The sequence below is a fragment of the Arthrobacter sp. T2-23 genome, from assembly GCF_055398325.1.
The window spans coordinates 454,710-565,489 of the sequence record NZ_AP027917.1; the positions used below are offsets into that span (position 1 = coordinate 454,710).

General features: G+C 67.6%; 108 protein-coding genes, 7 tRNA genes and 1 riboswitch (2 of these 116 cut by a window edge). Of the genes, 55 read left to right on the top strand and 60 right to left on the bottom strand.

Annotated elements, in window-relative coordinates:
- Positions 1 to 152: the end of a Y-family DNA polymerase gene (locus ACZ5Z0_RS02110; RefSeq protein ID WP_464109680.1), read on the top strand. It extends 1,141 nt beyond the left edge of the window; 152 of the gene's 1,293 nt are visible here — the last part of the coding sequence; its start codon lies beyond the left edge, outside the window; the stop codon is at positions 150 to 152.
- Positions 153 to 208: 56 nt separating this feature from the next.
- Here the strand turns inward: ACZ5Z0_RS02110 and ACZ5Z0_RS02115 are convergent, their stop codons facing one another.
- Positions 209 to 1,087: an AfsR/SARP family transcriptional regulator gene (locus tag ACZ5Z0_RS02115; RefSeq protein ID WP_464109681.1), complete on the bottom strand. Its 879-nt coding sequence runs from the start codon at positions 1,085 to 1,087 to the stop codon at positions 209 to 211.
- Positions 1,088 to 1,514: 427 nt separating this feature from the next.
- Positions 1,515 to 2,192, bottom strand: a complete 678-nt coding sequence (locus ACZ5Z0_RS02120) for a DedA family protein (RefSeq protein WP_464109682.1) — start codon at positions 2,190 to 2,192, stop codon at positions 1,515 to 1,517.
- A gap of 255 nt (positions 2,193 to 2,447) precedes the next feature.
- Between ACZ5Z0_RS02120 and ACZ5Z0_RS02125 the strand changes: the two genes are divergently transcribed.
- The 4 genes from ACZ5Z0_RS02125 (at position 2,448) to ACZ5Z0_RS02140 (ending at position 5,805) form a co-directional block, all read left to right on the top strand.
- The gene (locus ACZ5Z0_RS02125) at positions 2,448 to 2,819 is read left to right on the top strand and encodes a cupredoxin domain-containing protein (RefSeq protein ID WP_464109683.1); all 372 of its coding nucleotides are present in this window, start codon (positions 2,448 to 2,450) and stop codon (positions 2,817 to 2,819) included.
- A complete protein-coding gene (locus ACZ5Z0_RS02130) occupies positions 2,816 to 3,268 on the top strand; it encodes a hypothetical protein (RefSeq protein WP_464109684.1) in 453 nt (150 codons plus the stop codon). Before ACZ5Z0_RS02125 ends, ACZ5Z0_RS02130 begins: the two co-directional genes overlap by 4 nt.
- Positions 3,269 to 3,357: 89 nt before the next feature.
- On the top strand, positions 3,358 to 4,107 hold the full coding sequence (locus ACZ5Z0_RS02135; RefSeq protein ID WP_464109685.1) for a CDP-alcohol phosphatidyltransferase family protein: 750 nt from the start codon (positions 3,358 to 3,360) through the stop codon (positions 4,105 to 4,107).
- Between the two features lie 198 nt (positions 4,108 to 4,305).
- Positions 4,306 to 5,805 carry a sensor histidine kinase gene (locus tag ACZ5Z0_RS02140; protein ID WP_464109686.1) on the top strand — a complete coding sequence of 500 codons (1,500 nt, stop codon included), beginning with the start codon at positions 4,306 to 4,308 and terminating at the stop codon, positions 5,803 to 5,805.
- Here the strand turns inward: ACZ5Z0_RS02140 and ACZ5Z0_RS02145 are convergent.
- From ACZ5Z0_RS02145 to ACZ5Z0_RS02160, 4 genes are read right to left on the bottom strand one after another with little or no spacing between them, the layout of a single operon-like run.
- A complete protein-coding gene (locus ACZ5Z0_RS02145; RefSeq protein ID WP_464109687.1) occupies positions 5,753 to 6,463 on the bottom strand; it encodes a response regulator transcription factor in 711 nt (236 codons plus the stop codon). The genes ACZ5Z0_RS02140 and ACZ5Z0_RS02145 overlap by 53 nt on opposite strands.
- Positions 6,460 to 7,494: a non-homologous end-joining DNA ligase gene (gene ligD / locus ACZ5Z0_RS02150; protein ID WP_464109688.1), complete on the bottom strand. Its 1,035-nt coding sequence runs from the start codon at positions 7,492 to 7,494 to the stop codon at positions 6,460 to 6,462. Before ligD ends, ACZ5Z0_RS02145 begins: the two co-directional genes overlap by 4 nt.
- 49 nt (positions 7,495 to 7,543) lie before the next feature.
- Complete coding sequence (locus tag ACZ5Z0_RS02155) at positions 7,544 to 10,093, bottom strand: cation-translocating P-type ATPase (RefSeq protein ID WP_464109689.1); 2,550 nt, start codon at positions 10,091 to 10,093, stop codon at positions 7,544 to 7,546.
- A complete protein-coding gene (locus ACZ5Z0_RS02160) occupies positions 10,093 to 11,376 on the bottom strand; it encodes a class I SAM-dependent methyltransferase (RefSeq protein WP_464109690.1) in 1,284 nt (427 codons plus the stop codon). Before ACZ5Z0_RS02160 ends, ACZ5Z0_RS02155 begins: the two co-directional genes overlap by 1 nt.
- A 477-nt stretch (positions 11,377 to 11,853) precedes the next feature.
- Between ACZ5Z0_RS02160 and ACZ5Z0_RS02165 the strand changes: the two genes are divergently transcribed.
- The 4 genes from ACZ5Z0_RS02165 (at position 11,854) to ACZ5Z0_RS02180 (ending at position 14,202) form a co-directional block, all read left to right on the top strand.
- Positions 11,854 to 12,546 (top strand): alpha/beta hydrolase family protein, encoded by a 693-nt coding sequence (locus ACZ5Z0_RS02165; RefSeq protein WP_464109691.1) that lies wholly within the window; start codon positions 11,854 to 11,856, stop codon positions 12,544 to 12,546.
- On the top strand, positions 12,543 to 13,469 hold the full coding sequence (locus ACZ5Z0_RS02170) for an amidohydrolase family protein (protein WP_464109692.1): 927 nt from the start codon (positions 12,543 to 12,545) through the stop codon (positions 13,467 to 13,469). The genes ACZ5Z0_RS02165 and ACZ5Z0_RS02170 overlap by 4 nt, the downstream gene beginning before the upstream one ends.
- A gap of 64 nt (positions 13,470 to 13,533) precedes the next feature.
- Entirely contained in the window at positions 13,534 to 13,755 is a 222-nt protein-coding gene (locus tag ACZ5Z0_RS02175) for a hypothetical protein (protein ID WP_464109693.1), read from the top strand.
- 51 nt (positions 13,756 to 13,806) lie between these two features.
- Positions 13,807 to 14,202, top strand: coding sequence for a VOC family protein (locus ACZ5Z0_RS02180; protein ID WP_464109694.1), 396 nt, complete (start codon positions 13,807 to 13,809; stop codon positions 14,200 to 14,202).
- 20 nt (positions 14,203 to 14,222) lie between these two features.
- Here ACZ5Z0_RS02180 and hrpB read toward each other — a convergent pair whose 3' ends face one another.
- Positions 14,223 to 16,898: an ATP-dependent helicase HrpB gene (gene hrpB, locus ACZ5Z0_RS02185; protein WP_464109695.1), complete on the bottom strand. Its 2,676-nt coding sequence runs from the start codon at positions 16,896 to 16,898 to the stop codon at positions 14,223 to 14,225.
- A gap of 133 nt (positions 16,899 to 17,031) precedes the next feature.
- On the opposite strand from hrpB, the gene ACZ5Z0_RS02190 reads away from it, so the two are divergent.
- The 8 genes from ACZ5Z0_RS02190 to ggt all read left to right on the top strand — a co-directional run bounded on the left by ACZ5Z0_RS02190 (position 17,032) and on the right by ggt (position 24,293).
- Positions 17,032 to 17,298 (top strand): hypothetical protein, encoded by a 267-nt coding sequence (locus ACZ5Z0_RS02190; protein WP_464109696.1) that lies wholly within the window; start codon positions 17,032 to 17,034, stop codon positions 17,296 to 17,298.
- A gap of 302 nt (positions 17,299 to 17,600) precedes the next feature.
- Positions 17,601 to 18,644 carry an NAD(P)-dependent alcohol dehydrogenase gene (locus tag ACZ5Z0_RS02195; RefSeq protein WP_464109697.1) on the top strand — a complete coding sequence of 348 codons (1,044 nt, stop codon included), beginning with the start codon at positions 17,601 to 17,603 and terminating at the stop codon, positions 18,642 to 18,644.
- A 196-nt stretch (positions 18,645 to 18,840) separates the two neighbouring features.
- A complete protein-coding gene (locus ACZ5Z0_RS02200; RefSeq protein WP_464109698.1) occupies positions 18,841 to 19,866 on the top strand; it encodes a class I SAM-dependent methyltransferase in 1,026 nt (341 codons plus the stop codon).
- A 126-nt stretch (positions 19,867 to 19,992) separates the two neighbouring features.
- Complete coding sequence (locus tag ACZ5Z0_RS02205) at positions 19,993 to 20,496, top strand: N-acetyltransferase family protein (protein WP_464109699.1); 504 nt, start codon at positions 19,993 to 19,995, stop codon at positions 20,494 to 20,496.
- An 84-nt stretch (positions 20,497 to 20,580) separates the two neighbouring features.
- A complete protein-coding gene (locus tag ACZ5Z0_RS02210; RefSeq protein WP_464109700.1) occupies positions 20,581 to 21,516 on the top strand; it encodes a prenyltransferase/squalene oxidase repeat-containing protein in 936 nt (311 codons plus the stop codon).
- Positions 21,517 to 21,624: 108 nt separating this feature from the next.
- Positions 21,625 to 21,774, top strand: coding sequence for a DUF7340 domain-containing protein (locus ACZ5Z0_RS02215; protein ID WP_464110686.1), 150 nt, complete (start codon positions 21,625 to 21,627; stop codon positions 21,772 to 21,774).
- A gap of 111 nt (positions 21,775 to 21,885) precedes the next feature.
- Positions 21,886 to 22,362 carry an NUDIX hydrolase gene (locus tag ACZ5Z0_RS02220; protein ID WP_464109701.1) on the top strand — a complete coding sequence of 159 codons (477 nt, stop codon included), beginning with the start codon at positions 21,886 to 21,888 and terminating at the stop codon, positions 22,360 to 22,362.
- Between the two features lie 104 nt (positions 22,363 to 22,466).
- Entirely contained in the window at positions 22,467 to 24,293 is a 1,827-nt protein-coding gene (ggt, locus tag ACZ5Z0_RS02225; protein WP_464109702.1) for a gamma-glutamyltransferase, read from the top strand.
- A 46-nt stretch (positions 24,294 to 24,339) separates the two neighbouring features.
- Here the strand turns inward: ggt and ACZ5Z0_RS02230 are convergent, their stop codons facing one another.
- The 3 genes from ACZ5Z0_RS02230 to ACZ5Z0_RS02240 all read right to left on the bottom strand — a co-directional run bounded on the left by ACZ5Z0_RS02230 (position 24,340) and on the right by ACZ5Z0_RS02240 (position 27,631).
- On the bottom strand, positions 24,340 to 24,846 hold the full coding sequence (locus tag ACZ5Z0_RS02230) for a mycothiol transferase (protein ID WP_464109703.1): 507 nt from the start codon (positions 24,844 to 24,846) through the stop codon (positions 24,340 to 24,342).
- Between the two features lie 141 nt (positions 24,847 to 24,987).
- Positions 24,988 to 26,289, bottom strand: a complete 1,302-nt coding sequence (locus ACZ5Z0_RS02235) for an FAD-dependent oxidoreductase (RefSeq protein WP_464109704.1) — start codon at positions 26,287 to 26,289, stop codon at positions 24,988 to 24,990.
- The gene (locus ACZ5Z0_RS02240; protein WP_464109705.1) at positions 26,282 to 27,631 is read right to left on the bottom strand and encodes an MFS transporter; all 1,350 of its coding nucleotides are present in this window, start codon (positions 27,629 to 27,631) and stop codon (positions 26,282 to 26,284) included. The genes ACZ5Z0_RS02235 and ACZ5Z0_RS02240 overlap by 8 nt, the downstream gene beginning before the upstream one ends.
- Positions 27,632 to 27,680: 49 nt before the next feature.
- Here ACZ5Z0_RS02240 and ACZ5Z0_RS02245 point away from each other — a divergent pair, with 49 nt between their 5' ends.
- From ACZ5Z0_RS02245 to ACZ5Z0_RS02260, 4 genes are all read left to right on the top strand, one after another.
- Positions 27,681 to 28,502, top strand: coding sequence for an IclR family transcriptional regulator (locus ACZ5Z0_RS02245; RefSeq protein WP_464109706.1), 822 nt, complete (start codon positions 27,681 to 27,683; stop codon positions 28,500 to 28,502).
- Between the two features lie 130 nt (positions 28,503 to 28,632).
- Entirely contained in the window at positions 28,633 to 29,766 is a 1,134-nt protein-coding gene (locus tag ACZ5Z0_RS02250) for a cupin domain-containing protein (protein WP_464109707.1), read from the top strand.
- Positions 29,763 to 30,587 (top strand): fumarylacetoacetate hydrolase family protein, encoded by an 825-nt coding sequence (locus ACZ5Z0_RS02255; protein WP_464109708.1) that lies wholly within the window; start codon positions 29,763 to 29,765, stop codon positions 30,585 to 30,587. Before ACZ5Z0_RS02250 ends, ACZ5Z0_RS02255 begins: the two co-directional genes overlap by 4 nt.
- Positions 30,587 to 31,345: a maleylpyruvate isomerase family mycothiol-dependent enzyme gene (locus tag ACZ5Z0_RS02260; RefSeq protein ID WP_464109709.1), complete on the top strand. Its 759-nt coding sequence runs from the start codon at positions 30,587 to 30,589 to the stop codon at positions 31,343 to 31,345. The genes ACZ5Z0_RS02255 and ACZ5Z0_RS02260 overlap by 1 nt, the downstream gene beginning before the upstream one ends.
- 40 nt (positions 31,346 to 31,385) lie before the next feature.
- On the opposite strand, the gene ACZ5Z0_RS02265 is transcribed toward ACZ5Z0_RS02260, so the two are convergent.
- Positions 31,386 to 31,697, bottom strand: coding sequence for a hypothetical protein (locus ACZ5Z0_RS02265; RefSeq protein WP_464109710.1), 312 nt, complete (start codon positions 31,695 to 31,697; stop codon positions 31,386 to 31,388).
- Positions 31,698 to 31,995: 298 nt separating this feature from the next.
- Positions 31,996 to 34,116, bottom strand: coding sequence for an FG-GAP repeat domain-containing protein (locus ACZ5Z0_RS02270; protein ID WP_464109711.1), 2,121 nt, complete (start codon positions 34,114 to 34,116; stop codon positions 31,996 to 31,998).
- Position 34,117: 1 nt separating this feature from the next.
- On the opposite strand from ACZ5Z0_RS02270, the gene ACZ5Z0_RS02275 reads away from it, so the two are divergent.
- From ACZ5Z0_RS02275 to ACZ5Z0_RS02295, 5 genes are all read left to right on the top strand, one after another.
- Entirely contained in the window at positions 34,118 to 34,477 is a 360-nt protein-coding gene (locus tag ACZ5Z0_RS02275) for a hypothetical protein (protein ID WP_464109712.1), read from the top strand.
- A gap of 97 nt (positions 34,478 to 34,574) precedes the next feature.
- The gene (locus tag ACZ5Z0_RS02280; protein WP_464109713.1) at positions 34,575 to 35,300 is read left to right on the top strand and encodes a TetR/AcrR family transcriptional regulator; all 726 of its coding nucleotides are present in this window, start codon (positions 34,575 to 34,577) and stop codon (positions 35,298 to 35,300) included.
- Positions 35,301 to 35,474: 174 nt separating this feature from the next.
- Positions 35,475 to 36,731, top strand: coding sequence for an acyl-CoA dehydrogenase family protein (locus ACZ5Z0_RS02285; RefSeq protein ID WP_464110687.1), 1,257 nt, complete (start codon positions 35,475 to 35,477; stop codon positions 36,729 to 36,731).
- 26 nt (positions 36,732 to 36,757) lie between these two features.
- Entirely contained in the window at positions 36,758 to 37,954 is a 1,197-nt protein-coding gene (locus ACZ5Z0_RS02290) for an acetyl-CoA C-acetyltransferase (protein WP_464109714.1), read from the top strand.
- Between the two features lie 23 nt (positions 37,955 to 37,977).
- A complete protein-coding gene (locus ACZ5Z0_RS02295) occupies positions 37,978 to 39,543 on the top strand; it encodes a long-chain-fatty-acid--CoA ligase (RefSeq protein WP_464109715.1) in 1,566 nt (521 codons plus the stop codon).
- A gap of 55 nt (positions 39,544 to 39,598) precedes the next feature.
- On the opposite strand, the gene ACZ5Z0_RS02300 is transcribed toward ACZ5Z0_RS02295, so the two are convergent.
- The 3 genes from ACZ5Z0_RS02300 to ACZ5Z0_RS02310 form a co-directional block, all read right to left on the bottom strand.
- The gene (locus ACZ5Z0_RS02300; RefSeq protein ID WP_464109716.1) at positions 39,599 to 40,354 is read right to left on the bottom strand and encodes an IclR family transcriptional regulator; all 756 of its coding nucleotides are present in this window, start codon (positions 40,352 to 40,354) and stop codon (positions 39,599 to 39,601) included.
- Between the two features lie 186 nt (positions 40,355 to 40,540).
- Positions 40,541 to 41,908, bottom strand: coding sequence for an FAD-binding oxidoreductase (locus ACZ5Z0_RS02305; RefSeq protein WP_464109717.1), 1,368 nt, complete (start codon positions 41,906 to 41,908; stop codon positions 40,541 to 40,543).
- A 64-nt stretch (positions 41,909 to 41,972) separates the two neighbouring features.
- Positions 41,973 to 43,724: an L-lactate permease gene (locus ACZ5Z0_RS02310; RefSeq protein ID WP_464109718.1), complete on the bottom strand. Its 1,752-nt coding sequence runs from the start codon at positions 43,722 to 43,724 to the stop codon at positions 41,973 to 41,975.
- Positions 43,725 to 44,020: 296 nt separating this feature from the next.
- Here ACZ5Z0_RS02310 and ACZ5Z0_RS02315 point away from each other — a divergent pair, with 296 nt between their 5' ends.
- The gene (locus tag ACZ5Z0_RS02315; protein WP_464109719.1) at positions 44,021 to 46,207 is read left to right on the top strand and encodes a malate synthase G; all 2,187 of its coding nucleotides are present in this window, start codon (positions 44,021 to 44,023) and stop codon (positions 46,205 to 46,207) included.
- Positions 46,204 to 46,632 carry a GlcG/HbpS family heme-binding protein gene (locus ACZ5Z0_RS02320; protein ID WP_464109720.1) on the top strand — a complete coding sequence of 143 codons (429 nt, stop codon included), beginning with the start codon at positions 46,204 to 46,206 and terminating at the stop codon, positions 46,630 to 46,632. Before ACZ5Z0_RS02315 ends, ACZ5Z0_RS02320 begins: the two co-directional genes overlap by 4 nt.
- Before the next feature lie 82 nt (positions 46,633 to 46,714).
- Here ACZ5Z0_RS02320 and ACZ5Z0_RS02325 read toward each other — a convergent pair whose 3' ends face one another.
- The gene (locus ACZ5Z0_RS02325; RefSeq protein ID WP_464109721.1) at positions 46,715 to 47,599 is read right to left on the bottom strand and encodes an NAD(P)-dependent oxidoreductase; all 885 of its coding nucleotides are present in this window, start codon (positions 47,597 to 47,599) and stop codon (positions 46,715 to 46,717) included.
- A gap of 295 nt (positions 47,600 to 47,894) precedes the next feature.
- Here ACZ5Z0_RS02325 and ACZ5Z0_RS02330 point away from each other — a divergent pair, with 295 nt between their 5' ends.
- The 3 genes from ACZ5Z0_RS02330 (at position 47,895) to ACZ5Z0_RS02340 (ending at position 50,981) form a co-directional block, all read left to right on the top strand.
- Entirely contained in the window at positions 47,895 to 48,620 is a 726-nt protein-coding gene (locus tag ACZ5Z0_RS02330) for an isocitrate lyase/PEP mutase family protein (protein ID WP_464110688.1), read from the top strand.
- A gap of 100 nt (positions 48,621 to 48,720) precedes the next feature.
- On the top strand, positions 48,721 to 49,263 hold the full coding sequence (locus ACZ5Z0_RS02335; RefSeq protein ID WP_464109722.1) for a PadR family transcriptional regulator: 543 nt from the start codon (positions 48,721 to 48,723) through the stop codon (positions 49,261 to 49,263).
- Between the two features lie 182 nt (positions 49,264 to 49,445).
- Positions 49,446 to 50,981: an ABC1 kinase family protein gene (locus tag ACZ5Z0_RS02340; RefSeq protein ID WP_464109723.1), complete on the top strand. Its 1,536-nt coding sequence runs from the start codon at positions 49,446 to 49,448 to the stop codon at positions 50,979 to 50,981.
- Here the strand turns inward: ACZ5Z0_RS02340 and ACZ5Z0_RS02345 are convergent, their stop codons facing one another.
- The 6 genes from ACZ5Z0_RS02345 to ACZ5Z0_RS02370 form a co-directional block, all read right to left on the bottom strand.
- A complete protein-coding gene (locus ACZ5Z0_RS02345; RefSeq protein ID WP_464109724.1) occupies positions 50,982 to 51,443 on the bottom strand; it encodes a phage tail protein in 462 nt (153 codons plus the stop codon).
- Between the two features lie 194 nt (positions 51,444 to 51,637).
- Positions 51,638 to 52,711 carry a DNA polymerase IV gene (locus tag ACZ5Z0_RS02350; RefSeq protein ID WP_464109725.1) on the bottom strand — a complete coding sequence of 358 codons (1,074 nt, stop codon included), beginning with the start codon at positions 52,709 to 52,711 and terminating at the stop codon, positions 51,638 to 51,640.
- Positions 52,712 to 52,724: 13 nt separating this feature from the next.
- A complete protein-coding gene (locus tag ACZ5Z0_RS02355; protein WP_464109726.1) occupies positions 52,725 to 53,384 on the bottom strand; it encodes a dihydrofolate reductase family protein in 660 nt (219 codons plus the stop codon).
- 55 nt (positions 53,385 to 53,439) lie between these two features.
- A complete protein-coding gene (locus tag ACZ5Z0_RS02360; RefSeq protein WP_464109727.1) occupies positions 53,440 to 54,186 on the bottom strand; it encodes a lytic transglycosylase domain-containing protein in 747 nt (248 codons plus the stop codon).
- 63 nt (positions 54,187 to 54,249) lie between these two features.
- Positions 54,250 to 54,948: a DUF2182 domain-containing protein gene (locus tag ACZ5Z0_RS02365; RefSeq protein WP_464109728.1), complete on the bottom strand. Its 699-nt coding sequence runs from the start codon at positions 54,946 to 54,948 to the stop codon at positions 54,250 to 54,252.
- 69 nt (positions 54,949 to 55,017) lie between these two features.
- Entirely contained in the window at positions 55,018 to 55,623 is a 606-nt protein-coding gene (locus ACZ5Z0_RS02370) for a DUF1326 domain-containing protein (RefSeq protein ID WP_464109729.1), read from the bottom strand.
- Positions 55,624 to 55,855: 232 nt separating this feature from the next.
- Between ACZ5Z0_RS02370 and ACZ5Z0_RS02375 the strand changes: the two genes are divergently transcribed.
- Positions 55,856 to 56,419, top strand: a complete 564-nt coding sequence (locus tag ACZ5Z0_RS02375) for a GNAT family N-acetyltransferase (protein ID WP_464109730.1) — start codon at positions 55,856 to 55,858, stop codon at positions 56,417 to 56,419.
- Positions 56,420 to 56,439: 20 nt separating this feature from the next.
- Here ACZ5Z0_RS02375 and ACZ5Z0_RS02380 read toward each other — a convergent pair whose 3' ends face one another.
- Together ACZ5Z0_RS02380 and ACZ5Z0_RS02385 are read right to left on the bottom strand one after the other, a co-directional pair.
- A complete protein-coding gene (locus ACZ5Z0_RS02380; RefSeq protein ID WP_464109731.1) occupies positions 56,440 to 57,360 on the bottom strand; it encodes an NmrA family NAD(P)-binding protein in 921 nt (306 codons plus the stop codon).
- A gap of 239 nt (positions 57,361 to 57,599) precedes the next feature.
- Complete coding sequence (locus tag ACZ5Z0_RS02385) at positions 57,600 to 58,142, bottom strand: hypothetical protein (RefSeq protein ID WP_464109732.1); 543 nt, start codon at positions 58,140 to 58,142, stop codon at positions 57,600 to 57,602.
- A 653-nt stretch (positions 58,143 to 58,795) separates the two neighbouring features.
- Between ACZ5Z0_RS02385 and ACZ5Z0_RS02390 the strand changes: the two genes are divergently transcribed.
- A complete protein-coding gene (locus tag ACZ5Z0_RS02390; RefSeq protein ID WP_464109733.1) occupies positions 58,796 to 59,044 on the top strand; it encodes a hypothetical protein in 249 nt (82 codons plus the stop codon).
- On the opposite strand, the gene ACZ5Z0_RS02395 is transcribed toward ACZ5Z0_RS02390, so the two are convergent.
- From ACZ5Z0_RS02395 to ACZ5Z0_RS02405, 3 genes are all read right to left on the bottom strand, one after another.
- Positions 59,041 to 59,343, bottom strand: a complete 303-nt coding sequence (locus ACZ5Z0_RS02395) for a DUF4193 domain-containing protein (protein WP_464109734.1) — start codon at positions 59,341 to 59,343, stop codon at positions 59,041 to 59,043. The two genes, ACZ5Z0_RS02390 and ACZ5Z0_RS02395, sit on opposite strands and share 4 nt — an antisense overlap.
- 642 nt (positions 59,344 to 59,985) lie before the next feature.
- A complete protein-coding gene (locus tag ACZ5Z0_RS02400) occupies positions 59,986 to 61,254 on the bottom strand; it encodes an amidohydrolase (RefSeq protein WP_464109735.1) in 1,269 nt (422 codons plus the stop codon).
- Between the two features lie 53 nt (positions 61,255 to 61,307).
- Positions 61,308 to 62,831 carry an MFS transporter gene (locus ACZ5Z0_RS02405; RefSeq protein WP_464109736.1) on the bottom strand — a complete coding sequence of 508 codons (1,524 nt, stop codon included), beginning with the start codon at positions 62,829 to 62,831 and terminating at the stop codon, positions 61,308 to 61,310.
- 962 nt (positions 62,832 to 63,793) lie between these two features.
- Between ACZ5Z0_RS02405 and ACZ5Z0_RS02410 the strand changes: the two genes are divergently transcribed.
- Positions 63,794 to 64,222, top strand: a complete 429-nt coding sequence (locus tag ACZ5Z0_RS02410) for an ester cyclase (protein ID WP_464109737.1) — start codon at positions 63,794 to 63,796, stop codon at positions 64,220 to 64,222.
- Between the two features lie 319 nt (positions 64,223 to 64,541).
- On the top strand, positions 64,542 to 64,709 hold the full coding sequence (locus tag ACZ5Z0_RS02415) for a hypothetical protein (protein WP_282384321.1): 168 nt from the start codon (positions 64,542 to 64,544) through the stop codon (positions 64,707 to 64,709).
- Between the two features lie 610 nt (positions 64,710 to 65,319).
- On the opposite strand, the gene ACZ5Z0_RS02420 is transcribed toward ACZ5Z0_RS02415, so the two are convergent.
- Positions 65,320 to 65,401, bottom strand: a tRNA-Leu gene (locus ACZ5Z0_RS02420).
- Positions 65,402 to 65,607: 206 nt separating this feature from the next.
- On the opposite strand from ACZ5Z0_RS02420, the gene ACZ5Z0_RS02425 reads away from it, so the two are divergent.
- Positions 65,608 to 66,213, top strand: coding sequence for an ANTAR domain-containing response regulator (locus ACZ5Z0_RS02425; protein ID WP_056739732.1), 606 nt, complete (start codon positions 65,608 to 65,610; stop codon positions 66,211 to 66,213).
- A 105-nt stretch (positions 66,214 to 66,318) separates the two neighbouring features.
- Here ACZ5Z0_RS02425 and pyk read toward each other — a convergent pair whose 3' ends face one another.
- The 11 genes from pyk to hisI all read right to left on the bottom strand — a co-directional run bounded on the left by pyk (position 66,319) and on the right by hisI (position 81,663).
- Positions 66,319 to 67,818 carry a pyruvate kinase gene (gene pyk, locus ACZ5Z0_RS02430; protein WP_464109738.1) on the bottom strand — a complete coding sequence of 500 codons (1,500 nt, stop codon included), beginning with the start codon at positions 67,816 to 67,818 and terminating at the stop codon, positions 66,319 to 66,321.
- Positions 67,819 to 67,910: 92 nt separating this feature from the next.
- A complete protein-coding gene (locus ACZ5Z0_RS02435; RefSeq protein ID WP_464109739.1) occupies positions 67,911 to 69,368 on the bottom strand; it encodes a glutamate synthase subunit beta in 1,458 nt (485 codons plus the stop codon).
- On the bottom strand, positions 69,361 to 73,977 hold the full coding sequence (gene gltB / locus ACZ5Z0_RS02440; RefSeq protein ID WP_464109740.1) for a glutamate synthase large subunit: 4,617 nt from the start codon (positions 73,975 to 73,977) through the stop codon (positions 69,361 to 69,363). The genes ACZ5Z0_RS02435 and gltB overlap by 8 nt, the downstream gene beginning before the upstream one ends.
- Positions 73,978 to 74,239: 262 nt before the next feature.
- Positions 74,240 to 75,499 (bottom strand): prolipoprotein diacylglyceryl transferase, encoded by a 1,260-nt coding sequence (gene lgt / locus ACZ5Z0_RS02445; protein ID WP_464109741.1) that lies wholly within the window; start codon positions 75,497 to 75,499, stop codon positions 74,240 to 74,242.
- Positions 75,500 to 75,502: 3 nt separating this feature from the next.
- Positions 75,503 to 76,348 (bottom strand): tryptophan synthase subunit alpha, encoded by an 846-nt coding sequence (gene trpA / locus ACZ5Z0_RS02450; protein WP_464109742.1) that lies wholly within the window; start codon positions 76,346 to 76,348, stop codon positions 75,503 to 75,505.
- Positions 76,345 to 77,694 carry a tryptophan synthase subunit beta gene (gene trpB / locus ACZ5Z0_RS02455; RefSeq protein ID WP_464110689.1) on the bottom strand — a complete coding sequence of 450 codons (1,350 nt, stop codon included), beginning with the start codon at positions 77,692 to 77,694 and terminating at the stop codon, positions 76,345 to 76,347. The genes trpA and trpB overlap by 4 nt, the downstream gene beginning before the upstream one ends.
- 92 nt (positions 77,695 to 77,786) lie before the next feature.
- A complete protein-coding gene (gene trpC, locus ACZ5Z0_RS02460) occupies positions 77,787 to 78,602 on the bottom strand; it encodes an indole-3-glycerol phosphate synthase TrpC (RefSeq protein WP_464109743.1) in 816 nt (271 codons plus the stop codon).
- Positions 78,603 to 78,604: 2 nt separating this feature from the next.
- Positions 78,605 to 78,892 carry an HGxxPAAW family protein gene (locus tag ACZ5Z0_RS02465; RefSeq protein WP_138769525.1) on the bottom strand — a complete coding sequence of 96 codons (288 nt, stop codon included), beginning with the start codon at positions 78,890 to 78,892 and terminating at the stop codon, positions 78,605 to 78,607.
- A gap of 113 nt (positions 78,893 to 79,005) precedes the next feature.
- Positions 79,006 to 79,632 (bottom strand): Trp biosynthesis-associated membrane protein, encoded by a 627-nt coding sequence (locus tag ACZ5Z0_RS02470; protein WP_464109744.1) that lies wholly within the window; start codon positions 79,630 to 79,632, stop codon positions 79,006 to 79,008.
- Positions 79,629 to 81,197: an anthranilate synthase component I gene (locus tag ACZ5Z0_RS02475; protein WP_464109745.1), complete on the bottom strand. Its 1,569-nt coding sequence runs from the start codon at positions 81,195 to 81,197 to the stop codon at positions 79,629 to 79,631. The genes ACZ5Z0_RS02470 and ACZ5Z0_RS02475 overlap by 4 nt, the downstream gene beginning before the upstream one ends.
- A gap of 73 nt (positions 81,198 to 81,270) precedes the next feature.
- Positions 81,271 to 81,663, bottom strand: a complete 393-nt coding sequence (hisI, locus tag ACZ5Z0_RS02480) for a phosphoribosyl-AMP cyclohydrolase (RefSeq protein ID WP_464109746.1) — start codon at positions 81,661 to 81,663, stop codon at positions 81,271 to 81,273.
- Positions 81,664 to 81,807: 144 nt separating this feature from the next.
- On the opposite strand from hisI, the gene ACZ5Z0_RS02485 reads away from it, so the two are divergent.
- Positions 81,808 to 82,452 (top strand): TIGR03085 family metal-binding protein, encoded by a 645-nt coding sequence (locus ACZ5Z0_RS02485; RefSeq protein ID WP_138769529.1) that lies wholly within the window; start codon positions 81,808 to 81,810, stop codon positions 82,450 to 82,452.
- A gap of 946 nt (positions 82,453 to 83,398) precedes the next feature.
- Here the strand turns inward: ACZ5Z0_RS02485 and ACZ5Z0_RS02490 are convergent.
- The 4 genes from ACZ5Z0_RS02490 to ACZ5Z0_RS02505 form a co-directional block, all read right to left on the bottom strand.
- The gene (locus tag ACZ5Z0_RS02490; RefSeq protein ID WP_464109747.1) at positions 83,399 to 83,806 is read right to left on the bottom strand and encodes a RidA family protein; all 408 of its coding nucleotides are present in this window, start codon (positions 83,804 to 83,806) and stop codon (positions 83,399 to 83,401) included.
- Positions 83,807 to 84,009: 203 nt separating this feature from the next.
- Positions 84,010 to 84,330: an SMI1/KNR4 family protein gene (locus ACZ5Z0_RS02495; RefSeq protein ID WP_464109748.1), complete on the bottom strand. Its 321-nt coding sequence runs from the start codon at positions 84,328 to 84,330 to the stop codon at positions 84,010 to 84,012.
- 142 nt (positions 84,331 to 84,472) lie between these two features.
- A complete protein-coding gene (locus tag ACZ5Z0_RS02500) occupies positions 84,473 to 84,838 on the bottom strand; it encodes a hypothetical protein (RefSeq protein WP_464109749.1) in 366 nt (121 codons plus the stop codon).
- A gap of 173 nt (positions 84,839 to 85,011) precedes the next feature.
- Entirely contained in the window at positions 85,012 to 85,323 is a 312-nt protein-coding gene (locus ACZ5Z0_RS02505) for a hypothetical protein (protein ID WP_464109750.1), read from the bottom strand.
- Positions 85,324 to 85,656: 333 nt separating this feature from the next.
- On the opposite strand from ACZ5Z0_RS02505, the gene ACZ5Z0_RS02510 reads away from it, so the two are divergent.
- From ACZ5Z0_RS02510 to ACZ5Z0_RS02520, 3 genes are all read left to right on the top strand, one after another.
- Entirely contained in the window at positions 85,657 to 86,178 is a 522-nt protein-coding gene (locus tag ACZ5Z0_RS02510) for a DUF4304 domain-containing protein (protein WP_464109751.1), read from the top strand.
- Positions 86,179 to 86,291: 113 nt separating this feature from the next.
- Entirely contained in the window at positions 86,292 to 86,804 is a 513-nt protein-coding gene (locus ACZ5Z0_RS02515; protein ID WP_464109752.1) for a barstar family protein, read from the top strand.
- Between the two features lie 92 nt (positions 86,805 to 86,896).
- Positions 86,897 to 87,139: a hypothetical protein gene (locus ACZ5Z0_RS02520; protein ID WP_464109753.1), complete on the top strand. Its 243-nt coding sequence runs from the start codon at positions 86,897 to 86,899 to the stop codon at positions 87,137 to 87,139.
- A 54-nt stretch (positions 87,140 to 87,193) separates the two neighbouring features.
- Here the strand turns inward: ACZ5Z0_RS02520 and ACZ5Z0_RS02525 are convergent, their stop codons facing one another.
- From ACZ5Z0_RS02525 to ACZ5Z0_RS02595, 15 genes are all read right to left on the bottom strand, one after another.
- Entirely contained in the window at positions 87,194 to 87,733 is a 540-nt protein-coding gene (locus ACZ5Z0_RS02525) for a DUF2199 domain-containing protein (RefSeq protein ID WP_464109754.1), read from the bottom strand.
- Positions 87,734 to 88,287: 554 nt separating this feature from the next.
- Complete coding sequence (hisF, locus tag ACZ5Z0_RS02530) at positions 88,288 to 89,064, bottom strand: imidazole glycerol phosphate synthase subunit HisF (protein WP_464109755.1); 777 nt, start codon at positions 89,062 to 89,064, stop codon at positions 88,288 to 88,290.
- Positions 89,065 to 89,112: 48 nt separating this feature from the next.
- Positions 89,113 to 89,955: an ATP phosphoribosyltransferase gene (gene hisG, locus ACZ5Z0_RS02535; RefSeq protein WP_464109756.1), complete on the bottom strand. Its 843-nt coding sequence runs from the start codon at positions 89,953 to 89,955 to the stop codon at positions 89,113 to 89,115.
- A gap of 102 nt (positions 89,956 to 90,057) precedes the next feature.
- Positions 90,058 to 90,321, bottom strand: a complete 264-nt coding sequence (locus tag ACZ5Z0_RS02540; protein ID WP_464109757.1) for a phosphoribosyl-ATP diphosphatase — start codon at positions 90,319 to 90,321, stop codon at positions 90,058 to 90,060.
- A gap of 81 nt (positions 90,322 to 90,402) precedes the next feature.
- Positions 90,403 to 90,888 (bottom strand): 6,7-dimethyl-8-ribityllumazine synthase, encoded by a 486-nt coding sequence (gene ribH / locus ACZ5Z0_RS02545; RefSeq protein WP_464109758.1) that lies wholly within the window; start codon positions 90,886 to 90,888, stop codon positions 90,403 to 90,405.
- A gap of 64 nt (positions 90,889 to 90,952) precedes the next feature.
- The gene (gene ribA / locus ACZ5Z0_RS02550) at positions 90,953 to 91,648 is read right to left on the bottom strand and encodes a GTP cyclohydrolase II (protein WP_138769533.1); all 696 of its coding nucleotides are present in this window, start codon (positions 91,646 to 91,648) and stop codon (positions 90,953 to 90,955) included.
- A gap of 23 nt (positions 91,649 to 91,671) precedes the next feature.
- Positions 91,672 to 92,352, bottom strand: a complete 681-nt coding sequence (ribB, locus tag ACZ5Z0_RS02555) for a 3,4-dihydroxy-2-butanone-4-phosphate synthase (RefSeq protein ID WP_464109759.1) — start codon at positions 92,350 to 92,352, stop codon at positions 91,672 to 91,674.
- A complete protein-coding gene (locus ACZ5Z0_RS02560; RefSeq protein WP_464109760.1) occupies positions 92,349 to 92,987 on the bottom strand; it encodes a riboflavin synthase in 639 nt (212 codons plus the stop codon). Before ACZ5Z0_RS02560 ends, ribB begins: the two co-directional genes overlap by 4 nt.
- Complete coding sequence (gene ribD, locus ACZ5Z0_RS02565; RefSeq protein WP_464110690.1) at positions 92,987 to 94,051, bottom strand: bifunctional diaminohydroxyphosphoribosylaminopyrimidine deaminase/5-amino-6-(5-phosphoribosylamino)uracil reductase RibD; 1,065 nt, start codon at positions 94,049 to 94,051, stop codon at positions 92,987 to 92,989. Before ribD ends, ACZ5Z0_RS02560 begins: the two co-directional genes overlap by 1 nt.
- Before the next feature lie 263 nt (positions 94,052 to 94,314).
- Positions 94,315 to 94,464: riboswitch (FMN riboswitch) on the bottom strand.
- An 86-nt stretch (positions 94,465 to 94,550) separates the two neighbouring features.
- The gene (gene rpe / locus ACZ5Z0_RS02570) at positions 94,551 to 95,207 is read right to left on the bottom strand and encodes a ribulose-phosphate 3-epimerase (protein ID WP_464109761.1); all 657 of its coding nucleotides are present in this window, start codon (positions 95,205 to 95,207) and stop codon (positions 94,551 to 94,553) included.
- A gap of 62 nt (positions 95,208 to 95,269) precedes the next feature.
- Positions 95,270 to 96,832, bottom strand: a complete 1,563-nt coding sequence (locus tag ACZ5Z0_RS02575; protein WP_464109762.1) for an RsmB/NOP family class I SAM-dependent RNA methyltransferase — start codon at positions 96,830 to 96,832, stop codon at positions 95,270 to 95,272.
- On the bottom strand, positions 96,829 to 97,749 hold the full coding sequence (fmt, locus tag ACZ5Z0_RS02580; protein ID WP_464109763.1) for a methionyl-tRNA formyltransferase: 921 nt from the start codon (positions 97,747 to 97,749) through the stop codon (positions 96,829 to 96,831). The genes ACZ5Z0_RS02575 and fmt overlap by 4 nt, the downstream gene beginning before the upstream one ends.
- Positions 97,746 to 98,336 (bottom strand): peptide deformylase, encoded by a 591-nt coding sequence (gene def, locus ACZ5Z0_RS02585; protein ID WP_464109764.1) that lies wholly within the window; start codon positions 98,334 to 98,336, stop codon positions 97,746 to 97,748. Before def ends, fmt begins: the two co-directional genes overlap by 4 nt.
- Before the next feature lie 70 nt (positions 98,337 to 98,406).
- Complete coding sequence (locus tag ACZ5Z0_RS02590; RefSeq protein WP_138769541.1) at positions 98,407 to 99,252, bottom strand: cytochrome; 846 nt, start codon at positions 99,250 to 99,252, stop codon at positions 98,407 to 98,409.
- Between the two features lie 87 nt (positions 99,253 to 99,339).
- Positions 99,340 to 99,411 (bottom strand) — tRNA-Val (locus ACZ5Z0_RS02595).
- Between the two features lie 686 nt (positions 99,412 to 100,097).
- On the opposite strand from ACZ5Z0_RS02595, the gene ACZ5Z0_RS02600 reads away from it, so the two are divergent.
- From ACZ5Z0_RS02600 to ACZ5Z0_RS02625, 6 genes are all read left to right on the top strand, one after another.
- A tRNA-Gly gene (locus ACZ5Z0_RS02600) sits at positions 100,098 to 100,170 on the top strand.
- Positions 100,171 to 100,223: 53 nt separating this feature from the next.
- Positions 100,224 to 100,294: transfer RNA gene (locus ACZ5Z0_RS02605), tRNA-Cys, on the top strand.
- Positions 100,295 to 100,333: 39 nt separating this feature from the next.
- A tRNA-Val gene (locus tag ACZ5Z0_RS02610) sits at positions 100,334 to 100,408 on the top strand.
- Between the two features lie 56 nt (positions 100,409 to 100,464).
- Positions 100,465 to 100,537 (top strand) — tRNA-Gly (locus tag ACZ5Z0_RS02615).
- Between the two features lie 41 nt (positions 100,538 to 100,578).
- Positions 100,579 to 100,653: transfer RNA gene (locus ACZ5Z0_RS02620), tRNA-Val, on the top strand.
- A gap of 169 nt (positions 100,654 to 100,822) precedes the next feature.
- Positions 100,823 to 101,095 (top strand): antitoxin, encoded by a 273-nt coding sequence (locus ACZ5Z0_RS02625; protein ID WP_464109765.1) that lies wholly within the window; start codon positions 100,823 to 100,825, stop codon positions 101,093 to 101,095.
- Positions 101,096 to 101,218: 123 nt separating this feature from the next.
- On the opposite strand, the gene zapE is transcribed toward ACZ5Z0_RS02625, so the two are convergent.
- Positions 101,219 to 102,256 (bottom strand): cell division protein ZapE, encoded by a 1,038-nt coding sequence (zapE, locus tag ACZ5Z0_RS02630; protein WP_464109766.1) that lies wholly within the window; start codon positions 102,254 to 102,256, stop codon positions 101,219 to 101,221.
- 213 nt (positions 102,257 to 102,469) lie between these two features.
- Between zapE and ACZ5Z0_RS02635 the strand changes: the two genes are divergently transcribed.
- Genes ACZ5Z0_RS02635 through ybaK form a run of 3 tightly spaced genes read left to right on the top strand, consistent with a single transcriptional unit; the run spans position 102,470 to position 104,371 of the window.
- Entirely contained in the window at positions 102,470 to 103,387 is a 918-nt protein-coding gene (locus tag ACZ5Z0_RS02635; RefSeq protein WP_464109767.1) for a sulfurtransferase, read from the top strand.
- Positions 103,388 to 103,397: 10 nt separating this feature from the next.
- Positions 103,398 to 103,865, top strand: coding sequence for a SufE family protein (locus tag ACZ5Z0_RS02640; RefSeq protein ID WP_464109768.1), 468 nt, complete (start codon positions 103,398 to 103,400; stop codon positions 103,863 to 103,865).
- Positions 103,866 to 103,873: 8 nt separating this feature from the next.
- Positions 103,874 to 104,371 (top strand): Cys-tRNA(Pro) deacylase, encoded by a 498-nt coding sequence (ybaK, locus tag ACZ5Z0_RS02645; RefSeq protein ID WP_464109769.1) that lies wholly within the window; start codon positions 103,874 to 103,876, stop codon positions 104,369 to 104,371.
- A 9-nt stretch (positions 104,372 to 104,380) separates the two neighbouring features.
- On the opposite strand, the gene ACZ5Z0_RS02650 is transcribed toward ybaK, so the two are convergent.
- The gene (locus tag ACZ5Z0_RS02650) at positions 104,381 to 105,712 is read right to left on the bottom strand and encodes an alpha/beta hydrolase family protein (protein ID WP_464109770.1); all 1,332 of its coding nucleotides are present in this window, start codon (positions 105,710 to 105,712) and stop codon (positions 104,381 to 104,383) included.
- Positions 105,713 to 105,807: 95 nt separating this feature from the next.
- Between ACZ5Z0_RS02650 and ACZ5Z0_RS02655 the strand changes: the two genes are divergently transcribed.
- The 6 genes from ACZ5Z0_RS02655 to ACZ5Z0_RS02680 form a co-directional block, all read left to right on the top strand.
- Positions 105,808 to 106,299 carry a hypothetical protein gene (locus ACZ5Z0_RS02655; protein ID WP_138769548.1) on the top strand — a complete coding sequence of 164 codons (492 nt, stop codon included), beginning with the start codon at positions 105,808 to 105,810 and terminating at the stop codon, positions 106,297 to 106,299.
- A 14-nt stretch (positions 106,300 to 106,313) separates the two neighbouring features.
- Entirely contained in the window at positions 106,314 to 106,841 is a 528-nt protein-coding gene (gene msrB / locus ACZ5Z0_RS02660; protein WP_464109771.1) for a peptide-methionine (R)-S-oxide reductase MsrB, read from the top strand.
- Positions 106,842 to 107,045: 204 nt separating this feature from the next.
- Positions 107,046 to 108,443, top strand: coding sequence for a DUF6421 family protein (locus ACZ5Z0_RS02665; RefSeq protein ID WP_464109772.1), 1,398 nt, complete (start codon positions 107,046 to 107,048; stop codon positions 108,441 to 108,443).
- Complete coding sequence (locus tag ACZ5Z0_RS02670) at positions 108,440 to 109,180, top strand: SDR family oxidoreductase (protein WP_464109773.1); 741 nt, start codon at positions 108,440 to 108,442, stop codon at positions 109,178 to 109,180. The genes ACZ5Z0_RS02665 and ACZ5Z0_RS02670 overlap by 4 nt, the downstream gene beginning before the upstream one ends.
- Before the next feature lie 64 nt (positions 109,181 to 109,244).
- The gene (locus ACZ5Z0_RS02675; RefSeq protein ID WP_464110691.1) at positions 109,245 to 110,339 is read left to right on the top strand and encodes a threonine aldolase family protein; all 1,095 of its coding nucleotides are present in this window, start codon (positions 109,245 to 109,247) and stop codon (positions 110,337 to 110,339) included.
- An 81-nt stretch (positions 110,340 to 110,420) separates the two neighbouring features.
- A protein-coding gene (locus ACZ5Z0_RS02680; protein WP_464109774.1) for a DUF3000 domain-containing protein crosses the window boundary here: on the top strand, positions 110,421 to 110,780 show its 5' portion. 285 nt of this gene lie beyond the right edge of the window; only the first 360 of its 645 coding nucleotides appear in the window; the start codon lies at positions 110,421 to 110,423; the stop codon falls past the right edge of the window.

Below are 110,780 nucleotides of genomic sequence, written 5' to 3' on the forward strand. Positions count from 1 at the left end.
TCGAAGAGGTCAGCCGCAAATTCGGCCGGGCTTCCATCGGCCTGGGTCACGCCGGTATCCGCGGCGGCCCGGACTGGACGATGAAGCGTGACATGCTCTCGCCGCGCTACACGACGCACTGGGACGAGCTTCCCGTGGTGAGGGCGGGCTGACGGCTGACGGCCCGGCACTCGCACCGCGCCGTCTGCGGCAGGGGGTTCGTGGCCCGTCAGACGGCCGCGCGGACCCGCTGAAGGAATGAATCCAGAATCCGCCCGGCGTTCTCGTGCAGCCGGTCTTCGGACGCAAGGCGCTGCGGTCCGGCACCCTGCAGCCTCTCGCCGAGGAAGAGCAGGGCTGCGAGCACTTCGGAGAGTTCGGTGTTTGCCTCGGCACGCTGCCGGAGGAGCCTCAGATGCACCGCCTGCAGGGCAGGACCCGGCGAGCAGGCCAGGTCGCGGTCAAAGAGGCGCCGGCAACGGTCATAGGCGGACAGGCCCTCGACCGGCAGTCCGGCAAGTTCGTATGCCGTCACCAGGACCGTCCACGCCCGCTCATTGAGCGGCTCCGCCCGGACGGCGACCTGCGCCCAGCGGATGGCCTCGTCGTGCCGTTCCAGGAGGGACGCAGTCTCGGCAGCGAAGATCATCGCAGCGACACGTTCGGCCGCGTGCCGGGCGCGGGCCTCTTCGGCCCAGTCGGCGACGAGTTCGAATCCGAGGAGCGGTTCGGCGGAGAGTTCCAGCGCCTCGAGCAGGAGCGGATACGCATCGGCCGGCTCCGCAAGGTTTGCGGCGCGGAGCAGGCTGCGGAAGCGGGAAAGGTCCAAGTCCACGAGCTGCGGATCCAGCACATATCCGCTGTTGGCGGTGCGGAGCGGCCCTGTCTTGGTCTGTCCCGGCTGAATCGCGCGGCGGATGCCGCTGACGTAGCTCTCCAGGGTGGCCACGGCCCCATCGCTGGCACTTGGACCCCAGAGGATTTCGATCAGTCGGGTTTTGGAGACCGGGGTGCCCAGATTCAGCAGGAGAATCTCAAGAATGTGCCGGGGTTTGCACCCGCCCAGATCCGCGGCAGTGAGCGCCAAGCCGTCGCGGCGGATTTCCAATGATCCAAAGAGTCGAACGGATATCGATGGTGTTGCTCCCGGCAAATTGTTCACGATGTTCTCCGATTTCCCCAGGTAAAACGATTTAAATCGCGTCATTCAAAGGCCGAAGTAGAGACGGAACAGTGCGGGCTGAAACCCCTGTTCTAGCCGACCCCATAAAGCCACCGTGACACGATGAACATTGGGCAACAAGCATGGAAACTACCCGACTTTCGGGGGAATAAAAGACGGGTACCGGGGCTAGTACCGTTGAGTAAGCGCGGGAGCAGATATGTAAGTAATCGTGGTCCGGGCCAAGTAGGCCTATCCGGGAAACAGGGCCGCTTCAAGTATTCGCGGAACCTCACCTGCAACATTCGCAGACTCGCCAATCACGTAGCCGGAGCGCGCCCGCGGGCCCGGAAATGGAAGGTGGACGTCGGCCCTATTTGCCTGCCGAGGTGCTGCTGCCTGATTTCCGCCGGCGCAGGGCCCTGGCGACAACCCACGCCACCAGGGCGGCGATGGCGCCGTAAACGGCGTAATTGAGGTACCGGGAGTATTGCTCGATCAGCTCGTACTGGGCTCCGAGTACTGCGCCCAGGCCGATCAGGAGCCCGTTCCACAGCCCGCTCCCGCCTACGGTGAAGAGGCTGAAGGTGAGCATGTTCATTTTCTGGGCACCGGCAGGAACGCTGATCAGGCTGCGCACGCCGGGGATCAGCCGGCCGAAAAAGATGGCGGGCTTGCCGTGGCGGTCAAACCAGTGCGCGGCCTTCTCGAAATCCTCGCGGTCTACCAACGGCAGCCGGGACAACCAGCGGATGGAGCGCTCCAGCCCCAGGCGGGCGCCGAGCCAATAGAGCAGCAGCGCCCCTACGTAGGCGCCGAGGGTGCTGGTGAGGAAAACGACGACCAGGTTCATAGATCCCTGGCGGGTGAGGAATCCGGCCAGCGGCAGGATGACTTCGCTGGGGATCGGCGGGAAGACTGTTTCTGCCAGGGTAAACAGCCCAACGCCCCATTCCCCCAGCGCATCGATGGCGCGGGCCGCAAACCCGACGATTCCGGTCAGATCCTGCGACTGTGCAGCTATCGGCACCATGACGGGCACGGACATCATTCGGACTCCTCGGGCGCCGCAGGACTCGGGTCATCCCCTACCCTGCCACACCCTCTCCCGCCACACCCTCTCCCGCCACACCCGGCCAGCCCGACGCCCCGACGCCCCGGGAAGATCTTCGGTCACGGTCGGGCGCCACAGGGAGGTGCCATTTGCCCGCAACGGGAGGAAAATTGGATCAAGCAGCTTCACTGCCAGAGCCACGAAACTCCAGAGCCACGAAGCCGGGTCGCACCGGGACAAGGGGTTTGCGCCATGAACACAGGAAATGCACGCGTCACGCTGCTGCTGTCGGCGGTCCTGCTGGGAGCGGCGGGTTGCGCCCCGGGCGGCGGACCAGCTGCCTCCGCTCCCGCAAGCGCCACCTCGGCCAGTGCGGCGACGGCCATCACCATTCGCGACTTCGGCTACGGGGCGCCGCTGGTGGTCCCCGCCGGGGCCGCACTGACCGTGACGAACATGGACAGCGCCGAGCACACCGTCAGCGCCGATGACGGCTCGGCGTTCGACGTCGAGGTCAAAGGCAGCGGCGGCACGGCCACCTTCACCGCACCGTCCAAACCCGGAACGTACGCTTATCACTGCCGGTACCACCCCAATATGCACGGAACGCTGACGGTCCGGTGAGCGTGCCAATCAGCCGCGGCGCACTGGACCGGGGACGGGCCCGGGACCTCGGCCTGCGGGCGCTCACGGCGGCGGCCCTGGTCGTGGACGCCGGGGTCCACATCCATCTCGCTCCCGGCTACCAGGCCGGATCCCCGCAAGGCATCGGCCAGGGCACCCTGTTCCTGCTCGAATCCGCGGCGGCGGCGTTGGCCGCCCTCGCCGTGTTGCTTCGCGGCAGCCGGGCCGCCTACGCTTTCGCCCTGCTCGTGGCGCTCAGCGCCTTCGCCGCCGTCATGTTCTACCGCTACGTAGACCTGCCCGCCTTCGGCCCGTTCCCGGCCATGTACGAGCCCGTCTGGTACTTCGAGAAGGCAGCAAGCGCCGTCGCCGAGGGCGCCGGAGCAGTCCTCGCCGGCGTCGGCCTGGCACGGACGCGGAGAACACCCCGCCGCTGGCCGGCGCGCTGACGACCGCCGGCGTCCGTCACTCGCCTGTCCTCGGTCCGTCCCCGTGTCCGTCACGAACGGCTCGTTGTTAGCATGGGGGCGAGGTGCCGATGCCAAAGAGAACCCCCCGCCGCGCGACGGCCGACGTGGCGGCCGTCGCGGCCGCTTACTTCGTCGCGGGTGGATGGCTCGCCTCCGTCCACGCCGCCGCCCCGATCTCCGGGTTCCTGGCCGTCGGGGCCGGCGCCACGGTCATGCTCCTCACAGCCGGGTCCATCCTGCAACGCAAACCCCGGGTGTGCGCCCCGGCTGACCGCATCACCCTGGTCCGGGTCGTACTGGCGGCTTGCTGTGCGGTGCTGACCGTCGCAGGCCTCCTTGGCCGGCAATTCCCGGCCACGCTCCTGGTCCTCCTCGGTGCCCTGGCGCTGGCGCTGGACGCCGTCGATGGCCCGGTGGCACGGCGCACCCGCTCCGCCTCCGACGCCGGCGCGCGGCTGGACACCGAAACGGACGCGGCGCTGACGCTCGTGCTGTCCTTCGCCGCCGCGGCGGTCGTCGGGCTGTGGGTGCTCCTGATCGGCCTGCTGTACTACGCTTTTGGCGCCGCCGGACGGTTCCGCCCGGCTTTGAGGAAGACGCTTCCGCCCTCCCGGGCCCGCAAGGCAATCGGCGCTTTCCAGCCGTGCGCCTTGTTGCTGGCGCTGACGCCCGGGATTCCGGCGGTTCCGTCGGCAGGGGTCCTGTTCGCCGCCCTTGCCCTGCTCCTGTTCTCGTTCGGCCGCGACGTCGTCGTGCTGGAACGGAGGGTTCCAGCGGAGCCCGTGGCCGCCGGAACCGCAGGCACTCTCGGCAGTTGAACGGAAGGTGCCGTCACATGGCCGCCGGACATGTGTCCGGCCGCGCACTGGTTGAGGAGAGTGCGCGGCCGGAATCTTTGGCGTCGGAGTACAACGGGGCCTGCCTCCACTGTCGCCCATTGCACCTGAGAGGACCCTGAGGACGATCCGGCCGGCTGAATGGTTGTCCCGGACCCCGAGTTGCACCATTCTTGGACCATGGAAGACGACGCGCCTGTTGACGGGACCGCGGACGCTGGGCGCGGCCGGACCCGCCCACCCCGGGGCACCGCCACCTGGGGGCTGCGGAAGCGTTCGACGGCGGTCGCCGTCGCCGTCGTCGCCCTCGCGCTCCTGCTCGGCAGCGTGGTGCTCCTGGGGCTGCTGCAGACCTCGCTGAGCGCCTCCACGGAATCCGCGGCACGGCGCAAGGCCCACGACGTCATCGCACAGGTCGAGGACCAGAACATCGCCGACGCCGGCGAGTACCTCTTCGCCACCGCGCACGCCGGGCAGGTCGTGCAGATCCTGGACCCCGCAGGGGCCGTCGCCGCAGCCTCCGACCAGGCCGCGGAAAGGGTCCCGCTGACGGCCCTGCGTCCCGCGCCGGGCCGGACCCTGACCGAAGAGGTAAGCAGCCTGCCCGGCGTCGACGGCGGGGACGATTTCCTCGTCGTGGCCACCGGCGCCCAGGTAGGGCCGACTGCGTACACGGTGATCGTCGCCTCGACCATCCAGCTCCAGGCGGACACGCTGGCCACGGTGGCGTGGTTCATCTTTGGTGCCACTCCGTTGCTGCTCGCGGTCGTGGGGGTCTCGGTCTGGCTGCTCGTGGGGCGTTCGCTGCGCCAGGTCGAGCGGATCCGCGGCCAGGTGGCGCGGATCAACGGCCAGCACCTCGACGGGCGGGTGGACGTGCCGCCCACGCACGACGAAATCCAGGCACTGGCCGTGACCATGAACATGATGCTGGACCGGCTGCAGGCGGCGGACCGGGAGCAGCGGCGCTTCGTCTCAGACGCCAGCCACGAATTGCGCAGCCCGCTCGCCACCCTGAGTGCCGGCGTCGAGATCGCCTCGGCCGATCCGAGCGGCGCGACTTGGAACCAGATGAAGGAGATCCTGGCCGGCGAAACCGCCCGGATGCGTTACCTCGTGGAGGACCTGCTGACGCTCGCCAAAGCCAATGACGGGGGCCTGCGGATCGACAACGCGGATGTGGACCTGGACGACGTCGTGGACCAGGAGGTCCGCCGGCTACGGTCCACCAGCACCCACAAGGTGACGGCGCGGCTCAGCCCGGCGCGGATCTCCGGGGACGCCCGGCGGGTCGGCCAGGTGCTCCGCAACGTGCTGGACAACGCGGACCGGCACGCCACCTCCCGGATCACGGTCACCCTCCGCACCGAGGCGGACGGGGCCGTACTGACCGTGGACAACGACGGCGATCCGATCCCCGCCGCTGACCGGAACCGCGTTTTCCAGCGGTTCGTCCGGCTTGATCAGAGCCGGTCCCGCGAGGGCGGCGGAAGCGGACTCGGCCTGGCCATCGCCGCGGGAATCATGGCAGCCCACCATGGCGCCATCCGGGCCACGGAAAGCCCCTCGGGCGGGTGCCGCTTCGAAATGACCTTCCCCGCCCAGCAGGACACCCCCTTGCCCGCCGTTATGCCCCGCACTGCCGAGAAGCCCCGGCCGCTGCGCTCCGGTCGGCGCTGAGCAGATAACCCATGCCACGGACCGTCGCGAGGCTTTGGACGCCGAACGGGACATCGATCTTGCGCCGCAAATAACCGATGTAGACCTCCACCACGTTGTCGCCGCCGTCGAAGGCCGGATCCCATACGTTGTCGAGGATCTCGGCCTTGGAGACCACCTGGTCGTGGCGGCGCATGAGGTACTGCAAGAGGCCGTATTCGCGTGCTGTGAGGCTGATGGCTGAGTCCCCGCGGCGCACGGCCCGGGTGACCGGGTCCAGGGTGAGGGTTCCCAACGTCAACACCACCGGCCGCTCGGGAGCGCCCCGCCGCACCAGCGCCCGGACCCGCGCCACCAGCACCATAAAGCTGAACGGCTTTGTAAGGTAGTCGTCTGCACCCAGATCGAAGGCGTCGGTCTCGTCATATTCGCCGTCCTTCGCGGTGAGCATCAGCACCGGGGTCCACACACTGCGTTCCCGCAGTTCGCGCAGCACGTCGTAGCCGTTCTTGAGAGGCAGCATCAGGTCCAGCAGGATCACGGCGTAGCTGTTCTCGGTGGCCGCGGAAAGTCCGCTCACGCCGTCGTGCGTGACGTCGACCACGAATCCCTCGTTGCTCAGGCCGCGCCGGACCGTCTCCGCCAGCGCCGCTTCGTCCTCCACGATCAGGACTCTCACGGCTGCCCCGGATCCTTGCTGCGGGCTCGGCTGGGCTGCACCCGCGTCGGTTCGCCCGGCATCTTTGGAAAGTCGGGCGGGAAGGGAAGTTCGCCAAGGCCCGCGGCTAGGTCGCGCTCCCACCACCCGAGCAGCGGACCGATGGAGCCCGGGCTGGCGTGCATGCCGGCCCAGGGGTCCCCGGTGGCTTGCAGCCGCCCCGGCACGGTGGCGACGGTGAACTGCAACGGGTCCGCGTCGTCCAGCTCGCCCCACTCCAGCGGGCAGGAGACGGTGGCGGCGGGCAGCGCCCGCGGGCTGTAGGCCCCCGCGATGGTGCGGTCGCGGTTGGCCTGGTTGAAGTCGACGAATACCCGGGTGCCGCGTTCCTCCTTCCACCACGCGGTGGTGACCTGATCCGGCATCCGGCGTTCGAGTTCGCGCGCGGCGGCGATGACAGCGTGCCGCACTTCGAGGAACTCATGCGTCGGTTCAATCGGTGCGAAGACGTGCAGCCCGCGGTTGCCGGAGGTCTTGATGAAGGCCGTGAGCCCCGCCTCGGCCAGCACTTTGCGCAGTTCCCGGGCGGCGGGCACGGCGTCCCGGAACCCGGTGCCTGGCTGCGGATCGAGGTCGATCCGCAGCTGGTCCGGGTTGTCCGGGTTCCCGGCCCTCGATGCCCAGGGGTGGAAGACCACGGTGTTCATCTGCACGGCCCAGACCGCGGCGGCAAGTTCATCGATCACCAGCTGGGGGTGGGAGCGGCCGCTCGGATAGACCACGTCCACGGCACGGACGAAGTCCGGGGCGCCCTTGGGCGGGTTCTTCGAGAAGAACTGTTCGCCGTCGACGTTGCCGGAGAACCGCTGCAGGGTGATCGGCCGGTCGCCGTTCGCGGCCAGGAAGGCATCCCCCACGGCGATCATGTAATGGGCCAGGTCCAGCTTGCTCAGGCCAGCCTCGGGCCAGAGCAGCCTGCTGGGACTTGAGATCCTGAGTTCCCTGCTGCCATCCGGCCCCTCCACGGAGACCGTTGTTTCTTCCCGCGCCATGAGGACAAGCTACCCCCGCGCGCTGCCCAGTGAAAGGGAGGCACCCGCGTCAGGAGCGGCGGAGGGTCTTGTAGATTTCAAACCACGAGACGCCGGCGGCCCCCGCCAGGATGGCCAGCAGCCAGTCGCCCGCCGCGAGCGGGCCCAAATTGAAGGCGCCGCGCAGCCCGGGGACGCTCAGCAGCACCACCAACAGCAGGGCCGCGCCGCCGACCACCCACTTGAGCGTGCGGTTGCGGCGCTCGCGGAACGTGCGCCAGACCGGCAGCCGCCAGGACCGGTTGACCAGGATCAGCGACAGGTTGCCGGTGACGAGGGTGGCGAACGAGACCGAGCGGATCACGTCGTCGGGCCGCCCGGCGCCGAGGCTCCAGAGGTAGACGCCGACGACGGCCGCGAGCACGGAGAGCCCCTGGCAGGCGGCGATGGTCAGCACCCGGCGGCCGAAGATCCCCTGGCCGGCCTCACGCGGCGGCTGGTCCATGATCGCCGGGTCGATCTCCTCGGCTTCGAAGACCACGGAGCAGGCGGGGTCGATGATGAGTTCGAGGAACGCGATCTGGACCGGCAGCAGCACCAGCGGCCACTCGCTGACGAAGACGGGCAGCAGGGACATGCCGACGATCGGGACGTGCACGGCGATGGTGTAGGCGAGGGCCTTGCGCAGGTTGTCGAAAATGCCGCGGCCCTGGCGGATGCCGCCGGCGATCGAGCTGAAGTCGTCGTCGGTGATGACCAGGTCGGCGGACTCGCGGGCCACGTCGGTGCCGCGCGCGCCCATCGCAATGCCGATGTCCGCCGCGCGGAGGGCAGGCGCGTCGTTGACGCCGTCGCCGGTCATGCCGACCACTTCGCCGTTGGCTTTCAGGGCACGGATGAGCCGCAGTTTCTGCTCCGGTACCATCCTGGCGAAGACGCTGACGGTCCGGATGCGCCGGGCGAGTTCATCGTCCGTCATGGCCTCCAGCTCGGGACCGGTGATAACGCCGGACCCATGGTCCAGGCCGATCTCGCCGGCGATGGCCAGGGCGGTTCCGGGGTAGTCTCCGGTAATCATCACGGTGCGGACTCCGGCGCGGGCGCAGGCCGCGACGGCGTCGGCCGCGCCGGGCCGCAGCGGATCGTGGAGACCGACGAGGCCCAGGTACTCGAAGGCGAAATCGGCCTGCTGTGCCGGTAGGCGCCCGGCCCGGTCAAACGATGCGCGCGCCACGGCCAGGACGCGCTGGCCGCTGGCGGTGGCCACTTCCACCTCTGCCATCAGGACTGCGCGCCGGCCCGGGTCAAGGCGGCACAGTGTGGCGATCGCTTCCGGGGCGCCCTTGGCAGCCACGACGTAGTGGCTTCCGTCGGGGGCGCGCCAGACGTGCGAGAGGGCGAGCAGGCCCTCGGAGAGCGGGTATTCCCGGATGAGGTCCCAGTCGGCGTGCAGATGTCCGGAGCCGTTGAGATACCGGGCACCCACGGCCTTGAACGCCTTGTCCATCGGGTCGAAGGGGTCCACCGGGGAGGCGAGTACACCGAATTCGGCGATCGTGTGGAATGCCTCCGGCAGCGGCCCGTCATCGAGGGTGTGGCTCCGGGCACCGACCACCAGTTGGCGCACGGTCATGCTGTTCAGCGTCAGGGTGCCGGTTTTGTCGACGCAGATGACGGTCGCCGAACCGAGGGCTTCAATGACCGGTGACCGCCGGGTCAGGACGTGCTTTTGCGACATCCGCCAGGCCCCGAGGGCCAGGAACACGGTAAGCACCACCGGGAACTCCTCGGGGAGCATCGCCATCGCGGTCGCGATCCCGGCCAACAGGCCCTCCAGCCAGTTTCCGCGGGTCAGCCCGTACACCGTCACGACGACGGCGGCGGCCGCGAGTCCGAACACGGCCAGGTAGCGGACCAGCCGGTCGATGTCGCGCTGCAGCGGCGTGGGTTCATCCTCGATGGACCGCAGTGCGGAGCCGATCCGGCCCAGTTCCGTTCCCGCTCCGACGGCTTTGACGCAGGCCAGGCCGTGGCCCTTGACCACCAGCGTGCCCGAGAAGACCCAGGGCGTCGCGTCCCCGCCGGGGCGGCCCATCGCTTCCTCGGCAGTGCCGGCCGGGCCCGGCGCCTTGCGCACGGGGACGGACTCCCCCGTCAGGGCGGACTCGTCCGCCGAGAAGTTGCGGGCCTCCAGCAGCACGGCGTCGGCCGGGACCCGGTCCCCCTCGGACAGCAGTGCGATGTCCCCGCGCACAACGTCACGTCCGGCGATGCGCACCTGTTCCCCGTCGCGGAGCACGAGGGCCCGCGGCGAGGACAGGTCCCGCAGCGCCGCGAGGGCGTTCTCCGTCTTGCGCTCCTGGTAGATGGAAATGCCGATCACCACGACCACGAAGGACATCAGCAGTACGCCGTCGAGCGGTTCGGCGAGAAGGAAGTTCACCGTACCGGCGCCCAGTAGGAGCAGCAGCATGGGCTGGCGGATCACGGCCCAGGCCTGTTGCAGGAGGTTCCGCGGTTTAGCGGTCGGCAGCTCGTTCGGCCCCTCGGCGGCCAGCCGCCGGGCCGCCTCCGCCGAGGAAAGCCCCTCTGCTACGGCGGCGCCGGGTTCCGGTGCCATCAGAGCCAGGCGGTCCGGCGCAGCGGGGGTGCGGCTCCGCCGGCGCGTTGCACCAGGACCTGGTTGACTCCCGTGGTTCCGGCTTCGAATCCCAGGGCGCTGGCGGCCATGTAAAGCCGCCAGACCCGGGCCCGGCCCATGCTGCTGGCCTGCACGGCCTCGTCCCAGTGGGTTTCCAGGTTCTGCACCCAGGCCCGCAGCGTCAACGCGTAGTGCGGGCGCAGGGCCTCGACGTCGAGCACTTCCAGGCCGCCGCCCTCCAGGGCGCCGACCATTTCGGCCAGGCTCAGCATCTCCCCGTCCGGGAAGACGTAGCGCGGAATGAAGGAATTCGGATCCGGGTCGGTGGGGCCCGCATTCCAGGAAATGGCGTGGTTCAACAGCCGGCCGCCGGGACGGAGCAGCCCGTGCAGCCGGGAGACGTAGTGGCCGATCTGTTCGCGGCCCACGTGCTCGGACATGCCGATGGAACTGATCGCATCAAACGGGCCGTCGTCCACGTCACGGTAGTCCTGGATCCGGATCTCCACGCGGTCCGTCAGGCCCGCCTCCGCGACCCGCTTGCGCGCAAGTTCCGCTTGTTCGGCGGAGAGCGTGACTCCGACGACGTCGGCGCCGTAGCGTTGCGCGGCGTGCAGGGCGAAGCTGCCCCAGCCGCAGCCGACGTCCAGCACCCGCATCCCGGGTTGGAGGCCGAGCTTGCGGCACACCAGGTCGAGTTTGGCTTCCTGGGCCGCGTCCAGGCCGGTTTCCGGGCTCTCCCAGACGGCGCAGGAGTACACCAGGGACGGCCCGAGCACGAGCGAATAGAAGCGGTTGCCGACGTCGTAGTGGTGCGAGATGGCGGCGGCATCGCGCTTCCGGGAGTGGCGGCGGCCCTTGCGTGCCACGCGGGCTTCTTCCGGGGGCGGCGCTGGGTTGCGCCCCAGGGCGCCGAGCCGGACCGCCGCCGTGGCCAGGGTCCAGAGTTCCCGCGCCGTGGGCCGGCGGAACGGCCCGGGTTCGGCAAATTTACCCGCCGAACTGAGGGCAGCGAAGCTGGCGAAAATGTCGCCCGGCGCCTCGATGTCACCGGCCACGTAGGCCCGGCTCAGGCCCAATTGCCCGGGCGAGTAGAGGATCCGCCGGAGCGCCCGGCGGGAGTGGAACACCAGCAGCGGTGCCCCGGCCGGACCGGCTTCCGAACCGTCCCAGGCGCGCAGCCGAAGCGGGATGTCCTTGGTACCGAGCACAATGGCCAGCGCCCCGGCCAGCCGCGCCGCGGCCCCAGCAGTGGTTGACATGCTTCTTTTCCTCTCAGCCGGTGGCTTGCCCCAGCCCCAATCTATTGGCAACCGGGGCGCCCGAACAGGGGCCGGACGTCCCGGAAGCGCAGGCTCCGGCGACTGTCCGGGTGCCGGTGCTGGTGCTCACCGTGGCCGGTGGTTAGGGTGGCTCACATGGCTGAGGCTTTTTCGTCACTCGTGGACGCGTTCAAGAATGTCGGGGTGTCCCGGGCGTACGGCGACGCCGTGCAACTCGGCGGCGAGGAACTCATCCCCGTGGCGCTGGTCTCCTTCGGTTTCGGCGGGGGGAGCGCGCCCGCCTCCGACGAAGCTCCGGCAGGGGCCGGCGGCGGGGCGGCGGCTTCGTCCTGCCCCTCGGCGTCTACGCCCGCAGCCAGGGAGGATGCATCGTGTTCCGGTCCAACCCCATCGCCCTGCTGGTGGGCCTGGCCCCGGTGGCCTGCGCCGTGGGTTTGACCCTGCGCGGAATCCTGCATGCCCGCCGCTGAGCTTCCGCTCAGCATCGACGTCGGCGGCAGCACGGTCTCGGGCGTCTATGCCCGGCCCGCCAGCCCCGTCGCGACGCTGGTCGTGGCCCACGGCGCCGGCGCCGGGATGGAGCACCCGTTCCTGCGCGGCTTCACTGCCGCCCTGAACGACGACGGCGTCGCCACGCTGCGCTTCAACTTCCCGTACCGCGAGGCGGGACGGAGGTTTCCGGACCGGCCGCCGGCGGCGATCGCGGCCTGGCGCGCCGTCATGGAGGCTGCCGCCGCCCGCTCCGAGGGCGAGCCACTGTGGGCCGGCGGCAAGTCATTCGGCGGCCGGATGGCGTCGATGGCCGTGGCGGAGGGCATGCCCGCGGCGGGGCTGGTGTACCTGGGCTATCCGCTGCATCCCCCGGGGAAGCCCGAGAAGCTGCGCGACGAGCACCTCTACGGGCTGAAACTGCCGATGCTGTTCCTCCAGGGCAGCCGTGACACCTTCGCTACCCCGGAGCTGCTGGAGTCCGTGGTGGCGCGCATCGGGCCCGCCGTGACGCTGCAGTGGTGTGAAGGTGGCGACCATTCCTTTGCCGTGGCCGGGACCAAGCGGGCGCCGGAGGAGGTCGGGGCGAGCCTGGCACCCGCGGTGGCGGAGTTCATTCGGCGGCACAGCGAGGACCGGGCAGATAAGGGCACGCCGTGACCGGGCCGGAAACCCGCAGCGGGCGGCCGGGACCACTGCGGGACAGCGATGTCCCGGCCTGGTGGCAGCGGCTGGGACTGCCGGGTCTGATCGATATCCACACACATTTCCTCCCCGAGCGGATGCTGCGGCGGGTCTGGGCGCATTTCGACGAGGCCGGACCGCTGGTGGGCCGGCCGTGGCCGATCACCTACCGCACGGACCAGGACAGCCGGTTGGCCCAGCTTCGGGCACTGGGGGTCCGCCGCTTCACCGCCCTCGCCTACGCGCACCGGCCCGGGATGGCCGCAGACCTCACGGATTTTGCCCTGGATCTCGCCGCGGCGGAGCCGGACTGCGTGCCCAGCGCCACCTTCTACCCGGAGGACGGCGTGCTGGGCCAGGTCGCGTCAGCCCTCGACCGTGGCGCGAAGGTCTTCAAGATCCACGCCCAGGTGGGCGGCTTCGACCTGCGCGATCCGGTCCTGGACCCAGTCTGGGGACTCCTTGCGGAGGCGGCCAGCCCCGTGGTGGTGCACGTGGGCAGCGGCCCGGTCCCGCGGGCCGGGTTCACCGGCCCGGACAAGCTCGAGGGCGTGCTGCGCCGGCATCCCGGACTGGCCGCCGTCGTCGCGCACCTGGGCACGCCGGAGTATGGCGAGTTCCTGGCCCTGGCCGAGAAATACCCGCGCGTCCATCTCGACACGACGATGGCGTTTACCGATTTCTTCGAAGGGGTGGCCCCGTTCCCGGTCCGGCTGTTGCCGAAGCTCGCGGAGTATGCGGACCGGATCGTGCTCGGCAGCGACTTCCCGAACATCCCGTACCCGTACGCACATCAGCTGGAGTCCCTCGAACGGCTCCGCGACAAGGAGCCACGGCTCGACGACGACTGGCTGCGTGCGGTCTGCTGGGGCAACGGGGAACGCCTGATCGGCAGCTGATCCCCGCTGCTCCGGTTGCGGCGGGTGGTTCCCATTAAGGCTCCGAGGCTGAAAGATGGTGCCCATGAGCAAACCATACGAATCCTCCCGGCGCGTGGAATCCGACAATCCCGAGGCCGTAGTAACAGCCGTCCGCGAGGCCACCAGCGAACTCCGAGACGAGCTGCAGCGCAACGGGATCGACGTCAGCTTCCAGGACCTGGCTCTCCTCGGCCACTCGGAATCCTGGGACGGCGAGGGCCAGCGCTGGGTCCATGTGGCCTGGGACGGGGCCGAGGCCGGGTAGCGCTCGTTCAATGGCTGGTCCTCCGGACGCGCCCGGGAATACTATGCCCTCATGGGTGCCAAGCTCTTTGCCTACCTCAGCTACCCGGACGCCCCCGCGGCCCTGGCGTGGATGGAACGGGTAGGGTTCGACGTCGTCCGACGCCAGGATGGGCCCGCTGGCCGCGTTGTCCACGCGGAAGTCCGGCTCGGTGATGCCGTCCTGATGGTGGCGAGCGACGACGCCGACTACCAGCGGGCCGGCCTGCTCGGCCACTCCACGGGCCAGGGCCTGTACCTGCTGCTGGACGACGTCGACGATTTCTACCGCAGGGCTGTGGCCGCCGGCGCCACCAGCGTCATCGAGCCCGAAAGCACGGAGTGGGGTGCCCGGCGGACGCGGGTGCTGGACCCCCAGGGGCGGGAGTGGAGCGCCGGGACCTACGAACCGGGCCTCCCCGAAGACTGACGCGCCGCCCCCTTGATCGGTTACATCCGGCTTTTGACCTTCGCCGTCGCGGGCGCGGTCCACGGGTCCTCCGGCCAGGGGTGCTTAGGGTAGCGTCCGCGCATCTCGGCCCGGACCTGCGCGTAGGGCCCGGACCAGAAGGACGCCAGGTCGTCGGTCACCGCGAGCGGCCGCCTGGCCGGCGAGAGCAGGTGGAAGAGCACCGGCACCCGACCATCCACCAGGCGCGGCGTCTGGTCCCAGCCGAAGCACTCCTGCAGCTTGACCGCCACCACCGGCCGGCCGTCGTCGTCCCCGGCGTCGGGGTAGTCGATTCGGATCCGCGAGCCGCTCGGTACCGCCAGCGTCTCCGGCGCCAGCTCCGCCAGCCGGGCCGCTTCGGGCCAGGGCAGCAGCCGCCGCAGCGCGTCGGCCAGGCCGATGCCGCTGGTGGGCGCCCCGGCGGCCAGGGCCTCGAGCTCGGGTGCCAGCCATTCGTCCAGCCGTGACAGCAGGGCCGGCTCGGACATGTCGGGCCAGGGCTCGCCGAGTTCACGGTGCAGCAGGGCAAGGCGGCGGCGCAGGGCGTCCGCGGCCGGGGACCAGCCGATCACTTGGAGCCCAGCCCGTTCCACGGCACGCGACACCGCGGTGCGGCCTTCCACCGCGGTCGGCCGCACGGGAGTCGACGAGAGCACGATCGCGCCCAGTCGGCGCTCCCGGCGGGCCGTGACCTTGCCCTGGCCGAACGCCGCCTCCACCGTGTCGCTGAGCAACTGGCGCGCCGCGGCTTCCGCGGCTTCCGCCGTCAGCGGCGCGGCCGATCGGATGACGGCCCCGGTGCCAGCCGCGTCGTGCCCTTCGGCGCGTGAGACCTCGGCGACGGCCAGCCACTCGTGCCCGGAGAGGCGGCTCCCGGCGGGAAGTCCGGCCCGCGTGCCGGACGAGAGCAGGTACCGCTCCGCCGATCCCGGGACGCGGCGGGCCACCCGGTCCGGGAAGGCAAGGGCGACGACGAACCCGGTAGCCTCCGCACTGCCCGGGGCCACTCCCGGCACCGGCGCGGCCGGGCTGACGGACTCCTCAGCGCGCACGATTGCTTCCATCCGCCGTACGTCGTCGGCCCAGCGTCGGGAGCCTGGGTCCCGGCCGGAACGCAGCGCATGCAGGAGTCCGGGCAAATCGGCGCCGGGGGCGCGCTGCCCCCCGGCGACGACGGCAACGGCTTCCGCGGCGGCGCGGACCCCGACGGCGGACGCGCCGTCCAGCAACGCGCGCGCGAGCCGGGGGTCAGCGGGTACCCGGGCCAGCGTCTTGCCCAGCTCCGTGGCGAGGCCGGCGGGTCCGACGGCGCCGAGTTCCCGCAGCACGTCGACGGCCTCGTCCATCGCCGCCTTGGGCGGGGCGTCCGGGAGCGCCAGCCCGCTGCCGCCGGGGGAACCCCAACAGGCCAGGACCAGGGCGGCCGCCGTGAGGTCGGCGACGGCGATCTCCGGGGTCTGTTGTGCCGGGGCGGCGCCGTAGCTTTTCTGGTCGTAGCAGCGCACCACCCGTCCCGGCCCCTGGCGGGCGGCCCGTCCGGCGCGCTGGTCAGCGGAGGCCCGCGAGCTGGAGACCGTGACCAGGCCAGTCATACCGCGCCCGGAGTCCCGGCGCGGCTCACGGGACAGACCGGAATCGACCACCAGGCGGACCCCCGGAACAGTCAGCGAGGACTCGGCCAGCGCGGTGGAGACGATAATCCGAGCGGGTTCGCCGGGCCGGCGGCCGGACACGGCACGGTCCTGCGCGTCGGCGCCGGCCTGTCCGTGCAATTCCAGCACCTCCGCCCCCACCCGTCCGCGCAACCGGCCCGCGACGTGGGAGACCTCCCGCGCTCCCGGAACGAAGACCAGTGCGTCGATGTCCTCTCCGCCGGCCAGCGCCGCGGCATGCGCGTGCGCAGCCGTGTCCGCTACGTGGTCCAGGAAGGTCCGTGTCACGCCGCGGGCGTCGAGGCGGGGACCCGGGGCGGGCACCCACTGGACTTCCAGCGGGTACAGTGCCGATGCGCAGCCCACGACGGGCGCCGCTGCTGCGGCGTCGTGGGGGGCGTCTCCGGGCGGGGTGTCTCGGTGCGGGGCGTCCCCCAGCAGGGCGGCAAATCGGGGCGCGTCCAGGGTTGCCGACATCGCGACGAGGGTGAGGTCACCCCGCAGCTGGCGGACCTCCGCGAGCATGCCGAGCAGCAGGTCGGTCTCCAGGCCGCGTTCATGGACCTCGTCGAGCACCACGGCGCCGGTGCCGTCCAGGCCCGGATCGGCCAGCAGCCGGCGCAGCAGGATGCCGGGCGTCACGAACTCGATCCACGTTCCGGGGCCTGCTTGACGGTCTCCACGAACCGTGTAGCCGACCCGGCCGCCGAGCTTGCTGCCGTCCAGCTCGGCGAGGCGCCGGGCCGCGGAACGCGCTGCGACGCGGCGGGGCTGGGTCACCACGATGCGCGGCGGGCGGCTGCCGCCGCCGTGCTGCAGGGTGAGGTTGGCCAGCAGCGGAGGCACGAGCGTGGTTTTGCCGGATCCCGGCGGTGCCTCTACCACCGCAGAGCCGGAAGATCCCCCCGCGTGCAGCACGTCCCCAAGGGTGCCCAGCGAGCCGGCAAACACGAGGCCGGCTCCAATCCTCTCGAGATCGAAAGGCCGGTGAGCTGGTTCGTGGGCGGAGGGCGTTGAAGTCACCCCTCCATTGTCCCCGCAAACGGCTCGCGGCCCGGTTCGCTCCGTGACCCCGGGCCCCGGAATCCGTTGCCGTGTCGTGGCGCGCCGGAAAGTACGGGAGACTGGAATCCTCCCGATGACGAAGGCGGAACCATTGATCAAGCTCCAGCAGGACGCCGAAGGCTTCATTCGCATGAAGCGGCACTTCCCTGCCAGCACGCCCATCACGATCACCTTCTCCGACGGATCCAGCGAGGAATTCACCGGCCAGCAGCTGAACGCGGCGTACGACGACGCCCTCGCCGAGTACCGGGCGCAGAACCACCTGGACGCGAAGGGTTTCTCGCGGGCGCCCAGGAAAAAGGCCGACTCAGGCAACATGATCGAGTTCGTCCGCGTCCACCCGGGCATGGGCAGCTAGCCGGCAGAGTAGGGAGGGCCTGCCAGTACCTGTACCAGCAGGGACTCCCGCGCCGCCGCCGGGCGCGGTTAGCTGGATCCGTGGGCATTTACAGCACCGCGCGGGCCATGGTCCGCAAAAATCCGGTCCGCTGCGGAACATTCCGGCCCGGCATGGTGTTGGCCCATACTGTGGCCCGGACGGAATGCCGTCCGGCCACCGCGCCATCGTGGGCCGACAGGTTCCGAGGCGCCCCCCAAGCCCCTGGACCTACTCCTCTCCCCCACGACCGTAACCGCTCAATCGACTCTTACTGGAGAAGAATGCTTACCGTAAACGCATACGCCGCCCCGTCCGCCTCCGAGGACCTTGTCCCCACCACCATCCAGCGCCGCGACGTCGGCCCACACGACGTCCTGATCGAGATCAAGTTCGCCGGCATCTGCCATTCTGACATCCACACGGTCCGCGGCGACTGGGGACCGCAGTCCTACCCGCTCGCCCCGGGCCACGAGATTGCCGGCATCGTCACCGAAGTCGGCTCGGCCGTGACCAAGCACGCCGTCGGTGACCGCGTCGGCGTCGGCTGCATGGTGAACTCCTGCGGCGAGTGCGCCAATTGCCAGGCCGGCGAGGAACAGTACTGCCTTAAGGGCAACACCGGCACCTACGGCGCCGTGGACCGCGACGGGACCATCACCCAGGGCGGCTACTCCACCCACGTCGTGGTGACCGAAGACTTCGTCGTCAGGATCCCTGAGGGCATCGAGCTCGACGTCGCCGCGCCCCTGCTCTGCGCCGGCATCACCACCTACTCGCCGCTGCGCCACTGGAACGCGGGCCCCGGCAAGAAGGTGGCCGTCGTTGGGCTCGGCGGCCTGGGCCACATGGCCGTCAAGATTGCCCACGCGATGGGTGCCGAGGTGACCGTCCTCTCGCAGTCGCTGAAGAAGCAGGAAGATGGCCTGCGCCTCGGCGCGGACCACTACTTCGCCACGAGCGACGAGAATACCTTCACCGAGCTCGCTGGCAGCTTCGACCTGATCATCAACACGGTCAGCGCCTCGATCGACATCAGCTCCTACTTGCAGCTGCTGAGCCTCGACGGCACCATGGTCAACGTCGGCGCCCCGGCAGAACCGCTGCCCGTGAACGCGTTCGCCTTGATTGGCGGCCGACGCTCCTTCGCCGGCTCCATGATCGGCGGTATCCGCCAGACCCAGGAGATGCTGGACTTCTGCGCCGAGCACCACCTCGGGGCCGAGATTGAGGTCATTCCGGCCGAGAAGATCAACGAAGCCTACGAGCGTGTGCTCGCCTCCGACGTGCGCTACCGGTTCGTGATCGACACGGCAACCCTGGCCTAGCCTGCGCGGCGGCTTCGCGACGCGGTTCCAGGTTGCCGCCGTGCAAACGGTCCGGTGCTACGGGGATCCCCGTAGCACCGGACCGTTGCCGTATCGCGCGACCATTTCCGTCGCAGAAACCGCCGCCAGGCCCTCCGGCCCTTGCCGGCCAGGGTGGCTGTGGAGGAGGATGGCCGGCAACCCCAGGAGGCCTTCCATGGCGCAGCTCGGCAGGCCTAACCCCGCGGCGGCAGCGTCGTTCCGCCTGATTCAGCTGGCGCTGCTCCCGCTGGGGGCAGCCGGCTACCTGTGGGCTCTGCCCAGGCTGCTCGTCTACAGCCATCGGACCGCCGTGTCCGCCACCCTGCTCGCGTCGCTTTACTCCCGGTACATGCAGCACCGGCTGGGGACACGGGCGGACGGGCCCGCGGCGCGGCTGATGGTGGTGATGCCGAATGTCTCCCGGATCGGATTCGGCCTGGTGGCGGTGCCGACGGCGGTGGCCCACCGTCTCACCGGCTACGTGCCCAGGATCTACCGGTACCCCTATGAAGGAAAGCCGCCCTTGAGCCATCAGGAGGCGGCGCGGACCAGCTTCTACGACGCCGCCCTCGTGCGGCACCTGCCCGGCATCGACCAGCTCGTCATCCTCGGCGCCGGCTTCGACACGCGAGCCTACAGGCTTCCCGCGGCCGGCGGCCCGCGCTGCTTCGAACTGGACAGGCCCCGCACCCAGGCCTTCAAACTCAGCATGCTCCAGCGGGCCGGACTCCCCGCCCGCACGGCGAGCTACGTGGCGGCCGACCTCCGGGAGGACGACTGGTACGACAGGCTCGAGGCGGCCGGCTTCGACCCGCGCCGGCGGTCATTCTTCCTCTGGGAAGCGGTGACCATGTACCTGGACCGCCCGACCGTCGAGGAGACGCTGCGCCGGATCGCCGGAACCGCTCCGGGCAGCGTGGTTGCCTTCGACTACTTCTCCGCCCGGACGCTCGCTTCCCGCTCGCCCTACATGCGCTTCGCCCGCGCCGCCACCGCCTTTGCGGGCGAACCCCTCGGCTTCGGCATCGACACCACGCCACCGGCCCGGGACCGCGTGACTGATTTCCTAAGGCCCTTCGGCCTGGCGGTGGAGGAGCACCGGAACTTCGGCCGGGAATCCCGACGGCGCGGGGCGCCGGCGGGATTCGTCACCGCCGTCGTCGGCCGGACGGCGGAACCACCGGCGGCCAGCCGGCGTTAACCTTCCGACGGTCTTCCCGTTGCCTGGATATCACCCTCCGGAAATGCGGCTGCAATATAGCGGGTGCAAGCTGGAAGGGGCACCCTGAGGGCGTCCAGCTGGTTGCAAGAGAGAGCAGGATCGCCCGTGAATCCCTTGATCATCCTGACCGCAGCGACCGGTCCACGCGAGGGCAGCCGCCCGGCCGCAGCGATACGGCCCATCCAGGCCACGGACATTCCCCAACTGTCCGCGATGTACCGGGACTCCTATGCCGACGGCCTGCCCCAGCCCCCTGACCGCGCGTCCGGATGGATCGACGCGCTCCTTGACGGCGCCGAGGGGCGGCACGTGCCGGAAGCGTCCGCGGTCCTGGCCGGCCCCGGTGGCGAGCTCGCCGCCGCCATCATCGTCACGGAGCCCGCATCCGGGACCGCCGGGGACTGGGATTCCGTGATCGCCGAACTATTCACCCACCCGGACCACCGCCGGCAGGGGCTGGCGGAAGAGTTGCTGGGCCACTGCCTGCACGCACTGCATACGCTCGGCCGGAACAGGGTGGCGGTCACGGTGGACAGCGGCAATTCGGCCGCGCTTGCGCTGTATCTCTCAAGGGACTTCCGCCGGCTGGCCGACGACGACGTCGATTGAGCTGCCGACGTCGCCCACTGCCGCCATCGCCCTTCCACGGCGCCCCCTTCCACGGACGTCGGAGCCGGTGCTAGCTTGTTGCGGATGAACGTCCTCGACTGGCTCCTCGACTCCGACCCCGCCATCCGCTGGCAGGTGCTGCGGGACCTCACCGACTCCCCGGCGCAGGAGACGGCCGCCGAGCGCGCCCGCGTTTCGGTCGAAGGCTGGGGTGCCCGCCTGCTGGCGCTGCAGGGCGACGACGGCCAGTGGGACGGCGGCACGCATTTTCCCGTCCCTTTTGACGGCGCGGAGCCGGGGCAACCGTGGACCGCGACAACGTTCAGCCTCCTGCTCCTGCGGGACTTTGGGCTGGACCCCAGCAGCGACGGGGCACGGCGCGCCGTCGGCCGTGTCCGGGCCAACAGCCGCTGGGAAGAAGGCGGCCAGCCCTACTTCGACGGCGAGGTGGAGCCCTGCATCAACGGAATGGCCGTCGCCCTGGGCGCCTACTTCGGCGAGGACGTCGACGGCATCGTTGCCCGGCTGCTCGACGAACAGCTCGACGACGGCGGCTGGAACTGCGAAGCGGAAAGAGGGTCCACACGCTCCTCGGTTGACACGACGATCAACGTCCTCGAGGGACTGCTCGAGTACGGCCGCGCCACCGGAGGCGCACCCGAAGCCGCAGCGGCGAGGCAGCGAGGCGAGGAGTACCTGCTGGAGCGTGGCTTGCTCCGCCGGAAGAGCACCGGAGCACTGATCGACCCGAAGTGGCTGCAGTTTTCCTACCCGACCCGCTGGCACTACGACGTGCTCCGAGGCCTGGACTACTTCCGGAACGCCGGAGCTGCCCCGGATGCCCGGCTGGCCGAGGCCGTGGACCTGGTGCGCTCGAAGCGCCAACCCGACGGAACATGGCTGCTGGAGAACAGCCATCCCGGCCGGATTCACTTCCCGCTGGACCAGGGCGACGGCCGCCCCAGCCATTGGAACACCCTCCGGGCACTGCGGGTGCTCGAGTGGGCCGAAACCTCCTAAAGGCATTTGTCACTTCGATGGAAATATGACTAAATTTGGCTGTAGCAGCAACTTTTGGCGGAGCGGTCTTTTGGGGGAAGCATGAACAAGGCGCAACGACGCGCACATATGGAGCCGCCCTGCCCGGCCTGCGGCTCGCGGGTGGTGCCGATCTGGAAGGACCAGCGGTCACTGTCTGCCCGCCAGCCTGACTGGCAGGTCAGTGCCCGGCAGTGCAGCAGCCAGGCTTGCAGGATGAACGATCCGGAGAACTGGTAGACGCAGCCGGACCGGGGCTGCCATTCAAAGCGGCTCCGGGCCAGCCACGCTTGCCTTCCCGGGGAACGCGTCCGAAGATTGTCCGGAGCCCGCCCATGGATTGGAGGCCGGATGAGTGTTCGGAGCGCAGGACTCCTGTTGTACCGGCGGAACGCGGAGTCCCCACTGGAGGTGTGGATCGCGCACATGGGCGGACCGTTCTGGGCCCGAAAGGACTCCGCCGCCTGGTCCATTCCCAAGGGTGAATACAGCGCGGACGAGGACGCCCTGGCGGCCGCGATCCGGGAGTTCACCGAAGAAATAGGCACGCCCCCGCCGGCGGCCGCGTACTTTCCGCTGGGCAGCTTCCGGCAGGCCTCAGGCAAAATCGTCACGGTCTTCGCGGCGGAAGCCGATTTCCAGCCGGGACGGATTGCCAGCAATACCTTTCCGCTCGAATGGCCGAGGGGATCCGGCGTCGTCCGCAACTTCCCGGAGATCGACGACGCCGCATGGGTCAGCGAGCCCGAGGCACGCACCAAGCTGGTGCGCGGGCAACTGCCGGTCCTGGACGCTCTCCAGGAGCACCTGCTGCGCGACGCCGGATAGGCGCTGCAGCCCCGCCGGTAATGTGACCTCGCTGTATTGAAATGTCACAACCCGGCCAACTAGTGTGACAAACACTGTCAGTTCACACGAGCCCGGGAGCGACCATGCACTACGTAGGACGTCGGCTGTCTGCCGTCACGGTGGCGATGGCCCTGAGCGTGGCAGGCGGCGCCGCCGCCAGCCCCGCCTTCGCCGACCCCCGTGAGACGCACAAGAACGCCACCGCCTCCGGCTACGGCGGCGCCGTCAGCACGGTGGACCCGGAGGCCTCGGCCGCGGCGATCGACGTGCTCCGCAAGGGCGGCAACGCAGCGGATGCCGCCGTTGCCGCGGCCGCCACCCTGGGCGTGACCGAGCCGTACAGCGCCGGGATCGGCGGCGGCGGCTACTTCGTGTATTACGACGCGAAAACCGGAAAGGTCGGCACGGTCGACGGGCGTGAAACGGCGCCGGCAACCATGCCGCACGATGCATTCATCGACCCGGCAACCGGCCAGCCCTACCGCTTCACACCAGAGTTGGTGACCAGCGGCGTCGCGGTGGGCGTCCCAGGCACCCCGGCCACCTGGCAGCGGGCACTCCAGCGCTGGGGAAGCCTGAGCCTCGGTGATGCCCTGGGTCCCGCCATCAAGGTGGCCACTCGCGGCTTCGTCGTCGACGGGACCTTCCGCCAGCAGACGCTCGACAACAAGGCCCGCTTTGCGGCCTTCCCCGCGACCAGCGCCCTCTTCCTCCCCGGCGGCGACGCTCCCGCCGTCGGCAGCATCTTCCAAAACCATGACCTCGCCGCCACTTACCGGCTCCTCGCGAAACAGGGCACGGACGGCTTCTACCGAGGCCCGCTCGCGGCGGACATCGCTGCCACCGTGCAGGCTCCGGCAAAGGCTGCCGGCACCACCTTGCCGGTTCCGGCGGGGTTCATGACGACGGCGGACCTGGCCGCCTACGGGGTACGGGACCAGGCGCCGACCCATGTGAACTACCGGGGCTTGGACGTCTTCGGCATGGCGCCCTCGAGTAGCGGCGGCACCACCGTGGGTGAAGCCCTGAACATCCTGGCCCCCACCAACCTCGCCGGGATGTCCAAGGGCAGCGCCCTGCACCACTACCTGGAGGCCAGCGCCTTGGCGTTCGCCGACCGGGGCAAATATGTGGGCGACCCGGCCCAGGTGGACGTCCCCACCGCTGCCCTCACCGATCCGATCTTCGGCAAGGAGCGGGCATGCCTGATCGACCCGCTGCACGCCGCGGCCAAGCCGGTGGCGCCGGGGAATGCCTCCGCGTACGACGGCGTCTGCCCGGCGTCGACCGCGCCCCTCGCGGCCGAAAAGGACACCGAGAACATCTCGACCACCAACCTGACCGTCGCGGACAAGTGGGGCAACGTGGCCGAGTACACCCTCACGATCGAGCAGACCGGCGGCTCCGGCATGGTGGTGCCCGGCCGCGGATTCCTGCTCAACAACGAAATGACCGACTTCTCCACCGTGTATGACCCGAAAGACCCGAACCGCATCGAGCCCGGCAAGCGTCCGCGTTCCTCCATGTCACCGACCATCATCCTCAAGCACGGGGCCCCGTTCCTGGCGCTGGGCTCACCGGGCGGATCGACCATCATCACGACAGTCCTGCAGACCATCCTGAACCGAGTGGACCTGGGGATGACCATCTCCGAGGCCATTGCGGCGCCGCGCGCCTCACAGCGGAACACGGCCAAGGTCACCGCCGAGCCGGCTTTCATTGACGCGTACGGCGGCGTGCTGGCACCCTTCGGGCACAGGTTCACACCGTCCGGGGACGCGTTCACGTCGGCGGCGGAGATTGGCGCGGCAACGGCGATTGAGTTCGGTCCGGACGGGCGCCTGGTCGCCGCGGCCGAGCCGGTCCGGCGCGGCGGCGGCTCGGCCATGGTGCTGAAGCAGTCTCCGTAGGCCCGTGGGGCACTGGTTGAGGGGCAGGGCACCGAGGCCCTGCCCCTCACCGGCCTGAGTTCAGGCCCTTGGCGTACGCGGCCTGGCCGACGTGCTGGAGGCAGTCCGCGGCGATGCTGACCAGCCGGACCCCGAGGGTGACGGGCGGGTTCCAGCGGGTGTCGACGACGCGGTCGAGGTCTTCGCCGCCGAGGGACTCGAGGAAACCGACGGTCTGCCGGTGGACGGCGTCGTAATAGGCAATCAGCAACTCAGCCGGGGCCTGGACGGCGTCGACCTGGTCGGAGGAGTGTCCGTAACCGGTGTCCGCGACGGCCAGCGGAAGGCCAAAGCGTGTGGCAAAGCCCTGCGAGGTCCAGACCTGTGCCAGGCCGGCGGCCGATGCCACCTGCGCGTCCTCGCCCCGGCCCAGGTGCCACACCAGCCACGCGATCGAATTCCCGTTGCCTTCCGGCCGTCGGCCCAGGGCCCCGGCGTCGATGCCGCGAAGCGTGGCGCCGACGGTCTCGTGGATCCGGCCAAAGGCGTCCAGCAACAGCTCGTTGGCTTCCATAGCAGTCCCCTCACGGTGTGTTGTCGCTGGGCCTATGCTCGCCCGGACCCAGGCCGGCCGGATAGGGCCGCGCCGCCCTCCCGGCAACACCAAACGCGGGGATCATGGAAGGATCCCCGCGCTGTGGTGGGCGGCCGCTGCTTAGGCAGAAACCGGCTCAGCCACGCGGGTGCGGGCCGCGCGGGCCGCGGGCACACCGTCGCCGTCCTGGCCGTACAGCCAGTCGTTGTACTGGAAGTCGTTGTCCTTCCGGCTCTTGAAGAGCAGGTTGCGCAGCGTCCGGCCCAGTCCGGAGACGTGCCAGGATTCGCCCCAGACGCGGGCGGTGCGCTGGACCCGGGCGGTGCGGCCGGCGCGGGCCTGGTTGAACTTCCTGATGGCACCGTCCCAGGCGTCCGGGTTCACGCCTTGGTCGGTGAAGACCGTGCCAACAGTGGCGTCCTGCAGGGCGGCGGCGTCCTCAAGCGCCTGGCAGGCGCCCTGGGCGAGGTACTGGAGCATCGGGTGCGCGGCGTCGCCCATCAGCACCATGCGGCCGGCGACCCAGTTTTCGATCGGATCGCGGTCATACATGGGCCAGCGGATGCCGGTGGCCAGGTTCTTCAGCGCTTCCTGGACGGCGGGGACGCAGTCCTTGTACGCCGCCTCAAGCTCGTCCACTCCCCCATACTGCTCTTCGCCGCGCTCGAAGGAGGGGGACTTGAAGACGGCGACGGTGTTCAGCAGCTCGCCCTTGCGCAGCGGGTACTGCACCAGGTGGCAGTCCGGGCCGAGGTAGACAATGACGTCCTCAAGGTCGGCCTTGGGGGTGTCTTCGGTGATCGGGACGGTGCCGCGGTAGGCGACGTAAGCCGAGGAAACGGGCTCGTCGTTGCTCACGAGCGGGCGCAGGGTGGACCGGAGCCCGTCGGCGCCGATCACGACGTCGGCCTCGTAGTCCACGCCGGCGGCCGTGTGGGCGACGCCGCGGCCGTCGACGGTTTCCACGCTCTCGACCATAACGTCGTTGACCAGGGTTACGCCGGCGGCTTCGCAGCCTTCGAGCAGGACCCGGTGCAGGTCGCTGCGGTGGATCACGACATACGGCGCGCCGTAGCGCTCCGCGAATTCCCCGCCGAGCGTCTGGCGGGTGAGCTCCTCGCCGGTAACGGCGTCGCGGAACACGAGGTGCTTGGGCTGGACACCGATTTCGAGGGCCTTTTCCAGCAGGCCCCAGCGCTTCAGGACGCGGGAGGCGTTGGGGGCCATCTGCAGTCCTGCGCCGACCTCGCCGAATTCGGGGGCCCGCTCCACGAGGGTGACGTTGGCGCCGTTTTCACGCAGAGCCAGGGCTCCGGCCAGTCCGGCCATGCCCCCTCCGATGACAAGGACATCCGTGGACTGGCCGTCGCTGGACAGTCCGTCGGTAGACAGGGAACTGGTAGACGGGACGTGCTCAGACATTGGTTGCTCCTGATGGTGAAGAGTGGATCGAGAGTTTGGATTTGAGTTTCAGGCTGATGGCTACCAGCAGGACCGCTGCAATCGCGGCCGCGCCGGCGAAGGCGAAGAAATTGGAGTTGACGCCCAGTCCGGCGGCCAACAGGAGGCCTCCCACCTGGGGTGCGGCGACGGCGCCGATCCGGCCGGTTCCCAGCGCCCAGCCCAGCGCGGTCCCCCGCAGGTGGCCGGGATAGTGGCTTGCGACGGCGGCGATGATCAGGCACTGGGTGCCGTGGGTTCCGACGCCGGCGAGGACCAGCATGAGGTAGACAACCGTGACCGACGGACCGGATACAAGGACCACCAGGGCGCCCGCGGCGACGACGGCCGCGGCGATCGCCGTTGGGATCGGACCGAACCTGGTTCCGGCCCAGGCCGTGATGACCGAGCCGGCCACCGCGCCGAGGTTGAGGGCCAGGGCGAAGGTCAGGGCGGACCCGAGGTTGTAGCCGGCCAGCTGCATGAGATTCGGCAGCCAGGTGCCAAGGCCGTACCAGGCGAACAGGGTGGCAATGGTCGCCACCGCGAACAGCATGCTGATGCCCAGATACGGGGCACGGAGCAGGGAAGAGAAGCCAGCCGGCTCCGCGAGCGTGCGGCCCCGAGGGGCGGCTTTGCGGGCCGCCTTTCCGGCGCTGGCCGGCGCGAGGGTCTCCGGGAGGTACTTCAGACCCAGCGGGACCACGACCAGCAGGGCCAGCACGGCCACCAGGAACATGGACTCCCAGCCGAACGCGGGAATGAGCTGGATCCCGACGAGTGCGGCTACGGAGCCGCCGATCGGCACGCCGGACATCATCAGGGTGGCGATGGTGGACCGCCATTTGGCGGGCACCAATTCGGCGACCAGGGCGTTCGCCGAGGGCACCAGTCCGCCGAGCCCGACGCCGGCCAGGAGCCGCAGGACGCCGAAGTCGGGGGCGCTGGGGGCGAAGGCGCAGAGAATGGTGAAGACGGAGAAGACGATCGCGCAGCCAAGGATGGTTCGGCGGCGGCCCCAGGAGTCGGCCATCCGGCCAGCGAAAATGGCGCCGATCATCATGCCCACGAAGGCCATCGAACCGATGGTTCCGGCGGTGGCCTTGGTCAGGCCCCAGCCCGTCTCGGAGATCAGGGAGGACTGGACGGTGCCATAGACGATGAGGTCGTAGCCGTCGAAGACGACGAGGAGCCAGCAGACGAGGACGGCGGCGGCCGAGCCTTTGGAAAAACGGGAAGGGGAAGGGGGCCCGTCCGCGCGGGCGGAGGCGGCTGTCCCCGGCACGGACCGTTGCGGCACTGCAACAGATGGTGTGTGATTCATGCCACTCACTGTCCTAGCCGACGCAGGTGAACCACAATAGAATTCTGATGTGCAGAATGAACCAGCGTCCAAGTCGGCCCGGAAGCCCGTGCAGAAGCGGCCAACCTATTCCATCGAGGCGGTCGACAACGCCCTGCAGCTCCTTCAGCTGCTCCGGGACGGCGGTGCGCTGCGGCTCAAGGACGCCGCAGAGGAGCTGGGGGTGGCCCCGTCGACGGCCCACCGGCTGCTGGCAATGCTGGTTTACCGCGGCTTCGCAGTGCAGGACGAAACCCGCCGCTATGTCCCCGGCCCGGCGATGGGCGTCGGTCCGGCCGGGCTCGCGTGGACCCGACTGCTCCGCACGCTCGCCCAGCCGCACATGGAGCTGCTTTCGGCACGCCTCAACGAAACCGTGAACCTCATGGTGCGGGTCGGCACGAAAGTGCGCTTCCTGGCCACGGTGGAGGGAAACAACGTGCTGCGCGTGGGCGACCGGCAGGGAACGGTGATGCCGGCCAACAGGACCTCCGGGGGCAAGGCCATGCTCGCCGAACTGGAACCGCCGATGATCGAACAGCTGTTCCGCAGCAACAACGCCGAGATCGGCGGGGATACCATCACGGCCGACGAGTACCCGGCGTTCCTGCGCGAGCTGGAGTCGATCCGAAGCAACGGCTTCGCCGCCAATTTCGAAGGCACGGAGGAAGGCGTGAGCGCCCTCGGGATGGCCCTGCACAACCGGCACGGGCACGTCGTCGGGGCCCTCAGCGTTGCCACGCCCGCAACCCGCTTCCGCAGGGTGTTCGACGCCGGGCTTGTCCCCGCACTGCGCGAAACCTGCCGACAGCTCGAGATCGACATCGCCGCCAATCCGGCCGAGCCGGACTGAACCCGCAGGCGTGAGCCCGGGCACCGCCGCCCGGCAATTCTGACTAGCAGAATATGTTGGGGGTCACACTCACGAATCCGTATGGTCGAACTACGCCCAAAACCTGTTCTGACCTACCGAGGAGGCCCACGTGTCCATCAGCGCCGAGAACACGACCCATGAATCAGTGGCTGCGGGGCACACCGCCCCGGAGCCCACGCCCGAAGAGGCTGCCCAGTTGCAGGAGCTGTATCGAGATTTTGACCGTGAGAACCTGATCCCGCTCTGGACCGAGATCGCGGACCTGATGCCGATGGTCCCGAGCCCGAAGGCGGTCCCCCACGTCTGGCGGTGGAGCGACCTGTACCCGCTGGCGGCCCGCGCCGGCGACCTGGTGCCGGTGGGCCGCGGCGGGGAACGCCGCGCCATCGCCCTGGCCAACCCGGGCCTGGGCAACACCCCGTATGCCACCCCCACCCTGTGGGCTGCCATCCAGTACCTCGGCGCGCGCGAGACCGCCCCGGAGCACCGCCACTCGCAGAACGCGTTCCGCTTCGTCGTCGAGGGCGAGGGCGTCTGGACCGTCGTGAACGGCGACCCGGTGCGGATGTCCCGCGGCGACTTCCTGCTCACCCCGGGCTGGAACTTCCACGGCCACCACAACGACACCGATGAGCCGATGGCCTGGATCGACGGCCTGGACATCCCGTTCGTGCACTACGCCGACGCCGGCTTCTTCGAATTCGGCACCGAGCGCGTCACCGACGAGGCAACCCCGGACATCTCCCGCTCCGAGCGGCTCTGGGCCCACCCGGGCCTGCGCCCGCTCTCCGGCCTGGACGACACCACGAGCTCGCCCATTGCGGCCTACCGCTGGGAGTACACCGACCGGGCCCTGCGCGAGCAGTTGTTGCTGGAGGACGAGGGCCACCCGGCCACCGTGTCCCAGGGCCACGCAGCCGTGCGCTACACGAACCCCACCACGGGCGGAGACGTGATGCCGACCATCCGGGCTGAATTCCACCGGCTCCGCGCGGGCGCTACCACCGAGGCTGTCCGCGAGGTCGGGTCCAGCGTCTGGCAGGTCTTCGAGGGTCGCGGCTCCGTGGTCCTCAACGGCGAAACCCGGACCTTAGAAAAGGGCGACCTGTTTGTTGTCCCGTCCTGGGCTGCCTGGTCGCTGGAGGCAGAAAGCGAATTCGACCTCTTCCGTTTCAGCGACGCCCCCATTTTCGAACGCCTGAACTTCAACCGCACCTACATCGAAGGACGCAAGAACGCATGAAACTCCTGACCCTCCGCACCGGAAACGGCTCGACCAAGGCTGTCCGCCAGGACGGCGACACCCTGACCGAGATCGACGGCTTCGCCAACGTCGGGGAGTTGCTGCGATCGGCAGATTGGGAAGCGACCGCGAAGGCCGCCGCCGGCTCCACTCACCCGCTCGAGGGCGCAGACCTCGACGCCGTGGTCCCCTCCCCCGGCAAGATCATCTGCGTGGGCCACAACTACCGCAACCACATCAAGGAAATGGGCCGGGAAGTCCCGGAATACCCCACCCTGTTCGCCAAGTACGCCGAATCCCTGATCGGACCCAACGACGATCTGGCCCTCCCGCAGGAATCCGACACCGTTGACTGGGAGTCCGAACTCGCCGTCGTGATCGGCAAGAAGGGCCGCCGGATTTCCGAAGCCGACGCCGCCGACCACATCGCCGGGTACGCCGTTCTCAACGACGTGTCCATGCGCGACTACCAGTTCCGCACTATCCAGTGGCTGCAGGGCAAGACCTGGGAGAAGTCCACCCCGTTCGGTCCTGCCCTGGTGACCAAGGACGAGTTCAGCGGCGGCCTGATGACCACCGAGGTCGACGGCGAGATCCAGCAGCAGACTCCCACCAACGACGTCGTCTTCACCCCGGAGTTCCTGGTTTCCTACATCTCCACCATCATCACGCTGAACCCCGGCGACGTCATTGCCACCGGTACGCCCGGCGGCGTGGGCCACGCCCAGGACCCGAAGCGCTACCTGCAGGAGGGCCAGCTCCTGGTCACCACCATCGAGGGCTTGGGGCAGCTGAAGAACCGCGTGGTCAAGGAAGCCTGATGGTTGCCCGCCACGACCAGACGACGGACCCGGAGCTGCTCGCGGCCCTGCTGCAGGCGCGCCGGGGCACGGCGTTTTTCGCCCGCAAACTCAACGAGCTCTCCGACGCCGGCCTCGACGGCGACTCGCTGCTGCCGGGCTGGACCCGCCGCCACATCACGGCGCACATCGGCTACAACGCCCGGGCCATCGCCCGGCTCATCGAGTGGGCGGCCACCGGGGTGGAGACCCCGATGTATCCCTCCACCGACGTCCGGGACCACGAGATCGACTTCGGCGCCACGCTGAGCCCGACCGCGCTGCGTCACCTGTTCGACCACTCCGCCGTGCACCTGAACGTCGAATGGCGGGACCTGCCCGAGGACTCCTGGCGCCACTTGGTACGCACCATCCAGGGCCGGGAAGTCCCCGCCACCGAAACAGTCTGGATGCGCAGCCGGGAAGTCTGGATGCACGCCGTGGACTTGGACAACGGGGCCGCCTTCCGCGACATTCCGGCTTCCGTCCTGGAACGCCTGCTCAAGGACATCACCGGCGCGTGGAAGACCCGCGGCACCGATGCTGGCCTCGTGGTAAAGGTCACCGACCGCGACCTCACCCTCGGGGACACGACGTCGGAGTCCCCGACCGTGGTCTCCGGACCGCTGGCGGCCGTCGTCGAATGGGCCGCTGGCCGCGGCAACGGTGGCGTCACCGCCGCCGGGCCCGGCTGTGAACCCTATGCCGGTTCCGTTCCGGCCGCGCCGAAGTGGATCTGAACCGCGCACAACTGAAGAGCACCTCAACAGGAAGGCCCCCTCACCGAGGGGGTCTTCCTGTTATGCGGCCGGATGGGTCGGCGGGCGCCTTCCGTGATGGTCCCCGCGGACCTGAGCCCAGGTGGACGACCGGCGCGTCGCTGTCGGTTCCGGTGAACTTCCCGCGGTCTACGTTGATGAGGAGCAAGGCGATCGGGGCGATCAGGACAGCGACGCCGGCGGCCCAGAGGAAGACTAGGGAGTAGCCGGCCGAGAGCGCCGCCAGCGAAGTTCCGCCCGCCGCGGCGGCGGCCGCGATGGTGCTGAACAGCGCGATGCCGAGGGCGCCGCCGATCTGCTGCGAGGCGTTCACCAAGGCGCTGGCAACACCGGAATCAGCCGGCCCGTCACCCACCAGATCTACCGCGACGCCGCCCACCCGTCAGGGCGGGTCCTGCCTTTCACCACACAGCCTTCCGCTGCGGAAGACTGACCTGGTGCTCGAAGTGGTGCTTCCTGCTTCCTGCTCACTCGGCGAGCAGGAAGCACCAGTTGTCGCGGTCCACGGTCCAGCCGGGCGAACTACCGAACCAGGTCCGTCCGGATGTTGGATGCGGTGGCCGCGCCCGCGGTGCGTTCCCCGCAAGCATTTCTGGAATCCCTTGGTGGTCCTAGAAAGTGCCCGCCGGGGTGCGTCCGAGATAGCCTTCGCTGGGGAGGCCGGTGCCGGGGTAGGACCACAGGGTCCCATCGGGTTTGCGGGTGACGAGGTCAGGATGGCCATCGCCATTGAGGTCCCCGGAGCCGAGAAGCGCATCGAAGGTGTTCCAGCCGAAATAGCCGATCTTCACGGCGCCCTTGTAGCCGTCGCTGGTCGCATCGACGCGACCTGTGCCTTGGTAGTACCAGAGCGTTCCGTCGGACCTCCGTGCGACCAGGTCGTTCTTGCCGTCGCCGTTGAAGTCCTCAACGCCCGCCAAGGTGTCGAAGGTGTTCCAGCCGAAGTTCCCAATCTTCACCGCCGGAAGGTAGCCGCTGCTGGTCGCGTTGACGACTCCGGTCCCGGGGTAGAGCCAGAGTGAGCCATCGGGTTTGCGGGCGACCAGGTCGTTCTTGGCGTCGCCGTTGAAGTCGCCGACAGCTACCAGCGTGTCGAAGGTGTTCCAGCCGAAGTTCCCAATCTTCACCGCCGGAAGGTAGCCGCTGCTGGTCGCGTCGACCACTCCGGTCCCGGGGTAGAGCCACAGTGAGCCATCGGGTTTGCGGGCGACCAGGTCGTTTTTACCGTCGCCGTTGAAGTCACCGACCCCGACCAAGGCATTGAAACCGTCCCAGCCGAAGTTCCCAATCTTCGTCGGTGGACCGTACCCACCGGAGCCCGTGCCGGGGTAGAACCACAGGGTCCCATCGGGTTTGCGGGCGACCAGGTCGTTCTTGCCGTCGGCGTTGAAGTCGTGGACGTTGACGAGCATGTTGAACGCTTCCCAGCCGAAGGCGCCGATCTTGACGGGGGGTGCAAGGTAGCCGCCCCCGGCGGTGCCGGTTCCGGCGTAGAAGTAGACGGAACCGTTCGACTGTCGCGCCACCATGTCCGCGTGGCCGTCCTTGTTAGCGTCGCCGGCACCGACGATATCGCCGTAAATACCCCAGCCGGTGCCGATCTGCTGCCCGTTGACCAGTCTCGCTGCTCCAGTGTTGGCGTAGTACCACAGCGTGCCGTCCGGCTTTCTGCCGATCAGATCGTTGGTGCCGTCGCCGTTGAAGTCCTGGATGGCCACGAGCTTGTCGAAAATGCTCCAGCCGAAATCGATCTGCCGGGACGGCCCGGGCAGCCCCGTTCCGGTTCCGGAGTAGAGCCAAAGTGTTCCGTCGGGCTTGCGTGCGACCAGGTCGGGATGCCCGTTGCCGTCGAAATCGCCGGCCCCAAGGATGGTGTCGAACATGTTCCATCCGAAGTTCCCGATCTTGACGCCGGCAGCGAAGCCCTTGCTCGTCGCATCAACGCGTCCGGTGCCGGCATACAGCCATAGCGACCCATCCCGATTCCTGGCCACCAGATCCGGGTGGCCGTCACCGTTGTAATCGCCCATGCCTGCGACCTGGTCATATGTTTGCCAGCCGAAATCCCCGATTCTTTGGCCGCCCACGAACTTTCCTGTTCCGTCGCCGGCAAAGAACCACAAGGTGCCGTCGGCCTGGCGTTGGACCAGATCCGGGATCCCGTCGCCGTTGACGTCCCCACCCGCAACCAGTTTCTCGGTCCAGTCCCCCGGTCCGGTCCCGGGCTGCGGGTTTGGATTGGGGGCCGGGGACGGGGTGGGTGTGGGCCCGGGAAGGGGGCCGGGGACGGGCACCGGCGTTTCGGCGCCGCTATTGATGATCACATCGTCAGCGTAGATATCGCCCATCTGCTGATCGTGTTCGGCGCCGAGTTGCACCGTATCCACCTTCTGCGCACTGATGTTGACGTTGGAGTTCGCATAAACGGACTTCTCGTCCCACCAAATCTGCACCCCGGTCGCCGCGCCGTTGGGCACGACGTGCACCACCAGATGATGCCAGGAATTCAGGGCAACTGTGGGAACAACGGTGATGTAGGTGAAGCCCGTAGCCCCCGTAATCCGGAGGACCAGGTCACTGCTCATGTTGTGCCGGAATACGTCGAGGTACCGGATGCCGCCTGAAAAGAAACGGAAGTACGGCACGTCATTACCCGACACGCCTTCCTTGGCGATATTGAACCAGCCGTCGGTGTAGACCTCTTTCATCGTGGGCGTCAGGCCCACTGACATTTTGGCGATCGAACCGCCGTCCGTTGTCGCATGTAGGAACGCGGCGCAGCTCGGCGAGTGTGACGAAGTGGAGGAGACCGAGACGTTCCCCGTGCCGGCTGTGAAGACGGTGAACGGGGACAGATTTCCTGACTCGAAGTTGGTGGCCGCCGCCGTCGTCCCGGGATATGGGTCCGCCGGTGCGGGGGTCCCGGACTGGCATGTCGGCGGGGCGGCCGACGCCGCCCCCGGGCTGAACGCGGGAGCGCTCAGTATTGGAACGGCTACTACTGCCGCAATGCAAATCCTCAAGAACCTGTTCATCATTATTGCCCCCGCACCAGCGTCGTATCGAGCATGGCAGGCCGTCGTGCGGCCGTGATACGGCCATATGGGTCGTCCATGACGGTGCCTGACCACACAGTAGGTCGCCGATCTTGGAAAAACCTTACTGCGGGGCCTGTGCTAGATTTCGGCCCATGACCACTCACCCGGCCCACCAGGCCGACGCGCCCGCTGCCGCCGCGATCGCGCTGCTCGCACGGCAGGGGTACGACGCTACGTCAGTTGACGATCTGGCCGACGCCGCGGGCATGAGCCGCAGTACCTTTTTCCGGAAGTTCGGCTCCAAGGAAGACGTCGTTTTTGCGGACCACGAGCGGATCCTGGGCCAGGTGACCGAACGGCTGGCCGAATCCAGCGGCGAGCCGTTGGCCGCCATCGAGGACGCCGCGCTCCTGGTTTTCAACCACCACCTGCGCCACCGGGAAACGTCCCGCGCCCGGTACGAGCTGATGCAGGCCGTGCCCGCGCTACGGGACCGGGAACTGGTCACCTCGCACCGCTACGAGCGTGCGTTCCTGTTGCACCTGCTGGACCGGCTGCCCGACGGCGGCCCCGACGGGACCGGCAACCACCGCGAACACACCGCTGTTGCCTTCGCCGCCGCCACTGTCGCGGTGCACAACGCGTTCCTCCGAAAGTGGCTCCGCTCCCCTGCCATCGCCGGGGAATCCGCGGGCTCGGAACACAGCCGGGCCGAGGACCTGGCCGCGGAACTCCGGGGCTTGTCCGCCATCTTCCGGCCGGCACTGCTTGGGCCGCTGCCAGCCGCCCAGCTGGCACCGACCGTCGTGGTGACAGTGCTGGCCGGGGCAGCGGACAAGGATGCGATTGCCCGGGCCGTCCGCGACGCGCTCCCCTGATTCGGCGTCATTCGGCGGCAGGTGGCGGAGCGGAGGGCGCCCCGACCCGCACCGGCGCCGTGACACAGAGTTTCTTGACGTGGGACTGGGTTTCAATGCATTCTTAGTCGACGTGGTGTGAGCCACGACACGAGGCGGCCGGGAGCCGCCGTCGCTATCGACGAGGACCAACACATGACGACGACGTCGCCCGCTTCAGGGCTCTCCGCTGAGCGCACCGGCGCAGCATTCCCCGCCGGAACGGTGGAACCGGACTACGTCCTGACCGAGGCGCTGGGCACCGACCCGGCCTCCCTGTTCACCGGCATCAGCGCCGAAGACCGCGCCTACTGGGACCGGGCCCGTAGCTTCGTCCAGGACGAGGTCCTCCCGGTCATCGACGGCTACTGGGAACGCGCCGAATACCCCGTCCAGCTGCTCCGGCGCCTCGGCGAGCTGGATCTGCTGCGCGACGGCGTAGCCGTCGAAGGCTTCGCCCCGATGAGCAGCATGGCGGCCGGACTGGTCAACATGGAAATCAGCCGCGGCGACGGATCCGTGGCCACGATGATCGCCGTCCAGGGCGGCCTGGCCCTGCGCTCGGTCGCGGAGTGCGGCTCCGAGGAGCAGAAGAAGCGCTGGCTGCCGGCCATCGCCGCCGGCACCGAATACGCGGCCTTCGCGCTGACCGAACCCACCCACGGATCCGACTCGGTTGCGCTGGAATCCACCGCCACCGCCACCGACGGCGGATTCCTGCTCAATGGCGAGAAGAAATGGATCGGCAACGGCTCCATCGGCGGCCTCAGCGTGGTCTGGGCACGCGGCGGGGACGGCCAAGTCCACGGCTACCTCGTGCCGCAGGACTCCCCCGGCTACACGGGGACCAAAATCGAGGGCAAGCTCGCGCTGCGGGCCATCTGGCAGGCCCACATCCGGCTGGAGAACGTCTTTGTGCCGGAAGAAAACGTCCTGCCCGGGGCACGCAGCTTCAAGGACACGGCCCGCGTCCTCCTGGCGACCCGGCTCAGCGTCGCCTGGTCCGCCGTCGGCCACGCCACCGCCTGCTACGAGACCGCGGTCCAGTACGCCAAGCAGCGCATGCAGTTCGGCCGTCCGCTGGCCGCCTCACAAATTGTGCAGGAGCGGCTGGCCCGCATGCTCAGCGAGCTCTCCACCATGCAGCTGATGGCGGTCCAGATGACCCGCCTGGACCAAGAGGGCACGCTCACCGCCGAGCAGGCCTCGCTCGCCAAGTACACGTGCACCCGCCTGGCCCGCGGCATCGCCGCCAACGCCCGGGACTTGCTCGGCGGCAACGGCATCCTGCTGGCCAACCGCGTCGCACGCCACCTGGCCGACATCGAAGCCATCCACACCTACGAAGGCACGGAGACGGTGCAGGCGCTCATCATTGGGCGCGGGATTACCGGCACCTCCGCCTTCGCCTGACAAACGTCCCCCCGAAAGGACCTCCCATGACCCAGCACGACACCACCCCTGTGATTCTCGGCGGCGCCCGAACCCCGTTCGGCCGCTTCCGCGGCGGGCTGACGCCGTTTTCGTCCAGCGAGCTCGGCGCCCACGCCATCCGCGCCGCCCTCGAGCGCACCGGGGTGTCCCCGGAGCAAGTCGGCGCCGTGATCGTCGGCCAGGTGATCCAGGCCGGTGCGGGACAGGGCCCGGCACGGCAGGCCAGCCTGGCCGCCGGCATCGGCTGGGATGTCCCGACCGTGACCATCAACAAGCTGTGCCTTTCCGGGCTGACCGCCGTGATTGATGCCGCCCGGATGATCCGGGCCGGGGAGGCCGACTTCATTGTCGCCGCCGGCCAGGAGTCGATGACCAACGCCCCGCACCTGGTCCCCGGGCTGCGCGCCGGCGTCGTTATTGGGGACGCCCCCATGCTCGACTCGCTGAATCACGACGGCCTGCAGGACCCGGTCAGCGGCAAGCTGATGGGCGAGGCCACCGACGCGGGCAATGCCGAGCGGCAGATCAGCCGCGAGGAGCAGGACGCCGTGGCCGCCCGCTCGCACCAGCGCGCCGAGGCCGCCCGCGCCGCCGGGGTGCTTGCCGAGGAAATTGCCCCGATCCAGGTCCCGCAGCGCAAGGGCCCCGCCGTCACGCTGGAACACGATGAGGGCATCCGGGCCGACACCACCGCCGAGTCCCTTGCCCAGCTGCGGCCCGCGTTCTCGAAGGACCAGGCGGCCACCATCACCGCTGGCTCCGCGTCCCCGCTCTCCGACGGCGCCGCCGCGCTGGTGATTGCCAGCAAGTCTGCCGCCATCGCCGCCGGCCTGGAATGGATCGCCGAAATCGGCGCCCACGGCCAGACCGCCGGCCCGGATGGCTCCCTGCACTCCCAGCCGGCCCGGGCGATCGAGCGGGCGCTCAAGGGTGAGGGCCTCAGCGCAGGGGACCTTGACCTGGTCGAAATCAACGAAGCCTTCGCCTCGGTCCTGATCCAGTCGGCCAATGACCTCGGCATCGAGACCGATGCCGTCAACGCCGAGGGCGGCGCGATCGCCCTGGGCCACCCGGTAGGGGCTTCGGGCGCCCGCCTGGTCCTGCACCAGGCGCTGGCGCTGAAGCGCCGCGGCGGAGGCACCGGCGTCGTGGCCCTCTGCGGCGGCGGCGGCCAGGGCGATGCCCTGATTCTCAAAGCTTAATCAACCCTACAAAGAAGCAGGCCATGACCAACACCACCACCGGCGACGGCTTCGCCACCATTTCCGTTGCGGCGATCCTGGCGGAATCCGCCAAGCGCACGCCGGACAGCATTGCCCTGATCGTCGGAGAGGACGAGACCAGCTACGGCGATCTCTGGCGCCAGACCAAGGCGTACGCCGGCGCGCTCCGGGACCGCGGAATCGGTCCCGGGGACGCCGTCGCGGTCCTGATTCCCAATGTGCCGGACTTCGCCCGCGTCTACTACGCTGTGCTGTCCCTTGGCGCCATCGTGGTGCCGGTCCATGCCCTGCTCAAGGCCCGCGAAATCGAGTACGTGCTCCAGGACAGCGGCGCTCGGCTGATGATCTGCGCCGACGCGCTGCTCGGGGAGGGAGGCGCCGGTGCCGCCGCCAGCGGCGTCGACGTGCTGACGGTCATGTCGCCCGACGGCGGCGACCTCCCCCGGCTCGAAGCGGAGGCCGCCGCGGCCGAACCGATCCGGAGCTACGAACCCTGCCGGCCCTCGGACACCGCAACCATCCTCTATACCTCGGGCACCACGGGCAAGCCCAAGGGCGCGTTGGGCACGCACTTCGCCCTCGTGGAGCAGACCTCCGTGATCCTGACCAGCGTGATGGACTTCAAGCCCGGCGATGTGCTCTTCGGCGGCCTGCCGCTGTTCCACACCTTCGGCCAGACCGTGGTGCTGAACGCCGGACTGCGTGCCGGCGCCACGGTGGTCCTGATGCCGCGGTTCAGCGGCGAGGGCGCCCTGGCGCTGCTGGACCGGCATCAGGTCAACATCTTCGTCGGGGTCCCCACCATGTATGTGGCACTCCTGGAGGCGGCGAAGTCGACCGACGTCCGTCCCGACGCGTTGCGCTACGGCATCTCTGGCGGGGCGTCGCTGCCGCTGGCGGTGATGGACAAGTTCCGCGAAGTGTTCGGCGTCGAGATCCACGAGGGTTACGGCCTGACCGAGACGTCCCCGGTGGCGGCCTTCAACCACGTCGGCATGACCCCGCGGCCGGGTACGATCGGCATTCCCATCTGGGGCGTGGACATCGAGATCGCGCGGGCGGAAACGGTGGAGCGCATCGAACTGCTGCCCAACGGCGAACTCGGCGAACTGGTGGTCCGGGGCCACCTGCTCATGAAGGGCTACCTGAACCGGCCCGAGGCCACCGCGGAGGCCGTGGTGGACGGCTGGTTCCGCACCGGAGACCTGGGCACCAAGGACGACGACGGCTACCTCACCATCGTGGACCGCAAGAAGGACATGATTATCCGGAACGGCTACAACGTCTACCCCCGCGAAGTGGAGGAAATCCTGCTGACCCACCCGGAAGTTGTCAGCGCCGCCGTCTACGGTATTCCGCACGACGTCCACGGCCAGGAGATTGCGGCCGCAATCGTGCTCGAAGCGGGAGCCACCGTGTCCGAGAAGGACCTGATGGACTTCGCCAGCGCACAGCTTGCCGCCTACAAGTATCCGCGCGTCATCCGACTGCTCACGGAACTCCCCCTCGGCCCCAGCGGGAAAATCCTCAAGCGGAACCTGGCCGCCGAGTCCACCGGGGCTGAATAGCCCAGGACTCGCCAACGTCCCCCGGCGTGCCCGGGGGACACCGCGCTTTGCGCTGTTAGGCCAGATTCAACTCGTCCGAGATGGCCCGCGCGGCCTCCCGCAGGAGGGGAACTGCCCGTTCCGCAAAGGCCTCGTCCACCCGGGATACCGGTCCGGAGACGGAAATGGCCATGGGGGTGGGCGCGTTTTCTACAGCCATGGCGAAGCACCGGACGCCGATTTCCTGCTCTTCTTCGTCGACGGAGTAGCCCCGCTGCCGGATCCTCTCCAGGTCCCTGAGCAGGGTGTCAATGTCCCCGATGCTCTTGCTGGTCGGCGTGGGCATACCGCTGCGGGAGATAATCCCCCGGACTGTCGCGTCGTCGAGCTGGGCCAGAATCGCCTTGCCGACACCGGTGGAATGCGTGTGGGCCCGACGGCCGACTTCCGTGAACATCCGCATCGAATGCCGGGAGGGCACCTGCGCGACGTAGATGATCATGTCCGCGTCCAGGACAGCCATGTTGGAGGTCTCCCCCAGCCGATCCACGAGGGACTTGAGCTGAGGCCGGGCCAGGACGCCGAGCTGTTTGTTCGCGGCTTCGCCCAGCCGGATCAGGCGGGGGCCCAGGGAGTACCGGCGGTTGGGCAACTGCCGGACATAGCCCAGACTGACCAGGGTGCGCAGGAGCCGGTGGATGGTGGGAAGCGGCAGGGACGTAGAGGACGAAAGTTCGCTCAACATCACTTCGCCGCCGGCGTCGGTGATCAGTTCCAGGAGTTCAAAAACACGCTCGACCGACTGGACGCCGCCGGGGGCTTTTTCGGCCATATCGCTCTGTACTCCTGCTGTTACTGCCGACATCTAATATCCGCATCGTGAAATATTGCCCTACGATTCCCAAGATACAACACGACGGTCGCAGGGCTTCGAGTCCCCGCCCTCGCCTGCGCGCACGGCCGCGCCAGGCGGCCGTACGCGCAGGCGGAAGTGTCGGACGCGCGCCGGGAGGCCGTCCTAGATCGCCTTGCCCGGGTTGAGGATGCCGAGCGGGTCGAACACCTTCTTGATGGCGTGCTGCAGCTCGAGGGAATCGCTGCCCAGTTCGTCCTGCAGCCAGTCGCGCTTGAGGATGCCAACGCCGTGTTCCCCGGTAAGGGTCCCGCCGAGGCTGCGGGCCAGTTCGAACATCTGACCCAGCGCTGCTTTGGCCGGGCCCTCCGTGGAGGGCTGGCCCTCGTCAAGAACGATCATCGGGTGCAGGTTGCCGTCCGCGGCGTGGGCAACCGTGAAGATCCGCACTCCGGTGCGGCGCGAGATCTCCTCGATCCCGGCGACCATCTCGGCGAGGTGTCCGCGAGGGACACCGACGTCGCCGATGCAGACGTCACCCAGCAACTCCAGGGAGGGAATGGCCTCCCGGCGCACTTTCAACAGTTCGGCGGTCTGTTCCGGGTCGGTGGCCTTTTCATACGAGGAGGCGAGCGGCTCGATGGCCTGAATCAGCACCTCCTGTTCCAGGAAGGCCCCGTACCCGTCGGTCTGGGCGAGGAGGAAGGCGCCGCCGCGGCTCCGATAGTCGGTGCCGAGGGCCGCGTCCACGGCCGAGAGGGTCGGGCCGTCCATCAGCTCCAGCACGGAGGGTGTGACGCGTGAGGCAATGATGGCGGAGGCGGCCTGGGCGGCGGCAACGATGTCCGGGAAGAACGCCGCGACGGTTGCCGTCGCGGCGGGGAGCGGCCGAAGCCGCAGCGTCGCTTCGACAACTATCCCCAGCGTCCCCTCGGAGCCAATCATGAGGGCATTGAGGTCATACCCGGTGACCCCCTTGATGGTTTCCCGGCCGGTCACAAGGATCCGCCCGTCCGGCAGTACAACCTTCAGGGCGAGGACGGATTCGCGGGTGACCCCGTACTTGGCGCACCGCATGCCGCCGGCGTTGGTCGCGATGTTCCCACCGATCGAGCAAATGGCGGTGCTGGCAGGATCTGGTGCGTAGAACAGCCCGTGCTCGCCGGCGGCGGCATTGACTTCCGCGTTGAGGATGCCCGGTTCGACGACGATGATCTGTTCCAGCGGATCGAGGCGCAGGATGCGGTTCATGCCCGAGACGTCAAGGACGATCTCGCCGGCTTGGGCGGACGACCCTGCGGCCAGCCCGGTGCCGGCACCCCTGGCGACGATCGGAATCCTCCCTGCCGTCGCGCGGACCATGGTCTCCACGACGTCGTCGATGCTTGTGGCGTAGACGACGCCGTCCGGCAGCGTCTCGGGTGTGTAGCCCGACCGGTCGGTGTTGACGCTCCTGCGGGCAGCTTCCGCCGTCGAACCGTGCCGGGCAGCGGCGAGCAGCGTCGTCCCTGCCTCTGAAATGGTCTCACTCACGTTGGTCCTCACAAGCTCTGCTCTCTATCGATTTCTCTAGGTTTTCTCGATCGGTCTCGGTGTCTCAGGGAACCATCCAGCCCAGCACCGGGGTGGACTGCAGGAAGATCAGGATGGTCAGGAACGCCAGCAGTGCCAGGCTCCAGCCGATGAGCTTCCGGAACAGGACACTCTCCGCCCCGTCCAGCCCAACCGCCGCGGCGGCCACGGCCAGGTTCTGCAGGGACAGCATCTTTCCGAGGACCCCGGCCGAGGAGTTGGACGCCGCCATCAGCGTCGGCGAGAGCCCCGTCTGCTGCGCGGCCGTAACCTGCAGTTGCCCGAACAGGGAGTTGGACGAGGTGTCCGAGCCGGTGAGCGCAACGCCGATCCAGCCAAGCAGCGGGGACAGGAAGGCGAAGAAGCCTCCGGCGGATGCCAGCGCAATGCCCAGAGAGTTGGTCTGCCCCGAGACGTTCATGACAAAGGCCAGGGCCAGGACGGAGGTCACCGAGACGATGGTCCAGCGCAACTGTAAGAGGGTGTCGCGGTAGATCCGGATTCCCCGCAGGGGTGCCAGCTTGTACAGCGCCATGGTGATAATGCCCGAGATCAGGAGCAGGGTGCCGGTGGCCTTGAGGTGGTCGAGCTTGAACTTGTGGGCGGCGACCGGTTTCCCGTCGGGATCCACCGCATCCAGGCCCGGCCATTCGAACGTCACCGAGCCCACGGCCGTGAGCCAGATCTTGACGGCCGGGATCTGCGCGATGGAGAACACGGCCATGATGATCAGATACGGGGCAACAGCCATCCACACTTCGCTGTTGGAGGGCCTCACCGCGGCGTCCGACGTCCCGGTCGTTCCGGCGGGGACGGGGGCGCCGTTCCGGCTTACGCCGCCAAGACCGGACGACGTTCCGTAGCCGGTACGGGACTGCGCTCCGGCACTGACAAGCTCGACGTCGGCAGCAGCGCCGCCCGCGACTTCGTGCATTCCGATGATCTGGGCCGGCTGCCAGAACTTCAGCATGACCAGTACCACAGCCACGGTGGCAATGGCGGCGACGACGTCGGTGAGCTCAACAACCAGGAAGTTCGAGGCGACGAACTGCGCCAGGCCGAAGACGATGCCTGACACCACGGCCACCGGCCAGGTCTGCCGGACGCCGCGCTTGCCATCGACGATGAAGACAAGGATGAGTGGCACGAGCACCGCAACGAACGGCGTCTGGCGGCCTGCCATGGAGCTGAGGTCGTGCAGCGGGATGCCGGTGACACCGTTGAGGGCAATGATCGGCGCGGCCATCGCCCCGAAAGCCACGGGAGCGGTGTTGGCCAGCAGCGCCACGATGGCTGACTTCAGCGGTTTCATGCCGGCTGCCATGAGCATCGCGCCGGAAATTGCCACCGGAGCGCCGAAGCCCGCCAGCGCCTCCAGCAGCGCACCGAAGCAGAACGCGATCAGGATCGCCAGGATGCGCAGGTCATTGGAGATGGAGCGGATGGTCCGGCCCAACACCTCGAACCAGGGCGTGTCCACGGTGAGCTTGTAGATCCACAGCGCGTTGATGAGGATCCAGAGGATCGGAAAAATAGCGTAGAAGGCACCCTGGCCCGCGGCGCTCAGCACCTGGCCGAAGGGCATATGCCAGCCCACGATGGCGAGCACAATGGACAGCAACAGGCTCGCGATGGCTGCCTTGGGCGCCTTGACCCGGAAAACCCCGAGCAGGACAAATAGCAGCAACAGCGGCAGTGCGGCGATCACGGCTGAGATGGCGAGCGAACCCGCTATCGGATCGACGACTTGCTGAAACGGCTCAAACCTTGGACTCACAAAAACTCCTTTGTTTTCTCCGAGCAATCGGTGGGCACTGGGATAGCACTGTGGCATCAGTACCCACAGCGGTTTCCGCATCGTGAAATAGATCTTTTGTTCAGTGATATTCAGTGACCGAGAGTATGTGCGATCCAGGTCACAGTCAACCGCTGTTGTCCGGCGCGGCGCAGCCGCGCGCAATCCCGGCACTCGGCGTTGACACGCGGCACGTCGCTGGCTAGGTTTTATATATTGGTATTTAAATTCCACAATACGAAATTATTTAGCTACGAAATATCTGAGAGGTGGCCGGTATGCCGAATCACGTGGAGACTAACGGGCTGAGCGTCGCCGAAGAGCTCTACGCCTTCGTTCGGGACGAAGCGCTCCCCGGGACCGGGATCGGGGCGGACGCATTCTGGGCCGGCGCCGCCGGGCTCATCGGGGAGTTCTCGCCGCGCGTGCACGAGTTGCTGGACATCCGCGACCGAACGCAGCAGCAGATCGACGAGTACCACCGGGCACACGGCGCGGCAGCCGCGGATCCCGAGGCGTATGAGGAGTTCCTCCGCTCGATCGGGTACCTGGTGGAGGAACCCGGAGACTTCGCCATCGAAACCGAGCGGGTTGACCCCGAGATCGCAACGGTCTCCGGTCCGCAGCTGGTGGTCCCCCTGCTGAATGCGCGGTTCGCGGCCAACGCCGCCAACGCCCGCTGGGGCTCGCTCTACGATGCGCTGTACGGTACCGATGTCATCGACGACGCGGACGGACGCGAGCACACCGGCGGCTACAACCCGGTCCGCGGAGCCGCCGTCGTCGCACGCGGGCGGCAGTTCTTGGATGAGCACACTCCCCTGGCGGCCGGATCGCATACCGAGGTCACCTCCTACCGCATCGCCGACGGCGCACTCGTCGCCGAGACCCCTAACGGCCCGCAGGCGCTGGCCGAGCCGGGCCAATTCGCCGGTTTCCGGGGAGCGGCGGCCGAACCCGAGTCGGTACTGCTCGTACACCACGGCCTGCACGTGGAGATCCAGATTGACCGTAGCCACCCCATCGGCTCGGGCGACCCGGCCGGTGTCAAGGACATCGTGTTGGAGTCCGCCATCACGGCCATCATGGACCTCGAAGACTCCGTGGCGGCCGTCGATGCCGCGGATAAGGTCGCGGGATACCGCAACTGGCTGCAGTTGATGCAGGGCACCCTGACTGCCGACGTCGAAAAGGGCGGCCGCACCTACACCCGGCGGCTCAACGCCGACCGTGTCTACACGGCACCCGACGGCTCGGAGCTGATCCTGCCCGGCCGCTCGCTGCTGCTGATCCGCCAGGTGGGCCACCTGATGACCAGCGACGCCGTCCTCGACGCTTCCGGCGCTCCGGTTCCCGAGGAGATCCTGGATGCCCTGTTTACAACCCTGGGCTCCGTGCACGACCTCCGCGGCCCGCACGCCGGCCACAACTCCCGGGCCGGGTCCGTTTACATCGTGAAGCCGAAGATGCACGGGCCGGGTGAGGTCGCCGTGGCCTGCGCCCTGCTGGCCGGCGCCGAGGCCATACTGGGCCTCGAACCGCTCACCCTCAAGATCGGCATCATGGACGAAGAACGCCGCACGTCGGCAAACCTGAAGGCGTGCATCTGGGAGGCACGGGAGCGCGTGGCGTTCATTAACACGGGCTTCCTGGACCGAACCGGCGATGAGATCCACACCTCGATGCTGGCCGGCCCCATGGTCCGCAAGGCAGACATGCGCGACTCCAGCTGGATCAAGGCCTACGAGGACGCCAACGTCGACATCGGGCTGGAGTGCGGCTTCAGCGGGCGGGCCCAGATTGGCAAGGGCATGTGGGCGGCTCCGGACAACATGGCGGACATGCTCAAGCAGAAGGTCGCCCACCCGCTCGCCGGTGCCGACTGCGCCTGGGTCCCCTCACCGACAGCCGCGACGCTGCACGCCATCCACTACCACCAGGTCGATGTGGACGCCCGGCAGGCCGAACTCGCCGGGAAGCGCCGCTCGACACTGCGGCAGTTGCTGACCATCCCCGTCGGCGACCCCGCCGGCTGGTCCGCCGACGCCCGGCGCAACGAGCTGGACAACAACATCCAGAGCACGCTCGGCTACATCGTCCGCTGGGTGAACGACGGCGTCGGGTGCTCCAAGGTCCCCGACATCAACGGCACGGCCCTGATGGAGGACCGTGCAACCTGCCGGATCAGCTCACAGCACGTCGCCAACTGGCTGCTGCACGGCGTCGTGACCACGGAGGAAGTGGAAGCGTCCCTGCGGCGCATGGCCGCCGTCGTGGACGAACAGAACGCCGCAGACCCCGACTACACGCCCATGTCCCCCGCGTTCGACGGCGAGGCCTTCCTGGCCGCCCGCGAGCTCGTGCTCGAGGGCGCCGCTCAACCATCCGGCTACACCGAGCCGGTCCTGCACCGGCGCCGTGCCGCCCACAAGCACACCGAGAATCTGGCGAGGAACGCATCGTGAGCCTGACACTGGAATCCGCACAGTCCATCATCAGCGACGCCCTCGCGGCCGGGGCGGAGCGCGGCTTCAAACCCCTGACCGTCGTCGTCCTCGACGCCGGCGGCCACGTGATCGCTGCGGCGCGCCAGGACGGCGCGTCGAACAACCGCTTTGAGATCGCGCAGGGCAAAGCCTACGGGGCGCTGGCCCTCGGGATGGGCTCGCGTGCCATCATGGAGCGCGCCGAGCAGCAGGCCTACTTCATCGCGGCGACGACTGCCGCCCTGGGCGGCCGGCTCATCCCGGTGCCCGGCGGCGTGCTGGTACGCGAGCACGACGGCACGCTCCTCGGTGCCGTCGGCATCACCGGCGACAGCTCGGACAACGACGAGACGGCGGCGACGACGGCGATCGAGGCCGCCGGGCTGAAGGCCCAGGTCGCCTGACTCCCGGTGGTCGGACGGACATGGCCGGTCCCCAGGACCGGCCATGTCCGTCCCTGCCAGGAAGGTCCGGCTGTTCCAGCCTTCAGGCATCCTTCCCGGTACTGGCGAAGTAGGCAGCGGCCAGGTCCTGCTTCGAGCGGCCCGCGGCGGCGGCTCGTTCGAGCCGCGCAGCCGCCGCCTCGGCGCCGTCGAGCCGCAGGCCGTGTTCGCGGGCGGCGTCGAGGATCAGGTGCGCGTCTTTCAGCGACGTGTCGACGCCGAAGGACGCGGGTTCGAGGCGGTCTTCGAGGATCAGCTCGGCCTTGGTTCGCAGGAACGGCAGGTCCAGGCCGCCGCCCTTGACCAGGTCAAAGAACTGCCGGGGGTCCACGTCAAGGGCCTCCGCGAGCGCCAGAATTTCCCCGGCCGCGTTCGCGGCGGCGATCACCCAGCTGTTGACGACGAGCTTGAGCCGGGTTGCCGAGCCCGCGGCCGGATCCTGACCGGTCCAGATGGTGCGGGAGCCGATTGCGTCCAGAACCGGCGCCACGCGCTCACGCAGAGCCTCGGGCGCTGCCGCGATGACAAGTAGTTGGCCGGACTCGGCCGGCTCACGGGTGCCGGAAACCGGCGCATCCACCAATTCGAGGCCCACCTCTGCGGCTAGGTCTGCAAGGGCCGCTGCGTCGCGCACCCCGACGGTCGTCGACTGGACCCATGCGGTGCCCGGCCGGACTCCCGGGGCCGCCTGCCGGATCACGTCGCTCACGGCGGCGAAGTCATACAGCATCGTCAGTACCACGTCCGCTCCCCGGACCGCTTCGGCTGGGGACAGCGCTACCTGCGCCCCGGCGTCGGCCAGCGGGACGGTCTTGGCCGGGTCCCGGTTCCACACATGGACCTCGTGCCCAGCCTTCAGCAGGTTCCGGGCCATCGCGGCCCCCATGATGCCAGTGCCCAGCACCGTCACCTTGCGATTCGCGTTCATCCTGTCGTCCTCTCGGTCGATGTGCACGCCTGGATGGGTGATGCCGAACCGACCTTAACACGCTGCGGCCACGCCCCGCGCCTGGTTGCTGGATCGCCGTCCGCCCCCGCTGCACCGGCGCTTAGCCCGGCGGACACCGGCCCTTGCGGCGCCCGGCCGCGTTAATAGAATGAACGGTATTGGCCGATCCGGATGGCAGGGAGTGGACGGGGACATGGACAGGGACGTAAACACGTCAACTTTTGCACAACTCCACCACGCTGAAGCGCCCCTGGTGCTGCCCAACGCATGGGACATGGGATCCGCCGTGGCGTTTGTAGCAGCGGGCTTCCCGACGATCGGAACCACCAGTTTTGGCATTGCGGCGAGTGCCGGCATGCCGGACGGCGGCCGGTCCAGCAAGGCGGCAACCGCAGCGCTCGTGGAACAGCTGTGCCGGCTGCCTGTCCACGTCACGGCGGACATCGAGGACGGCTATTCCGATGACCCTGCCGAGGTGGCGGAACTTGTGGCCCGACTGGCGGCCATGGGCGTGGCCGGGATCAACCTGGAGGACAGCACGGCCGGGCACCTGATCGCCCCTGCAGTCTCCGCCGGCAAGATTGCCGCCGTCAAGCACCGCAGCCCGGCCGTGTTCATCAACGCCAGAGTGGACAACATCTGGTTCGGTGAACAAGCCACCGTTGACGCCGTCCTGCTCCGTGCCCGCGCCTACGCCGAAGCCGGCGCGGACGGAATCTTTGTCCCCGGCCTGGTGGTACCGGAGGACATCCAGACCATCACCGCCGGTATTGCACTGCCGGTCAACGTACTGGCCCATCCCACGCTGACCGTTGCCGAACTGGGTGAACTGGGGGTCCGCCGGGTGAGCTCCGGCTCCCTGCCGTACCGCGCGGCAATCGACGCGGCAGTGAATGTGGTCAACGCCCTGCGTGACGGCAGGCGGGCGCCGGCGGCCACTCCGTACTGGGAGCTGCAGTCCCGGCTGGAATCGTTCAGTAGGGGGACCGTGTCGGGCTGACCGGCTCCAGGCCCTAGGATCATGCGTCCTGAGCCACTGTTTTTCGCGCATATCGGGATGTATCGTTAGGTATCGTTCGTGATCCACTAAGGAGAGCAACATGCGCAATTCACACCCGATGGGCGGCTTTGGCGCTCCCAACATTGATGGCATGTGGCAGGCCGTCGAAGAGCTGCGTTCGAGGTTCGAGAAGCGCTCGGGCACCCGTGCGGGGCGAGGCGAGGTACGGTCGGCCGTGCTGGCCCTGCTCGCGGAACGGCCCATGCATGGCTACCAGATCATCCGTGAGATTGAGGAGCGCAGCAACGGCAGCTGGAAGCCGAGCGCCGGCTCCGTCTACCCCACCCTGCAGCTGCTGGCCGATGAGGGATTGATCCGGGCCGAGGAGTCCAACGGCCGCAAGATCTACTCGCTGACCGACGCTGGCCGGGAGGACGCAGCGCACGGGGAGGCGTCAGCCCCATGGGAGGCCACGGGCCCGGCGTCGGGCCCCGGCTTCGCCGCACTCCCCAAGGCAGGCGTCGAGCTCGCGCAGGCCGCGGCCCAGGTGGGTCGCACGGGCTCACCGGAGCAGGTGCAGCAGGCGGTGGCGGTGCTCGACGAGGCACGCCGCCGGCTGTATTCGATTCTCGCCCAGGACTGACGGGGGTGGCGGCGGCCCGTCGGGAGCGAGCAGACCCGGTACCCGGCGCCGGGGACACCCGCGCCCGTTACCGTCGCATCCTGCGGTTCGCCGCGTGGCACCTAGCGGTGACCTGGTGGTTTGAGTTGCTCCTCCCCCGCGTCGGCCTGGGCAGAATCGCCGAGCGAACCAGGGCCAAGCGGATGCGGAGCTTCGCTCAACGCTTCCACGTGCTCGCGGTGGAGCTGGGCGGCCTGATGATCAAGGTTGGCCAATTCCTGTCCTCCAGGCTCGACGTGCTTCCGCCCGAGATCACCAAGGAGCTGGAGGGCCTTCAGGACGAGGTCCCGCCCGTGCCGTTCCCGGCCGTCCGCGCCCTCGCCGAGGCGGAGCTGGGCGCGCCGCTGGACCAGGTGTTTGCCTCGGTCGAGGAGACGCCCCTCGCCGCCGCCTCCCTCGGGCAGGCCCACCGGGCGCAGCTCCTGCCCGCCAACGCCGCCGATGCCGGGCTCCACGGCGTGGTCGTGAAAGTGCAGCGGCCCGGCATCGAGGCGATCGTCGACGTCGACCTGGCGGCACTGCGCAAAGTGGGCGGCTGGCTCAGCCATGTGCGTCTGGTGTCCGACCGCGCGGACGTCCCTGCCCTGATCGAAGAGTTTGCCCAGACCAGTTTTGAAGAGATCGACTACCTGCACGAGGCGGCGAACGCGGAGCGTTTTGCGGCCGATTTCGCCGAGGACGATCGGGTGGAGGCGCCCGGCGTCGCCTGGGAGTGGAGCACCCGCCGCGTGCTCGTGCTCGAAGATGTCACGGCGATCAAAATCACGGATGCGGTGGCACTTCGTGCGGCGGGCATCGATCCGGCGAAGGTTGCGCCTGTCTTCGCCTCGGTGATGTTCGACCAGCTGTTCACCAACGGCTTCTTCCACGCCGATCCGCACCCGGGCAACATCTTCGTCACCCCTGTCACCGATGCATCCGAGGGGCGCCCCTGGAAGCTGACGTTCATCGACTTCGGCATGATGGGCGAGGTTCCTCCCGGCACTCGGAGGGGCCTGCGGAAGTTGCTGATCGCGGCAGCCTCGCGTGACGGCAAGGGCCTCGTGAACGCGATCAGCGACGTGGGCGTGCTGGTGCCGTCGGCCGACCGGGCGGAGCTTGAGCGGGCGATGACGCACCTGTTCGCCCGGTTTGGCGGGATGGGATTCGCCCAGCTTCGCGAGGTGAACCAGCGGGAGTTCCTGGAGTTTGCCGTGGAATTCGGCGACCTGGTGCGCTCGCTGCCGTTCCAGTTGCCGGAAAACTTCCTGCTCATTATCCGGGCGATGTCGCTGACCTCGGGTGTGTGCAGTTCACTGGATGACCGGTTCAATCTGTGGGACTCCGTCGAGCCCTACGCGGCGCAGCTGCTCCGCGACGAGCGCGGCAACGTGGTGCAGGATGTGGCCCAGCAAGCGCTCGACGCCGCCGGGATTGCCCTTCGACTGCCGAAACGCCTGGATGGACTGGTCACCCGGATCGAGGACGGTTCACTGTCCGTGGCCAATCCCCGGCTGGAACGTCAGCTGGCGCGGCTGGACCGCACGGTGCGGCGGGCGGCATCGGCGCTGATCTTCGGCGCCCTGCTGATCGCGGGTTCCATCGTACGGGCGGACGACGCCGTGCTCGGCGGCGTGCTGATGATCGTCTCGGTTGTTCCGCTGCTGTACGGGGCGTGGGAGGGGCGCCGCGGCCGCTGATCAGTACTGGCCCTTGATCACGAAGTAGGAGCCGCGGATGACGCCGGCCAGCTTTGATTTTTGCCGGGCGAACTTGAAAGCTGCCAGTTCTTCCGGGACCTCCATGCCCTCGGACAGTTTGAAGCCCACTGCCCGCTTCCCGCCGTCCCCGATGCTGTACATGACGTTGATGGACAGGCCCGACTCGTAGAACACATAGTCCATCCGCAAGCCGTCGACTTCGAAGCCGGCGGCCTCGAGCGGCCGCGAGCCGATGACGATCTCCCGCTCCTCCCTGAGGATGCGGCCGACCCGTTCTACGACCTCCGGAACCTCGCCGGCAGGGCTGACGGTGAGGACGTGGTCGTACTTGTTGCGGTAATAGCGGGCCTCGTTGGCGCGCAGCCCGGCGAGCGCCTCGGCGACCGGGGATGACTCCAGGCCGACAGTGGAAACGTTCTGGAAATCAACGACGTACGGCATGCGCCCTCCCGATATAGACGTGTTGGACCAACCATAACGCGACGGCGCTTTACCGGCCGGCGGCGGGGCGCAAACCTGATGGTGCACCGACCACTGTGAGGAACAACGCCAGGGCAGTGGAAGTTGCGCGCTCGTTCTTTGCCAAGGGAAATGATGAAGCTGATTGGCTACCGCGCCTGAACGGAATTGCGAGGTCACCAGCCGCCGCGCGTCGGGGTATGGCTCTTTCGGGCTTCGTCAGGCATTGCCATTTCGGCCCGCAGGCCAAGAAGACGGATGGGCCGGCCCGCTTCGATTCCGGCGGCGAGGTCCAGGGTCCGCGCGAGAATTTCGTTCCGGTCGAGAGTCTGGGGAATCTTCCGCGCGTGGGTCGTGGTCGTAAACGGCGCGTACCGCACCTTCAGGGTCAGCCCAATCACGGGCCGTCCTTCGGCTGCTACGTCCTCCAGGACCCGCGCCGCCAGCTCCCTGATGGCGGCGTCCACCTGGGCCGGTTCGGTCAGGTCCTGCTGGAAGGTTGTCTCCCGGCTGTGCCCGCGCGCCACCCACGGGGTGTCGTCCACAACGCTGGCGCCGTCCCCGCGTCCGAGCTCCGCGTACCAGGGACCCATCCTGGGGCCGAACTCCGGGACCAGGTCCGTAGGGTTCGAGGCGGCGAGCTCGGAGACGGTGTTGATGCCCAGTTTGGCCAGCCGGGCGGAGACCTTGGTCCCCACGCCCCACAGTTCCTTGGTGGGACGAGCCCCCATGACCTCGAGCCAGTTTCCGGCCGTGAGCCGGAAGACGCCGGCCGGCTTGCCGAAACCGGTGGCGACCTTGGCCCGGACCAGGGTATCGCCGATGCCCACGCTGCAGTGCAGCCGTGTCCGGTCCAGGACGGCGGCCTGCACTTGCCGGGCATAGGCCTCCGGATCCGCTGACTCAATGCCGACAAAGGCTTCGTCCCAGCCCAGCACCTGCACGGTGGCGCCGGGCTGCGCACGCAAGGTCGCCATGACCGTTTCAGAGGCGGCGAGGTAGGCCTCATGGTCAACGGGAAGGATCACGGCGTCGGGCACTTTCCGGGCGGCAACGCGCAAGGGCATTCCGGAACCCACACCGAAGGCCCTGGCCTCGTAGGATGCGGTCGACACCACAGCCCGTTCCGTGGGGTCGCCCCGCCCGCCAACGATGATCGGTTTGCCCGCCAGCTCCGGCCGCCGCAGTACTTCGACCGCCGCGATGAACTGGTCGAGATCGACATGCAGCACCCACCGGATTCCGCTCACGGCACCAGTCTGCCTACCGGGGCGTGCGACGGGTGAAGATCATGTGGACGACTCCCGCTGGAGAAGGAGTCGTTTCGATGTCAAAGCGCTGCTCGAGTCCCTCGAGTCCGTCCCAGAGCCGTTCGCCCCGGCCAAGGAGGATCGGCACGACGACGATGTGCATGTGGTCGATCAGATCGGCTTCGAGGAACTGTCGGACCGTGCTGACGCCACCGCCGATCCGGACGTCGAGGTCACCTGCCAGGGCGCGTGCCTGCTTGAGCGCGGTGACAGGGTCGGCGTCGACGAAATGGAAGGTAGTCCCACCTTCCATTTCCAATACCGGCCGCGGATGGTGGGTCAGGACAACGACTGGTGTGTGGAAGACAGGGTTATCACCCCACCATCCCTTCCATTCCTCGTCCTCCCAGGGGCCGCGTTGCGGGCCGAACTTGTTGCGCCCCATGATCTCCACACCGACGCCGGGCCCCCAGCCGCTCGCAAACGCCTCATCGACGCCGAAGGATCCCTCCGACTCCCCGTGGAAGCCCATCTGGCGGAAGGTACGTGTCTCGAAGGCCCACTCCATGAGCCGTGAGCCTGCGTGGCCGAACGGAGCGTCGAGTTTCTGGCCCTCGCCGGTGCCGAAGCCGTCGAGCGAGATCGAGAAGTTGTGCACGCGGACGAGGGACATGTCATCTCCTGGGCTTGTCGTCTGCGGTCACTCTATGGTGATCGAACCCCACGGCTCAAGAGGTGCCCGCCTTCTCGGCGTAGGCGGTGGCTTCGGCCCGAACCTGCCTCAGGTAGGAATCGGACTGGTTGTAGGAGTAGATGGCGCCGGTCCACCCTTGCGCGGTCGAAAGGTCACGGCCGTGGGCGCACAGATATACCGCCGCGCTGAGCGCGGCGTCGTCAATATTGAACGGGTCCGCTGTTCCGTCCCCGTTGCCGTCCCGCCCTACAAGCCGCCACGTGGAGGGAATGAACTGCATGGGTCCGACGGCGTGGTCCCAGCGGGCGTCACCGTCGAGGGCTCCCGCGTCCGTGTCCGCGATGGCGGCGAATCCGGCGCCGTTGAGGCTCGGACCGATGATTGGCCCGCTCGCCTGCCCTGCAGTGTTGAGGTTGCCGCCGCCGTAGGTTCCGTGCGCCGATTCAACGAAGCCGACGGCGGCCACGGTATTCCAGCCGATCCTGCACCCCGGAGCGGAATCGTTGGCCGTGGCTGCAGCAGCAACGTAGGCACGGAGCGCACGGGCCGGGATGCCGGTCAGCGCGGCGGCCCGGGTGAGCCACTCGGCATCAGCGCTCCGGGTGACGTTCACGGCGGTGGTGAGGCCGGAGGAGGTGGCGAGTTTCGCTCCCGCCCTCGGCGGCGGGGCAAGTGCCCCGCGAGCGTCGGCACCGGGCTGCCGGACTGCCCAGAACGAGAATGCGGTGATGACGCAGACTGCGAACACGCTGAAAACCAAAAGACGTTTGAAACGGAGCACCGACCAATCAAACCATCCAAGCCCTGTAGCCGTTGACCAAGGGGCTGCTGTGGTTGCCTTTCCTCACATGGCCGTCATCATGTGGAGACCTGGCAGCAACTCCGGGTGGGCAGGAACGAAGAGCGCGAACACGATCAGTGCGACGCCAGTGATCCGGCTGAGGGCGGGCCCGTATTTCCACGTCTTCTCCAGGAAGATCACCGCCGTGAGCACCGCCATCCATGCCAGGTTCATCACGCCCACAGCAATGAGCACCACCATCAGCCCCCAACAGCAACCCACGCAATACACCCCGTGGTACATGCCAACGCGGACATCCCGCAGGCGGCCCTTGTACCCGGATACGTGCAACAGGAACGCTACCGGCGACCGGCAGTGCCGGAGACAGAAATCCTTCAGCGGCGTCAGCTGGTAGGCGCCGGCCGCCACGAGCACTCCGGCTCCCACCCAGGGTGCGACATCCGCCGCGCCCTCAGCAAGCAACCCGGCGAGCGCCGCGGCGGCGTAGGCAACGACTCCAAATCCGATCCACGTCAAAAGGTAACCGCCAACCAGGGCGGTGGTCCGGATGGCACGGACCCGGCGGCTGCGGACGGCACGGATCGACCTGAGGTACGTCGAGGTGAGAGGCGCCAGCGCCGGCAGCATCATGGCCGCCATCATCAGCGTCCAGACGCCCAGGAAGCCCAGGAGCCCCAGACCCATGGTTCCCGGCCCCGTGGACATGTTGGCGAGGCCGGAGAACGTGACATACCACGCCAAGGCGGCACACCCGATCAGTGCCAACTCTGCGGCATGGCGGCTGAGCGTGAGGCTGCTCCTGCCGGGCACTTAGGCGGACCAGGCGAAGGGGGCCGAGAAGGAGTTCTTGCCGGCGTTGTCCCAGGTCATCCCGAGCACCTCAACGCGGGCGGTACTGGATGTGCCAGCTGCCAAGGTGTCAACAGGGAATCCAACGCCACTGATTCTCACTCCTCGTCCTGTGGCGTCAAAGGGTGACACGAAGTCCTCGACCACCATCTCTACGGCACTGCCAATCTGAACCTGGTGGACCCGCCCGTCGTCGGCGTAGGCCATGGTTAGGGACTCCATGCCCGCCATTTCACCGATCAGGGGGGCGAGGCCCTCCATGGGTCCGCCGAGCTGGCCGCCGAAGACTGCACCGAGCGCTTCGGCCTGCTCAGCTGAGGCGGCGGCGTCCAGCAAAAGTCCGATTTTCCAGCCGCCGTCACTCATCAGTGCCGGAGTGTCGGCTAGGACGCAGACTGTCAGACCCCCGACGTCGACACCGTTTACTTCGCCGGTCTCGACGTGGAAAGCCAAGGCCACGTTGCAACGTTCGTTATCCGCCGGTGCCGTCTGCCCTGAAGCCGTACACGGGCAGACCATGTTGCAATTGCAATTCTCAAAATATGTGCCCTCGATATGCCACGGCATTTCGGGCTCCTTTCGAAGAGGCACTCCCCAAAAGAAAGTCTCCTCGTGGCCCTGAACAGTGTCAACGGGACGCTGCAACCCCTTCAGCTCCCCCGTTCGGCCAGACGGTGCGACGTATGATCTCAGCGGAGGGCCCCTGCCACGTTCCACGCGGTTGCTGGCCCACCGCACACGTCCGAGAAAATCACCCACCCCAGTGCAACCACCCCCTGGGCAGACCCCTGGAGAACCTATGTTTGAAAAAGTCGTGCGGGACGGGGTCGTTTTGAAGCCTCTTGAGCCTTGGCAGGCCGCCGAGTTTGCCGACCACATGAACAGGGCCAGAGATCATATCCGGCCCTGGGTCGGACCGACATTTGTCACCGATACCGTAGATGGGGCGCGCGCCACCCTTCAGCGCTACGCTACGGCCACCGCGAATGATGGGGCTCGCATTTATGGCCTCTGGGCCGACGGCAAGATCATCGGAGGCGTGATGTTTGTCGCGTTTGATCCGGTCTGGGGCATCTGTGAGGTCGGTTGCTGGCTCGAACCCGATGCTGTCGGCAGCGGCCTTATCACGCGGTCGGTCGAACTGCTTATGGAGTGGGCCTTCTTAGAGCGGGGAATGTCTCGCGTGGAATGGCGATGCCGCACCGACAACGACCGCAGTGTTGCGGTGGCGCGGCGACTGCGTATGCATTCCGACGGCGTTCTCCGCAGCAGCTGGGTCTATGACGGGAATCGTTACGACAAGGAGGTATTTTCCATACTTCGTGCCGAATGGATGGGCACACGGCCCGATATCGCCCAGTGACCGACGCCAATGCCAGGGTTCTACCGGGACGGCCCGGACTCCAGCAGGTGAGCTTCCAGGACGTCGCGGACCGAGGTCCATGGCTGCGGGCCGTAGCGGTCGTTATCAACATGGCGAAGTTCGGCTTCGCCGCTGAACATGCTGACGAAGTACTGCATGCCCTGCCACGCGGGGAATGCCTCGCCCTTGTCTTTGGACAAGCGCCGGCCGATCTTGCTCATCGCCAGGAGGGTCCCCGTGGTACCGGCCCACTGCGGTGAAAAGGGAGTTCCGGTGAGTTCGGTCATGGTTTGGGCGATGGTGCGGGCGCTGACGCGGTCCCCGGCGACTTCGACGACCCGGGGCGCGTTCCCGTCGAGGGCCACAAGCGCGACGACGCGAGCGACGTCGTCCTTGGTCGTAAAGTCAAGGATTTGATCCGGTGCGGACCAGTACAGGACCCGGTGGCGGGAGAAGAGGATCATCGGCGCCTGCCCGGTGAGCATGTCCGCGAACGCGCCGTTGAGGACGGAAGTCACGCGAAGGGGGGCGGCATCGAGTTCCCCGGCGAACTCGCGGCGCAGCTCGAAGTTGCGGTTGCTGCCTGGGGTGATCCGACGGTAGTCGGCGGAGTAGTCCGAAGGGATGAACCGTGCCACGCCGGCTTCGACGGCGGCGGCTAGGAGTGCCCGCTGGACGTCGACGATGACCGGACGCGCACCGCTGACGGCCGAGACGACGGTGTCGACGCCGGCCAACGCTGCGACGAGGGCGGCCCTGTCCGTGTAGTTGGCCTCATGGATCTCCACGCGCTCCTGGCCGCCGAAGATTCTGTGGGCCTTGCCGCTGCCGGGGCGGGTCAGGACCCGGACGAGGGTGCCGGGCTGCCGGAGGAGTTCGCGAACAACGCGGCGGCCGAGGTCACCGGTGGCTCCGGCGACGAGGACGGTGCTGGCGGTCATGGTGGGCTCTTCTCGATGAGGTTGGCGCGGACGGGGCGGCGGTGGATCGGATCGTTGGCCCCGGACGAAGGTTACCCGTGACTCTACAGCCCGGGCTCGGTGCCGGAACACGCGGTTCCCGCCGGGCCGCGGTTCAGGATCCGTCCAGTCTTCTACCTTTTAATTGGGGCTGGAATATTCAGCCTTGGGGAGATACCGAGTGGAACAGCACACTTACGCCGTGTCCGCGCAGGAAATCTTCAGCCGCGGGGCTGGCTCGGCCGACTCGGCTGGCGCCCCGCGGCAAGGAGCTTCACCGCAAGGACGGCGGAGAGGCCGGCGAACGGCAGTTCGACGAGGACGGCCTCGAGGATCGCCGTCGTCAGGGGCGGTCCTTGGGCCGCGGTGGCGACATCGAAGAGCGCATCGATGCACAGGCTCGTGGAGAAGGCTGCAGCGCTCAGTGCGGCGTACGGACTTCCCTTGAAGAAGAAGACCGCCGTCAGGAGCGCCGCTACAGCCTCGAATCCGTCCAGCGCGAGCCAGGCCGTACTCCAGTTGTAGGCGACCGTCACCGCGGGCATCGTGCCGCTCAGGTAGAAAATCCAGACTGCGTAGAAGAGTCCGGCTGCGGCACCACAGGCAAGGGCCATCCGCCGCCACTCCAGGCCCCGCAACCGCGCCCAGACCCGCCGGCGCATGCGCAGTAGCAGGGCGATGGCCAAGGCCACCAAGGCGATCTTGAGCCCGACAAAATGCGGCCCCGCCTGCCACATCGGGTATCCGGTTTGGAACGAAAACACGGGTGACCATCCTCTCCCTGCCGCGGCCCTCGGTGCCTAGAGCTAAGCAGAGGGTACCGGACGGGCCTGAGAGGGTGGCTTCGAGGCCGAGGCTCCTGCCGGGGAGGGGCTCGAACCGGTTCCACCCGTGAATTTCCCCCACTCCCCCGCAAACTTCCGCGATCCACCCGGTCCGGCGCCAGTTCGACCGTTCAAACGCCCGCGGCGTCTCCGAGCCGCTGGCGTGACTAACGGCTGGCCAGCTGGCTATTGGACCGATTAGGGCGCATGCTGGTGGGGAGTGCGCCGGGACTTCGCGAAGAAGCTACTGGCGGCCTCTTGTAGTACCAGGCCACCTAAACACCGGTCCGGGCTCCGTTGGAGCCGTCAAGCAGCCGGCGGTTTCGATGGCGGTACCAGAATGATGTTGCAGGTCACGACGCGAATTCCGACCTAACTCGACACACGCCACCTTCCCCTGACCGCCGCCTGCTTGATCGCAGCGGTTCCGTCACGCCTGATGACCACTCTAGACACGCTCCAGAAGGCGACGTAAGTTCAGAGTCCAAAAACCTTAGGGGATTTGGTCCTTCACGGCCGGGTGCACGGCCACGAAGAGAGCCGCTGAAGCAGCACGGCGGCACCAAGGATGCACCCGAGGAACGGAGCCTGGAATGGCCACCTCGCACATCACACGATTCCTCCTGGAAGCCACGGTCCGCGATGAAACGCACGATCCATTGGGACCGGACTGCCTCTACGGTCTGTACACAAGCTGGTGCATACTGCACAAGATCAAGCCGGTGGAAGACTTTGCCTTCCGGTCCGCCATCCGGCGCCACGGGATAGATCCCAGTGGCAGCCGACGACGAATGGCCGGTCCCGCTGCCGGCGACTACATCCTGGCTAGCTACCCGGACTAGCCTTCACACTCGACGCAGTACGAATGGCCCTTGCTTTGGCGCGCAAGCTGGGACCGGTGCCTGACCAGGAAACACGAGTAACAGGTGAACTCGTCCTCTGCCTGCGGGATGACTTGAACAATAAGTTCCTCGGAAACAAATTCCCCGCCGGGGGTCATGGCCTCATCCAGTGCATCGGACTCGTCCAGCTCTCGGACGACACTCCGGGCGTCCGGGGCGTTGGCGGACTGCAGCGCCTCGAGTGAGCGCTCCTGGGATTCCTTGACATCGGAACGTACTTCGTCGTAATCGGTTGCCACTATGGCGATTCTCTTTTCTGGCGTTTTTGTCTGATGGAACTGCAACGAACACGGCGGCCCTGAAATTCCCTACCGCGTTCTGACCCCGCCGTCGAGCACCCCGAGACGGCACCGGGGAACTACACGGGAAACTTCGCCCTACCGGAGCGCGATACCAACGGCCAGCCGCTCGATGGCGCCGGCGGATTCCAGATCGGCTCCACAACCAGCCGGGAACCACCTCCTGCCGAACGACGACGCGGACCATAACGTCCGCATGAGCGTCCTGCAGGGCCTCTACCAGTCGACCAACAGCCCGTGCCCCGGGGGCGGCCAATGGGGCCGCCTCATGGATGCTGCGGCGCAGCGGTCCCCGGCCACACCGTTTCCGTTGCCCCCTGCCTCGATGGTGAGGTGAAAAAAGTCGCTGGAAATGATGGCAAAGGCCGCCCGAGCGAACGCCCTGGAAACGGTCCCCGGCTGGGTGACACGTCGGTGCACGGCCCAGCGAGGGCGGGATAGTTGCATCTTCCCCGCGACTTCGGTCCGCCGGAAAGCGTCGACCTCTGGAACAAGACCGCCACGGAACAAGCACAGCCGCGGGGGGCTGGATATTGGAGGTCAATGGTGCCGCCGTGAGGCTGGACGGGTTGCGCCGCCCGGTCAGTGTTTCCCGAGCCAGGCCGCTGCGGCGACCACGAGGGCAGCTGTCCCGGTGGTCAGCGTGGGCTGGAGGACGGGTGCGAACTTTGGCGAGTGGTTCGCGGGGATGTCCGTGATGATGCGGCCAGCGGCCCGAGCCGCGCGGTAAGTGTCGGGGTCCACGCCGCCGATGCCCCAGTAGGTGTACGGGATGCCGAGCGCGGTGGGGATGTCGCTGAAGTCCTCACTCGCTGTCTGCCGCCCGTAGTTTTCGATCGTCTCGGCGGGGAAGTACTCAGCGAACGCGTCGGCGACCCTGGCGGTGACGTCGGCGTCGTTGTCGGTGAGCGGGTAGCTGTTGTAGAGCGCGATTTCCGGCTCTTTGGGTGAGCCCGACGCCGCCGACTCGGCCTTGGCGATCCGCTCGATGGCCGCGAGGATCTGGTCTCGGGTGGCCTTGTTATAGGTGCGGATGTTGAGTTCGAGGACGGCGTGGTCGTCGATGATGTTGCTCTTGGCACCGACCGCGATCTTCCCAACAGTGAGCACCGCGAACTCGCCCGGTTGGACCTCGCGCGAGACGACGGTCTGGAGCCGCACCACGACCATTGCCGCCAAGACTGCCGGGTCGACCGAGAGATGCGGCATCGAGCCGTGGCTGCCGCGCCCGTAGAGGGTGATGTGGATGCTGTCCGCCATCGAGAGGAACGCGCCGGGATACGTGCTCACGGTCCCGGCCGGATGCGCCAGGACATGCTGGGCGAGAGCAACAGCGGGCCGGGGAATGAGGCCCGCCAGGCCGTCGTCGACCATGCCCCGCGCGCCGTCGCCGAGCTCCTCGGCGGGCTGGAAGAGCGCCACAAGGGTGCCTGCCCAGGCGTCGCGCTCCTGGCCGAAGAGCCGCGCCGCGCCGAGGAGGCTCGACATGTGGACGTCATGGCCGCACGCGTGCATGACGGCCGTCTGTGCTCCCTGGTCGTCAATTGCTACGGCTGTGCTCCCGTAATCGAGGCCCGTGGCCTCCGCGACGGGGAGCGCGTCCATGTCCGCGCGCACGAGCACGGTCGGCCCGTCGCCGTTGGCGAGGACACCCACGACGCCCGTGCCGCCGATGTTCGTGTGGACCTCGAAGCCGAAGCTTTTCAGCTGGTCAGCCACGATGCCTGACGTGCGCTCCTCATGGTGGCTCAGCTCGGGGTTCCTGTGGAAGTCCTTGTATAGCGATTCCTGCCAGTCTCTGAGGGAATCCTGTGCGGACAGGATCGTGCGCGCAGCTCCAGTTGATGCCATGGCTTCTTCCTCATGCCTTCCCGTGATCCGCGGGGTAACCGCGGACACTATTGCTAAGTTGCGGGCTGCGCCTCGGCACGCTCCCTGCCCTTGGGCACCGTGGCCATGATCGAGACGACCGCAATGATTACCATGACCACGTTGAACAGGAGCGCGACGACGGCGGCCTGCCGGATCGCAGTGTTGTCAGTGCGGCCCTGGTTGATGAGGACGTCGCCGACAAACTGGGCTCCTGAGCTGCTGAAAGCGCTGAAGAGCGCGAGGGAGATCGCGGCCCCGATCGCACCGCCCAGCGAGGAGGCCATCTTGTAGATGCCGGAGCCGGCACCGGCCTGATCGGCGGGAAGGTTCGCCAGCGCGGCGTCGGTGGACGGCGTCGCGTAGAACGCGAGGCCGAGGCCGAATAGTGCGTAGGCCACAACGGCGAGCCAACGGTACTCGGAAAGCAGGAGGTTGGTGGGCGGCAGCAGGACGCTCGCAACGCCGACGATGAGGGATCCCCAGATCATCGGCTGGCGGGGACCAAAGCGCTGCAGGAGCTTTTCGCCGAGGCGGATGAACGCGATGATCATGATCGCGTAGCCGATAGTCAGCAGGCCCGCATCGGAAGCCGTCATGCCTCCGGCGATCTGGAGGAGCTGCTGGGTCACGATCAGCAGGCCGATCGTGCCGTTGAGGAGAAAATTCGAGATCGTGGCGCCGGTGAAGGTGCGGTTCTTGAACAGCTCGAAGTTAATGAACGGCTTGGCTGCACGGCCTTCGATCCGAACCAGCAAGTAAAGGCCTGCCCCGGCGACGACGAAGAGCCCGATCGTGGTCGGTGTTAGCCATCCGATCTTCGAGCCGAAGATCAGCACGATCATGAGCGCCAGCATCGAGACCATGAAGACCAGTACACCAGGGAGGTCGAACTTGAACGTGCCCGTCTGGGCCACCTTGCTCTCCGGCGTGCCGCGCATAAGGAGGATCGAGATGACCGAGATGACGATCGAGGCGATGAAGATCCAGCGCCATCCCACGAATGTCGCCACGTAGCCGCCAAAGATCGAGGCGAGCCCCGATCCGCCCCACGAGCCGATGGACCACATGGACACGGCCCGCTGACGGCCAGGGCCGTCCCAGTACGTCTTCACGAGCGCCATGGTGGCTGGCATGATGCACGCCGCCGAGAGTCCCTGGATGGCGCGGCCGCCGAGCAGGAGCGGCAGGGCAACCGGCCCTGCGGCAAGCACGATCATGAGGGATCCGAGGATGCCCAGGCCGTTGCCGATCAAGCTGATCCGGACGCGGCCGATCCGGTCAGCGAGGCCGCCCGCCACCACGATGAACATACCGGAGAAGAGGGCCGTGATCGACACCGCCAGGTTCATTGCGGCGACATCGACGAGAGGGGTCGCCCAGGTCTTGTGAACCGGATCTGAATAGGCGCCGTTGATCTCGACGAGGATGTTTGGGGCAACCGTTCCCGTTGTGCCGGCGAACAACCAGAACGTGATGACGCCGAGCACGATGCCCAGCAGCAACTTGTCGTTGCCCTGAAACGTCGTCCGGGCAGGTGCGGGGATGGTGCTTGCCATGACAACTCCTTGTTGCCCAGGCCATCGCGGACGCGAAACGAAATTCGGCTCACTAGCGTGCTGGGCTGGGCGGTACTGCTTATCGTTGTGGATCAGGCTCCGGAATGTATCCTCGGGCCGTGTCTGCCCCTCGGATGCGGGCGAATTTCAACCGACGGCGCCTCTGCAAAGGGGCGCCAAATAATTGCGCTACAGTCCTGATATAGACCCAACCGCCCCGTTTGCCTAGGGCACACCGGTCCCCGTGGTTGGGTCAATTCCGTCCATGACCAGGTAACTAGAGGCAAACCCGCCGATCAGGGAAGCAAGAGACCGGGGGCGGAAGCCGCCATGCTGGAAAGAGACTCGGATTCGTCGTCGTCTGGTGGCACTGGTGGCCTTGTCTGGCGTCTTCTCCACGGCGTAGTGGTCAGCGCTGTCGTCGCCTTCTCCAAGGCCATGACTCCTATCTGGGGTACTCATGGGCCACCTGTCTCTGACACACATGCGACATGTGAACGTAAAAAAACATGGACGCGAGCGTCTTTTACCGACGTCCTGAGCAGGCGGTGCCTCTTTGTGCACACCCACTTTTTTGCCCACTTCGGTGCCCCCAACCAGGCTGCATAAACGGCCGCCCGGGTGGGTCGCGATTTCGCTCCAATGGTGCCCTCCTCGCCGTAGAACGGACAGGACTTACGCCCCGATGAGCTGAAGCCATTCATTCGGACTGAGCCGCGTACACCTCGGACACCACTGGCTCAACGACGTTATGGCCGCGTGGATGCTCGGCGACTCATGGCTGGACATAGTCATCACCGCGCGCCGCCTTCACCTGACAAGCCGGGCAAAACCTCTGGCCGTCACGCGGGCCAGAGGCAGACACCTGAATATGTGACGCCCTTGTGCCTGCCCGCCGCGGTGTTGAAACTTGGTCGTAAGAGCAATTTCGGCTGCCAGGATGCGTCGTTCGAGGAGGAACCATGAGCAACAGTGATGAACTGCGGCAGGCGTACGAGCGGCTCATTGCAGCCGTTGCCGCAAATGACGAGGATGCGCTGGCCCAGGTCGTCAGCACTGGCATTGAAGACCGCAGTGCCGGTCCCGGACAGCTTCCAGGTCTGGCTGGAATTGTCTCCTGGATGCAAGGGCTCCATGCCGGCTTCTCCGGCTTCACGGGGACCGTCGAGGACACCGTCGTCGAAGGCGACAAGGTTGCCGGCCGGATAACCTGGCAGGGGACGAACACAGGGCCCTTTCTGGGCTTGGCCGCTACCGGCAAACCGGTGAAGATAGCCTCCATGCACATCCTCCGCTTTGAGGACGGGCGCGCTGTCGAATGGTGGGGTGTGCCTGATCTCTTCGGAGCGCTCACCGAACTGGGCGCCCGCTTCGAACTCCCACCCGACTAACCTCCCCGGAACTCGCACGCAGAGCAGACTACAGTCCTTGAGTTCCCCTTTCAGTGGCACCTCCCGGCCCAGCTCGGCCGGGATCGCGATCCAGCGGCCACCAAAGGCCGCACGAAAGTGCCCGGTCAGGGCGGACAGGGAGGCTGCCACTGAACATTCGCATTTGAGGATGGCAATCTGTCCATCCGCATCAGCGTGACCCCTTTGATTTGAAAAGGGCACAAAGGACTCCAGTTGTGACTTCCGCGGCGGCGGAGCGAAGGCGATGGTTAAATTACCGAATTCAGCCGGCAGTCGATCAATTCGATCGGAGAGGACCATGCTCAAGAACCTGCTGTGCAAGCTGAACATTCAGCACGATTGGCATGTTGAACATGCCGACGATGGCGCCCTATACAAGCGCTGTAAACGTTGCGGCAAAGACGACGACCGCGGAGGCGGTGGGACCGGTAATTTCGGTGCCTGGGCCGGTTCGGCTGGGGGCTAGAGCGTTTCTCGTTGTTGTCGTAGCCAGATCCGGACCTGACTAGGGCGCGACTGATGACCGGTATGTGAGAGCCTCGTTGAGCTGTGGTTGGGCATTCGCGCCTCAAGCCAGGTCGAGAAAGTGCTGATGGTAGAGTTCGCGACCATCGGCGGGACGTGTGTGAAGACGTGCTGTGTGCCGTCCAGTGCCCTGCTTGCCGCGGCCGAGGCCCGTCAAATCTCTGGACGCCTCGGGACGGCGTGTCCATACGTGTCAGTTGCCATGTCATGCCGTTCTCACCGCTTTCCTGCATGAACACGTAGCAGAACGGAAAACCCGGACCGGCCGCAAACCCAGGCCCATCCAAAGAATAATCAGCAAGTCATGTTGTGCGCGGCGCCAGTCACCATGAAGTGGTGAACGCGAAAACCGAAGGGAAGGACGAACGAGGATGAACACCCAGAAGAGACCCCACAGTGCGGCAGCCGGTCCGCCGTAGTCAGCCGCTCCCACAGACAACCAAATAGGTCTATCCGGCACCCCACACACCCGGATCGCCAGATCAGAGGCGGGAGTGTGCACGATGTGCACACGAAAAAACACCAAAAAGCCCCTGAACAGGGAAAACACGTGCCCGAGGTGGGACTCGAACCCACACACCTTTCGATACCGCATTTTGAGTGCGGCGCGTCTGCCAATTCCGCCACTCGGGCGCGGAGACACCGGCTGTCATATTCGCGTGCTCCACGGTGCTGTGAGCAACGCGATCGCTTCCGGTGCGCGAAATTACTCTACATGCAGATAGGCTGAATTCCAGAATCGCGCCAGTGACGCCGCATCGATCCCTACCGGCCCCCAGTACACCAGCGGACTTGCCTCAGATGGTCTAGTTCCCGCCGTACCTTTCCAAGGAGTACCCGTGTCAGAACAGACGGAGTCAACCCCCACTTCCCAGCCGGCGCGCCGCGTCGTGGTCGCCGAGGATGAGACCCTCATCCGCCTGGACATCATCGAGATCCTGCGCGGCGAGGGCTACGACGTCGTCGGCGAAGCGGACAACGGCGAGAAAGCCGTGCAGCTCGCGGAGGAACTGAAGCCGGACCTGGTCCTGATGGACGTCAAGATGCCCGTCATGGACGGCATCTCCGCCGCCGAAAAGATCGTCAAGGCCCGCATTGCCCCCGTGGTACTGCTGACCGCGTTCAGCCAGAAGGAACTGGTGGAGCGCGCCCGCGACGCCGGCGCCATGGCCTACGTGGTGAAGCCCTTCACCCCGGCGGACCTGATCCCGGCCCTGGAGATCGCCCTGTCCCGGCACGAGGAAATCAAGGCCCTTGAAAGCGAGGTCAGCGACCTGCAGGAGCAGTTCGCCACCCGCAAGCTCGTTGAACGCGCCAAGAGCCTGCTCACCACCAAAATGGGCCTGACGGAGCCGGAAGCGTTCCGCTGGATCCAGAAGACCTCGATGGACCGCCGCCTGAGCATGCGCGAGGTTGCCGAGACCATCATCAACCAGGTCAACTAGGCTCCACCCCGGCCAGGCAACACAAGCCCAGGCAACAATAAGGGAGGGTCCCCGCCGCTGAACATCAGCGGCGGGGACCCTCCCTTATGTGATACCTGGGAAGAACTAGATCTTGGAGTTCTTCTTCTTCTTTTCCGGCCACGGGCCGAGCTTGTCCTTGGTGACGGCGTTATCGCCGTGGCTGCCGGCGTCGGCCAGGTCACCCACCTTGTGGACCTTGAGCATGTTGGTCGAACCGGCCTTGCCGGGAGGCGAACCGGCGGCGATGACCACCATGTCGCCGTCCTCGACCAAGCCCATCTCGAGCAGGTTGCGGTCAACCTGGGCGGTCATCTCGTCGGTGTGGCCCACCATCGGGACCAGTACCGGCTGGATGCCCCAGGTCAGCGCGAGCTGGTTCCAGACGTGCTCCACCGGGGTGAACGCGAAGACCGGACGGATCGGGCGCAGCCGCGAAAGGCGGCGGGCCGAGTCGCCGGACTGGGTGAAGGTACAGATGTACTTTGCTTCCAGCTGGTCAGCGATTTCGACGGCGGCACGGGTGATGGCGCCGCCGCGGGTCTTCGGCTTGGTGCCCAGCGGGGGGACGCGTTCCAGGCCGTGGACCTCGGTGGATTCAATGATCCGGGCCATGGTCTTGACGGTCTCGATCGGGAACTTGCCCACGCTGGTCTCGCCGGAGAGCATGACGGCGTCCGCGCCGTCGAGCACGGCGTTGGCGCAGTCGGAGGCCTCGGCACGCGTCGGGCGCGGGTTGTCGATCATGGATTCGAGCACCTGGGTGGCCACAATGACCGGCTTGGCCCAGCGGCGGGCGAGCTCGACGGCGCGCTTCTGCACGATGGGCACTTCCTCGAGCGGAAGCTCCACACCGAGGTCGCCACGAGCCACCATGATGGCGTCGAACGCATCAATGATTTCCGGGAGCTGCTCCACGGCCTGGGGCTTTTCGATCTTGGCGATCACCGGCACGCGGCGGCCTTCTTCGTCCATGATTTCGTGGACGCGCTTGATGTCCGAGGCGTCGCGGACAAAGGAGAGGGCCACCATGTCCACGCCGCGGCGCATGGCCCAGCGGAGGTCGTCCTCATCCTTTTCGCTCAGAGCGGGGACGTTGACGGCCACGCCTGGCAGGTTGATGCCCTTGTTGTTGGACACGTAGCCGCCAACGACCACCTGCGCGACGACCTTGACGTCGTCGACCTCGATGGCGCGCAGGGCCACCTTGCCGTCGTCGATCAACAGCGAGTCCCCGGGGTTGACGTCCTCGGTGAGGCTCTTGAGCGTCGTGGAGCAGATGTCATTGGTACCGGGGACGTCCTCGGTGGTGATCGTGAAGGTGTCACCGACGGCGAGCAGGTGCGGGCCGTCCACGAAGCGTCCGAGGCGGATCTTGGGGCCCTGCAGGTCGGCCATGATGGCGACGGCCTTGCCGAGCTGCCCGGCGGCCTTGCGGACGTTGTCGTAGGTGTTGTCGTGCACGGAGTAGTCTCCGTGGCTCATGTTCATCCGGGCCACGTCGACCCCGGCTTCCAGCACGGCCAGCGTGTTCTCGAAGCTCGCGATCGCCGGTCCGAAAGTGGCCACAATTTTAGCGCGTCTCATATACCTACCCTAGTTGTCTCTTGGTTGTTTTAAGTTGTCGCGGGGAAGAACGGCCGGTGTCCGGCACTGGCCCCGACGGGGCCAGGACCGGACTACAGGACGGCAATCGCCCGATCGGTCGGCGCCACAGGCGCCGGGAGAATGGTGCTGCCCATCAGGAACTTGTCCACGGCGGCGGCGCAGGCGCGGCCTTCAGCGATCGCCCAGACAATCAGGGACTGGCCTCGGCCGGCGTCGCCGGCGACGAAGACCCCTTCGGTATTGGTCATGTAGTAGCCGTCCCGGGCCACGTTGCCGCGGCCGTCGAATTCGGCGTGCACCTGCTCGGTGATGCCTGCGGGTTCGGCGCCGGTGAAGCCCAGGGACAGGAAGACGAGGTCCGCCGGGATGATCCGCTCGGTGCCGGCCTTCGGCAGTCGCTTGCCGTCGACGAATTCGGTCTCCGCGACCTTCACGCCGGTCAGCTTGCCGTTCTCGCCCACGAATTCGACGGTGGACGCCAGGTAGGTGCGTTCGCCGCCCTCCTCGTGCGCACTGGCCACCTCGAACAGGGTGGGGAATGTCGGCCATGGCTGGTGGGCGGCCCGCTCGGCCGACGGCTGCTTGCCGATGGCCAGAGTGGTCACCGACGCGGCCTGGTGCCGGTGTGCAGTGCCGAGGCAGTCCGCGCCGGTGTCGCCGCCACCGAGGATGACGACGTGCTTGCCGGCGGCATTGATCTGGTTCTCCACGGCCTCGCCGGCGACCACGCGGTTCGCGGGGACCAGGTAGTCCATGGCGAAGTGCACGCCCTCGAGCTCGCGGCCCGGGATGGGCAGGTCCCGCGGGACGGTGGCGCCGGTGGCCACCACAACCGCGTCATAGCGCCGCCGCAGCTGCTCCCAGGTCACATCGGTGCCGACGGCGACGCCGGTGCGGAACCGGGTGCCTTCGGCCTTCATCTGGTCCAGGCGGCGGTCCACGTGTTCTTTTTCCATCTTGAAATCGGGGATGCCGTACCGCAGCAGGCCGCCGATCTTGTCGTCCCGCTCGTAGACGGCGACGGTGTGGCCCACCCGGGTGAGCTGCTGGGCGACGGCGAGTCCGGCAGGGCCGGAGCCGACGACGGCGACGGTCTTGCCGGAAAGGCGGGCCGGCGGCAGCGGGGTAACCCAGCCGTTGTCGAAGGCCTGGTCCACGATCGAGACCTCAACCTGCTTGATGGTCACGGCGGGCTGGTTGATGCCCAACACGCAGGACGCTTCGCAGGGCGCCGGGCAAAGCCGGCCGGTGAACTCGGGGAAGTTGTTGGTGGCGTGCAGCCGCTCCATCGCTTCCTCGCCCTTGTCCCGCCAGACGAGGTCGTTCCACTCCGGGATGAGGTTCCCCAGCGGGCAGCCCTGGTGGCAGAACGGGACACCGCAGTCCATGCAGCGGCCGGCCTGGCTCTTCAGGACGCCCTTTTCCTGGGCTTCGTAGACCTCTTTCCAGTCCATGATGCGGACCGGGACGGGACGGCGCGGCTGGGTTTCACGCTGGCGTACTTTCAGAAATCCGCGTGGATCAGCCACCGGTCACCTCCAGGATTCGAGACCAAACTTCTTCGCCGTCGGGGTCCAGGCCCTCTTCGATGGCGTCAAGACGGGTTTGCAGTACGGCCGCGTAGTCGCGCGGCAGCACCTTGGTAATGCGGGCTGCGGTGTCGTCGAAGTCCTCAAGCAGCCGGGCCGCGTGCTGCGACTCCGTTTCTTCAAGGTGCTTGACGAGCAGTCCATGGACAATTTCGCGGTCCTCGGCGTCGAGTTCGCGCAGCTGCAATTCGCCGGCGTCGAGGGCCTGCTTGTTGACCCGTTCGGGCTGCAGGTCCAGGACGTAGGCGGTGCCGCCGGACATGCCTGCGCCGAAGTTGCGGCCTGTGCGGCCGATCACCAGGGCCTGGCCGCCGGTCATGTACTCGCAGCCGTGGTCGCCGATGCCTTCGACCACCGCGGTGGCGCCGGAGTTGCGCACCATGAAGCGCTCCCCCACCTGGCCGCGGAGGAACAGCTCGCCGCTCGTGGCGCCGTAGCCGATCACGTTGCCGGCGATGACGTTCCGTTCCGCCGCGAACACGTTGGTGCGGTCCGGCCGGACGATGATGCGCCCGCCCGAGAGCCCCTTGCCGACGTAGTCGTTGGAGTCACCGAACATCCGCAGCGTGATGCCGGCCGGCAGGAATGCGCCGAGCGACTGCCCGGCGGTGCCGGTCAGCGTGATGTCGATCGTGTCCGTGGCCAGCACGTCCGTGCTGAAGGTTTTGGTGACCACGTGGCCGAGCATGGTGCCGACGGAGCGGTCCGTGTTGATGACGTCGACGGCGATCTTCACCGGGGTGCGGTCGCTGAGAGCCTCGGCGGCCATCGCGATCAGGCGCTGGTCGAAGTGCTTGTCCAGCTCGTGGTTCTGGCCGGTGAGGTTGCGCAGCGGGGCGTCGTCGTCGAACTCCAGCCCGTGCAGGATGGGGTCAAGGTCCAGCCCCTCGGCCTTCCAGTGGCTGATCGCTTCCCGGGTGTCGAGCATTTCGGCGTGGCCGATCGCTTCCTCCAGGCTGCGGAAGCCGAGCTCGGCGAGGATCTCGCGGACTTCCTCGGCGAGGAACTCGAAGAAGTTGACCACAAATTCGGGCTTGCCGGTGAAGCGTGAGCGCAGTTCGGGGTTCTGCGTCGCGACGCCCACCGGGCAGGTGTCCAGGTGGCAGACGCGCATCATGATGCAGCCGGAGACCACCAGCGGCGCGGTGGCGAAACCGAACTCCTCGCCGCCGAGCAGCGCGGCGATCACAACGTCGCGGCCGGTCTTGAGCTGGCCGTCCACCTGCACCACCACGCGGTCGCGCAGGCCGTTGAGCATCAGGGTCTGCTGCGTCTCGGCGAGGCCGAGTTCCCAGGGCACACCGGCGTGCTTGAGCGAGTTCAGCGGTGAGGCGCCGGTGCCGCCGTCGTGGCCGGAAACCAGCACGACGTCGGCCTTGGCCTTCGTGACGCCGGCCGCGACGGTGCCGATGCCCACCTCCGAGACCAGCTTGACGTGCACCCTGGCCGAGGGGTTGGCGCGCTTGGCGTCGTAGATCAGCTGCGCGAGGTCCTCGATCGAGTAGATGTCGTGGTGCGGAGGCGGCGAGATGAGCCCGACGCCGGGCGTGGAGTGCCGCGTCCGGGCCACCCAGGGGTAGACCTTCTGGGCCATCAGCTGGCCGCCCTCGCCGGGCTTCGCGCCCTGCGCCATCTTGATCTGGATGTCGTCGGCGTTGGTCAGGTAGAGGCTCGTGACGCCGAAGCGGCCCGAGGCGATCTGCTTGACCGCCGAACGGCGCGTCGGGTCCAGCAGCCGGTCCACGTCCTCGCCGCCTTCACCGGTGTTGGACTTGCCGCCGAGCCGGTTCATGGCGATCGCGAGGGTCTCGTGGGCTTCCTGAGAGATGGAACCGTAACTCATGGCGCCGGTGGAGAAGCGCTTGACGATGCTGGAGACCGGCTCCACTTCCTCAAGCGGGACCGCCGGGCGCAGGCCGTCCTTGAACTTCAGCAGCCCGCGCAGGGTCATCAGGTTCGTGGACTGGTCGTCCACTCCCCGGGTGTACGCCTTGAAGATGTCGTAGCGGCGTTCTCGCGTGGCGTGCTGCAGCCGGAATACGGTCTCCGGGTTGAACAGGTGCGGTTCGCCGTCGCGGCGCCACTGGTACTCGCCGCCGCCCAGCAGGGGCTGGTGCGGCAGTTCGATGCCGTTCTCGGGGTAGGCCATCCGGTGCCGCGCCGCGACCTCCGCGGCGATCACGTCGAGGCCGATGCCGCCGAGCTGGGAATGCGTGCCGGAGAAGTACTCGTCCACGAGGTCCTGGCCCAGGCCAAGCGCTTCGAAGGTCTGCGCGCCGGTGTAGGAGGCGACCGTCGAGATGCCCATCTTGGACATGATCTTCAGGACGCCCTTGCCGAGGCCCTTGATCAGGTTGTAGACGCCGTCCTGCGGGGTGACCCCGGTGACGTCGCCGGAACTGATGAGCTGTTCGACGGATTCCATCGCCAGGTACGGGTTCACCGCGGAGGCGCCGTAGCCGATCAGGACGGCGACGTGGTGGGTTTCTCGGACATCGCCCGCCTCGACCACCAGCGCGGTCTTGGTGCGGTTGGCGCTGCGCAGCAGGTGGTGGTGCACGGCGCTGACCAGCAGCAGGGACGGGATCGGCGCCCACTGGGCGTTGGAGTCACGGTCCGAGAGCACCACGTACTGGACGCCGCGGTTGATGGCGCCGGAAACCTGCTCACAGATTTCGGTCAGCCTGGCACGCAGGGCGTGTTCGCCGCCGTCGGGACGGTACAGGCCGCGCACCTTCATGGCGACGCGGTCCCCGTCGGCGTTCTCGATGTTTGCGATCTTGGCCAGCTGGTCGTTGTTGATCACCGGGAACGGCAGCGAGACCTGCGGCTGGCGGACCTGCTTGGTGTCCAGCAGGTTGCCGTTGGGGCCGATCGCGCAGGTCAGGGAGGTGACCAGTTCCTCGCGGATGGCGTCCAGCGGCGGGTTGGTGACCTGCGCGAAGGACTGCACGAAGTAGTCGAAGAGCAGCCGGGGCCGCTTGGAGAGCACGGCCACAGGGGTGTCCGAACCCATGGCGCCGAGCGGCTCGGCCCCGGTCCGCGCCATCGGGCCGAGCAGGATCTTCAGTTCCTCCGTGGTGTAGCCGAAGGTGCGCTGGCGGATGTTGACCGACGCGGCGGTGTGCACCACGTGCTCGCGCTCGGGCAGGTCCTTGAGGTCGATCAGGTTGTCCTTGAGCCACTCCGCCCAGGGGTTGGCCGCGGCGACTTCGGCCTTGACCTCCGAGTCGTCGATGATCCGGCCGGCCTCGGTGTCCACGAGGAACATCTTGCCGGGCGACACGCGGCCCTTCTTGACCACCTTGGCGGGTTCGACGTCGATCACGCCGACCTCGGAGGCGAAGACGACCAGGCCGTCCTCGGTGATCCAGTACCGGCCCGGGCGCAGCCCGTTGCGGTCCAGGGTGGCGCCGACGAGGTTTCCGTCGGTGAAGGAGACGGCGGCCGGGCCGTCCCACGGCTCCATCAGCAGCGAGTGGTACTCGTAGAAGGCGCGCCGGGCGGGGTCCATCGTGGCGTGGTTTTCCCAGGCCTCGGGGATCATCATCATGATCGAGTGCGTGATCGGCCGGCCGGAGAGCCAGAGCAGTTCGGCGACCTCGTCAAAGGAGGCCGAATCCGAGGCGCCCGGGGTGCAGATCGGGTACAGCTCTTCCGGGCTGTCCCCCAGCAAGGGATTCGCCAGCTGCGACTGCCGGGCGCGCATCCAGTTGCGGTTGCCCTTGACCGTGTTGATCTCGCCGTTGTGCGCGATGGTGCGGAACGGCTGGGCCAGCGGCCAGGACGGGAAGGTGTTGGTGGAGAAGCGCGAGTGAACGATCGCGAGCTTGGTCTTGAAGCGTGTGTCCGAGAGGTCCGGGTAGAACGGCTCCAGCTGCGCGGTGGTGAGCATGCCCTTGTAGACGATGGTCCGTGAGGACAGGGACGGGAAGTACACACCGAACTTGTTCTGCGCGCGCTTGCGGATCCGCCAGGCCCGGGAGTCCAGTTCGTTGCGGGTCAGCGTCTCGCCCGTGCTGGAAGCGAAGAACGGCTGGGCGAAGTACGGCATGCAGGCCCGTGCCATCGCACCGACGAGGTCGGCCACGATCGGGACTTCGCGCCAGCCCAGGACGGTGAGGCCCTCATCGGCCGCCAGGCCCTCGATGCCGGCCTTGGCGGCGTCGGATTCGCGCTGCTCGGCGGGCAGGAACGCGGTCCCGACGACGTACTGGCCGGCGGCCGGGAGCTCGAAGTCGGTAACGGCGCGGAAGAACTCATCGGGAACCTGCATGAGGAGCCCGGCGCCGTCGCCGGTTCCCTCATCGGCGCCGACGGCACCGCGGTGCTCGAGGTTGCGCAGGGCGGTCAGGGCGGCGTCGACAATGTCGTAGCCGGGCTCGCCGCGCAGGGTGGCGATGATGGCCAGGCCGCAGGCGTCTTTCTCCTGCTCCGGGTTGTAGAGTCCGGCGGCTTCGGGCAACGCCGCGAAACGCTTGAACGGGGATACCGCCGTGGTGGGCTGTTCCGGACCGGACCAGCTGGGGCTATGCAGGGTTTGGGTCATGGGAGACGTCCTTCCTCCTGATCGTGCTTATGGGAGGGACAACATTGGCCCGAATCGGTGCGCCGGTGTGACGGGCACAACAACGTGATTTTCCTACTCGAATTGTAGGCCAGCGCCGCTTCCTGCACGAACAGTTACGCGGCCGCCGGCCCGGGCTTGCATAGCGTCCAGCTGTCTGCTGTTCGATGCAACCCTGTCGCCACGACGCTGTGGACTCGAGCCCAGCCGGCGGTCGCCCTGAAGCCCGTTTTCCGGTGCTGAGCTACTTGGTGCTGTCAGCTTCCGGCGCGGTTTCGGAGGCCCGGTGGCCGGGGGCTCCGGCTTCGGGTTCTCCGTGGGCGGGCTTGGTTCCGCCGGTGGATTCCGCGGCCGCAACGGCTGGGGCCGAAGCGCGGCGCGGACCGCTTTGGTTACCCGGGAGATTATCACGCGCCTCAGTATCTGAGACAGCAGAGTCCGCATGGCGGACGGGTACAGCGACCCTCGCGGCCTCGGTGTCGGCGTCGTCGTCGACGGCGTGCTCGGCGTCGTCCCCTGCGTCGACCTTGCCGGCGTCGTCCCCGTCCTCGGCGGGGGCGTCCGTCGTGGCGGCGGTGTCTTCGGCGTCGGCCGCGGGTTCGGGCTCCCGTCCGGGCAGGTAGGGGGTGTCCGGCACGTCGCGCTTACGCAGGCCCAGGACGATGAACGCCACCAGGGCGGCGAGCAGCACAAAGATGCTGGTCCAGACGTTGAGCCTGGTGGTGATGCCAAAGAGGTTGATCTGTTCGGCGTCGTCGATCCGCATGGCCTCGATCCAGACGCGGCCCAGGGTGTAGTAGATGGCGTAGAGCCAGAACAGCCGAGCGCGGCGGAAGGAAAACTTCCGGTCCAGCAGGAGCAGGATGCCGACGCCCACGAGGTTCCAGACGGACTCGTAGAGGAAGGTCGGGTGGAACAGCGTATCGGCGGGCATGCCAGCCGGGAAGTTGGGATTGTCGGCGTCGATCTGCAGCCCCCAGGGCAGGGTGGTGGGACCGCCGAAAAGTTCCTGGTTGAAGTAGTTTCCCCAGCGGCCGATGGCCTGTGCCAGCAGCAACCCGGGCGCCGCGGCGTCCACGAAGGCGCTGAGCTTCACACCGGCCCGGCGGCAACCGATCCAGGCGCCGACGGCGCCCAGCACCACGGCACCCCAGATTCCCAGGCCTCCGCGCTGGATCTGCGGGATCAGGGACAGGTCACCGGTGCCGTCGAAGCCGGGGCCGAAGTAGGCGTCCGGGGAGGACACCACGTGGTAGAGCCGGCCGCCGATGATGCCGAAGGGAATAGCCCAGATGGCGATGTCCCAGACGCTGCCCTCAGGCGCACCGCGGCGGGCCCAGCGCACTGAAGTGAGCCAAAGCCCGGCGATGATGCCGGCGAGGATGCACAGCGCGTAGGCGTGGATGCGCAGGGACCCCCAGGGCAGCGGGATATCGAAGCCGGACCAGTCCGGGCTCGGAATGCTCGCGGGAACCATCGCTGCCGCGTGGAGGACTGACTGCATTGCTTACGCTTCTTCCTTGGTAAGGCCGGTGCTGAGCTCTTTCGTCAAGGACGCTACAGCATCCACGCCGCCCTCACCGATCGCCGCGACGAGGGCCGTGCCGACGATCACTCCATCCGCGTAGGCCGCGATTTCTCGGACGTGGCCGGCGTTCGAGACACCCAGGCCGACGCAGACCCGCTCGGCACCGGCCGCGTGGGCCGCCGCGACGACGTCCTTGGCCGCGGAGCTGACCGAAGTGCGTGCTCCGGTGACGCCCATGATGGAGACGGCGTAGACGAAGCCGCGGCTCGCCTCGACGGTCCGCTTCATCCGTTCCGGCGACGAGGAGGGCGCCACGAGGAAGACGCGGTCCAGGCCGTACTTGTCCGAGGCAGCCATCCATTCCGCGGCCTCGTCCGGGATCAGGTCCGGGGTGATGAGCCCTGCTCCCCCGGCTTCGGCCAGCCGGCGGGAAAATTCGTCGACGCCCATCCGGACCACGGGGTTCCAGTAGGTCATGACCAGGACGGCGGCTTTGGTCTTGCTCGTGATGGCGCGCACGACGTCGAACACCTGGCTGACGTGGAAGCCCTTGGCGAGCGCCTCGGTGGTGGCGGCCTGGATGACCTGGCCGTCCATCACCGGGTCGGAATAGGGGATGCCGATCTCGATCAGGTCGGCGCCGTTTTCGGCGAGGGCAATGCCCGCTGCGATGGTGTCCTCAACGCTCGGGTACCCGGCGGGCAGGTAGCCGATGAGGGCGGACCGGCCCTGGGCCTTGGCCCGGTCGATCGCTGCCGCGGACTTGCTGCCGCTCGGCACCGTGGTCTCGGTGCGGCTCTCGGGGCTGTTTTCGGCGGTGCTCACAGCTGTTCCCCTTCCTGGGCGATCTCGGCTTCGGCTGAATCCTTGTCCAGCAGGTTGAACCATTCCGCGGCGGTGGCCACGTCCTTGTCGCCGCGGCCGGAGAGGTTCACGATCACGATCTTGTCGGCTGCGTCTCCGGCCTCGGCGGCCAGCCGCTGGCCGACCTTGATGGCGCCGGCCAGGGCGTGCGCGGACTCGATGGCCGGAATGATGCCCTCGGTGCGGCAGAGCAGCCGGAAGGCCTCCATGGCTTCGCTGTCCGTGATGGGCTCGTAGCTGACCCGGCCGATGTCGGCGAGGTAGGCGTGCTCGGGCCCGACGCCCGGGTAGTCAAGGCCGGCCGAGATGGAGTGGGACTCGATGGTCTGGCCGTCGTCGTCCTGCATGAGGTAGGAGCGGGCGCCGTGCAGCACGCCGGGCTTGCCGAGCGTGATGGTGGCGGAGTGGCGTCCGGTTTCGACGCCTTCGCCGCCGGCTTCGAAGCCGTAGATCCTGACCGAGGGGTCGTCCAGGAAGCCGTGGAAGATGCCGATGGCGTTGGAGCCGCCGCCGACGCAGGCGCAGACCGCGTCCGGCAGTCGCCCGGCCTGCTCCAGGATCTGGGCGCGGGCCTCCTCGCCAATAACTTCGTGGAAGTACCGGACCATGGCCGGGAACGGGTGCGCCCCGGCAGCGGTGCCCAGCAGGTAGTGGGTGGTGTCCACGTTGGCGACCCAGTCGCGGAGTGCCTCGTTGATGGCGTCCTTGAGCGTCTGCGAACCGTTGGTCACCGGAATGACGGTGGCGCCGAGGAGTTCCATCCGGGCCACGTTGAGGGCCTGCCGGCGGCAGTCTTCGGCGCCCATGTAGACCACGCACTCGAGGCCGAGCAGGGCGGCGGCGGTGGCGCTGGCCACACCGTGCTGGCCGGCGCCGGTTTCGGCAATGATGCGGGTCTTGCCCATGCGCTTGGCAAGCAGCGCCTGGCCCAGCACGTTGTTGATCTTGTGCGAGCCGGTGTGGTTCAGGTCCTCGCGCTTGAGGAAGACGCGGACTCCCCCGGCGTGCTCGGCGAAGCGCTTGGCCTCGGTGAGCAGCGAGGGGCGGCCGGAGTAGTTCTTGTTCAAGTCCGCGATCTGTGCGGTGAACTCGGGGTCCGCCTTGGCCTTCTCGAAGGTGTCTTCAAGTTCGTCCAGCGCGGCGATGAGGGACTCGGGCATCCAGCGCCCGCCGAACGAGCCGAAGTAGGGTCCCGGGGCGTGGCGGAGGGACGGCGCGCTTTGCGGCCCGTCCTCATCCGGCCGGGTGCCCTCCAGGAAGGCGTCTACGGGGTTTTCGTCTGAGCCGGCTGTTGGCGCATCGACCATCAGTCTCACCATCCTGTTCCACTGCTATCTGGGTCTTGGGTGCCGCACGGACGCACCGCGGTCTCCGGCCGGATGCCCGGCAGGGCCGCGGGTCAGGGACGTGCGGCGATTTCTTCGGCTCCGGCCGCCATGAATTCGGCGATTCGTTCGCGGGGCGTCGCATCGCTGACGAGCGCCTCGCCGACCAGGACCGCGTTGGCGCCGCTGGCCGCGTAGTGCCGGACGTCGTCGACGCCGCGCACGCCGGACTCGCCCACGACGAGTGCCCCCGCGGGGATGCCGTCGGCGAGCTCCGAGAAGACGGAGCGGTCGACGTCGAGCGTTTTGAGGTTCCGGACGTTGACGCCGATGATCCGCGCCCCGGCGGCGACGGCGCGTTCAACTTCGCCGGCCGTGTGGGTCTCCACGAGCACGTTCATTCCCAGCTCGCGGCTGAGGGCGCTGTAGTCGTGGAGCTGCGCGTCGGAGAGCGAGGCGACGATCAGCAGGATCAGGTCGGCGCCGTGGGCACGGGCCTCCCAGATCTGGTACTCGTCGATCATGAAGTCCTTGCGCAGCAGCGGGACGTCCACGGCTGCCCGGACGGCGTCGAGGTCGGCCAGCGAGCCGTTGAAACGGCGCTGCTCGGTCAGGACGCTGATCACGGCCGCGCCGCCGTCGGCGTACTGCACGGCGAGGGAGGCCGGGTCCGCGATGCTTGCGAGTGCGCCCTTGGAGGGGCTGCGGCGCTTGATTTCGGCGATGACCTTGAGCTGCGTCCGGTCCGACGGGCCGCCCAGGGCGGCCCACGCGTCGCGAGCCGGGGCCGCCGCCGCGGCACGCTCCTTCAGTTCGGCGAGCGTGACGAGGCGCTGGCGGGCCTCCAGATCCTCCCTGACACCGGCGTTGATGTCATCGAGAACGCTCACTCCTAGTGGCCGGAGTTCTTCAGCTTGCTGCCGCCGACGCCGTAACCGGCCTTGCGCATGGCAAAGCCCACCACGAGGCCGATCAGCATGACGGCCGCACCGGCGATGAAGATCGGGGTGTTGGCGATCACGAAGGCGATGGCTGCAATGAGCGCGCCGACCAGCATGATGATCACGGTGGTCCAGGCCGCCGGGCTGTTGCCGTGGCCGGTGGGCTCGCTGTGGTCGACGCCGTCGTAGACGCCGGTGCCGGCGGCGGGCTGGGGTGCGGAAACAGGGGCTTTGCTCATGGAAATCTCCTCAGGATCAATACTGCTTACATTCTGCCATTTTTTGGCGGCGTCATTGGCCGCGTTACCGGCACGCTGCAGGGAGCCTTGCCGGACGCGCCCGCTGCCTGGTCTCAGGTGGGGTCTTCGCCGCGGGAGAGCCGGTCCCAGCTGTCGATCTCGTCGGCCGGCTGTGCGGGGCCCGGAGCGGCGGCGGTAGCGGCGGCGTCGTACTTCGTCCGGCTCTTCCAGTAGCGTCCGGCCGGCACAATCGCGAGGGCGCTGATCCCCAGCAGGGAGCCGGCGACGACGGCGAGCACCGGGAACACGGTGAGGGCGACCTGGACGTTGCCGCCGCTGATGCCGGTGGCTGCGGCAATGGATCCCTGCGCCGCTGCCAGCGGGTCGGACAGTACGGTGACGGCCGCGGCCACGATGCCCGCGGCGGCCAGCAGGATGATCGCCGTGATGACCCAGCGGGCGATGCGCCCGGCGATCGACGCCGCGAGTCCGCCGGCCAGGGCGACCAGGGCGAGGGCCGTGACCGTGGTGGCGGCCTTGCTGCCCTGGACCTGCAGCCCGTTCTGGCTGACGCCCTGGCCCAGCTGGCCGGGATCGAGCTGGACCGTCAGCCAGGTCTGGGTGGTGGTGCCGAAAACGGCCAGTGCCAGCGCCGCGATGACCAGGACCAGGGTGGACTTCCGGGCCCAGCGCGGAACGGCCGGGCTGGTGCTCTTGATCGTGCCCGCCGCGCCGGTCATGGCTGCTCCGTCCCGGCGTCGGGCACGGTCTCTGCGGTGATGGTGCGCAGCGACTGCGCCGTATGGACGGCCCGCATCGGGGCGGCGGCCTTGTTGATGGTCTCGAGCGCCTCAGTGGCGTTGACGGAGTCGGCCACGATGCCGCCGCCGGCCTGCACGTAGGCGCGGCCGTCGCGCAGCAGCGCGGAGCGGATGGCGATCGCCATGTCCATGTCGCCGGCGAAGTCGAGGTAACCCACCACGCCGCCGTAGATGCCGCGGCGGTGGGGTTCCAGCTCGTCGAGGAGGCGCAGCGCGCGGGGCTTAGGGGCGCCGGAGAGCGTTCCGGCCGGGAAGGTCGCCTTGAGCACGTCATAGGCGGTGGCGGTGGGGGCGAGTTTGCCCACCACCGTGGACACCAGGTGCATGATGTGGCTGAACCGCTCCACTTCCATGAACTGCGTGACATCCACGGTTCCGGCCAGACAGACCTTGGAGAGGTCGTTGCGGGACAAGTCCACCAGCATGAGGTGCTCGGCGCGTTCCTTCTGGTCCGCGAGCAGCTCCTCGGCGAGGGCCTTGTCCGCCTCGATGGTCTTGCCGCGCGGCCGGGAGCCGGCGATCGGGTGGGTGATGACTTCTTCGCCGGTGACCGTCACGAGGGCCTCCGGGGAGGAGCCGACGATTGAGTACTGGCGCCCGGCGGCATCCTCGAGGCTGAAGATGTACATGTAGGGGCTGGGGTTGGTGTTGCGCAGGACGCGGTAGACGTCCAGCGGGTCGGCGCCGCATTCCATTTCGAAGCGGCGCGAGATCACCACCTGGAAGACTTCGCCGTCGACGATCGCTTCCTTGCCGCGGTCCAGGGCGGCGAGGTAGTCGTTTTCGTCCCAGCGTTCCTGCACGCTCGAGGCGAAATCGAGGGCGGCGGGCTGGAGCACGGAGACGGGCTGCTCCGTCGGGGTGCTGATCTTCGCCAGCAGCGCCTTCACCCGGGCGACGGCGTCGTGCCAGGCTTCGTCGACGCGTTCGGAGCTGTTGTCGAAGTTGATCGCGTTCGCGATCAGCAGCACGGTGCCGTCCATGTTGTCGTGCACGGCCATGTCCGTCACGAGGTTCAGCGCCATTTCCGGCAGTTCCAGGTCGTCCTCGGGCGGGCTGGTGAGTTTTTCCCAGTGCCGGACGGTTTCCCAGCCGAGGAACCCCACCAGGCCGGAGGTGAAGGGCGGAAGGCCCTCGAAGCGTTCGGTGTGCAGCGCCCGGACGGTGTCCCGGATGGCGTCGACCGGGCTGCCGTCCAGCGGGACCCCGACGGGCGGCTCGCCGAGCCAGTGCGCCTGCCCGTCCCTGGTGGTCAGCGTGGCGCGGGAGCGCGCGCCGATGAAGGAGTAGCGGGACCAGGCGCCGCCCACCGCGGCGGACTCCAGCAGGAACGTCCCCGGCTGGCCCTGGGCGAGTTTGCGGTACAGCCCGATCGGGGTTTCGGCGTCAGCGAGCACCTTCAGCCGGACCGGGATAACACGGCTGTGCCCGGCGAGTTCCCGGAACTCGTCCAGGCCGGGGCTGATGACTCCAAGGTCCTGCATGGCTGTTGTGTTCCGCCTGTTCTCTTGGTCTGAAGCTTTCAAAATGCCCGGGCTGCGCCGCGGGTGAGCCGGGTCAGCCGGCGTCGCCGACGACGGCGTCCAGCGCCCGTCCGTCGAAGCACGTCCGGGTACCCGTGTGGCAGGCGGCGCCGACCTGGTCGACCCGGACCAGCAGGGCGTCGCCGTCGCAGTCCAGCGCGAGGGACTTCACCCACTGCGCGTGGCCGGAGGTGTCGCCCTTGCGCCAGTATTCCTGCCGCGAGCGGGAGTAGAAGGTGACCCGTCCGCTGGTCATGGTGCGGTGCAGCGCCTCGTCATCCATCCAGCCGAGCATCAGCACCTCGTTGGTGTCGAACTGCTGGACGATCGCGGCCACCAGGCCGGCGCTGTCCCGTTTCAGGGACTCGGCCAGGCCGGCAGGGAGGGGTGTTTCGCTGACGGGGGCGGGGGCGGGCTGCTCAGACATCAGCTCAAGTCTAGTGCCTCGGGGCCTGCCGCCGCCCTGGACCGGCGGACCCGCGCTTAACATGCGCACCAAAAGCCTGCTGCGGCCAAAACCGCGGCGCTTCCTGTGCACACCGGAGGGCGTCTCGTGCTAGTTTCACAAGTGATGCATTTCGTCGAACCGTCCCGAGAAGTCCTGGCCGAAACCCTGCTGGCGGCCGGTCCTGACTCCCCCACGCTCTGCAAGGGCTGGCAGACCCGGGACCTTGCCGCCCACCTGTACCTGCGGGAGCGCAAGGCCCGCGTCGGGCTCGGGCTCCTGATCAAGCGGCTGTCCAAGGCTTCGGACCAGGCTACGGCCGAACTCGCCGCCACCATCAAGACCCCGGAAGCCTACGCCAAGCTGGTCAACACCTTCCGGGCCGGACCGCCCGCGCTCTCGCCAATGCGGATCAAGGCCCTGGACGAGAGCTCCAACCTGATCGAATACTTCGTCCATACCGAGGATGTCCGCCGCGCGGTCGACCGCTGGGCGCCGCGCGCCCTGGACGAGGCCTACTCCGACGCGCTCTGGGACGAACTGGTCAAGCGCGCCGCCATTCTCTACCGGGGCGTGGACCTGGGCATCGTCCTGGTGAGCCCGTCCGGTCCCCGGCACGTGGCCAAGCGCGCCCCCGTCTCCGTGGCGATTGTGGGCGAACCGGGCGAACTGCTGATGCACGCCCACGGCCGGACCCGGCACGCGCTCGTGACTTTCGAGGGCCAGCCGGACGCCGTCGCGCTGCTGCAGTCCGCCGAAGTCGGCCTCTAGTCCCCAACCAACATTGTCGGTCCTGGCATCCGTGAGTTTGGCCTTAGACCGGTCCCCCGCAGTCCACGCGCGCAGTCCTAGGCACTCTCCACAGAGCAGGAGCGGGCGTCGCGCTTGCATTTGCCCTGGCCCGTAGACTCCGGCGTCGGTGCCTAACCAATCCGCGCCGGTGCGCCTCGCAACCCTAGGGTTTTGAGACACTTGGGTTATGAGACACATGAATCCGGACGTGGCGACCGGTTCAGGTGTCCTTAAGGGGATCGCTAAACGCACAGATGGCCTACTGATTGCTAAGTCCGGGTAGATCCCCAATACTGAATTCGCCAGGTCGACGGTCGCTGAAGTGCGTAAATTTCGGACTGGAGTCATTTTTTCGTCCAGGCCAGTACAACGGCAGCGGCTTATCCTCTAGAAAGCAGATCGTATGCCGAAATCATCCATCCAATGGTTTTGGGAACCGCGTCCAGAGGTCATGCATGCGCGACTGGAGATATGGGAAGGCCGTCTGGGACGGAAGGCTGTTGAGTCGCTTGAACGAGGCAGGAAGCTGTTCAATATGGCTCACCTTGTCGTTGTCATCCTGACTGTTTTGTATGTGGCTTCAGTCTTCGCGCGACTGCCGGTTTCTGGCGCCGCCTACATCGGGCTTACTTGTCTAGTCTGGTTTCCCGCAGTAGGGCGCTCCATGTACCTCTTGAAGCGGACGGAAAGCCTTGTGCGTCAGAAGTATCGGATCACCGGCCGTTTTCGGCCACCTCTGAGTTTCCGCAGATTACAAACGCCGGAAGCTTTCGATGCATGGCTTCTGTGCCAGCACAGGATTCCGACTCCAGGTACCGAAATTTCCCACTTATAACAGCTTGGCGACCGACATGCGCCCCGTAAGCCGGTGGAATAGAGGATGCTCTCGCGTCCGTTGAGGGATCCGTGAACGGGCTATCGCGTTTCAGTCCACAACTGCAGCGACAGCCTCAATCTCGACGAGCTGGTCGGGGTAGCCAAGAACCGTGACACCCATCAACGTGCTCGGCACATCGTGCCCGCCGAATGCCGCCCGGACCACATCCCACGCCATTATCAGATCAGCGCGGCGGCCGGACGCGACGAGGACGCGGGTGGAAATCACATCGTCAATACCCGCACCGGCGGCTTCCAGAGCAAGCTGCATGTTCTGGATCGCCTTCTCAGCCTGTGCCGCGTAGTCCCCGACACCAGCCGTCGTTCCATCCTCATTCAACGGGCACGCCCCGGCCAAGAAGATGAGCCGCGCATTGCTCGGAGCGGTGGCCGCGTACGCATATTGGGCAACATCGGCAAGTGCGCCCGACCGGATAAGAGTGATCGAGGCCGGCATGGGAGTCCTTCCTGGTTGTTGGATCGTCTGGTGCCACCGTAACAACCGAGGACGCCAGGCCATCAACACGTCCCGTAAGCCGATCCTCCACTGGGACGGTCGGCGGTGTTCAGATCGTGAGCGCCCCGGTCATCCAGTCCTCGAGATAGCGCATGACAGTGCTCGCGACCCAACTACGGCTGTCATCCCCGTGGTTCCAGACGTTAGACCTCGTGTTTGCCGCTGAGCGATAGGGCGAATTGGTCACCGTTTCCTGCGTCAGCAAAGAAAACCAGCCCGTCGAAAGGCATGTATAGCTGAAGGAAATCAACACTGCTCCGGAAGCGGTCGTTATCTTCGGCGATCCGCTCGACGCTCCAAAGTAGACCTAGGCCGTACTCACCCTCTATGCCATTCGTCTCTGCCAGTAGTTGTCGAAGGTGGTCAGGAAGCCTGTGGTGCAACTGGGTTTCGCAGGCCAGCAAAGCGTCATCAGATGCGGGGGCGCTGAAAGTGGCGTTGCCCCAGCGCTGGATCTCGTTCACGAGCATGACACCATCTTGCCGCACGAGCATTTCCGATGCCGCTCGTAGGAGCAGCCCCGTATGCACGTTCGGTCAGGGATCGCCTAGCGGCCGCGGCGCGGCCACCTTGGGTGAGATTTGCCTAACCTGCTGGAAGGGGCACTTATTTCTGGCTGACCTTCAGCTGGCTCGGACGAGGAAGACGACCGGGCGGTTGGTCGGTCCACCATGCGAATTCCAGCGCGCTTAGACGGCCTGCGTCCACCCACACGAGCAGCTCGCCCACTGGCTCTCCCGAAATATCGATCACCTCAACGGAAACGGGAATGGGGCCGCCGGGGAAGGCAGAGGCGGCCAGGTCCGGGCTGGGTCGAAGGTCGAGCATCGTCACTGGACCGCCTTCGACGACCGCAGTGGAAGCCTGCTCGATCAGCTGGTCGCTGCCGGGGAAATTTGCCTGACGAAGAATGCAGAGCAAAAGTATGCGGACCTGCTCGGATAACTCGTCCTGATCAGTCATGCGGGTCATGGAACCATTCAAACAGCCATCTCCGTCCCGCGACGTAGAACGTAACCCTTTCCCTCGAAAGGACTAATGTCCGTAAGCCGATCCCCTACCGGACGCCGCAGCGTCTTAGGACGGGGCTAAGTCGTCCAATTGCGCGAGGTCGGGCCGAGAGCCACTGAGCAGGGGGCGGTGCATCACGACACCGAGAAGTCCTGAAGCGTTTCGGGCCACACCAGAATGTAGCGATCACCTTCTGCCGGCCTGTACGCAACTCGTACCTCTGCCCATCTTGGGTGAGCATCGAGGGACGACACCGCGTCCCCGAACGCTTCGAGGGGGTCGTCGGTGTGGACGAAGATATTCATCTCGCCTGCGCCGAAGTCGTGCCCATCCACGAAGCCATGGGCAGCGGGGAGCGCGCGCTCCAGCGCGTCCTCTATGACGATGAGGGCGTCGTAATCCGCCTCCGAGTCGGCTGGCCACTGCAGAACGAGGATGAATTGCACAACTGCCTACCAAGGTTATAGAAGTGTCCGAAGACCCCGGGCCACCTGCTTCTGGATGGAGAACAACTGCCTCTCCCCGGGCCAAATGGGCAGAGTCTCGTGGAGTGACAGCTCAAGGGCGAGCATATCTGGCGTCGCCCCCCGGACCAGGACGAGGGGAACGAAATGCGGCGGCGGCGCTGAGCAGTGCCAGATGCCAACGAAGTAGCTACACAGCCCGCCATCCAATACCCACGTTCGATAGAGGATCCATGAACGGACGCCAGAGCGTCCAGTGATCCACCGGCTAGCGAACATGTCCGACAGCGGATCGCGTGAGCGAGAATTACTGCTGTGGATAAAGCAAAGATGATTGAGTCTTCGTTTGCCGGGGTGCTCAAGGCGCGTGGTTTCCGGAAGCGGGGTAGCAACTGGTTCCGCACAACGTCGTCAGGCGAGTACCAGGTGGTGAACCTACAGAGGTCCTCCTGGGGCAGTGGAAGCTTTTATCTCAACCTCGGTTGGGACCCCTCGGTGGCAGCTGGGGATTTCAGATCCGAAAATTTCTGCACTCTGAGTATCCGAGCAGAACATACGGACGTCATTCCTTCCATCGAGGTTGTGAGACCTGACGGTTTGGCGGCTCGGAACCTTCCCGGGATCCTCCTGCTAGACGCTGAAATGATCAGTCGGATTCCCGAAGAGTCCTTTCTCCAGCGACTCACTGAGGTCGTTATCATCCCGGTCGCGGAGTTCATGGACCGCACACCGTCTTTGGTCGATCTGGTTCCGCTGCTTTCCGCTAAGCCCCAGTTCGCGTGGGTTCCTGTGCGGGAAGAGCTTAACCGCCGCGGATTCACCCTGCCCGCAACGTGAGGACTCACGTCAGCGCACCGTGGAGGATGTTCTTGCGGTCGGATCGCTAGAAACCGGTCATCCGGTTTTCGGTATCCGGAATAAAGGACACCCCAAGGAATAGAGTTTCATTCATGGCAATTTGGGACACGGCCGACGAGCTGAACCATCCGCTGGACTTTCTTTTGTTCCAGAACGGCTTCATCAAACTGTTTCGTCGGCAGGAGGTCCCCAAAGAGGCAATCTCGTGGCTGCGCAACCACAGCTACAAAGTGGTTCAGGTTGACTCTGCTGCGTGGCAATCTCAGGCCGACCTCCACCGGGACATCGCCCAGGTTCTTGATTTCCCCGAGTACTACGGCTCGAATCTTGATGCTCTCAACGATTGTCTCAGTGACGTTGCCGTTCAATCCTATGGATGGGTCGCAGCCGATACAGGGCTAGTTCTGGTTCTTGACGGGTATGAGACTTTCGCGGGCAAGGATGGGGTAACCGCCCATCTCTTATTAGATATCTTCGCCAAACAGGCAACCTGCGCCGCGTTGTTCGGACACCGCATGATGTGTCTAGTCAGAACGGAGGACTCGGAGCTGCAGATCCCTCCGGTTGGGGGCCTCCCCGTTTCGTGCAACCACCGTGAATTTTGAGCGCCCGGTTGAGGTTCCGTAACCGTGCTCTGAATCGCAGGGTCGACCACCGACTAACGGGCGCTCCGATGGAGCGGGACTACTATCAAACGATGTTCAACATAGGTCAGCGCACCGCTGTAGTCGGCGCCTTCAATCTTGCCGGCTACGCGGGACCCATAAGGACGTTGCCGGTCGACAGCGAAGACGAACGCATATTTGTACTCGGCCAGACGGACCTAGGTCAGCTTCGCGACATCCGCATACTGGAGCAGATTATCGGCCAACTGCTCCGGCGCAAGGTGGCCATCATTGAGACAGGGGCCGTTTCCCTGGAATCCGTTCCATTCGTGTAGCGTCCGGATCAGGATCCCTGACTGGACGCCCCCTGGACCGTACTAGCGTCAGGCCTAGCCCATTACAGCCTTATTGATTTCGGCCAGCCGATGCAGCGAGATTCCGGACGCTTGTTCTCTAACTAAAGGGTGGTCGATGGAGGGGTCGAGCTCAATGTAGGGAACCATTCCTGGCACCCTATTGTGCACGTGCGTCGCGATTGAGGTCGTGGGCGACTCGTAGGGCAACTCATTGCATAGCCAGCCGAACACCGGGGGCATGGAGGCTCGTGCAGGATCATCCCAATGGTCAGCAATCTTTTGGATGCTTTCCTGGCTGAGGGAGACCCAAGCAGACCAGCTGAAGACCTCACCGGGGGAATCAATGAGAGGGATCTCAATGTGTCCCCTAAGGAAATAATGCCGTTCTCCTCCGACTTCAAGCACGCATACGTCGCCGCTCAATTCGCCGGCTTTCCGTTCAGTTGCGCTGGCCTGCAGCCAAACGTCCGGAGCTTGGGCTCCGAAAACCGTAGCCAGCCCTTGATGCGGCTCTCCGCACGTCCCGCAGCGCCATTCGTTCCCGCCCCGGCTATCCATTGATTCCCCCGACATTTCGTGATCACTTTTAGCTTCCCGAAGCCTACCCGCGAAGGAGACTCTTTCCTCGGGTTCGCTGGAGGACCGTCACGGGGTCGTCCCATCTTGAAGAGTACGCGCGCCTGACGTAACGGCCGTCGCTGTCCCGTAAGGGGGCCGCCCGCTAACCGTCCCGTTAGACGGTCCCCTACTACGACAACCCACCTCTGACCTGCGGCGTTGCGGGGTCACGGCCCAGGGTGTCCCGTAAACCCCGCCCGCGAAATTGCCCGGTGAAGGTGCCCTAAACGCTACCCACTCAACAGTCTCGAAACCCATGGCATACGCGACGTCTCATTCCCCCTCAGGTGGCAAGGCAGGAATGCGGCGATTCTCTTCAGCCAACGATTCTCGTAACTACGTCTCGAAACCATCTTGGGAAATCGATGTACACAACGTTAGTTATGAGACACCATCGGTGACGCCCCGGGTAAGGCCACGACCGGGCCCGGCGGTACGTCCGTTCCTAAGGCACGCCCACAAGGTGGCCAGGGACTCCTGTCTGCTCCGAATCAAAAGCCTTAGCCCCTCTAGCGGACCTCGAAGCCTGCCTCGCGGATCGCGGCCTTGACCTGGGCGATCATGTCCAGCGGGCCGAAGTGGAAGACCGAGGCCGCCAGCACGGCGTCCGCGCCGGCAGCCACGGCCGGCGGGAAGTGCTCCGGCCGGCCGGCGCCGCCGGAGGCGATCAGCGGCACCTTGACCGCGGCGCGGGCCAGGCGGATGAGTTCGAGGTCGAAGCCGTCCTTGGTGCCATCGGCATCGATCGAGTTGAGCAGGATTTCGCCGACGCCGCGGTCTGCGGCCTCACGCGCCCAGGCGAGGGCATCGATTCCTGTCCCCTGGCGTCCACCGTGGGTGGTGACCTCGAAGCCGGAGGGCGTCGGCTCGGAGCCTGGCCGGGTGCGCCGCGCGTCGAGGGAGAGCACCAGGACCTGGGAGCCGAAGTGGCGGGTAATCTCATCGATCACCTCGGGCCGGGCCACGGCCGCGGTGTTGATGGCGGCCTTGTCCGCGCCATAGCGCAGCAGCTTGTCCACCTCCGCCACGCCGCGGACGCCGCCGCCGACGGTCAGCGGGATGAAGACTTCCTCCGCGGTGCGCCGGACGACGTCGAACGTGGTTTCGCGGTTGCCCGAGGACGCCGTGACGTCAAGGAAGGTCAGTTCGTCGGCGCCGCCGTTGTCGTAGCGGTGCGCGAGCTCCACCGGGTCACCGGCGTCGCGCAGGCCTTCGAAGTTGATCCCCTTGACCACACGGCCGGCGTCGACGTCCAGGCACGGGATGACGCGTACGGCTACGGACATGGCTGCTCCTGGAGTTTGCTCACGGTAGATGGCTTCACGGACGGGCCGCTAGATCCGGCAGGCGTGGATGCTGCTGACCAGGATGGCCCGGGCGCCGAGGTCGTAGAGCTCGTCCATGATCCGGTTGGTTTCCTTCTTGGGCACCATGGATCGAACGGCCACCCAGTCCGAGTCGCGCAGCGGCGAGACGGTGGGCGATTCCAGGCCGGGCGTCAGTGCGGCGGCCTGCTCCACCAGTTCCTTGCGGATGTCGTAGTCCATTAGCACGTACTGGCGGGCCACCAGGACACCCTGGAGGCGTCGGATCAGCACCTCGGTGGCCGGGTTCTGCTCGCCCTTGCGGCCGATCAGGACCGACTCGGAATTCAGAATCGGCTCGCCGAAGATTTCCATCCCGGCGGCCTTCAGCGTGGTGCCGGTCTCCACGACGTCGGCAATCGCGTCCGCGACGCCCAGCCGGACGGAGGATTCGACCGCGCCGTCGAGCCGGACGACCCTGGCGTTGATACCGCGCTGGGCGAGGTAGCCGCGGAGCAGACCGTCGTAGCTGGTGGCGAGGCGCTTGCCTTCAAGCTGGTCGATGGAGCTGAAGTCCCCGACGGGTCCGGCGAACCGGAACGTGGAGGCGGCGAAGCCCAGCGGCAGCAGTTCTTCGGCTTCCACCTCGGCGTCGAGCAGCAGGTCGCGGCCGGTGATGCCGACGTCCAGGGTGCCCTGGCCGACGTAGACGGCGATGTCACGCGGGCGGAGGAAGAAGAATTCAATGTCGTTGTCCGGGTCGACCATGACCAGTTCGCGGCTGTCGCGGCGCTGGCGGTAGCCGGCCTCGGCGAGCATGGCGGAAGCGGCTTCGGACAGGGATCCCTTGTTCGGGACGGCAACTCTCAGCATGGGAAGTTCTTTCTGGTTAGGAAGTCATCGGTGCAGGCACAGCGGGCCACGTGGTGCGCCGGGCGCGGGCGGACTCGGTCCGCCGCGGACGGCGCGACGTGGCTAGAGATGCTTGTAGACGTCTTCCAGGCTGAGTCCTTTGGCGAGCATCAGAACCTGCAGGTGATAGAGCAGCTGCGAAATTTCTTCCGCGGCGGCCTGGTCGGATTCGTACTCGGCGGCCATCCAGACCTCGGCGGCTTCCTCCACGACTTTCTTGCCGATGCCGTGGACTCCGGAATCCAGTTCGGCGACGGTGCGGGAGCCCTCCGGGCGGGCGGCTGCCTTCTCACTCAGTTCTGCGAACAGCGACTCGAAATTCTTCACGCCCTCCAGCCTACTTGCTCACGGCAAGACGCCGCCTGCCGGGCCGGTGGATGACGGCCCGGATGTGAGGGAATACACAAGCTAGAAGTACTGCTTGAGTGTGACGGCGGTGGCCAGGGCGGCGGTAACGGCCTCGTGCCCCTTGTCCTCGGTGGAGCCGGGAAGGCCGGCCCGGTCGATGCCCTGCTGTTCGGTGTCGCAGGTCAGCACGCCGAAGCCCACCGGCACGCCGGTACGGACGCTGACCTCGGTCAGGCCGAGCGTGGCCGCTTCGCAGACGTACTCGAAGTGCGGCGTTCCGCCGCGGATGACGACGCCGAGCGCCACCACGGCGTCGAAGTGCGGCGCCAGCCGGGCCGCGGCGACGGGCAGTTCAAAGGTACCGGGGACGCGCAGCACGGTCGGTTCGCCGATGCCGGCTTCCTTGGCGGCGCGCAGCGCGCCGTCGAGCAGTCCGTCCATGATCTGCGTGTGCCAGCTTGCGGCGACGATGGCAAGTTTCAGTCCGGAGGTGTCCTCGGGACTGAAGGTGGTGAGGTCGATCTGGGGGGCGCCGTGGCCGCTCATGCGTTGTCCTTGCTGTGGAGGTGTGTGGGAGGGGGTGGTGCTGGTCGGAATGGCGGGCGGCTGCTTAGCCTTGTTCGTGTTCGAAGCCGCCCTGTCCGGCGGCGGGTGCGGCGGGCTCCATGTCCAGGACCAGCCGGTGGTCCATCCGGTCCTTTTTGGTCTGCAGGTAGCGGAGGTTCTGTTCCCGGGACGGCACCTCGGTGGGGACCATCTCGACCACCCGGACGCCGGCCTGGGCCAGCCGGTCCTGCTTGTCAGGGTTGTTGCTCAGCAGGCGGATCTCATGCATTCCCATCTCGGCCAGGATCTGCGCGGCGGCCTTGTAGCAGCGGGCATCCACGGGCAGGCCCAGCTGCTCGTTGGCCTCGACCGTATCGAAGCCGGCCTCCTGCAGGGCGTAGGCCTTGATCTTGTTGGCCAGGCCGATGCCGCGCCCTTCCTGTCCGCGCAGGTAGAGCAGCGTGCCGCCGAATTCGTGGATCATTTCCAGGGCGTAGGCCAGCTGTTCGCCGCAGTCGCAGCGGTAGGAACCGAACACGTCCCCGGTGAGGCATTCGGAGTGCAACCGGACCAGCGGCGCCTGGCCGTCCGTGGCCGGCAGCGGGGAGCTGACCGCGAGGTGCTCGGCACCGGTGGCCAGGTCGGTCCAGGCCTGTGCCACGAAGTCTCCGTACGCGGTGGGCAGCTGGACGATCGGTCCGCCGCTGACCGGATGCGGTTGCTGTCCCGGGGTGGCCGGCTGCGCTTCAGAAGTCGTCATTGTCTCTCCTCAATCCAAAGATGTCAGGCGGATTCCGCTGCGTGGCTGCCGGGGTTCCCGGCTTCGAGGTACGCCACCAGGTCGGCAATCGAAATCAGCGGGCAGCCATGTTCAAGGGCGAAGCCCCGGAGTCCGTCCAGCCGCATCATCTCTCCGTCGTCGTGCACCAGCTCTGCAATTACGCCTACGGGTTCGAGTCCGGCCAGCCGGCACAGCTCCACTGCTGCCTCGGTGTGGCCGGGACGTTCCCGCACACCCCCCTTAACGGCGCGAAGCGGGAAAACATGCCCGGGACGGGTCAGGGAATTCGGCTGGCTCGTCGGATCGGCCAGGATCCGGGCTGTCAGGGCCCGGTCCGTGGCCGAGATTCCGGTGCTCACGCCCACGGCCGCGTCGCAGGACACGGTGTACGCGGTGCCTTTGGCGTCCTGGTTGATGGCAACCATCGGCGGCAGCTCCAGCGCGTCGGCCTGGTCGCTTGGCATCGGCACGCAGATCACGCCGGAGCTGTACCGGATGGTCCAGCCCATCAGTGCGGGGGTGGCGTGCTGCGCCGCGAAGATGATGTCGCCTTCGTTTTCACGGTCCTCGTTATCGACCACCAGCACCGGCCGGCCGGCCGCCATGGCGCGGATGGCGTCGTCGATCGGGTCCAGCGCCGGCGCGTCGACGGCGAGTCCCGGGGTGTCCTGCAGCCGGTTCATTTTGCGGCCGCCTGGGTCTGCGCGGCGGGGGCGAAGGCGAGCAGCCGCTCGGTGTACTTGGCCAGGACGTCCACCTCGAGGTTGACGCGGCTGCCCACCGATTTGGCGCCCAGACCGGTCTCGGCCAACGTCGTGGGGATCAGGCCGACCTCGAACCACGGGGCGGGCTCGGAGGCGGGGCTTACGGCGGTGACGGTCAGGGACACGCCGTCGACGGCGATCGAGCCCTTCTCCGCGATGTAGCGGGCCAGCGGGGCCGGCACGGCGAAACGCAGCCGGTCCCAGTTGCCGAGCGCTTCGCGTTCCAGCAGTTCGCCGACGCCGTCGACGTGCCCCTGCACCACATGGCCGTCCAGTCGGCCGCCGGCCGGGACGCAGCGTTCCAAGTTGACCGGGTCTCCCGCGGCCAGTCCGCCAATGGTGCTCCGGATCAGGGTTTCGCCCATGACGTCGACGCTGAAGTCCGTGCCGTCGATGTCCGTGGCCGTCAGGCAGACCCCGTTGACGGCGATCGAGCCGCCGTGGGCCAGTCCAGCGGTGCTCCCAGGGGCGTGCAGGCGCAGCGTGGCGCTGGTGTCGCCGTCGCGCTCGACGGACAGCACCTTCCCCTGTTCGGCGATAATTCCGGTAAACATCAGTTGCCTCCTGCGGCGGTGTCCGCGTTACTGCGCGGGGTGGAATCGGATGAAGAGTTGGTGGCGGGACGCAGGTGCAGCCGCAGGTCGCGGCCCAGCATCCGGACGGCGCCGCCCGAGGCCCCGTCCCAGTCCCAATGCTGGGCATCGGCAAGGGTGCCGATACCGAGGTCGTCCAGGGCCAGGGTGCCGGAGCCCAGCAGCGTGGGGGCCAGGTACACGATCAGCTCGTCGACGAGGCCGGCGGCCAGGAACGCGCTGAGGATCCGCGAGCCGCCCTCGACCATGAGGTGCCGGACGCCGGCGTCGAACAGCCGGTCCAGGGCCTCGCGGGGCTCCCGGGTCGGCAAGTGCAGCACCTTGCCGTCGCCGCCGTTGACCGCGGCGTCCGCGGGAATCCCGCGGAGACCCATCACGGCGCGCAACGGCTGCTTTTCGGCGGGTTCGCCGTCGGGGGTGCGGGCCGTGAGGCGCGGGTTGTCTACCAGGACGGTCTGCGTGCCCACCAGGATGGCGTCGATCCGGCCCCGCAGGGCATGGTTGTCCGCGAGCGACTCCGCACTGGAGATCCACTGGCTGGTGCCGTCGCTGGCCGCGATCCGGCCGTCAAGGGTCTGGGCGATGTGCAGGGTGACGAACGGCCGTTTGGCGGCGACGGCGTCGAACCAGCGCCGGTTGAGGTCCAGGGCGGCGACGGCGCCCAGGCCGGAGCGGACCCGCACACCGGCGGCGCGGAGGGTCGCCGCTCCCCCGGCGGCGGGATCGTGCGGGTCATCGATGGCGTAGACGACGTCGGCCACGCCGGCGTCGATGATGGCCTGGGCGCAAGGGCCGGTGCGGCCGCAGTGGTTGCACGGCTCCAGCGTGACCACCATGGTGGTGCCTGTGAGGTCCAGTCCGGCGGCCGCGGCTTGGGCGATGGCGTCGGCCTCCGCGTGGGCGGTGCCGGCGCCGCGGTGGTAGCCGGTGACCAGGGGCGTGCCGTCGGTTCCGATGATGACGGCGCCCACCAGAGGGTTCGCCCCGCGCGGGCCCTGCGCGGCGGCCGCCAGGGCGCTGTCCATGGCGGCCGACTCGGCAGCGCTGAAGCCGGCGGCATTGAGGACTTGTGTGCCGGGCTGATCCCGGTTGGGTTTGAACTCCGGCCCGGCGGCCGAATGCTGAACGCTCATCTGCCGTCCGCCGCGTCCATCAGGACCGCAGAGTCGGCGAAGAGCCATCGCAAGGGGTTCATCTGTGTGTCGTTCCTTCCCTCAGAACCGCGATGGCTCCGGGGGTATACGACAGCGCAATTCCGCGGCACCGTCAGGGCGCCGCAGTAACAGCTGTACGTGCTTCTCTCATCCAGACTTTAACTGTCGGTACCGGAGTTCCACCGGTTCAACCGTCCGCCGGCTGCCTCCCGAGGGAAGTACCGGCTCGCGGGTCGCGGACTATAACCGCCGGTTCGGACTTACACCGACCCCGGAGCACGTATGTGTGTAGCTATTCTGACACAACCCCGGGTGCCGTCCGGCTATTCCCGTGCAATGGAAGATGCAGTTTGCGTCATGTTTCGGCGGGCTAGCGGCTGCCCGCGGCCCGCAGGCGCTCGATCGCGTCGGCCGGGTCATCGGCGCCGTAGACGGCGGACCCGGCCACAAATACGTCGGCGCCTGCTTCGGCGGCCCGCCAGATGGTCTTCTCGGTGATGCCGCCGTCGACCTGCAGCTTGATGTCCAGGCCCGAGGCGTCGATGGCCGCCCGGGCCCGGCGGATCTTTGGCAGCGTGAGGTCCAGGAATTCCTGGCCGCCGAAGCCGGGCTCCACCGTCATGATGAGGATCATGTCCAGCTCGCCAAGCATGTCGAGGAACGGCTCCACTCCGCTGCCGGGTCGCAGCGCAATCCCCGCCTTGGCGCCGCGGGCACGCAGTTCACGGGCCAGCTTCACCGGCGCAATCGATGCCTCGGCGTGGAAGGTCACGGACGCGACGCCGGCGTCGGCGTAGGCCGGCGCCCAGCGGTCCGCGTGCTCGATCATGAGGTGGGCGTCCAACGGGATCGGACTGACTTCCTGGATGCGCTGGACCACCGGCAGGCCGAGCGAGAGGTTCGGCACAAAGTGGTTGTCCATCACATCAACGTGCACCGCGTCCGCGGTCCTGATCTTGTGGAGCTCTGACTGGAGGTTCGCGAAATCCGCCGAAAGGATGCTGGGGTTGATGCAGCAGTGGGCCATGGATGTCCTTGTCGTTGCGCTGGTCGGAAGATCAGGGAGCTGGTGCCAGTATGGCCCGAAGCTCAGGCTTTCTTGTGGATCAGCGCCAGGAACATGGCGTCGGTCCGGTGCCGGTGCGGCCACAGCTGGGCGGTGAGCTCGTGGCCGGCTTCGAGGTGTCCGGTGAGGCTTACCGCATCCAGGGCCGCGCCGGCGTCGAGCAGCTCGAGGTCGTCGCGCCTGCGCAGCGCGTCGCTCACGACGGCGGTGGTCTCCGCCGGGTGCGGGGAGCAGGTCACGTAGGCGACGACGCCGCCGGGCTTGACGGCGTCGAGGGCCGACTTGAGCAGTTCTCGCTGTAGCGGCCCAAGGTCCACCAGGTCCTTGGGGGTGCGCCGCCAGCGGGATTCCGGGCGGCGGCGCAATGCGCCCAGCCCGGTGCAGGGCACATCCACGAGCACCCGGTCGAAGCTCTCCGCCATCTCCGAGCCGACCTCGCGGCCGTCGCCGGTGCGGACATGCCAGACCTCGTGCGGCACCGCCGCCAGGGCCTGGCGGACCAGTTTCGCTCGGTGCGGGGCAGGTTCATTGGCCAGCAGGGTGGCACCATGCTGGCGTGCAAGGGCGCCCAGCAGGGCTGCCTTGCCGCCCGGGCCGGCGCAAAGGTCCAGCCAGCGTTCGCCCTCGCCGCCGTCGCCGCGTGGCTCGGTGCCGAGGTCCACCGATGCCAGGGCCCGGGCAACCAGCTGCGAGCCGACGTCCTGGACCCGGGTGCTGCCGTCCCGCACGGAGGCGAGCCGGCCAAGGTCGCCGCCGCTGGAGAGGGCCGAGCCTTCGACCAGCTCGCCCGGCGTGGCGCCGCTTTCCAAGGCCTCGTCGAGGCTGCCGAGGCCGGGCAGCGCCACCAGGTTCACCACGGGCGCGGCGTTGTCCGCTTCAAGGAGTTCGTTGATTTCCGTGACCGGGCGTCCGTGCGCCACGAGGGACTGCCGGAAGGCGCGGACGATCCACTCGGGGTGGGCGTAGCGGATCGAGGCCACCTTGGTCTGGTCCTGCTCGTCGCTGAGCAGCAGTTCGAGCCACTCCTCGAGGGTGTGGGCGGAGACCTTTCGGAGGACGGCGTTGATCAGGCCGGACGGACCGGCGCCGATCACGGCGCGGGCCAGGCCCACGGTTTCGTCAAGGGCGGCGTGAGCCGGGACACGCATGGCGAGCAGCTGGTGGGCGCCGATCCGCAGTGCGTCCAGGATGGCCGGGTCCAGCTGGTCCAGCGGGCGGTCCACGCAGCGGGCGAGGATCGCGTCGTAGGTGCCCTGCCCGCGGAGGGCGCCGTAGCTGAGTTCGGTGGCGAAACCGGCGTCGCGCTTGTCCAGTCCGTGGTGGCGGATCCGGGCCGGCAGCACCAGGTTCGCGTAGGCGTCCTCGGCGGCCACGGCGCGCAGCACCTCGAAGGCCACGAGCCGGGCCGGGTCGGCGCGCCGGGTGCGCTGGGAGGGAGCGTTTTCGGAGAACCCGCGCTGCGGGCCGCGGTTTCGTTCCCGTCCCTGCGCGTTCCTCCGCACGCCGCCCCGCGGGCCCCGGTGGCCCTGGCCGCCGCGGCCGCCGGGGGCCTGTCCGCTGCCGCCGTTGGATCCGGTGTCGCTCATTCGAAGACCACGCTTTCCAGTGTTGCCTGTCCGCGCGCCCAATCGGCGGCGGTCATCATTTTCTTGCCCGAGGGCTGGATCCGGGTGAGTTCCACCGGATGCGAGCCGGTCCCGACCAGGACCGCCTTCCCGTCCAGGGCCAGCTGCCCCGGGCGCAGCGGCTGCGCGCCTGGCCGGAGCAGCACAGGTTCGAGCTTCATTCGCTGCCCGTCCAGTGTCGTCCAGGCGCCGGGTTCCGGTGTTACGCCGCGGGACCGGCGTCCAATCGCGAGGGCCGGCTGCTGCCAGTCGAGGCGGCCGTCCTCGAGGCTGAGTTTGGGGGCCAGGCTGACCTCGCCCTGCTGCGGGACGGCGCTGGCCTTGCCGGCGTCGACGGCGGAGAGCGTCTGGGTCAGCAGCACGGCGCCGCTGTGCGAGAGGCGTCCCAGCAGCTCGCCCGCGGTGTCCTTAGGTCCCACGGCCTCGGTCAGGGTGCCGTAGACCGGTCCGGTGTCCAGGCCCTCCTCGAGCCGGAAGGTCACGGCGCCGGTGATGTCGTCGCCGGCGATCAGGGCACGCTGCACGGGCGCCGCCCCGCGCCAGGCCGGCAGCAGCGAAAAGTGCAGGTTGATCCAGCCGTGCCGGGGAATGTCCAGGGCCGCGCGCGGAATGAGCCCGCCGTAGGCGACGATCGCGGCGACCTCGGGCGCGGCCGCTTCGATCCGGGCGGTCACGGCGTCGTCGACCTTCGCGGCATGGATGATGTCGATGCCGAGTTCGGCGGCGCGGGCGGCAACCGGCGAGGGTGTCAGCACGCGCTTGCGTCCCAGCGGGGCGTCCGGCCGGGTCAGCACGGCGACGACGTCGAACCCGGCCGCGACGAGGGCGTCCAGCGACGGAACGGCAACGGCCGGGGTTCCCGCGAAGAGGACCCTCACTGGCCGGTTCCGAAGGAGGAACCCGTGCCGAAGCTGCCGCCGCCAAAGCTTGAACCAACCGTTTTGGCCCGCTTCGACGTCGTCTGCTCGGTGATGGAGTCGTAGTTGGCGTTACGGATCGCACGCAGCGCCGCTTTGCGGTCGTCGCCTTCGAGCCGGTCGGTGAAGAGGATCCCGTCCAGGTGGTCCGTCTCGTGCTGGAAGACGCGGGCGAGCATGCCTTCGCCCTCCAGTTCCACCGGATTGCCGTGCACGTCGACGCCGGTGACGCGGGTGGCGCGGTGCCGGCGGACCGGGAAACCTAGGCCCGGGATGGACAGGCACCCTTCCACCTCGTCCGGCTGGAAGTCTTCGCTGTTCTCCAGCACCGGATTGATGATGTGGCCCTCGACCCCGCGGATGCGGTAGGTGAAGACCCGCTGGCTGATGCCGACCTGCGGCGCGGCCAGGCCGGCGCCTTCCACGTCTTCCATGGTTTCGGTCATGTCGGCAACGAGCTTCTCCAGCTCAGGCCCGAATTCCGTCACGGGATCGGCAACTGTGCGCAGCACAGGGTCCCCGATGATGCGGATATTCAAAATGGCCATGGGCAATCGGTCCTCACGGTGGGCGGCTACAGGATTCCGTCCAGTTTAGTGGCAGCCTCCGGTTTCCGGCTCAGCGGGCCGCCGGCGGAGCGATCGGCAGCAGGGCAGGGCCGGCGGCCACGGTGTCGGCGGACATCTCCCAGACGCGGCGCAGGGCGCAGAACTTCCACCAGTGGTGCTTAAGGACGTCCGGGTTGGCCCGCTGCGGCCGCACCTCTGTTTCGCCGATGGCTACGGCGAGGAGAAGCGGGGAGTCTCCGTGCTGCCAGGGCTCCCACTCCCCTGCCACCGGATCCACGAGGCTTTCCTCCGCCTTCATGCCGGCCACGAGTTGCATGACCACCTTGGCATCGAGCGGCTTGACCGTGCCGTCCCGGCTTGTTCCCTTGGTCTTGTAGTCGATGAGGCAGGTGCGGCCGTTGATTTTGGCGACGAGGTCAAGGGTTCCGGCGTAGCCCACGGTCTTGTTCCACACCGTAATCTCCGGGGCGATCGGCTCCACCTGGTACAGCTCCCACCACTCGTCGAAGCGTGCAGCGAACGCCTCCTCGCCGTTGGCCGCCAGGGCTTCCCGGGTTTCCTTCATCTGGTGCGGCCGGCCCAGGGCGCGAAGGGCCACCTGTTCGCAGTAGTTGTGCACCCGGTCGCCGCGCTTGGCGGCGTCGTCCCGGTGCGTCTCGGCCGCCTTGGCGGCACGGCTGACCGCCTGGCGGATCTTGGCCGGGCTGCCCAGGATGGCGGGCAGGGTGGGATCCGCGGCCAGGCTGTTCGCGCCCATGTACCCGAACCAGCCGTCCAGGCCGTGGGGCTGCTGGCCGATCACGGTGGTGATGGACGGGACGGAGAACTGTTCCGTTGTGGAACGTGCGTACATCCGGCCGTATTCGGTGGCGTGGGCGAGAAGCGGGGCGGTCATAGAAAGACTCTTTCACAGGGGTCGGACGCTGAAGGGAAAACAAAATGGTCCGCCCCGCTCTGTGAGCGGAACGGACCATCTTCCAGGTGGGCGATACTGGGTTCGAACCAGTGACCTCTTCGGTGTGAACGAAGCGCGCTACCACTGCGCCAATCGCCCCGGTGCCATTGAATGCTAGCCCACCCCGGCGGAAATCCGAAATCGGCGCTTTCGACGGCGGCGCGACGCATCCACGGCTCCTCCCCGCCGTGCCCAATGGTCACCGATGGCCGTCTCGCGGGTCGACTTAGCGGCCGTCTGTGGCAAATCGATGGAGAGGCTGGTCCCGGCAAGCCCGCGCCTCGTCCAATGGCGTGCCCCATCCGATGGCCAGAGATGGCCGCACACCGGGCCGGCTTTGCGGCCGTCTGTGGCGAATCGATGGAGAGGCTGGTCCCGGCAAGCCCGCGCCTCGTCCAAAGCCCCGAGTGGGCCTGCGGCGGCACGTGCCTCATCCAATGGTCACAGATGGCCGCACACCGGGTTGACTTAGCGGCCGTCTGTGGCAAATCGCCGGAACGGGCCCGCCCCAACGATTCGCACCCCTGCCCCGGCGCCGCCCGTTCGCTGACCGCGCCTGCCGCCGTCGTCGTCGGACACCAAGCCCGCCACCCCGCCCAGGCCACGTAAGGACGGGTTGAATTACACGTCTGTAATTAGCAAAAACCGCTAGATTGCAGGGAAGGGCGGGCGTGCGTCGGCGCGGATTCGGCCCCGATTTGTAGATTGCCTGAACCTCCTATAGAGTTCTTACTCGTTGGAACGCGAGGAAATGCTGACTACGGCAGGGAATCGCAGGCAACATTGCGGACGTAGCTCAGCTGGTAGAGCACCACCTTGCCAAGGTGGATGTCGCGAGTTCGAATCTCGTCGTCCGCTCGCAGGACACTGTCACGGCAGCGGCTTTCTTTTTGAGGAAGCCAAAGCTACACGGTGGGTTGGCCGAGAGGCGAGGCAGCGGCCTGCAAAGCCGTATACACGGGTTCGAATCCCGTACCCACCTCGGTGAAAACCCTGGTTTCCGGTTCCGGCCGGATCTGAAGGGCGATTGGCGCAGCGGTAGCGCGCTTCCCTGACACGGAAGAGGTCACTGGTTCGATCCCAGTATCGCCCACCAAAGTAAGGAAACTTGCTTGACCCAGTACCACCGGCCCGCCGGAACGGACTAAAAATGCGGACGTAGCTCAGCTGGTAGAGCACCACCTTGCCAAGGTGGATGTCGCGAGTTCGAATCTCGTCGTCCGCTCTGTTGATTCACACAACTCCACTCCGGATCCTTCCGGTTGCGGGCGATTGGCGCAGCGGTAGCGCGCTTCCCTGACACGGAAGAGGTCACTGGTTCGATCCCAGTATCGCCCACCATAAGAGCAGCTCCCCCGGGGCTGCTTTTTTCATGCCCGCGTTTGCGGTCCGGCACGTTTGCCCTACGGCACAGGGTCTTTCTCCTCTGGGCGTACACCCTTGGCACCTCCCGATCCGCCGGTTAGGATCGAAAACGCTAGGAGCGATCTGGCTCCGCGACAGAAGGGAGGTGCCCGTGGGTTTAATTGACGATCTCAAGGGCAAGGCTCAGCATCTGATTGGTGGCAACGAACAGGCCATCAAGGACGGTATCGAAAAGGCGGGTGATTTCGTCGACTCGAAGACCGGCGGAAAGTACGCCGACAAGGTCGATGCCGCTCAGCGAGGCGCCTCCGACTTCGTGGACAACGCGGACGGGCGGCCGGAAACGGCCCCCGCCGCAGAGCCGCACGTCGCGGGAGAGCCGCCCGTCCCCGGGGAACCCCGGCAGCCGGGCCTCTGACCCAGGTACGTCAGCGAGGTGCCGGTCCCGCCGAGAGGCGGCGCCGGCACCTTCGTCGTTTAACGACCAACGCGGCGCCACCCCAACTGGTTGGCAGTAATTGGGCTCCTAATGCACTCAGCGCTAGGACGGCTCGTGGTTTTGGCCTTCCCGGGCCAGCGCGGTGAGCCGGGAGACGGCGCGGAAGTACTTCTTCATGTACCCGCCGGTCATCATTTCCTCGGTGAACAGCTGGTCGAACGGCACGCCGCTGGCAAGAATCGGCACGTCCTTGTCATAGAGCCGGTCCGCCAGGACAACGAAGCGCAGCGCCACGGCCTGCTCGGTGATGGTCTCCACGTTGCGCCACACCACGCCGTCGATCCCGTCGATCAACTGCCGGTAGCGGCTCGGGTGGACGCCGGCCAGGTGGTTGATCAGGGTGCTGAATTCATCCTTGGCCACGGTCTGGCCGTCGAACTCCGCCTGCATGTGGTGCGTGAGTTCGTCGTTGCGCAGCGGTGCCGGCGCCTTCGGCAGGCCGCGGTGCCGGAAGTCCTCGCCGTCGATCCGGACGACGTCGAACTGGTCGGCCAGGACCTGGATCTCGCGGGCGAAGTCGACGGCGGCGAAGCGGCCATCGCCCAGGGACCCGGGCAGGGTGTTGGACGTCGCGGCCAGCTTGACGCCGGCGTCGGCGAGCTCCCGCATCAGCCGGGACATCAGGACGGTGTCGCCCGGATCGTCGAGTTCGAACTCATCGATGCAGACCAGCTTGTAGTGGCTCAGCGCCTCCACCGTCTTGCGGAACGACAGGGCCCCCACCAGGTTGGTGTATTCCACGAAAGTGCCGAAGGCCTTGGGGCCCGGCGCGGCATGCCACAGCGAGGCCAGCAGGTGGGTCTTGCCGACGCCAAAGCCGCCGTCAAGGTAGATGCCCGCCCGCGAGGCATCCTTCTTGCCGAAGAGCCGCTTGAACAGGCCGTCTCCGTCCCCGGCTCCGACGCCGGCCGCAAATTTCTGCAGGGCTTGGACCGCGTGGGCCTGGCTGGGCTGGGCCGGGTCCGGCCGGTAGCTGGCAAAGGACACCTCACCGAAGCGCGGCGACGGATAAAAGCCGTTAAGGAGTTCATCCACGGAAACCGCCGGTGTTCTGGCGGCGAGCTGTTCGATCTGTACCAAGGTGGTCCGTTCTGCTGGTCTCGTGTCCCCAGAAAGGATACCGGCAAAGGCCCGCTTCCCTTCCGGGCGCGGGATCGGACGTGACCAAGGCCATATTTCCGAGTACGTAGCCGGTGGAGCAAACCTGCCGGGCCGTGGCTAGTGTTGTAACAGGCCCGGCGCCGCGCACCACCATGGCCCGGCCTCCCGACCGCCCAGTGAAAGGCCATCTTCATGCCCTACCCCGTTGAGCAGAACGAGAAATTCGCCGCCTACGCCCACCCGGAGCGCCTCGTCTCCACCGAATGGCTCGCCGCAGCGATCGACGGCGGCGCGCTCGACGGCGGCAAACTCGTGGTCGTCGAATCCGATGAGGACGTGCTGCTCTACGAAACGGGCCACATTCCGGGCGCGGTTAAGATCGACTGGCACACGGACCTCAACGACGAAGTCACCCGCGACTACATCGATGGCGCAGCCTTTGCCGCCCTCGCCGCAGCCAAGGGAATCTCCCGCGACAGCACCGTGGTGATCTACGGCGACAAGTCCAACTGGTGGGCCGCCTACGCGCTGTGGGTCTTCACCCTCTTCGGCCACGAGGACGTCCGGCTGCTCGACGGCGGACGCGACAAATGGATCGCCGAAGGCCGCGCCCTGACCACGGACAAGTCCGTCGTCACGCCCGGCGAATACCCCGTGGTAGAACGCAACGACGCCCCGATCCGCGCCTTCAAGGACGATGTACTGGCGCACTTCGGCAAGCCGCTGATCGACGTCCGCTCCGCCGAGGAATACACCGGCCAGCGCACGCACATGCCGGCCTACCCGGAGGAGGGCGCCCTGCGCGGCGGCCACATTCCCACCGCGGCGTCCATCCCGTGGGCCCGTGCCGCGGCGGAGGACGGCACCTACCGCAGCCGCCCCGAGCTGGAGGCCCTGTACCTGGACGAAGCCGGGCTCAAGGAGGGCGACGACGTCGTGGCCTACTGCCGCATCGGCGAGCGGTCCAGCCACACCTGGTTCGCGCTCAAGTACCTGCTGGGCTTCGACACCGTGCGCAACTACGACGGTTCCTGGACCGAGTGGGGCAACGCCGTCCGGGTCCCGATCGTCAAGGGCGCCGAGCGCGGCGCCGTTCCGGCAGGCAAGTAAACTGGGAGTGATGAATACTTCTGCCCTCCCCCCCGCCCTGGCGGACATCGTCGATGATTTCCAGGCCCTTGAGGAAGCCGAGCGGCTGCAACTGCTCCTGGAGTTCTCGCGCGAGCTGCCGGATCCGCCCGCACGGCTCCAGGACCACCCGGAGCTGATGGAGCAGGTGGTGGAATGCCAGTCGCCGCTGTTCCTCACGATCGAGACGGAACCGTCCGGCGACGGGGAGCCCGGCGTTCCCGAGCGCGTGCGGCTGTTCTTCAAGGCCCCGCCCGAGGCGCCGACCACCCGTGGCTTTGCCGGGGTGCTGCACGAGGGCCTCGACGGGCTGAGCCCCGCCGAGATCCTGGCCGTCCCGGACGACATGCCCGAACTCCTCGGGCTCACCCGGGCGATCACCCCGTTGCGGATGCGCGGCATGACGGCAATGCTCGGCCGGATCAAGCGCAAAGTCGCTGCCCTGCCGCAGCACGGCTAAGCAGCCCGGTGGCCCGCAAACAGGCGTCCCAGGGAACCCCGGCGACCGCGGCACTCGCGGCCGCCGGGGTTTCCTTCGTCGCGCACCCCTACAGCCATGACCCCGCGGCCGCCAACTACGGGCTGGAGGCCGCCGAGGTGCTGGGGATGGACCCGGCCCGGGTGTTCAAGACCCTGATGGTCGACGTCGACGGGCGGCTTGCCGTCGGCGTCGTGCCGGTGAGCGGAAACCTGGACCTGAAGGCGATGGCCGCCGCCCTGGGCGGCAAGAAGGCCGCCATGGCGGACCCGGCGACGGCTGAGCGCCGCACGGGCTATGTGCTCGGCGGCATCTCCCCGCTGGGACAGCGCCAGCCCTCCCCCACCGTGCTGGACGAGAGCGCACTGGAACTCGAAACCATTTTGGTCTCGGGCGGCCGCCGCGGCCTGGACCTGGAGCTCAGCCCGGCGGACCTGGTGCGGTTGACCGGTGCCCGTACCGCCCGGATCGGCACGACCCGCAGCTAAGACCGCGGGTTAGCCGGCCGGGGTGGGCCGCGGCGCCAGCTGCTGCCGGAGCCAGGCCGTGACCAGGGCCTCCCAGCGCTCCGGGTCTACGTTCCATTCCTTGGTGTGCCGCGCCGTGCTGAACGTTTCGAAAGTCACCATCTCCGGGTTCCGCTCGGCGAGGTCCGCGGACGGACCGTAGGGAACGTATTCGTCGTCGACCGAGTGCAGGATCAGCGTCGGCGTCCGCAGCTCCACGGCACGGGACACCCAGTCCATGGCCTTCAGATCCACCGGAGCGGCCAACCCGGTGAGCCGGCGGCCCAGCCGGTGGCTCATCATCAGCTGCCCGTACCGTCCGACGGCGGACGGGATCCGGTTCAGCTCGGCGTGGTGTGCCAGCACGTTGACCCAGTTGATCACCGGAGCGTCCAGCACCATCGCCCGGATCAGGTGGTGGTAGCGGGACAAATCCGCGGTCTGCAGGCAGATTGCACCGCCCATGGACCAGCCAAAAAGCACCACTTCGCGGGCGCCATGGTCCAGCGCGTAACTGATCGCCGCCTCCACGTCATGCCACTCGGTGGAACCCAGACCGTACCGGCCATCCTCGGCCGAGGGCGCCAGACCGTCATTGCGGTAGGAAATCAGCAGGCTGGACAGGCCCAGGTCCCGGGCCACCCGGACGGCCCGCAGGCCCTCCTGCCGCGTCGCGCCGCGACCATGCACCATGATCGCCCAGACGTCCGACGACGGCGTCCCGGCCGGCTCGTCGGCAGGGGCGGCGCGGACCAGCCAGGCTGGCGCCGTCCCGCCGTCGACCTCGATCTGCACCTCTTCGGCCGGCAGCCCGATGGCCGCGGGATCGGGATGCACGGCCCCGCTCCAGTAGCCGCGCCGCGCCGTGGTCAGGTCCCCGCTGTAGACGGCTTCCACTTCCCGCAGCACCGTCTGCTCAGCGGGCGAATAGGACAGGATCCGGCCGAGCCTGGCGTGCCCGCGTCCGCCGTCAAAAAAGAAGCCGTAGACCCCCTCGACCGTGGAATCCGGGGTCGCCTTGAGGATCACCTGCAAATCCCGGCCGTCGCGGATGACTGCCAGCACCTCCTGGTCCTCCTCGCGGACCCGGACCGGGGTAATAACGCGCCGCGCGAAGTACAGGGCCAGCGCCGACGACCCCGCGGCGAGGAGGCCGGCCGCGGCGCTTCCGCCGATGATGCCGCCCACCGCCCACTTGGCGTTTCCGGGCACGAGCGTGTCCGGCGCACCGCTGTCCCGCCTGGCCGCCGGCAGACCCCGGGGCGACCTCCGGGCAGAGGGGATCTGTTGCGTGGGCGGGCGGAAGCGCAGGGTCGAGGCCATGGCACCATTCTTACCGAACTAGCGGCCAACCCCGGCATCCGGCACACCCGCGGCACCGTCGTGCGGGGTGGCGGCCCGGGGGCTAGGCTGGGGGCATGAGCGACCCTATCGTCATCCTGACAGAAGAGCCCCTGGGCGCGGACGACCGCGTCAACATCGAAACCCTCGTGGCCGACGGCGATTCGCCGCTCGTTGTCCTGGTCCCGGCGAACACCGAGCGCCACCTGCTGGTGGACTTCCTGGAGAACCTCTCCATGCTGGAGATCGCCAAGGCCTTCCGGGAACTGACCGCCAAGCACCCCGATCCGGCTGTGGAACGAACGGCGGCCGCCGAAACGCTCGCCACCTCGCTCGCCGCCCTGGGCGGACTCGGCGGCGGCGTGACCGGCGAAATCGTGGAGGGCAAGGCCGTGGACGCCCTCGTCGCGAAGGTCAGGGAACTAAACGCCGGACAGGCCGTCGTGATCACCCGTCCGCATGCCGTCGCGGACACCTTCCACACCGACTGGGCCAACGAGGCCCAGGACAAGCTCGGCCTTCCGGTCCTGCATTTGTACGCCGGATCGGGATTTATCGGCGACTCCTGAGCGTTATTGAGGTCATGAGCATCTTCAGCAACAGGCCCAAGGTCCAGCCCGTCTCCTCCCCCGCCGCCGGGGACACCGCAGGGTCCACGTCCGAACAAACGGGCGGAAGCGCCGCTGGCGCGGTTGAAAAGACGGACCAGCAATGGCGCGAGGAACTGAGCCCGGAGGAGTACCGGGTGCTGCGCCAGGCCGGAACCGAACGGCCGTATACCGGCGAGTACTGGGACACCCACACCGAGGGCGTGTACCAGTGCCGGGCCTGCGGGACCGAGCTGTTCACCAGCCGGGAGAAATTCGACTCGCACTGCGGCTGGCCGTCCTTCTGGGCCCCCTTGGCCGACGGCACGGTGCGCTACATCCACGATCGCACCCTCGGGATGGAACGCATCGAGGTGCGCTGCGCTGCCTGCGATTCGCACCTGGGCCACGTGTTCGAGGGCGAGGGCTACGGCACTCCCACGGACCAGCGCTACTGCATCAACTCCGTCTCCCTTAGGCTCGTCCCCGCAGCCGACTCCGCGGCCACCGGCGCCGACGGCTAGCACGGGCGGCCAGCGCGGCCGGTTAGCACGGACGGCCAGCACGGCCGGCCAGGCCGCGAAGCCCCTGTCAGGCTGGAGCTGGACGCGTTGCGCCAGCCCGTTTGCCCCAGACTTTCTTATGCTCGACCCGTTTTTGAGTTAGCGATTCTGTTTGCTTGCTACGCTCGCCGTAGACGTTCACAGCAACCAGAAAGGCGCGCAACGATGACCGTAACCGCCCTCACCGCCTCTGCCCGGATCACCGCCGATTCCCCGGAATGGCAGCAACTCAAGGCAGCCGCGACCGCCCTGCAGGCCCTCCAGGTCAAGGACGGTTCCGTACCCGACACCGCCGACCACCCGGCCGCCGCGGACCACGTCGCCACCATCACTGCCGCGGTGACTGCCCTGGCCCCGGCCTGCCCGCACGACGCCGAGTACCTGGACCTGCTGGTCACGGACTTCCAGCGCTGGGCCAACGGCGGTTTCGGCGTTCCCGACTTCCTGGACTCCCTGCAGGCGTTCCAGCCGCAGCAACACCGCGTCAACGGACTCCAGCACCTGGTGGTCTTCCCGATGTACACCCAGAACGGCAGCAACAACCGCCTGGTCGAGGCCGTGCTGATCGAGGTCATCTGGCCCGAGTTCATCGACGGCCTGGAGGCGGGCGAGTACTCCAACAAACTCTTCGTGCCGATCCGCTTCCTGGACTTCACCCCCGGGTACGACACCAACTCCGCGGTGCTCTTCCCGGAGACCGTGGCCGTCCGGGAGACCCCCACCTTCACCTGGGGCGCCATCTTCGCCGACCGCGAGGCTGCCCGCTTCCGCCGTGTGCTGCGGGCCGCCGCGGACATCACCTCCCTGCAGCTCCCCGAGGATGCCGCCGCCCTGCTCGAGGACCAGGAGCTGACGCAGGCAACCTTCGTCATGTGGGACCTCATCCACGACCGCACCCACATGCGCGGCGACCTGCCGTTCGACCCCTTTATGATCAAGCAGCGCATGCCGTTCTTCCTCTACTCGCTCGAGGAACTCCGCTGCGACCTCACGGCCTTCCGGGAATCCGTGAAGATCGAAAAGGACGAGGAGGCCGATCCCGAAGCACGCCGGCACGCCAAACTGGTCCAGTACGCCGTCATCTTCGACCGCATCTTCCGCTTTGCGATCACCGGCAGCCGTGTGCGCAACTACGACGGCCTCGGCGGCCAGCTCCTCTTCGCCTGGATGCACCAGCACCACGTACTGCACTGGACCGACAGCAAGCTCAGCATCGACTGGGACGAGGTGGCCGACGTCGTGGTGGCACTCGGCGCCAAGATCGAGGACCTGTACTGGCGCTCGATCGACCGCCCCAAGACGGCGCACTGGCTGGCCGCCTACGAGCTGATCTCCGGCACCGTCACTCCCAACCCGGCCTCCGTCTGGGCCAAGGGTCCGGGCGCCCTGCCGCTGGACGGGCCACCCCGCGGCCTGACTGACCAGGTGCTCGACGACGAGTTCCCGCTCTCCATGTTCTACGAAGCGCTGGAGAAGAAGATGCGGACCGTGATCGAATCGACGGCCGGCATCACGGGTTCCACGGACACTACCCCGGGCACCACCCCGGGCAACGCCGGATGAGCGGCGGACGCACCCTCAATATCCTGGTGGCGGGCGGCAGCAGCCCGTCCGGGATCGCCGTGGCCCGTGCCCTCCGGGGCGCCGGCCACGCGGTCTTCACCGTCGGCTCCGACGCCGGCCGCATCGCGGCTGCCGCCGATGAGGCGGGCAACGGCGTGGTGCCGCTCGCCTGCGACCTCGCCGCTCCGGCAGCGGTCCGGGACCTCCGCGCGACGCTCACCGAGCAGGCCGGACGCGTCGACGGCGTGATCCACCTGGTCGGCGGCTGGCGCGGCGCGAAAGGCATCACGGACCAGAGCGACGAGGACTGGGACTTCCTGGAACGCAACGCCGTGACCACGCTGCGCAACGTCAGCCGGACCTTCTACGACGACCTTGCCGCTTCGGACACCGGACGCCTGGCCATCGTCTCGTCCACCGCGGTGGCCAGCCCGACGGCGGGCGGCGCCAGCTACGCGGCGGCGAAGGCGGCCGCGGAGACCTGGACGCTCGCGGTGGCCGACGGCTTCCGCCGGGCCCAGTCCGGGTCCACCGGCCCCGGCACCGACGCGGGGGAACAGCGCAGCGCCGCCGCGATCTTCGTTGTGAAGGCCTTGGTTGACGCCGCCATGCGGGCAAAGTCCCCCGAACGGAAATTCCCGGGTTTTACGGACGTCGAGGAGCTGGCGGCGGCCGCCGTCGGGCTCTTCCGGACCCCCGCCGCGGAACTGAACGGCCGGCGGCTGCCACTTAGCTGATGAGCCGGCACCTCTCTAGACTGAAAGCGTGAGCAAATCGATGACCAGTACGGTCGAAACAAACATGGTCGCAACAAACACAGTTGAAACCGGCCCCGCCAGCGCCGCGATGCGGCTCCACGATCCCTCCGTGCGCGGCTTCGCCTCGGACAACTATTCCGGCGTGCACCCGGAGGTGCTGGCCGCCCTGGCCGCCGCCAACGAGGGCCACCAGGTCTCCTACGGCGAGGACGACTACACCGCCCGCCTGCAGCAGCTGATGGAGGAGCATTTCGGGACCGGAATCGAGTGCTTCCCGGTCTTCAACGGCACCGGCGCCAACGTGCTCTCGCTGCAGTCCCTGCTGCCGCGCTGGGGCGCGGTCATTTGCGCCTCCACCGCCCACATCAACATGGACGAAAACGGTGCCCCCGAGCGGATCGGCGGCATCAAGCTGCTCCAGGTGCCCGCGGCGGACGGGAAGCTCACCCCGGCCCTGATCGACCAGGAAGCCTGGGGCTGGGGCGACGAGCACCGCGCCCAGCCGCTGGCCGTGTCCATCACCCAGACCACCGAGCTCGGTACCTGCTACACGCCCGAGGAAGTGCGCGCGATCGCGGAGCATGTCCATTCCAAGGGCATGAAGCTGCACATGGACGGCGCCCGGCTGGCCAACGCCGCCGCCCACCTGGGCGTGCCGCTGCGGGCCTTCACCCGCGACGCCGGCGTGGACATCCTGTCCTTTGGCGGCACCAAGAACGGGCTGCTCTTCGGCGAGGTGGTGGTGGCCCTGAACCCCGACGCCGCGCACGGCCTGGTCTACCTCCGGAAAATGAACATGCAGCTCGCGTCCAAGATGCGGTTTATGTCGGCCCAGTTCATCGCCCTGCTCGAGGGTGATCTGTGGCTGCGTTCGGCGTCGCACGCCAATGCGATGGCTGCCCGGCTGCGCGCCGGCGTCGAGTCGATTCCCGGCGTCGAACTGAGCCAAAAGACCGAGTCCAACGGCGTCTTCGCCGTCCTTCCCGCCGGCGTGGCGGACCGGCTGCGGAAGTCCTTCCGCTTCTACGACTGGAACGAGGCGGCCCGCGAGGTCCGCTGGATGTGCTCCTTCGACACTACCGAGGAAGACGTTGATTCCTTCATCGCCGCGATCAAGCGCGAGCTCGCGGACGCCTAGCCGCACCGCCGCGCATCCTCCCGGCCCGGCAGGGCGGCGAGCCTGCCGGGCCGGGAGGATGCCCATGCATACCCTTTCACTGTGAACGCACTCGACCAGGTTCCGACGGATTTCCTCTTCGCCTTGGGAACCCTTCGAAAAGCACGGTGCCGCAGCGAGCTGCGCCTCGAGGAGATCCCGGCCCCCGGCCGGCTCGCACCGTTCGCCGTGGCACTCGGCGCGGAAGTGGTGGTCCCCGGCGACGGCGCGTCCGGGGCAATCCACGGCCCGGCGGCCGCCGCGCTGGCCCCCGCGGCCGGCAGCGACGACGTCGAACTGGCCACCGGCCGTTTCATCCTCCTTCACGACCCGGACGGATCCGCGGTCTGGGACGGCGAATTCCGGATCGTCACCTATATCCGCGCCCAGCTGGAACCGGAGATGGGCAACGACGAGATGCTC

Excerpts from the sequence above, each read along its gene's own strand:
- ACZ5Z0_RS02120 (WP_464109682.1), bottom strand. The coding sequence starts at position 2,192 with ATGATGTCCGTGCCCGTCATGGTGCCGATAGCTGCACAGTCGCAGGAT.
- ACZ5Z0_RS02125 (WP_464109683.1), top strand. The coding sequence starts at position 2,448 with ATGAACACAGGAAATGCACGCGTCACGCTGCTGCTGTCGGCGGTCCTG.
- ACZ5Z0_RS02135 (WP_464109685.1), top strand. The coding sequence starts at position 3,358 with ATGCCAAAGAGAACCCCCCGCCGCGCGACGGCCGACGTGGCGGCCGTC.
- ACZ5Z0_RS02140 (WP_464109686.1), top strand. The coding sequence starts at position 4,306 with ATGGAAGACGACGCGCCTGTTGACGGGACCGCGGACGCTGGGCGCGGC.
- ligD (WP_464109688.1), bottom strand. The coding sequence starts at position 7,494 with ATGGCGCGGGAAGAAACAACGGTCTCCGTGGAGGGGCCGGATGGCAGC.
- ACZ5Z0_RS02155 (WP_464109689.1), bottom strand. The coding sequence starts at position 10,093 with ATGGCACCGGAACCCGGCGCCGCCGTAGCAGAGGGGCTTTCCTCGGCG.
- ACZ5Z0_RS02160 (WP_464109690.1), bottom strand. The coding sequence starts at position 11,376 with ATGTCAACCACTGCTGGGGCCGCGGCGCGGCTGGCCGGGGCGCTGGCC.
- ACZ5Z0_RS02165 (WP_464109691.1), top strand. The coding sequence starts at position 11,854 with ATGCCCGCCGCTGAGCTTCCGCTCAGCATCGACGTCGGCGGCAGCACG.
- ACZ5Z0_RS02175 (WP_464109693.1), top strand. The coding sequence starts at position 13,534 with ATGAGCAAACCATACGAATCCTCCCGGCGCGTGGAATCCGACAATCCC.
- ACZ5Z0_RS02180 (WP_464109694.1), top strand. The coding sequence starts at position 13,807 with ATGGGTGCCAAGCTCTTTGCCTACCTCAGCTACCCGGACGCCCCCGCG.
- ACZ5Z0_RS02195 (WP_464109697.1), top strand. The coding sequence starts at position 17,601 with ATGCTTACCGTAAACGCATACGCCGCCCCGTCCGCCTCCGAGGACCTT.
- ACZ5Z0_RS02200 (WP_464109698.1), top strand. The coding sequence starts at position 18,841 with ATGGCGCAGCTCGGCAGGCCTAACCCCGCGGCGGCAGCGTCGTTCCGC.
- ACZ5Z0_RS02210 (WP_464109700.1), top strand. The coding sequence starts at position 20,581 with ATGAACGTCCTCGACTGGCTCCTCGACTCCGACCCCGCCATCCGCTGG.
- ACZ5Z0_RS02215 (WP_464110686.1), top strand. The coding sequence starts at position 21,625 with ATGGAGCCGCCCTGCCCGGCCTGCGGCTCGCGGGTGGTGCCGATCTGG.
- ACZ5Z0_RS02220 (WP_464109701.1), top strand. The coding sequence starts at position 21,886 with ATGAGTGTTCGGAGCGCAGGACTCCTGTTGTACCGGCGGAACGCGGAG.
- ggt (WP_464109702.1), top strand. The coding sequence starts at position 22,467 with ATGCACTACGTAGGACGTCGGCTGTCTGCCGTCACGGTGGCGATGGCC.
- ACZ5Z0_RS02230 (WP_464109703.1), bottom strand. The coding sequence starts at position 24,846 with ATGGAAGCCAACGAGCTGTTGCTGGACGCCTTTGGCCGGATCCACGAG.
- ACZ5Z0_RS02235 (WP_464109704.1), bottom strand. The coding sequence starts at position 26,289 with ATGTCTGAGCACGTCCCGTCTACCAGTTCCCTGTCTACCGACGGACTG.
- ACZ5Z0_RS02240 (WP_464109705.1), bottom strand. The coding sequence starts at position 27,631 with ATGAATCACACACCATCTGTTGCAGTGCCGCAACGGTCCGTGCCGGGG.
- ACZ5Z0_RS02255 (WP_464109708.1), top strand. The coding sequence starts at position 29,763 with ATGAAACTCCTGACCCTCCGCACCGGAAACGGCTCGACCAAGGCTGTC.
- ACZ5Z0_RS02260 (WP_464109709.1), top strand. The coding sequence starts at position 30,587 with ATGGTTGCCCGCCACGACCAGACGACGGACCCGGAGCTGCTCGCGGCC.
- ACZ5Z0_RS02270 (WP_464109711.1), bottom strand. The coding sequence starts at position 34,116 with ATGTCAGTGGGCCTGACGCCCACGATGAAAGAGGTCTACACCGACGGC.
- ACZ5Z0_RS02280 (WP_464109713.1), top strand. The coding sequence starts at position 34,575 with ATGACCACTCACCCGGCCCACCAGGCCGACGCGCCCGCTGCCGCCGCG.
- ACZ5Z0_RS02285 (WP_464110687.1), top strand. The coding sequence starts at position 35,475 with ATGACGACGACGTCGCCCGCTTCAGGGCTCTCCGCTGAGCGCACCGGC.
- ACZ5Z0_RS02290 (WP_464109714.1), top strand. The coding sequence starts at position 36,758 with ATGACCCAGCACGACACCACCCCTGTGATTCTCGGCGGCGCCCGAACC.
- ACZ5Z0_RS02295 (WP_464109715.1), top strand. The coding sequence starts at position 37,978 with ATGACCAACACCACCACCGGCGACGGCTTCGCCACCATTTCCGTTGCG.
- ACZ5Z0_RS02300 (WP_464109716.1), bottom strand. The coding sequence starts at position 40,354 with ATGGCCGAAAAAGCCCCCGGCGGCGTCCAGTCGGTCGAGCGTGTTTTT.
- ACZ5Z0_RS02315 (WP_464109719.1), top strand. The coding sequence starts at position 44,021 with ATGCCGAATCACGTGGAGACTAACGGGCTGAGCGTCGCCGAAGAGCTC.
- ACZ5Z0_RS02325 (WP_464109721.1), bottom strand. The coding sequence starts at position 47,599 with ATGAACGCGAATCGCAAGGTGACGGTGCTGGGCACTGGCATCATGGGG.
- ACZ5Z0_RS02330 (WP_464110688.1), top strand. The coding sequence starts at position 47,895 with ATGGGATCCGCCGTGGCGTTTGTAGCAGCGGGCTTCCCGACGATCGGA.
- ACZ5Z0_RS02335 (WP_464109722.1), top strand. The coding sequence starts at position 48,721 with ATGCGCAATTCACACCCGATGGGCGGCTTTGGCGCTCCCAACATTGAT.
- ACZ5Z0_RS02340 (WP_464109723.1), top strand. The coding sequence starts at position 49,446 with ATGCGGAGCTTCGCTCAACGCTTCCACGTGCTCGCGGTGGAGCTGGGC.
- ACZ5Z0_RS02345 (WP_464109724.1), bottom strand. The coding sequence starts at position 51,443 with ATGCCGTACGTCGTTGATTTCCAGAACGTTTCCACTGTCGGCCTGGAG.
- ACZ5Z0_RS02355 (WP_464109726.1), bottom strand. The coding sequence starts at position 53,384 with ATGTCCCTCGTCCGCGTGCACAACTTCTCGATCTCGCTCGACGGCTTC.
- ACZ5Z0_RS02370 (WP_464109729.1), bottom strand. The coding sequence starts at position 55,623 with ATGCCGTGGCATATCGAGGGCACATATTTTGAGAATTGCAATTGCAAC.
- ACZ5Z0_RS02375 (WP_464109730.1), top strand. The coding sequence starts at position 55,856 with ATGTTTGAAAAAGTCGTGCGGGACGGGGTCGTTTTGAAGCCTCTTGAG.
- ACZ5Z0_RS02380 (WP_464109731.1), bottom strand. The coding sequence starts at position 57,360 with ATGACCGCCAGCACCGTCCTCGTCGCCGGAGCCACCGGTGACCTCGGC.
- ACZ5Z0_RS02390 (WP_464109733.1), top strand. The coding sequence starts at position 58,796 with ATGGCCACCTCGCACATCACACGATTCCTCCTGGAAGCCACGGTCCGC.
- ACZ5Z0_RS02400 (WP_464109735.1), bottom strand. The coding sequence starts at position 61,254 with ATGGCATCAACTGGAGCTGCGCGCACGATCCTGTCCGCACAGGATTCC.
- ACZ5Z0_RS02405 (WP_464109736.1), bottom strand. The coding sequence starts at position 62,831 with ATGGCAAGCACCATCCCCGCACCTGCCCGGACGACGTTTCAGGGCAAC.
- ACZ5Z0_RS02410 (WP_464109737.1), top strand. The coding sequence starts at position 63,794 with ATGAGCAACAGTGATGAACTGCGGCAGGCGTACGAGCGGCTCATTGCA.
- ACZ5Z0_RS02415 (WP_282384321.1), top strand. The coding sequence starts at position 64,542 with ATGCTCAAGAACCTGCTGTGCAAGCTGAACATTCAGCACGATTGGCAT.
- pyk (WP_464109738.1), bottom strand. The coding sequence starts at position 67,818 with ATGAGACGCGCTAAAATTGTGGCCACTTTCGGACCGGCGATCGCGAGC.
- gltB (WP_464109740.1), bottom strand. The coding sequence starts at position 73,977 with ATGACCCAAACCCTGCATAGCCCCAGCTGGTCCGGTCCGGAACAGCCC.
- lgt (WP_464109741.1), bottom strand. The coding sequence starts at position 75,499 with ATGCAGTCAGTCCTCCACGCGGCAGCGATGGTTCCCGCGAGCATTCCG.
- trpB (WP_464110689.1), bottom strand. The coding sequence starts at position 77,694 with ATGGTCGATGCGCCAACAGCCGGCTCAGACGAAAACCCCGTAGACGCC.
- ACZ5Z0_RS02465 (WP_138769525.1), bottom strand. The coding sequence starts at position 78,892 with ATGAGCAAAGCCCCTGTTTCCGCACCCCAGCCCGCCGCCGGCACCGGC.
- ACZ5Z0_RS02470 (WP_464109744.1), bottom strand. The coding sequence starts at position 79,632 with ATGACCGGCGCGGCGGGCACGATCAAGAGCACCAGCCCGGCCGTTCCG.
- ACZ5Z0_RS02475 (WP_464109745.1), bottom strand. The coding sequence starts at position 81,197 with ATGCAGGACCTTGGAGTCATCAGCCCCGGCCTGGACGAGTTCCGGGAA.
- hisI (WP_464109746.1), bottom strand. The coding sequence starts at position 81,663 with ATGTCTGAGCAGCCCGCCCCCGCCCCCGTCAGCGAAACACCCCTCCCT.
- ACZ5Z0_RS02485 (WP_138769529.1), top strand. The coding sequence starts at position 81,808 with ATGCATTTCGTCGAACCGTCCCGAGAAGTCCTGGCCGAAACCCTGCTG.
- ACZ5Z0_RS02490 (WP_464109747.1), bottom strand. The coding sequence starts at position 83,806 with ATGCCGGCCTCGATCACTCTTATCCGGTCGGGCGCACTTGCCGATGTT.
- ACZ5Z0_RS02500 (WP_464109749.1), bottom strand. The coding sequence starts at position 84,838 with ATGACCCGCATGACTGATCAGGACGAGTTATCCGAGCAGGTCCGCATA.
- ACZ5Z0_RS02515 (WP_464109752.1), top strand. The coding sequence starts at position 86,292 with ATGGCAATTTGGGACACGGCCGACGAGCTGAACCATCCGCTGGACTTT.
- ACZ5Z0_RS02520 (WP_464109753.1), top strand. The coding sequence starts at position 86,897 with ATGTTCAACATAGGTCAGCGCACCGCTGTAGTCGGCGCCTTCAATCTT.
- ACZ5Z0_RS02525 (WP_464109754.1), bottom strand. The coding sequence starts at position 87,733 with ATGTCGGGGGAATCAATGGATAGCCGGGGCGGGAACGAATGGCGCTGC.
- hisF (WP_464109755.1), bottom strand. The coding sequence starts at position 89,064 with ATGTCCGTAGCCGTACGCGTCATCCCGTGCCTGGACGTCGACGCCGGC.
- hisG (WP_464109756.1), bottom strand. The coding sequence starts at position 89,955 with ATGCTGAGAGTTGCCGTCCCGAACAAGGGATCCCTGTCCGAAGCCGCT.
- ribH (WP_464109758.1), bottom strand. The coding sequence starts at position 90,888 with ATGAGCGGCCACGGCGCCCCCCAGATCGACCTCACCACCTTCAGTCCC.
- ribA (WP_138769533.1), bottom strand. The coding sequence starts at position 91,648 with ATGACGACTTCTGAAGCGCAGCCGGCCACCCCGGGACAGCAACCGCAT.
- ribB (WP_464109759.1), bottom strand. The coding sequence starts at position 92,352 with ATGAACCGGCTGCAGGACACCCCGGGACTCGCCGTCGACGCGCCGGCG.
- ACZ5Z0_RS02560 (WP_464109760.1), bottom strand. The coding sequence starts at position 92,987 with ATGTTTACCGGAATTATCGCCGAACAGGGGAAGGTGCTGTCCGTCGAG.
- ribD (WP_464110690.1), bottom strand. The coding sequence starts at position 94,051 with ATGGACAGCGCCCTGGCGGCCGCCGCGCAGGGCCCGCGCGGGGCGAAC.
- rpe (WP_464109761.1), bottom strand. The coding sequence starts at position 95,207 with ATGGCCCACTGCTGCATCAACCCCAGCATCCTTTCGGCGGATTTCGCG.
- ACZ5Z0_RS02575 (WP_464109762.1), bottom strand. The coding sequence starts at position 96,832 with ATGAGCGACACCGGATCCAACGGCGGCAGCGGACAGGCCCCCGGCGGC.
- def (WP_464109764.1), bottom strand. The coding sequence starts at position 98,336 with ATGGCCATTTTGAATATCCGCATCATCGGGGACCCTGTGCTGCGCACA.
- ACZ5Z0_RS02590 (WP_138769541.1), bottom strand. The coding sequence starts at position 99,252 with ATGACCGCCCCGCTTCTCGCCCACGCCACCGAATACGGCCGGATGTAC.
- ACZ5Z0_RS02635 (WP_464109767.1), top strand. The coding sequence starts at position 102,470 with ATGCCCTACCCCGTTGAGCAGAACGAGAAATTCGCCGCCTACGCCCAC.
- ACZ5Z0_RS02640 (WP_464109768.1), top strand. The coding sequence starts at position 103,398 with ATGAATACTTCTGCCCTCCCCCCCGCCCTGGCGGACATCGTCGATGAT.
- ACZ5Z0_RS02650 (WP_464109770.1), bottom strand. The coding sequence starts at position 105,712 with ATGGCCTCGACCCTGCGCTTCCGCCCGCCCACGCAACAGATCCCCTCT.
- ACZ5Z0_RS02655 (WP_138769548.1), top strand. The coding sequence starts at position 105,808 with ATGAGCGACCCTATCGTCATCCTGACAGAAGAGCCCCTGGGCGCGGAC.
- msrB (WP_464109771.1), top strand. The coding sequence starts at position 106,314 with ATGAGCATCTTCAGCAACAGGCCCAAGGTCCAGCCCGTCTCCTCCCCC.
- ACZ5Z0_RS02665 (WP_464109772.1), top strand. The coding sequence starts at position 107,046 with ATGACCGTAACCGCCCTCACCGCCTCTGCCCGGATCACCGCCGATTCC.
- ACZ5Z0_RS02670 (WP_464109773.1), top strand. The coding sequence starts at position 108,440 with ATGAGCGGCGGACGCACCCTCAATATCCTGGTGGCGGGCGGCAGCAGC.
- ACZ5Z0_RS02675 (WP_464110691.1), top strand. The coding sequence starts at position 109,245 with ATGGTCGCAACAAACACAGTTGAAACCGGCCCCGCCAGCGCCGCGATG.